Source organism: Pseudomonas sp. UBA4617, assembly GCF_002386445.1.
In the GTDB taxonomy this organism is placed as follows: domain Bacteria; phylum Pseudomonadota; class Gammaproteobacteria; order Pseudomonadales; family Pseudomonadaceae; genus Aquipseudomonas.
On record NZ_DGIR01000057.1, the window covers coordinates 31,775 to 143,653 of the forward strand.

105 protein-coding genes, 1 tRNA gene, 1 pseudogene and 1 riboswitch are annotated in these 111,879 nt (G+C 64.3%); of the genes and pseudogenes, 39 read left to right on the forward strand and 68 right to left on the reverse strand.

All coding sequences use genetic code 11. The annotated features are described in order from the left end of the window. Positions 1 to 109 precede the first annotated feature (109 nt). The 3 genes from selA (at position 110) to B4L76_RS23695 (ending at position 3,558) form a co-directional block, all read left to right on the forward strand. Complete coding sequence (selA, locus tag B4L76_RS23685) at positions 110 to 1,537, forward strand: L-seryl-tRNA(Sec) selenium transferase (protein WP_296235468.1); 1,428 nt, start codon at positions 110 to 112, stop codon at positions 1,535 to 1,537. Next, positions 1,534 to 3,456: a selenocysteine-specific translation elongation factor gene (gene selB / locus B4L76_RS23690; protein WP_296235469.1), complete on the forward strand. Its 1,923-nt coding sequence runs from the start codon at positions 1,534 to 1,536 to the stop codon at positions 3,454 to 3,456. The genes selA and selB overlap by 4 nt, the downstream gene beginning before the upstream one ends. Before the next feature lie 6 nt (positions 3,457 to 3,462). Further along, a tRNA-Sec gene (locus B4L76_RS23695) sits at positions 3,463 to 3,558 on the forward strand. A gap of 21 nt (positions 3,559 to 3,579) precedes the next feature. Here the strand turns inward: B4L76_RS23695 and B4L76_RS23700 are convergent. Beyond that, entirely contained in the window at positions 3,580 to 4,566 is a 987-nt protein-coding gene (locus B4L76_RS23700; RefSeq protein WP_296235470.1) for an asparaginase, read from the reverse strand. 72 nt (positions 4,567 to 4,638) lie between these two features. Next, positions 4,639 to 6,081 (reverse strand): alanine/glycine:cation symporter family protein, encoded by a 1,443-nt coding sequence (locus B4L76_RS23705; protein ID WP_296235471.1) that lies wholly within the window; start codon positions 6,079 to 6,081, stop codon positions 4,639 to 4,641. A 179-nt stretch (positions 6,082 to 6,260) separates the two neighbouring features. Between B4L76_RS23705 and B4L76_RS23710 the strand changes: the two genes are divergently transcribed. The 3 genes from B4L76_RS23710 (at position 6,261) to B4L76_RS23720 (ending at position 9,083) form a co-directional block, all read left to right on the forward strand. After that, positions 6,261 to 7,070, forward strand: a complete 810-nt coding sequence (locus tag B4L76_RS23710; protein ID WP_296235472.1) for a helix-turn-helix domain-containing protein — start codon at positions 6,261 to 6,263, stop codon at positions 7,068 to 7,070. A gap of 203 nt (positions 7,071 to 7,273) precedes the next feature. Next, positions 7,274 to 8,158, forward strand: a complete 885-nt coding sequence (locus tag B4L76_RS23715) for a sugar nucleotide-binding protein (protein ID WP_296235473.1) — start codon at positions 7,274 to 7,276, stop codon at positions 8,156 to 8,158. Then, complete coding sequence (locus B4L76_RS23720) at positions 8,151 to 9,083, forward strand: NAD-dependent epimerase/dehydratase family protein (RefSeq protein WP_296235474.1); 933 nt, start codon at positions 8,151 to 8,153, stop codon at positions 9,081 to 9,083. Before B4L76_RS23715 ends, B4L76_RS23720 begins: the two co-directional genes overlap by 8 nt. A 31-nt stretch (positions 9,084 to 9,114) precedes the next feature. On the opposite strand, the gene B4L76_RS23725 is transcribed toward B4L76_RS23720, so the two are convergent. Then, complete coding sequence (locus tag B4L76_RS23725) at positions 9,115 to 9,558, reverse strand: winged helix-turn-helix transcriptional regulator (RefSeq protein WP_296235475.1); 444 nt, start codon at positions 9,556 to 9,558, stop codon at positions 9,115 to 9,117. Positions 9,559 to 9,660: 102 nt separating this feature from the next. Here B4L76_RS23725 and B4L76_RS23730 point away from each other — a divergent pair, with 102 nt between their 5' ends. Further along, positions 9,661 to 10,866, forward strand: a complete 1,206-nt coding sequence (locus B4L76_RS23730) for an MFS transporter (RefSeq protein ID WP_296235476.1) — start codon at positions 9,661 to 9,663, stop codon at positions 10,864 to 10,866. Here the strand turns inward: B4L76_RS23730 and B4L76_RS23735 are convergent. The 5 genes from B4L76_RS23735 to B4L76_RS23755 form a co-directional block, all read right to left on the reverse strand. Then, complete coding sequence (locus B4L76_RS23735) at positions 10,854 to 11,537, reverse strand: OmpW/AlkL family protein (protein WP_225780189.1); 684 nt, start codon at positions 11,535 to 11,537, stop codon at positions 10,854 to 10,856. The genes B4L76_RS23730 and B4L76_RS23735 overlap by 13 nt on opposite strands. Before the next feature lie 109 nt (positions 11,538 to 11,646). Continuing rightward, positions 11,647 to 12,213: a DUF3299 domain-containing protein gene (locus B4L76_RS23740; RefSeq protein WP_296235477.1), complete on the reverse strand. Its 567-nt coding sequence runs from the start codon at positions 12,211 to 12,213 to the stop codon at positions 11,647 to 11,649. A gap of 9 nt (positions 12,214 to 12,222) precedes the next feature. Continuing rightward, a complete protein-coding gene (locus tag B4L76_RS23745) occupies positions 12,223 to 13,488 on the reverse strand; it encodes an ABC transporter permease (protein ID WP_296235478.1) in 1,266 nt (421 codons plus the stop codon). Continuing rightward, positions 13,488 to 14,198 (reverse strand): ABC transporter ATP-binding protein, encoded by a 711-nt coding sequence (locus B4L76_RS23750; protein WP_296235479.1) that lies wholly within the window; start codon positions 14,196 to 14,198, stop codon positions 13,488 to 13,490. Before B4L76_RS23750 ends, B4L76_RS23745 begins: the two co-directional genes overlap by 1 nt. Beyond that, complete coding sequence (locus B4L76_RS23755) at positions 14,199 to 14,771, reverse strand: DUF2796 domain-containing protein (protein ID WP_296235480.1); 573 nt, start codon at positions 14,769 to 14,771, stop codon at positions 14,199 to 14,201. A gap of 129 nt (positions 14,772 to 14,900) precedes the next feature. On the opposite strand from B4L76_RS23755, the gene B4L76_RS23760 reads away from it, so the two are divergent. After that, positions 14,901 to 15,245 (forward strand): hypothetical protein, encoded by a 345-nt coding sequence (locus tag B4L76_RS23760; protein WP_296235481.1) that lies wholly within the window; start codon positions 14,901 to 14,903, stop codon positions 15,243 to 15,245. Positions 15,246 to 15,285: 40 nt separating this feature from the next. Here the strand turns inward: B4L76_RS23760 and trxA are convergent, their stop codons facing one another. From trxA to B4L76_RS23775, 3 genes are read right to left on the reverse strand one after another with little or no spacing between them, the layout of a single operon-like run. After that, the gene (gene trxA, locus B4L76_RS23765) at positions 15,286 to 16,158 is read right to left on the reverse strand and encodes a thioredoxin (protein WP_296235482.1); all 873 of its coding nucleotides are present in this window, start codon (positions 16,156 to 16,158) and stop codon (positions 15,286 to 15,288) included. A 31-nt stretch (positions 16,159 to 16,189) separates the two neighbouring features. Further along, the gene (locus B4L76_RS23770) at positions 16,190 to 16,849 is read right to left on the reverse strand and encodes a class I SAM-dependent methyltransferase (protein ID WP_296235483.1); all 660 of its coding nucleotides are present in this window, start codon (positions 16,847 to 16,849) and stop codon (positions 16,190 to 16,192) included. Next, positions 16,850 to 17,302: a YbaY family lipoprotein gene (locus tag B4L76_RS23775; RefSeq protein ID WP_296235484.1), complete on the reverse strand. Its 453-nt coding sequence runs from the start codon at positions 17,300 to 17,302 to the stop codon at positions 16,850 to 16,852. Between the two features lie 106 nt (positions 17,303 to 17,408). On the opposite strand from B4L76_RS23775, the gene nrdR reads away from it, so the two are divergent. From nrdR to B4L76_RS23830, 11 genes are all read left to right on the forward strand, one after another. Then, the gene (gene nrdR / locus B4L76_RS23780; RefSeq protein ID WP_003255402.1) at positions 17,409 to 17,873 is read left to right on the forward strand and encodes a transcriptional regulator NrdR; all 465 of its coding nucleotides are present in this window, start codon (positions 17,409 to 17,411) and stop codon (positions 17,871 to 17,873) included. Between the two features lie 2 nt (positions 17,874 to 17,875). Further along, a complete protein-coding gene (gene ribD / locus B4L76_RS23785) occupies positions 17,876 to 19,006 on the forward strand; it encodes a bifunctional diaminohydroxyphosphoribosylaminopyrimidine deaminase/5-amino-6-(5-phosphoribosylamino)uracil reductase RibD (protein WP_296235485.1) in 1,131 nt (376 codons plus the stop codon). 42 nt (positions 19,007 to 19,048) lie between these two features. Next, a complete protein-coding gene (locus B4L76_RS23790) occupies positions 19,049 to 19,714 on the forward strand; it encodes a riboflavin synthase (RefSeq protein WP_296235486.1) in 666 nt (221 codons plus the stop codon). Positions 19,715 to 19,732: 18 nt separating this feature from the next. Further along, entirely contained in the window at positions 19,733 to 20,824 is a 1,092-nt protein-coding gene (ribBA, locus tag B4L76_RS23795; protein ID WP_296235487.1) for a bifunctional 3,4-dihydroxy-2-butanone-4-phosphate synthase/GTP cyclohydrolase II, read from the forward strand. A gap of 92 nt (positions 20,825 to 20,916) precedes the next feature. After that, the gene (gene ribE / locus B4L76_RS23800) at positions 20,917 to 21,393 is read left to right on the forward strand and encodes a 6,7-dimethyl-8-ribityllumazine synthase (RefSeq protein ID WP_003255395.1); all 477 of its coding nucleotides are present in this window, start codon (positions 20,917 to 20,919) and stop codon (positions 21,391 to 21,393) included. Beyond that, positions 21,390 to 21,890 (forward strand): transcription antitermination factor NusB, encoded by a 501-nt coding sequence (nusB, locus tag B4L76_RS23805; RefSeq protein ID WP_289129308.1) that lies wholly within the window; start codon positions 21,390 to 21,392, stop codon positions 21,888 to 21,890. Before ribE ends, nusB begins: the two co-directional genes overlap by 4 nt. Positions 21,891 to 21,908: 18 nt before the next feature. Then, positions 21,909 to 22,877: a thiamine-phosphate kinase gene (thiL, locus tag B4L76_RS23810; RefSeq protein WP_296235488.1), complete on the forward strand. Its 969-nt coding sequence runs from the start codon at positions 21,909 to 21,911 to the stop codon at positions 22,875 to 22,877. Further along, a complete protein-coding gene (locus B4L76_RS23815; RefSeq protein ID WP_296235489.1) occupies positions 22,874 to 23,377 on the forward strand; it encodes a phosphatidylglycerophosphatase A family protein in 504 nt (167 codons plus the stop codon). Before thiL ends, B4L76_RS23815 begins: the two co-directional genes overlap by 4 nt. Positions 23,378 to 23,409: 32 nt before the next feature. Further along, positions 23,410 to 24,126: a substrate-binding periplasmic protein gene (locus B4L76_RS23820; protein WP_296235558.1), complete on the forward strand. Its 717-nt coding sequence runs from the start codon at positions 23,410 to 23,412 to the stop codon at positions 24,124 to 24,126. Positions 24,127 to 24,249: 123 nt separating this feature from the next. Further along, positions 24,250 to 24,867, forward strand: coding sequence for a GTP cyclohydrolase II (ribA, locus tag B4L76_RS23825; protein WP_003260612.1), 618 nt, complete (start codon positions 24,250 to 24,252; stop codon positions 24,865 to 24,867). Beyond that, on the forward strand, positions 24,864 to 25,283 hold the full coding sequence (locus tag B4L76_RS23830) for an MFS transporter (protein ID WP_289129314.1): 420 nt from the start codon (positions 24,864 to 24,866) through the stop codon (positions 25,281 to 25,283). Before ribA ends, B4L76_RS23830 begins: the two co-directional genes overlap by 4 nt. A gap of 23 nt (positions 25,284 to 25,306) precedes the next feature. Here B4L76_RS23830 and dxs read toward each other — a convergent pair whose 3' ends face one another. The 4 genes from dxs to ribB form a co-directional block, all read right to left on the reverse strand. Then, positions 25,307 to 27,202 carry a 1-deoxy-D-xylulose-5-phosphate synthase gene (dxs, locus tag B4L76_RS23835; protein ID WP_296235490.1) on the reverse strand — a complete coding sequence of 632 codons (1,896 nt, stop codon included), beginning with the start codon at positions 27,200 to 27,202 and terminating at the stop codon, positions 25,307 to 25,309. Between the two features lie 105 nt (positions 27,203 to 27,307). Beyond that, positions 27,308 to 28,195 carry a (2E,6E)-farnesyl diphosphate synthase gene (ispA, locus tag B4L76_RS23840; RefSeq protein ID WP_296235491.1) on the reverse strand — a complete coding sequence of 296 codons (888 nt, stop codon included), beginning with the start codon at positions 28,193 to 28,195 and terminating at the stop codon, positions 27,308 to 27,310. Then, positions 28,192 to 28,434, reverse strand: a complete 243-nt coding sequence (locus tag B4L76_RS23845) for an exodeoxyribonuclease VII small subunit (RefSeq protein ID WP_003255380.1) — start codon at positions 28,432 to 28,434, stop codon at positions 28,192 to 28,194. The genes ispA and B4L76_RS23845 overlap by 4 nt, the downstream gene beginning before the upstream one ends. Positions 28,435 to 28,568: 134 nt before the next feature. Next, positions 28,569 to 29,219, reverse strand: a complete 651-nt coding sequence (ribB, locus tag B4L76_RS23850; RefSeq protein WP_296235492.1) for a 3,4-dihydroxy-2-butanone-4-phosphate synthase — start codon at positions 29,217 to 29,219, stop codon at positions 28,569 to 28,571. A gap of 80 nt (positions 29,220 to 29,299) precedes the next feature. Next, a riboswitch (FMN riboswitch) is annotated at positions 29,300 to 29,441 on the reverse strand. A gap of 92 nt (positions 29,442 to 29,533) precedes the next feature. Between ribB and B4L76_RS23855 the strand changes: the two genes are divergently transcribed. Next, complete coding sequence (locus B4L76_RS23855) at positions 29,534 to 30,739, forward strand: RtcB family protein (RefSeq protein ID WP_296235493.1); 1,206 nt, start codon at positions 29,534 to 29,536, stop codon at positions 30,737 to 30,739. A 61-nt stretch (positions 30,740 to 30,800) separates the two neighbouring features. Here B4L76_RS23855 and B4L76_RS23860 read toward each other — a convergent pair whose 3' ends face one another. The 3 genes from B4L76_RS23860 to B4L76_RS23870 all read right to left on the reverse strand — a co-directional run bounded on the left by B4L76_RS23860 (position 30,801) and on the right by B4L76_RS23870 (position 33,811). Next, entirely contained in the window at positions 30,801 to 31,691 is an 891-nt protein-coding gene (locus B4L76_RS23860; protein ID WP_296235494.1) for an alpha/beta hydrolase, read from the reverse strand. Positions 31,692 to 31,781: 90 nt separating this feature from the next. Next, entirely contained in the window at positions 31,782 to 33,119 is a 1,338-nt protein-coding gene (locus B4L76_RS23865) for a HAMP domain-containing sensor histidine kinase (protein WP_296235495.1), read from the reverse strand. After that, on the reverse strand, positions 33,119 to 33,811 hold the full coding sequence (locus tag B4L76_RS23870) for a response regulator transcription factor (RefSeq protein WP_296235496.1): 693 nt from the start codon (positions 33,809 to 33,811) through the stop codon (positions 33,119 to 33,121). The genes B4L76_RS23865 and B4L76_RS23870 overlap by 1 nt, the downstream gene beginning before the upstream one ends. A 181-nt stretch (positions 33,812 to 33,992) precedes the next feature. On the opposite strand from B4L76_RS23870, the gene B4L76_RS23875 reads away from it, so the two are divergent. Beyond that, a complete protein-coding gene (locus B4L76_RS23875; protein ID WP_296235497.1) occupies positions 33,993 to 36,170 on the forward strand; it encodes a TonB-dependent siderophore receptor in 2,178 nt (725 codons plus the stop codon). Between the two features lie 52 nt (positions 36,171 to 36,222). Here B4L76_RS23875 and B4L76_RS23880 read toward each other — a convergent pair whose 3' ends face one another. The 13 genes from B4L76_RS23880 to B4L76_RS23940 all read right to left on the reverse strand — a co-directional run bounded on the left by B4L76_RS23880 (position 36,223) and on the right by B4L76_RS23940 (position 49,517). Next, positions 36,223 to 36,891 carry a c-type cytochrome gene (locus tag B4L76_RS23880; protein WP_296235498.1) on the reverse strand — a complete coding sequence of 223 codons (669 nt, stop codon included), beginning with the start codon at positions 36,889 to 36,891 and terminating at the stop codon, positions 36,223 to 36,225. Between the two features lie 9 nt (positions 36,892 to 36,900). After that, positions 36,901 to 37,884, reverse strand: coding sequence for a copper resistance protein B (locus B4L76_RS23885; RefSeq protein WP_296235499.1), 984 nt, complete (start codon positions 37,882 to 37,884; stop codon positions 36,901 to 36,903). Beyond that, positions 37,874 to 38,221, reverse strand: coding sequence for a hypothetical protein (locus B4L76_RS23890; protein WP_296235500.1), 348 nt, complete (start codon positions 38,219 to 38,221; stop codon positions 37,874 to 37,876). The genes B4L76_RS23885 and B4L76_RS23890 overlap by 11 nt, the downstream gene beginning before the upstream one ends. Then, positions 38,218 to 39,948 carry a copper resistance system multicopper oxidase gene (locus B4L76_RS23895; RefSeq protein ID WP_296235501.1) on the reverse strand — a complete coding sequence of 577 codons (1,731 nt, stop codon included), beginning with the start codon at positions 39,946 to 39,948 and terminating at the stop codon, positions 38,218 to 38,220. The genes B4L76_RS23890 and B4L76_RS23895 overlap by 4 nt, the downstream gene beginning before the upstream one ends. A 393-nt stretch (positions 39,949 to 40,341) precedes the next feature. Then, a complete protein-coding gene (locus B4L76_RS23900; protein ID WP_296235502.1) occupies positions 40,342 to 41,043 on the reverse strand; it encodes a LexA family transcriptional regulator in 702 nt (233 codons plus the stop codon). A 191-nt stretch (positions 41,044 to 41,234) separates the two neighbouring features. Beyond that, positions 41,235 to 41,762, reverse strand: coding sequence for an inorganic diphosphatase (ppa, locus tag B4L76_RS23905; RefSeq protein WP_003255365.1), 528 nt, complete (start codon positions 41,760 to 41,762; stop codon positions 41,235 to 41,237). A 93-nt stretch (positions 41,763 to 41,855) separates the two neighbouring features. Continuing rightward, positions 41,856 to 42,671: a zinc-dependent peptidase gene (locus tag B4L76_RS23910; RefSeq protein WP_296235503.1), complete on the reverse strand. Its 816-nt coding sequence runs from the start codon at positions 42,669 to 42,671 to the stop codon at positions 41,856 to 41,858. Between the two features lie 9 nt (positions 42,672 to 42,680). Further along, positions 42,681 to 43,328, reverse strand: a complete 648-nt coding sequence (locus B4L76_RS23915; RefSeq protein WP_296235504.1) for a DedA family protein — start codon at positions 43,326 to 43,328, stop codon at positions 42,681 to 42,683. 189 nt (positions 43,329 to 43,517) lie between these two features. Continuing rightward, positions 43,518 to 43,976, reverse strand: a complete 459-nt coding sequence (locus B4L76_RS23920) for a GNAT family N-acetyltransferase (RefSeq protein ID WP_296235505.1) — start codon at positions 43,974 to 43,976, stop codon at positions 43,518 to 43,520. 105 nt (positions 43,977 to 44,081) lie between these two features. Further along, complete coding sequence (gene eutC / locus B4L76_RS23925; protein WP_296235506.1) at positions 44,082 to 44,900, reverse strand: ethanolamine ammonia-lyase subunit EutC; 819 nt, start codon at positions 44,898 to 44,900, stop codon at positions 44,082 to 44,084. A gap of 8 nt (positions 44,901 to 44,908) precedes the next feature. Further along, complete coding sequence (locus B4L76_RS23930; RefSeq protein WP_296235507.1) at positions 44,909 to 46,303, reverse strand: ethanolamine ammonia-lyase subunit EutB; 1,395 nt, start codon at positions 46,301 to 46,303, stop codon at positions 44,909 to 44,911. Positions 46,304 to 46,349: 46 nt separating this feature from the next. Then, positions 46,350 to 47,798 carry an ethanolamine permease gene (gene eat, locus B4L76_RS23935; RefSeq protein WP_296235508.1) on the reverse strand — a complete coding sequence of 483 codons (1,449 nt, stop codon included), beginning with the start codon at positions 47,796 to 47,798 and terminating at the stop codon, positions 46,350 to 46,352. Between the two features lie 198 nt (positions 47,799 to 47,996). Beyond that, complete coding sequence (locus B4L76_RS23940) at positions 47,997 to 49,517, reverse strand: aldehyde dehydrogenase family protein (RefSeq protein ID WP_200626194.1); 1,521 nt, start codon at positions 49,515 to 49,517, stop codon at positions 47,997 to 47,999. 256 nt (positions 49,518 to 49,773) lie between these two features. Here B4L76_RS23940 and B4L76_RS23945 point away from each other — a divergent pair, with 256 nt between their 5' ends. The 4 genes from B4L76_RS23945 (at position 49,774) to B4L76_RS23960 (ending at position 54,085) form a co-directional block, all read left to right on the forward strand. Further along, positions 49,774 to 51,759 carry a sigma-54-dependent Fis family transcriptional regulator gene (locus B4L76_RS23945; RefSeq protein WP_296235509.1) on the forward strand — a complete coding sequence of 662 codons (1,986 nt, stop codon included), beginning with the start codon at positions 49,774 to 49,776 and terminating at the stop codon, positions 51,757 to 51,759. 66 nt (positions 51,760 to 51,825) lie between these two features. Continuing rightward, entirely contained in the window at positions 51,826 to 53,175 is a 1,350-nt protein-coding gene (gene mpl / locus B4L76_RS23950; RefSeq protein WP_296235510.1) for a UDP-N-acetylmuramate:L-alanyl-gamma-D-glutamyl-meso-diaminopimelate ligase, read from the forward strand. Beyond that, positions 53,172 to 53,801 (forward strand): flavin prenyltransferase UbiX, encoded by a 630-nt coding sequence (ubiX, locus tag B4L76_RS23955; protein WP_296235511.1) that lies wholly within the window; start codon positions 53,172 to 53,174, stop codon positions 53,799 to 53,801. The genes mpl and ubiX overlap by 4 nt, the downstream gene beginning before the upstream one ends. Then, positions 53,798 to 54,085, forward strand: a complete 288-nt coding sequence (locus B4L76_RS23960) for a YceK/YidQ family lipoprotein (protein WP_296235512.1) — start codon at positions 53,798 to 53,800, stop codon at positions 54,083 to 54,085. Before ubiX ends, B4L76_RS23960 begins: the two co-directional genes overlap by 4 nt. A gap of 86 nt (positions 54,086 to 54,171) precedes the next feature. On the opposite strand, the gene B4L76_RS23965 is transcribed toward B4L76_RS23960, so the two are convergent. From B4L76_RS23965 to B4L76_RS24000, 8 genes are all read right to left on the reverse strand, one after another. Next, entirely contained in the window at positions 54,172 to 54,816 is a 645-nt protein-coding gene (locus tag B4L76_RS23965; RefSeq protein WP_296235513.1) for an oxidoreductase, read from the reverse strand. A 27-nt stretch (positions 54,817 to 54,843) separates the two neighbouring features. After that, on the reverse strand, positions 54,844 to 56,577 hold the full coding sequence (locus B4L76_RS23970; protein WP_296235514.1) for a C13 family peptidase: 1,734 nt from the start codon (positions 56,575 to 56,577) through the stop codon (positions 54,844 to 54,846). A 139-nt stretch (positions 56,578 to 56,716) separates the two neighbouring features. Next, on the reverse strand, positions 56,717 to 56,983 hold the full coding sequence (locus B4L76_RS23975) for a hypothetical protein (RefSeq protein ID WP_296235515.1): 267 nt from the start codon (positions 56,981 to 56,983) through the stop codon (positions 56,717 to 56,719). Positions 56,984 to 57,375: 392 nt separating this feature from the next. Continuing rightward, a complete protein-coding gene (locus B4L76_RS23980; RefSeq protein ID WP_296235559.1) occupies positions 57,376 to 58,440 on the reverse strand; it encodes a 2,3-butanediol dehydrogenase in 1,065 nt (354 codons plus the stop codon). Between the two features lie 54 nt (positions 58,441 to 58,494). Beyond that, complete coding sequence (locus B4L76_RS23985; protein WP_296235516.1) at positions 58,495 to 59,601, reverse strand: acetoin dehydrogenase dihydrolipoyllysine-residue acetyltransferase subunit; 1,107 nt, start codon at positions 59,599 to 59,601, stop codon at positions 58,495 to 58,497. Then, complete coding sequence (locus B4L76_RS23990) at positions 59,598 to 60,620, reverse strand: alpha-ketoacid dehydrogenase subunit beta (RefSeq protein WP_296235517.1); 1,023 nt, start codon at positions 60,618 to 60,620, stop codon at positions 59,598 to 59,600. The genes B4L76_RS23985 and B4L76_RS23990 overlap by 4 nt, the downstream gene beginning before the upstream one ends. Positions 60,621 to 60,653: 33 nt before the next feature. Next, on the reverse strand, positions 60,654 to 61,631 hold the full coding sequence (locus B4L76_RS23995) for a thiamine pyrophosphate-dependent dehydrogenase E1 component subunit alpha (protein ID WP_296235518.1): 978 nt from the start codon (positions 61,629 to 61,631) through the stop codon (positions 60,654 to 60,656). Between the two features lie 22 nt (positions 61,632 to 61,653). Then, positions 61,654 to 62,709, reverse strand: coding sequence for an ATP-NAD kinase family protein (locus B4L76_RS24000; RefSeq protein ID WP_296235519.1), 1,056 nt, complete (start codon positions 62,707 to 62,709; stop codon positions 61,654 to 61,656). Between the two features lie 282 nt (positions 62,710 to 62,991). Between B4L76_RS24000 and B4L76_RS24005 the strand changes: the two genes are divergently transcribed. Next, a complete protein-coding gene (locus B4L76_RS24005) occupies positions 62,992 to 64,851 on the forward strand; it encodes a sigma-54-dependent Fis family transcriptional regulator (RefSeq protein WP_296235520.1) in 1,860 nt (619 codons plus the stop codon). Between the two features lie 107 nt (positions 64,852 to 64,958). Here the strand turns inward: B4L76_RS24005 and accC are convergent, their stop codons facing one another. From accC to B4L76_RS24035, 6 genes are all read right to left on the reverse strand, one after another. Then, positions 64,959 to 66,314, reverse strand: coding sequence for an acetyl-CoA carboxylase biotin carboxylase subunit (gene accC / locus B4L76_RS24010; RefSeq protein ID WP_296235521.1), 1,356 nt, complete (start codon positions 66,312 to 66,314; stop codon positions 64,959 to 64,961). Positions 66,315 to 66,331: 17 nt separating this feature from the next. Then, on the reverse strand, positions 66,332 to 66,784 hold the full coding sequence (gene accB / locus B4L76_RS24015; protein WP_296235522.1) for an acetyl-CoA carboxylase biotin carboxyl carrier protein: 453 nt from the start codon (positions 66,782 to 66,784) through the stop codon (positions 66,332 to 66,334). 99 nt (positions 66,785 to 66,883) lie between these two features. Next, positions 66,884 to 67,339: a type II 3-dehydroquinate dehydratase gene (gene aroQ, locus B4L76_RS24020; RefSeq protein WP_003255330.1), complete on the reverse strand. Its 456-nt coding sequence runs from the start codon at positions 67,337 to 67,339 to the stop codon at positions 66,884 to 66,886. 177 nt (positions 67,340 to 67,516) lie between these two features. Further along, entirely contained in the window at positions 67,517 to 69,289 is a 1,773-nt protein-coding gene (locus B4L76_RS24025; RefSeq protein ID WP_296235523.1) for a protein-disulfide reductase DsbD, read from the reverse strand. 117 nt (positions 69,290 to 69,406) lie between these two features. Then, positions 69,407 to 71,368: a methyl-accepting chemotaxis protein gene (locus B4L76_RS24030; protein ID WP_296235524.1), complete on the reverse strand. Its 1,962-nt coding sequence runs from the start codon at positions 71,366 to 71,368 to the stop codon at positions 69,407 to 69,409. 171 nt (positions 71,369 to 71,539) lie between these two features. After that, complete coding sequence (locus B4L76_RS24035; protein WP_296235525.1) at positions 71,540 to 72,898, reverse strand: diguanylate cyclase; 1,359 nt, start codon at positions 72,896 to 72,898, stop codon at positions 71,540 to 71,542. A 250-nt stretch (positions 72,899 to 73,148) separates the two neighbouring features. Here B4L76_RS24035 and B4L76_RS24040 point away from each other — a divergent pair, with 250 nt between their 5' ends. The 4 genes from B4L76_RS24040 to speA all read left to right on the forward strand — a co-directional run bounded on the left by B4L76_RS24040 (position 73,149) and on the right by speA (position 77,401). Further along, complete coding sequence (locus B4L76_RS24040; RefSeq protein ID WP_296235526.1) at positions 73,149 to 74,216, forward strand: DUF2333 family protein; 1,068 nt, start codon at positions 73,149 to 73,151, stop codon at positions 74,214 to 74,216. 2 nt (positions 74,217 to 74,218) lie between these two features. Next, on the forward strand, positions 74,219 to 74,755 hold the full coding sequence (locus tag B4L76_RS24045; protein WP_296235527.1) for an NUDIX hydrolase: 537 nt from the start codon (positions 74,219 to 74,221) through the stop codon (positions 74,753 to 74,755). A gap of 209 nt (positions 74,756 to 74,964) precedes the next feature. Next, positions 74,965 to 75,336 (forward strand): translation initiation factor Sui1, encoded by a 372-nt coding sequence (locus tag B4L76_RS24050; protein WP_296235528.1) that lies wholly within the window; start codon positions 74,965 to 74,967, stop codon positions 75,334 to 75,336. A gap of 151 nt (positions 75,337 to 75,487) precedes the next feature. Next, on the forward strand, positions 75,488 to 77,401 hold the full coding sequence (speA, locus tag B4L76_RS24055; protein ID WP_296235529.1) for an arginine decarboxylase: 1,914 nt from the start codon (positions 75,488 to 75,490) through the stop codon (positions 77,399 to 77,401). 35 nt (positions 77,402 to 77,436) lie between these two features. Here the strand turns inward: speA and B4L76_RS24060 are convergent, their stop codons facing one another. The 3 genes from B4L76_RS24060 to B4L76_RS24070 form a co-directional block, all read right to left on the reverse strand. Further along, on the reverse strand, positions 77,437 to 77,868 hold the full coding sequence (locus B4L76_RS24060; protein ID WP_296235530.1) for a hypothetical protein: 432 nt from the start codon (positions 77,866 to 77,868) through the stop codon (positions 77,437 to 77,439). Then, entirely contained in the window at positions 77,846 to 78,232 is a 387-nt protein-coding gene (locus tag B4L76_RS24065) for a polymorphic toxin type 44 domain-containing protein (RefSeq protein ID WP_296235531.1), read from the reverse strand. The genes B4L76_RS24060 and B4L76_RS24065 overlap by 23 nt, the downstream gene beginning before the upstream one ends. Positions 78,233 to 78,333: 101 nt before the next feature. Further along, complete coding sequence (locus tag B4L76_RS24070) at positions 78,334 to 79,689, reverse strand: MATE family efflux transporter (RefSeq protein ID WP_296235532.1); 1,356 nt, start codon at positions 79,687 to 79,689, stop codon at positions 78,334 to 78,336. Between the two features lie 167 nt (positions 79,690 to 79,856). On the opposite strand from B4L76_RS24070, the gene B4L76_RS24075 reads away from it, so the two are divergent. Next, the gene (locus B4L76_RS24075; protein WP_296235533.1) at positions 79,857 to 84,758 is read left to right on the forward strand and encodes an alpha-2-macroglobulin family protein; all 4,902 of its coding nucleotides are present in this window, start codon (positions 79,857 to 79,859) and stop codon (positions 84,756 to 84,758) included. Between the two features lie 164 nt (positions 84,759 to 84,922). On the opposite strand, the gene B4L76_RS24080 is transcribed toward B4L76_RS24075, so the two are convergent. Then, on the reverse strand, positions 84,923 to 85,216 hold the full coding sequence (locus B4L76_RS24080; RefSeq protein ID WP_186678853.1) for a hypothetical protein: 294 nt from the start codon (positions 85,214 to 85,216) through the stop codon (positions 84,923 to 84,925). A gap of 77 nt (positions 85,217 to 85,293) precedes the next feature. Between B4L76_RS24080 and pbpC the strand changes: the two genes are divergently transcribed. Further along, a complete protein-coding gene (pbpC, locus tag B4L76_RS24085; protein WP_296235534.1) occupies positions 85,294 to 87,648 on the forward strand; it encodes a peptidoglycan glycosyltransferase PbpC in 2,355 nt (784 codons plus the stop codon). Between the two features lie 8 nt (positions 87,649 to 87,656). Here the strand turns inward: pbpC and B4L76_RS24090 are convergent, their stop codons facing one another. The 8 genes from B4L76_RS24090 to B4L76_RS24125 all read right to left on the reverse strand — a co-directional run bounded on the left by B4L76_RS24090 (position 87,657) and on the right by B4L76_RS24125 (position 93,707). After that, positions 87,657 to 88,430 carry a response regulator transcription factor gene (locus B4L76_RS24090; RefSeq protein ID WP_296235535.1) on the reverse strand — a complete coding sequence of 258 codons (774 nt, stop codon included), beginning with the start codon at positions 88,428 to 88,430 and terminating at the stop codon, positions 87,657 to 87,659. 118 nt (positions 88,431 to 88,548) lie between these two features. Then, complete coding sequence (locus tag B4L76_RS24095) at positions 88,549 to 89,019, reverse strand: A24 family peptidase (protein ID WP_296235536.1); 471 nt, start codon at positions 89,017 to 89,019, stop codon at positions 88,549 to 88,551. A 104-nt stretch (positions 89,020 to 89,123) separates the two neighbouring features. Then, complete coding sequence (locus tag B4L76_RS24100; RefSeq protein ID WP_296235537.1) at positions 89,124 to 89,693, reverse strand: DUF4136 domain-containing protein; 570 nt, start codon at positions 89,691 to 89,693, stop codon at positions 89,124 to 89,126. A gap of 19 nt (positions 89,694 to 89,712) precedes the next feature. Beyond that, a complete protein-coding gene (locus tag B4L76_RS24105; RefSeq protein WP_296235538.1) occupies positions 89,713 to 90,348 on the reverse strand; it encodes a DUF4136 domain-containing protein in 636 nt (211 codons plus the stop codon). 20 nt (positions 90,349 to 90,368) lie between these two features. After that, entirely contained in the window at positions 90,369 to 91,118 is a 750-nt protein-coding gene (locus tag B4L76_RS24110; protein ID WP_296235539.1) for a methyltransferase domain-containing protein, read from the reverse strand. Continuing rightward, positions 91,115 to 91,420, reverse strand: coding sequence for a MazG-like family protein (locus tag B4L76_RS24115; protein ID WP_296235540.1), 306 nt, complete (start codon positions 91,418 to 91,420; stop codon positions 91,115 to 91,117). The genes B4L76_RS24110 and B4L76_RS24115 overlap by 4 nt, the downstream gene beginning before the upstream one ends. Positions 91,421 to 91,500: 80 nt before the next feature. After that, a complete protein-coding gene (locus B4L76_RS24120) occupies positions 91,501 to 92,352 on the reverse strand; it encodes a MaoC family dehydratase (RefSeq protein WP_296235541.1) in 852 nt (283 codons plus the stop codon). Positions 92,353 to 92,354: 2 nt separating this feature from the next. After that, positions 92,355 to 93,707 (reverse strand): 3-oxoacyl-ACP reductase, encoded by a 1,353-nt coding sequence (locus B4L76_RS24125; RefSeq protein ID WP_296235542.1) that lies wholly within the window; start codon positions 93,705 to 93,707, stop codon positions 92,355 to 92,357. Between the two features lie 117 nt (positions 93,708 to 93,824). Here B4L76_RS24125 and B4L76_RS24130 point away from each other — a divergent pair, with 117 nt between their 5' ends. Both B4L76_RS24130 and B4L76_RS24135 read left to right on the forward strand, forming a co-directional pair. Continuing rightward, positions 93,825 to 95,102: an acetyl-CoA C-acetyltransferase gene (locus tag B4L76_RS24130; protein WP_296235543.1), complete on the forward strand. Its 1,278-nt coding sequence runs from the start codon at positions 93,825 to 93,827 to the stop codon at positions 95,100 to 95,102. Between the two features lie 43 nt (positions 95,103 to 95,145). Further along, a complete protein-coding gene (locus B4L76_RS24135) occupies positions 95,146 to 95,925 on the forward strand; it encodes an AraC family transcriptional regulator (protein WP_296235544.1) in 780 nt (259 codons plus the stop codon). Between the two features lie 64 nt (positions 95,926 to 95,989). Here B4L76_RS24135 and B4L76_RS24470 read toward each other — a convergent pair whose 3' ends face one another. From B4L76_RS24470 to B4L76_RS24155, 5 genes and pseudogenes are all read right to left on the reverse strand, one after another. Next, positions 95,990 to 96,757: a methyl-accepting chemotaxis protein gene (locus B4L76_RS24470; RefSeq protein WP_372241560.1), complete on the reverse strand. Its 768-nt coding sequence runs from the start codon at positions 96,755 to 96,757 to the stop codon at positions 95,990 to 95,992. 90 nt (positions 96,758 to 96,847) lie between these two features. Beyond that, positions 96,848 to 97,933 (reverse strand): annotated as a pseudogene (locus B4L76_RS24475) (HAMP domain-containing protein); the annotation flags it as partial. Between the two features lie 161 nt (positions 97,934 to 98,094). After that, positions 98,095 to 98,505, reverse strand: coding sequence for a Cu(I)-responsive transcriptional regulator (gene cueR, locus B4L76_RS24145; protein ID WP_296235546.1), 411 nt, complete (start codon positions 98,503 to 98,505; stop codon positions 98,095 to 98,097). Continuing rightward, on the reverse strand, positions 98,502 to 100,901 hold the full coding sequence (locus tag B4L76_RS24150) for a heavy metal translocating P-type ATPase (RefSeq protein ID WP_296235547.1): 2,400 nt from the start codon (positions 100,899 to 100,901) through the stop codon (positions 98,502 to 98,504). Before B4L76_RS24150 ends, cueR begins: the two co-directional genes overlap by 4 nt. 53 nt (positions 100,902 to 100,954) lie before the next feature. Beyond that, entirely contained in the window at positions 100,955 to 101,341 is a 387-nt protein-coding gene (locus B4L76_RS24155) for a hypothetical protein (protein WP_296235548.1), read from the reverse strand. 143 nt (positions 101,342 to 101,484) lie between these two features. Here B4L76_RS24155 and B4L76_RS24160 point away from each other — a divergent pair, with 143 nt between their 5' ends. Continuing rightward, entirely contained in the window at positions 101,485 to 101,682 is a 198-nt protein-coding gene (locus tag B4L76_RS24160) for a heavy-metal-associated domain-containing protein (RefSeq protein WP_296235549.1), read from the forward strand. Between the two features lie 158 nt (positions 101,683 to 101,840). Next, positions 101,841 to 103,022, forward strand: coding sequence for a multidrug effflux MFS transporter (locus tag B4L76_RS24165; protein WP_296235550.1), 1,182 nt, complete (start codon positions 101,841 to 101,843; stop codon positions 103,020 to 103,022). Here the strand turns inward: B4L76_RS24165 and B4L76_RS24170 are convergent. After that, positions 102,973 to 103,170: a hypothetical protein gene (locus tag B4L76_RS24170; protein WP_296235551.1), complete on the reverse strand. Its 198-nt coding sequence runs from the start codon at positions 103,168 to 103,170 to the stop codon at positions 102,973 to 102,975. The genes B4L76_RS24165 and B4L76_RS24170 overlap by 50 nt on opposite strands. Before the next feature lie 486 nt (positions 103,171 to 103,656). Here B4L76_RS24170 and B4L76_RS24175 point away from each other — a divergent pair, with 486 nt between their 5' ends. Continuing rightward, entirely contained in the window at positions 103,657 to 104,370 is a 714-nt protein-coding gene (locus B4L76_RS24175; protein ID WP_296235552.1) for an ArsR/SmtB family transcription factor, read from the forward strand. Between the two features lie 19 nt (positions 104,371 to 104,389). Here the strand turns inward: B4L76_RS24175 and B4L76_RS24180 are convergent, their stop codons facing one another. From B4L76_RS24180 to B4L76_RS24200, 5 genes are all read right to left on the reverse strand, one after another. Next, positions 104,390 to 105,337: an adenosine deaminase gene (locus B4L76_RS24180; protein WP_296235553.1), complete on the reverse strand. Its 948-nt coding sequence runs from the start codon at positions 105,335 to 105,337 to the stop codon at positions 104,390 to 104,392. Between the two features lie 86 nt (positions 105,338 to 105,423). Beyond that, positions 105,424 to 106,110 (reverse strand): SDR family oxidoreductase, encoded by a 687-nt coding sequence (locus tag B4L76_RS24185; protein ID WP_296235554.1) that lies wholly within the window; start codon positions 106,108 to 106,110, stop codon positions 105,424 to 105,426. A gap of 363 nt (positions 106,111 to 106,473) precedes the next feature. Next, positions 106,474 to 107,058 (reverse strand): IMPACT family protein, encoded by a 585-nt coding sequence (locus tag B4L76_RS24190; protein ID WP_296235555.1) that lies wholly within the window; start codon positions 107,056 to 107,058, stop codon positions 106,474 to 106,476. A 9-nt stretch (positions 107,059 to 107,067) separates the two neighbouring features. Beyond that, a complete protein-coding gene (locus tag B4L76_RS24195; protein WP_170028128.1) occupies positions 107,068 to 107,730 on the reverse strand; it encodes a TetR/AcrR family transcriptional regulator in 663 nt (220 codons plus the stop codon). Between the two features lie 90 nt (positions 107,731 to 107,820). After that, positions 107,821 to 108,741, reverse strand: a complete 921-nt coding sequence (locus B4L76_RS24200) for a LysR family transcriptional regulator (protein ID WP_296235560.1) — start codon at positions 108,739 to 108,741, stop codon at positions 107,821 to 107,823. A gap of 115 nt (positions 108,742 to 108,856) precedes the next feature. Here B4L76_RS24200 and B4L76_RS24205 point away from each other — a divergent pair, with 115 nt between their 5' ends. Together B4L76_RS24205 and B4L76_RS24210 are read left to right on the forward strand one after the other, a co-directional pair. Further along, a complete protein-coding gene (locus tag B4L76_RS24205; protein ID WP_296235556.1) occupies positions 108,857 to 110,203 on the forward strand; it encodes an aspartate aminotransferase family protein in 1,347 nt (448 codons plus the stop codon). 73 nt (positions 110,204 to 110,276) lie between these two features. Continuing rightward, entirely contained in the window at positions 110,277 to 111,770 is a 1,494-nt protein-coding gene (locus tag B4L76_RS24210) for a CoA-acylating methylmalonate-semialdehyde dehydrogenase (RefSeq protein WP_296235557.1), read from the forward strand. The last annotated feature ends 109 nt before the right edge of the window (positions 111,771 to 111,879 follow it).

Genomic DNA, 111,879 nt, shown 5'->3' on the forward strand with positions numbered 1-111,879 from the left:
CGCTCCCACAGGTACGGCGCAGGTCGCAAAAGCTGCGCGGACCCTGTGGGAGCGGGTTTACCCGCGAAAAGGCCAGTACAGACAACGGATCAGTCCAAGGTAGTACCGCATGCCCTCCAGCCTCGCCAGCGAAACCCCGCGCCTTCCGTCCATCGACACTCTCCTGCGCCACCCAGCCTGCCTGCCGCTGATCGACCGCCACGGCCGCGACGCCGTGCTGGCCACCCTGCGCCAACTGCTCGACGACCTGCGCGACCCCGTCCGCAACGGCCAGCTCAGCGCCGCCGAGCTCGCCGCCGAGGTTCTGCTGGGCCGCGCCGGGGAACGCCTGGCCCACCAGCAGCGCAGCCAGGTCCGGCGCGTCCTCAACCTCACCGGCACCGTGCTGCACACCAATCTTGGCCGCGCCCTGCTGCCGGAGGCGGCCATCGAAGCCATGCAGACCGCCGCCCGCTACCCGCTCAACCTCGAATTTGACCTGGCCTCCGGCAAGCGTGGTGACCGCGACGACCTGATCGAAGGCCTGATCCGCGAGCTGACCGGCGCCGAAGCCGTCACCGTGGTCAACAACAATGCCGCCGCCGTGCTGCTGGCGCTCAACAGCCTGGGCGCGCGCAAGGAGGGCATCATCTCGCGCGGTGAACTGATCGAGATCGGTGGCGCTTTCCGTATTCCCGACATCATGGCCCGTGCCGGCGTGAAACTGCACGAGGTCGGCACCACCAACCGCACCCATTCCCGCGATTACGAGGCCGCCATCAATCCGCGCACCGGCTTGCTGATGCGTGTGCATTGCAGCAACTACAGCATCCAGGGTTTCACCACCCAGGTCGCCACCGCCGAGCTGGCGCGCATCGCCCAGCAACATGACTTGCCGTTGCTTGAAGACCTGGGCAGCGGCAGCTTGCTCGACCTGACCCGCTGGGGCCTGCCTGCCGAGCCGACCGTGCGCCAGGCCCTCGCCGACGGCGCCGATATCGTTACCTTCAGTGGCGACAAGCTGCTGGGCGGGCCGCAAGCCGGGATCATCGTGGGTCGCAAGGCGCTGATCGCCAGGATCAAGAAGAACCCGCTCAAGCGCGCCCTGCGTGTCGACAAGATCACCCTCGCGGCCCTCGAAGCGGTGCTGGCACTGTACCGCAACCCCGACCGCCTGGCCGAACGCCTGCCTAGCCTGCGCCTGCTGACCCGCAGCCAGGCCGATATCCACGCCCAGGCCGAGCGCCTGGCCCCTGCGCTGAAGGCCTGCCTCGGTGAGCAATGGCAGGTGAGCGTGGAGCCGACACTGGGCATGATCGGCAGCGGCAGCCAACCGGTGGCGCGCCTGCCGAGCGCAGCGCTGTGCCTGCGCCCACAGGTGTCGAAGAAGCTGCGTGGGCGTAGCCTGCATGTGCTGGAACGGGCCTTGCGCGACCTGCCGGTACCGGTGCTCGGCCGTATCGACGACGACGCCCTGTGGCTGGACCTGCGCCAGCTGGATGACGAAGCCCAGTGGCTGGCCCAGTTGCCTGCCCTGCAACTGGGGCCGGTGCAGTGATCGTAGGAACCGCCGGGCACATCGACCATGGCAAGACCGCATTGCTGCAGGCACTGACCGGCCAGGCCGGGGACCAGCGCCAGGAAGAGCGCGCCCGTGGCATGACCATCGACCTTGGCTACCGCTATGCTGCGCTGTCCGAGGGGGCAGCGCTGACCGGCTTCATCGATGTGCCGGGCCATGAGCGTTTCATTCACAACATGCTGGCCGGCGCCCATGGCATCGACCTGGTGCTGCTGGTGGTGGCTGCCGACGACGGGGTGATGCCGCAAACCCGCGAACACCTGGCAATCATCGAACTGCTGGGTATTCCGCAGACCCTGGTAGCGATCAGTAAATGCGACCGGGTTGAGCCGGCGCGCCTGGCCGAAGTGCAGGCGCAGGTCGATGCATTGTTGTCGCCGGGGCCTTATGCCGGGGCGCCGCAATTTCCGTTGTCGAGCGTAACTGGCGAAGGCATCGATGCGCTGCGCCAGGCCCTGCTAGCGGCCCAACAGCAGATGCGCCAGCGCAGCACACGCGGCGGTTTCCGCCTGGCCGTCGACCGCGCTTTCGCCGTTACCGGTGCGGGTGTGGTGGTGACCGGCACCGCGCTGGCCGGGCGGGTCAGTGCAGGCGAGACCTTGCTGCTGGGCAAGGCTGGCAAGCCGGTGCGGGTGCGTGGTCTGCATGCGCAGAACCAGGCCGCGCTGGTCGCCGAAGCGGGCCAGCGGGTGGCGCTGAACATTGCTGCCGAACGCCTGGCGGTAGAGCAACTGCACCGCGGTGACTGGCTGGTCCCCGGGTGGCTGCATGCGCCCAGCCTGCGGGTCGATATCGAGCTGCACCTGTTGCCGGGCGAAATCCGCACCTTCGAACATTTCAACGCCGTGCACGTGCACCTCGGCACCCAGGATGTCACCGCCCGGGTTGCGTTGCTCGAAGGTGAAACCCTGATGGCGGGCCAGCGCATGTTTGCCCAGCTATTGCTCAACGCGCCGCTGCAAGCGGTACATGGCGACCGCCTGGTGCTGCGCGACCAGCGCGCCCAGCGCACCCTGGGCGGTGGCAAGGTGCTCGACCCGTTCGCGCCAAGTCGTCAGCGCCGCAGTGAACAGCGCTTGCGGCAGTTACAGGTATTGCGTGATGCCGAGGACCTGGAGCAGGCGCTGCCGGCACTGCTCGCCAGCGCCCAGGGAGGTATCGACCCGCAGCGCCTGGAGCGGCAGTTCAACCGCCTGCGCGACACCTGGCAGTTACCCGACAACGCGCGGGTAGTGACAACCCGGCAGGGCCAACTGCTGTTCGCCAACGACCAGTGGCAGGCGCTGAAACGCCAGGCGCTTGGGCAGTTGGCGCTGTTCCACGAGCAGGAGCCCGACCAGCTGGGCCCGGACCGTGATCGTCTGCGCCGTTTTGCAGGGTTGCCGCTGGAGCGGCCCGCTTTCGTCAGCTTGCTGGACGAATTGCTCGATGAGGGCGCCATTGCCAGCAGCGGCCCATGGCTGCACCTGCCCGAACACAAGGTGCAGTTGAGCGAAGCCGACAGCGCGTTATGGGCCCGGCTGCAACCCAGGTTGCTCGCAGGGCGATACGATCCGCCCTGGGTCCGGACGCTGGCGAGCGAGGAAAACTGTGCCGAAGCCGATGTGCGCCTGTTGCTGCGCAAGCTGGCCCGGCTGGGCCTGGTGCACCAGGTGGTACGCGACCTGTTCTACCCCGAAGCGACGCTACGGCGCATGGCAGAGCTGCTGTTGGGGCAGGCCGGGGAAACGCCGATAGTGCAGGTTGCCGCGTTTCGCGATATGTTGGGCATCGGTCGTAAACGCAGTGTGCAGATTCTGGAATATTTCGACCGCATTGGCCTGACCCGCAGGGTGGCCGACCAGCGTCACATCCGCGCCGACAGTGCCCTGGCCCAGCAGCAGGCCAGGCACTGAGTTCAAGGAAGGCAATCGCGCCCGGTGGCGCGGCCGGGCTTCAAACCCGGTTGGGGACGGCAGCCGTTCCCGGGCAGGTTCGACTCCCGCTGCCTTCCGCCATTTCCTCTTGCCTGTCAGGGCCTAAGCCCGCTCCCCACACAGATCCAGAGCAAACCACCGCTCTGCTGTATCGACGTCCAGGCCAGCCCCCAGCAGCGCAAGCATCTTGCCCAGCGCAGCCTCGCGGGTCATGCCGCCACCGCTGACCAGCCCGGCCCCGCGCAAGCGGTTACCGGCCGCATAGGTATCGAACACCACCGAGCCCTCTGGGCACTGGCTGATCGCGACCAGCAACACGCCGCGCTGGCGCGCCGCGCTCAGTACATCGAGCAGCGCCTGGTCGTCCGACGGCCCGGTACCGCTGCCATAGCACTCCAGCAGCAACCCTTGCACGCCGCTGCCCAGCACGGCTTGCAGATGGCTGGCCTGCAGGCCTGGGAACACCGGCATCACGGCCAGGTTGACCGCCTGGCGCGGGTGCCGGTAGCCCAGTTCGGCGGGAAGCGCCGCCGCCCGCTCGCCGTCGCGATGCCGCGGCAGCGCGGCGAAGGCGTCGAAGGCTTCGCTGCGCAGCTTCGATACCCGGCAGCCATGCAACAACTGGCCGTGGAAGTACAACTGCACGCCGTCCTGCAGGCCGCGTTCGAACTGGCACAGCGCGCCGCACAGGTTGTCCCATGCATCGCTGCCAGGCGCACCTGCCGGCAGCATCGAGCCGGTCAGCAGCACCGGCACCGGCAGGCCGAGCAACAGGAACGACAACGCGGCAGCGCTGTAGGCCAGGCTGTCGGTACCGTGCAGTACCAGCACACCGTCATGGCCAGCGTCCACAGCTGCGACGATGGCATCGCGCATCGCCAGCCAGTTGTGTTGCTGCATATTGGCGCTGTCGAGCAGCGGGTTCATTTCCTGCAGGGCCCAAGGCACCTTCGGCGCATCGGCCATCAAGGCGAAATGCTCGCGCATCCGCACTTCGAAACCACCTGCCGGCGCCAGGCCTTCGGGGGTTTCAAGCATGCCGATGGTGCCCCCGGTATAGAGGACGAGGAGATTCTTTACTGCACGCATGGAAAGCATCCGTAGCGATGAACGGAAAAAGAAAAGCCGCCCGCGGATGGGGCGGCTTGGCAGGCCAGGATATCAGCGCTGGGTTTGCGCTTGGGCAACTGCCTTGTCAGTGGCGGATTCCACCTGCGGATTGGCAGGCCAGGCGTTGCGGTCCAGGTCGAGGTCGGCGAACTTGGCCGAATCGAACACCGGCTGGTCGACACCTGCCTTGCGCTGCTCATCGTAGTCACGCATGACGCGCAGGCCGACCTTGAACAGCAGGGCCAGGGCAATCAGGTTGACGAACGCCAGGCAGGTCATGGTGATGTCGGCGAAGGCGAACACGGTCGACAGGTCCTGCAGCGAACCCCATACCACCAGCGCCAGCACCAGGCCGCGGAACACCATCAGCACCACACGGTTGCGGCTGAGGAACTGCAGGCTGTTCTCGCCCAGGTAGTAGTTGTAGAGGATGCAGGTGAAGACGAACAGCGACAGCGCAACGCTGACGAACACGCGGCCCCAGTCACCGACCACGGCGGCCAGCGAGTTCTGGGTCAGGACGATACCGTCACCTTCGAAGCCCGGAGTGTAGAAGCCCGACAGCAGGATCAGCAGGGCGGTACAGGTGCAGATCACGAAGGTGTCGAGGAACACGCTGAAGGCCTGGACCACGCCCTGCGCACCCGGGTGTTTCACGGCAGCCACGGCGGCGACGTTCGGCGCACTGCCCAGGCCTGCTTCGTTGGCGAACACGCCACGTTTCACGCCCATGACGATGGCGCTGCCGAGCAGGCCGGCAAACGCCGGGTCGAGGCCGAAGGCGCTCTTGAAGATGGTTTCCAGCATGGCTGGCACGTGCTCGATCTGGGTGCCGATCACGTACAGGGTCACGCCGATGTAGGCGAGGGTCTTGATCGGTACCAGCAGGTCGGACACTGCGGCAATGCGTTTGATGCCGCCGATGAAGGTGATGGCCAGCAGCACGGCGAGGACGATGCCGGTGTGCTTGGGGTCGAAGGCGAAGGCGTTCTGCAGCGAGTGGGTCACGGTGTACGACTGCAGGCCGATGAAGGCGAACCCGTAGGTGACCAGCAGCAGGATCGAGAACACGATGGCCATGCTTTTCAGCTTCAGGCCGTGCTGGATGTAGTAGGCCGGGCCGCCACGGTACAGGCCGTCGCCGTCGGCGCGCTTGTAGACCTGGGCGAGGGTACATTCGAAGAAGCTGCTGGACATGCCTACCAATGCGGTAACCCACATCCAGAACACGGCGCCTGGGCCACCGAGGGTCACGGCAATGCCGACACCGGCGATGTTACCAGCGCCAACACGACCGGCCAGGCTCAGCATCAGAGCCTGGAACGAGCTCAGTTGGCCTGCCTGGCCGCGCAGCGATTCTTTGAACACACTGAACATGTGAGCGAAGTGGCGGAACTGGACGAACCGGGAACGGATGGTGAAGTAGCTACCCAGTCCCACGATCAGCACGATGAGCAGTTTCCCCGAGAGGAAATCGTTGAGTACTTCGAGCATTGGAAAATGACCTCGATTCTTATTGTTCGTGTGGAAAGACCAGCGGACGGCAGGCGCACCGCTATTCGTTGGCGCGCATGGTTGGCCATGACAAGAGCGGTTACAATTTCGCGGGTTGCTCCAAATTGGTGCGACTTGATGCTAGACTGGCGTCATTCGCGTCACCTGGGTTCCGTGTCATGAGCGATAATTTCGCTATCAACCTCAAGTTTGCCTGCAGTCATTACCGCTCTATCTCCGAAGTTTGCCGCCAGCTCTCGATCAATCGCGCCCAGTTCAACAAGTACCTGAGCGGGCAGAGCCGTCCGACGGCTTTCAACCTCAAGCGCATCGGCGATTTCTTCGGCGTCGAAGAATACGAACTGAACTTGCCGCCCGAGCAGTTCAGCCAACTGGTCGGTGCCCGCGTACCCGCTTTGGTCGAGCCGGCTGGTGATCCGATCAGCGAGCTGTTCCGCCCCTTGCACGACCACGCCGGCAACCTGTCGCGTTATTGCGGCTATTACCTGGAATACTCCAACTGCATGTCGGTGCCGGGCACTGTCCTGGTGTCGCTGGTGCAGCTGTGGGAGGAGCAGGGGCGTTTCCTGTTCGAGCGCGAGGAACGCCAGGAACGCTCCAGCACCATCGACCACCATGCCGAGGTGCGTTGCCGTTACCTGGGCGCGGCGTTCCAGCTGCAGGACCGGATGTTCCTGGTTGACTACGAGTCGCTGACCTTCAATGAGATGAGCCAGACCATCCTCATCCCCAGTTTCAAAAGCCGCATCACCCGACTCAACGGCCTCAAGGCTGGCGTATCCAGCGGTGACCGGCGCAACCCGGCCTGCACCCGGGTGGTGTGGGAATACCTGGGTACGCAGATCAATCGCGCCAGCATTTTCCGCCAGGTGAAACTGTACCAGCCGGATGATCCGCGAATAGATGACGATATACGCGAGCGGTTGAGTGAGCGGCCGTTGCGCAACAGCCTCTTCGAGATCGAGTAGTGTTCAATGCCTCAGGCATTGTCGGGGATGAACGTACCTGGCACTCGTTCCTGCTCCGTTGGTAGGGATTTCTGCCTCCGGCGACTTTTGACTGAAGTCATCCACGCCTGTGGCAGCGAACGGGGTCGGGGTTGGACTTCCCGGGCGGGAAACCGCAAAATGACCCCTTTCCCTTGATCAACCTCTCCGGATCTGCTGACTCTATGCGTATGCGCCTAATGCTGTTGGGTGGTGGCAATGCCCTCGGGCAAGCGCTGATTCGTCTTGGGGCCGAGGAGGACATCGCTTTCCTGGCGCCGCGCCCGCCCGAGAACGGCTGGACCCCGGCCAGCCTTACCCAGTTGCTCGATGACCACCGCCCCGACGCCCTGGTCAATCTGGCCTACTACTTCGACTGGTTCCAGGCCGAGACGGTCAGCGAACAGCGCCTGGCCCAGCAGGAGCGGGCGGTGGAGCGCCTGGCGGAGCTGTGCCAGCATCACCAGATCACCCTGGTGCAGCCTTCCAGCTACCGGGTGTTCGATGGTTCGCGGGCTACCGCCTACAGCGAAAAGGACGAACCAGTGCCACTGGGGCTGCGCGGCCAGGCGTTGTGGCGCATCGAGCAGAGCGTGCGTGCGGCATGCCCGCAACATGTGTTGCTGCGCTTTGGCTGGTTGCTCGACGAAAGTATCGACGGCGCGCTAGGCCGCTTTCTGACCCGTGCCGAACAACCGCAGGAGTTGTTGTTGGCCGATGACCGGCGCGGCAATCCGACCCCGGTCGACGATGCCGCCCGGGTTATCCTGTCGGTGCTCAAGCAGCTGGATTGCAGTGCGCCGCTGTGGGGCACCTATCATTACGCCGGCAACGAGGCGACCACGCCGCTGGCGCTGGGCCAGGCGATCCTCGCCGAGGCCGGCCATTATCGCCAGCTGGCCGTGCAGGCCCCGACGCCGCAGGCCCATGCCGCGCGGCCGGATGCCAGCGAGGAACCGCAGCATGCGGTACTGGCCTGCAAGAAAATCCTTCATACCTTCGGCATCAAGCCGCGCGCCTGGCGCGCTGGCTTGCCGCCCCTACTGGACCGGTTCTACCGCCATGGCTGACGCCCCCATCCTGATCACCGGCGGTGCCGGCTTCATTGGCTCCCACCTGTGCGATGCGTTGTTGGGCAAAGGCTACGCCGTACGTATTCTCGACGACTTCTCCACTGGCCGGCGCGACAATCTGCAGGTTGATCACCCGCGCCTGCAACTGATAGAAGGCGATGTTGCCGATGCCGCGCTGGTCACGCAGGCGGCGGCTGGCTGCAGTGCCGTGGTGCACCTGGCAGCGGTGGCTTCGGTGCAGGCCTCGGTCGAAGACCCGGTGCGCACCCACCAGAGCAATTTCATCGGCACCCTCAACGTCTGCGAAGCCATGCGCGTGCACGGCCTGCGCCGGGTGTTGTTCGCCTCCAGCGCAGCGGTGTATGGCAACAATGGCGAAGGCGAATCGATTGCCGAAGACACCCCCAAGGCGCCGCTGACCCCCTATGCCGTGGACAAGCTGGCCAGTGAGCAGTACCTGGATTTCTACCGCCGCCAGCATGGCCTGGAGCCGGTGGTGTTCCGCTTCTTCAACATCTTCGGGCCGCGTCAGGACCCGTCCTCGCCTTACTCCGGGGTGATCAGCATCTTTTCCGAGCGCGCGGTGCAGGGCTTGCCGATCACGGTGTTCGGCGACGGCGAGCAGACGCGGGATTTCCTCTACGTGGGTGATCTGGTCCAGGTGATGGTGCAGGCGCTGGAGCAGGCGCAGGTCGAGGAGGGCGCGGTGAACATCGGCCTCAACCAGGCCACCTCGCTGAACCAGCTGCTGGCGGCGCTGAAGATGGTGGTCGGTAGCTTGCCGCCGATCAGCTATGCGGCGGCGCGTTCGGGTGACATTCGCCATTCGCGGGCGGATAACCAGCGCTTGCTGGCGCGGTTCGATTTCCCGCAGGCGACGCCGATCGTCGAGGGCTTGGCGCGGCTTCTGGGCAAGGTCTGAATATCCACGGGGGCGCACCGCGCCCCGAACCTCACGGATGCCGCACCACTTTGCGCTGGCAATCCTCGGCCGCCAGCACTCGCCCGTCGCGGCTTCGTACCTGTAGTGTCTCCAGCGCCTGCCCGGTCACACGCTCCACCAGATCCGAACGCGTTTCACCTGCTGCGAACAGAAATCGCTCGCCCCACTGCCTCAAGCCAACCACCACCGGAAACACCGATCGCCCTTTCTCGGTCAGCACGTACTCCTTGTAGGCGCTGCCATCCGATGCCGGTTGCAGCGTCAGTAGCCCGCTTTCCACCAGCAACTTCAGGCGTGAAGCAAGGATGTTCTTCGCCAACCCCAGGTTCTTCTGAAATTCGCTGAAGCGTCGCAGGCCGTCAAAGGTATCGCGCAGAATCATCAGCGACCAGCGGTCGCCTAGCACCTCCAGTGCCCGTGCTACGGGGCACTGTGCGTTGTTTTCATCGAGCATTCCAGCAAACCTGTCTTGATCATCTGGTTGCAGATTAAAACCACATTTGTTAAATATCCACCATGTGGTTTCAATTTAAAACCAGATTGACGAGAATTCCCGATGCGCTCTGTGCTGACACGCTGGACAACGCTGTTGCTCGCCATCACTAGCGCCATGGCCGTGGCGACCGTGTATTTCGCCCAGCCTTTGCTCGAATCGATGGCCGTCGACCTGGGTGTGGCGCAGCAGCGGATCGGCTGGGTAGTTGGCGCGACGCAGGCAGGCTATGCGCTGGGGCTGCTGCTGATCGTGCCACTGGGGGACCTGATCGACCGCAAGCGCCTGTTGCTTGGGCAGTTACTGTGCTCGGCCCTGGCATTGATCGGTGTAGGCCTGGCTCACAACTGGCCCCTGCTGTTGGTGACGCTGGCCGCTACCGGACTGATGGCGGTCATGGTGCAGGTGATGGTGGCGCATGTGGCCAGTCTTGCTGCACCCGGCCAGCAAGGGCGGGCGGTGGGCACAGTCACCAGCGGGGTGGTACTGGGCATTCTGCTGGCGCGGCTGGTCTCGGGCGGGCTTGCCGACCTGGCCGGTTGGCGCAGCGTTTACCTGGTAGCCGCCGGGCTGCTGATGCTGCTGGCGCTGGTGCTGTGGCGGTGCTTGCCGGCGGGCCAGCCGGTGGCGTTACGGCCTGGCTACCGGGCGCTGATCGTGGCCCAGTTCAGTTTGTATCGGCATGACCGCCTGCTACGCCAGCGTGGGTTGTTCGGCGTGTTGATCTTCGCCGCGTTCAGCGTGCTGTGGAGCGCCATGGTGATGCCCCTGAGTGCCGCGCCCTTGGCGCTGAGCCATAGCGAGATCGGCCTGTTCGGCATCGCCGGTGTGGCGGGCACGTTGGCGGCAGGGCGCGCCGGTCGCCTGGCCGACCAAGGGCTGGGCGAACGCACCACCGGGTTGGCGCTGGCCCTGCTCACGCTGTCATGGCTGCCAACGGCCTTCGTCGGGCATTCTTTAACGGTATTCGTGTTGGGTGTGTTGATGCTGGATTTTGCCGTGCAGGCAGTGCATGTCACCAACCAGAGCCTGCTGCTGGCCGGACGCAGGGCAATGGCCAGCCGCTTGATCGGCGCCTACATGGGTTGCTATTCGCTTGGCAGCGGGCTGGGGGCGGTGCTGGCGAGCTGGGTGTTTGCCCGTTGGGGTTGGGCTGCGGTGTGTGGCCTGGGCATGGTCATCAGCGCGGTTGCGCTGGGGTACTGGCTGTGGCTAGGACGGGCGAGGGCGGCCGAGGCCGCCCTGCAGTGTTCAGGTCAGAACTTGTAGCCAAGGCCGACCATGTAGACCCAAGGGTCGACTTCGACGTTGACCTTGGTCTTGCTGTAGCCCAGTGCGGAGGGACCGTCGACGCTGGCTTTGGTGTCGATGTCGACGTACCAGACCGCGGCGTTGACCAGCAAGTTGTCGGTGAGCATGTAGTCCATGCCCAGCTGGCCGGCGATACCGACCGAGTCCTGCAGCTTGAGATTGCTGAAGCCCTGCTGCTTGCGGGCGCTGCTGAGGTCTTCGTCGAAGAACAGGGTGTAGTTGATACCCACGCCGGCATACGGCTGGAATCTGGAGCTTGGCTCCATCGGGTAGTACTGCAGCGACAGGGTCGGTGGCAGCTGCTTGATGTCTGCCAGCTTGCCATCCAGGCCGCCGCCCAGGCCCTTGACGCCGACGGTGTGCTTGAACGGGGTGGCCGCCAGCAGTTCCAGGCCGACATGGTCGGTGAGCATGTAGGCGAAGGTCAGGCCCAGCTGGGTGTCGCTGTCCAGAGTTGCCTTGGTGCCCGAAACCTTGTTGCCATCGAACTTGAGGTCGCCGCTGCTTTCGTTGGGGGCGGTGGTGATGGCGCCGGCGCGCAGGATCATATCGCCTGCCTGATAAGCGTGGGCGGCAGGTGCGGCGAGCGCCAGGGCCACGAGTGAGGCGCCGAGCAAGGTCTTGTTCATGGAAGCTCCCAAAGGACGTGAGTAATCGAGTAGTCCAATGGTACGGATGCGGTTGAACAGAAAGTTTGACCCAGCTCAAAGAAGCGTCGCCACGAACTCGAAACAGTTCTCACTTCAGCTCATAAGCGTATATTTTTTCGGCTTCCATCTGGTAGCCAGCATCCGCCAGTTCGCTGGTGGAGGCTCTAACTTGCAGCTTTCCCTCGATCCAGTAAGGCTGGTAGAGGTCTTCGATGCGCACGCCCATTTCGCTGAAGATGTGCACGATCTGGTTCGGCGGTGGTGGCGGCACATGTATGCATGCGCCGTAGTAGGGGACCAGCAGAAACTCGGTTGTGCGGCCTTCTTCGCTCACCTCCAGCGGAACGATGTAGCCGGGCAGCTTGATTCGCTGGCCGTCGAGGCTTTTCACCACTGGCGCGTCGGGGGCCTGCTGGCGCGCCGGAGGCGCCGATTCGGCAGACAGGGCGTCGCCGAGCTGCGACATGTCGTGCAGCGGTGCGAGTTGCGGCGGGATGACGGGTGCGCCTTCGGGGATCAGGGAAGGCCAGTCCAGTTCCCGGGGTTCGTCGGCCCACAGCGGCATTGCTACTGTCAGCAGCAGGATCAGCAGTGTGTGCAGTGCTGGCCTCTTCGCGGGGTTACCCGCGAAAATAGCGGTGAGGTTGCGGATCATTACCGGCTCTCAAAGGTGAATGGACAGGCCATCGGCCAGCGACTGCCGGTAGGCCCGCCACGCCGGCACGCTGCCCATCAGCAGCGCGGCCCCCAGGATGATAGCCAGCAATGTCCACTCATGAGCACTGGGCAGTGCCAGTGGCAGATACAAACCATAGTTGGCCTGCACGTACCCCTGTGCCAGGGCGATACCGGCATACAGCAAGCCAAGCCCGGCGATGATCCCGACTGCTGCCAGCGATAATGCTTCAAGTACCAGCAGCCCCGCGATATGCCAAGGCCTGGCGCCAACCGAGCGCAATATCGCCATCTCCCGCCGACGCTCGTTCAGGCTGGTAAGAATCGCCGTGAGCATGCCGATCAGGCCGGTCAGCACCACGAACAGCGAGACCACGAACAACGCCTGCTCGGCAGTCCCCATCAGGCTCCACAATTCCTGCAGGGCCACCCCGGGCAGGATAGCCAGCAACGGCTCGTTGCGGTATTCGTTGATTTCCCGCTGCAGGCTGAAGGTGGCAATCTTGTTATTCAGGCCAAGCATGAAGGCGGTTATTGCGGCAGGTTGCAGGTCCATCGTGCGCGCTTGCTCAGCGCTGATGCGCCCGGCGCCCCGGGCCGGCACGCCGTTGTGCCAGTCGATGTGGATGGCTTGCATGCCGCCCAGGCTGATATGCAGGGTGCGGTCCACCGGCGTACCGGTGCGCTTGAGCACGCCGACCACGGTGAACGGTTTGTCGTCATGCTTGACCAGGCTGACCGCGGCTACACCGTGCGCCAGTACCAGCTTGTCGCCTGGCTTGTAGCGCAGGGCATCCGCCACTTCGGCACCGATTACCACTTCGAACGGGTCATCGGCAAACGCGCGGCCCTGGCTGAACTCCAGGTGCTGGCGGCGACCGTACTGGTAATGGCTGAAGTAGTCGCCGGTAGTGCCCATCACCCGATAGCCGCGGTGCGAGTCGCCCAGCGAGATTGGGATGGCCCACTTCACCCGCGGGTCATTGGCGTAGTGCTGGTAGCTGTCCCAGCGAATGTTGTTGGTGGCGTTGCCGATGCGAAACACCGAGTACAGCAACAGATTCACCGAGCCGGAGCGGGCGCCGACGATCAGGTCGGTGCCGCTGATGGTGCTGGCGAAGCTGGCGCGGGCCTCGGTACGCACCCGCTCGACGGCCAGCAACAGGCACACCGAAAGGGCGATGGCAAAGGCGGTGAGGAAAGCAGTGAAGCGGCGGTTGGCCAGGCTGGCCAAGGCAAGGCGAAGCAGGTACATCAGGCCTCCCGGGGCTTGGCGGCACGGTTGAGTTCCGCCAGCGACAGGTGACGGTCGAACAGCGGCGCCAGGCTCTGGTCATGGCTGACGAACAGAAGGCTGGCGCCAGCGGCGCGGCATTCATCGAACAGCAGGCGGATGAAGGCTTCGCGGGTATCGGCATCCAGGGCCGAGGTCGGCTCGTCGGCGATCACCAGTTCGGGCTGACCGATCAGCGCGCGGGCAGCGGCAACCCGTTGCTGCTGCCCGATCGACAGGCTGTCGGCGCGGCGGGCGAGCAGGGCGGGGTCGTCCAGGCCCAGATGCGCCAGCAGTGTACTGGCCGCCAGGCCGAAACTGCCATGGCGCTGCTCGGCGCGGGCCTTGCGGTTGCGTGAGAAGCGGCAGGGCAGCTCGACGTTCTCGCGTACCGAGAGGAACGGCAGCAGGTTGAATTGCTGGAAGATATAGCCGGTGTGGTCAACCCGGAAGCGGTCACGCGCGCCCTGGCCCAGGCTGCCGAGGTCCTGACCAAGCAACTGGATGCGCCCCTGGCCCGGCACGTTCACCCCGCCCAGCAAGCCCAGCAAGGTGGTCTTGCCGCTGCCGCTGGGGCCCTTGAGGAACAGGGCCTCGCCAGCGTCCAGCCGGAACACCGGAATGTCCAGCAGCGCGGGCTGGCCTGGCCAGGCGAACACCAGGTCGCGCAGTTCGATCAACGGCTGGCGCATTCAGAACGCGACCGCTGCCTTGGCCGGCGTGGTTTCCAGGCCTTTCTGGCCGTTGGGGCCGATCAGTTGCACGTTGATTTTCTGCATGGCCGGAAAGGCCTTGAACAGCGGCGCGAGGTCCAGTTGTGCCAGTTTATCCGGGCTGGCGCAGGTCAGCTGGTAATGGGCACCGATGTCGCTGTGCGCGTGCTCGTGGTCATGATCGTCGTCGTCAGCTTTCGGGGCGTCACCGAACAGCGGGCTTTGCAGCTCTTGCTGGTCTTCCTTGCAGTCGGCGGCAGCCGGCAGGCCGAACAGTTTCAGCGGCTGTTCGAGTTGCTGGCGTGCTGCCGCGACCTTGGCCTTGTCGGCATCGCTGCTGGCGGCATGTTCGAAGCCGACCAGGTTCATGGCGGGGCTATCCAGCTCCAGCTCCAGCGTAGTGCCGTCGAGCACGGCGTTGAGCCTGGCCACGCCATGCTCGTGGGCACCCAGGGTGCCGTGGGCGTGGTCATGATCATGGTCATCGTCGTGGGCTTGGGCCACGACCAGGGGCAGCAAGGCGAAGGGCAAGGCGAGCAGCAGGCGACGCATGGACGACTCCGGGGCAGGCGGGAAGATTGGGTTATGTTATAACAGCTTTTCCGCGCGCCGCCAGTCTGCGTGGCGCAGGTTTCATGTTCGGGTAGCATGGTTGCATTGACCTTGCTCAAGGAATGCATCATGAGAATTCGTGGACAGATCGGTGACTGGCCGGTGGACCTGACCATCGAGCTGGAGCCGGAAGAGTGGGCGCAACTGCGGCGGCAGGTGGAGCTGCCAGAGCCGGCACAGGCGGCCGTAGCGGCAGCAGTGGCGGCGCCGCGCCCGGATGACGGGCAGTGGACTGCGGCGCGCGATGTGTTGCGCCTGGCAGGGCAGCTGAGCGGGCCGCAGCTGCTGGATCGGCTGGAAGGGCTGGCGGGGAGTACGGCAGCGGCTAAGCGGCTGCTGGTGCGCTTGCGGCACAGCAGCGAAGTGAAGGTGGAAAGTGGCGTGGATGCGCCGGTTTATCACTGGGTGGGGTGAGATTCAGGGAATTCGGGGCCGCAAAGCGGCCCCGATATTCTCAGAACATTGCCGCTGAAAGCTTGCGACGGTACACGCTGACCAGCGGGTGGTCGCCGCCCAGCAATTCGAACACCTGCAGCATCGCCTTCTGTGGCAAGCCGTTTTCATAACCACGGTTACGCTGGAACAGCTTCAGCAACCCGTCCAGCGCCGCCTCATACTGCTGGCGCGCCAGCTGCTGCACGCTCAGCTGGTAGGCCGCCTCGTCGTCCTGCGGGTTCTGCGCCAGACGGCTCTTCAGGTCAGCCACCTCCGGCAAGCTGGCGGCCTGGCGCAGGAAAGTCAGCTGGGCTTTGGCGCCGGCCAATGCGGCTTTATGCTCGTCAGTCTTGACCGCGTCCAGTACCACCTGGGCTTCACCCAGCTCACCGCGTTCGGCCAGGCAGCGGGCGTACAGGATCAACGCCTCGGCATTGCTGTTGTCCTCCCCGAGAAGCGCCTGCAACAGCGCCTCGGCCTCGGCAAAGCGGCTTTCAGCGAACAGCGCCTTGGCCTGCTCCAGCGGCGAAGCGGTGGGCGCTGCAGGCAATTGCACGTGCGGCTCGAGCATGGCACGGATCGCCGACTCTGGCTGGGCTCCGGCGAAACCGTCCACCGGCTGGCCATCCTTGAACAGCACCACGGTCGGCAGGCTGCGGATGCCGAACTGGGCAACCACCTGTTGCTCCACGTCGCAGTTGATCTTGGCCAGCAGCAGCTCGCCCTGGTAGCCCTCGGCGATCTTCGCCAGCAATGGCATCAGCGCCTTGCAGGGCGCGCACCACTCGGCCCAGAAGTCGACCAGTACCGGTTTGTGAAAGGAGTTCTCGATCACCAGTTGCTGGAAGGTGGCATCGGTGGCGTCGAAAATGTACGGCGTGTCTTGGCTCATCGCGACTCTCGCAAACTCATGGATGGCACCACTATAAGGTCTCGCGGCTGGCATGGTACAGGCTGACCCGGCGGAATTCGTGTGGCTCGGCCAGGTCCGGTAGCGTCAGGGCTTCGAGTACCCCCAGCTGCTGGTAGAGCGGGTGGCTGAAATCGCGGACTCGCGAGTCGGCCACCAGCGCCTGATGGCCGCGGTCGAGGAATGCGTCCAGCAGCGGCAGGTTGGCGCGGTCATACAGAACATCGGCAACCAGGATCAGGTCGAAGCAGTCTTCTTCGGCGAAGAAGTCGCTGCTGTAACCCAACTCCACTCCATTCAGCGCAGCATTCGCGCGGCAGGCCTCAAGGGCTAGCGGGTCGAGGTCGCAGGCCACCACCTCCAGCGCACCGGCGCGGGCGGCGGCAATACCGGCGATACCCGAGCCGGCGCCAAAATCCAGTACCCGCTTGCCGGCGACCCACTCGGGGCGCTCGGCCAGGTAACGGGCCATGGCCAGACCACTGGCCCAGCAGAAGCTCCAGTATGGCGGGTCTTCCAGAATACGCCGGGTCTCTTCGCTGCTGAAGGCGCGGTCCATGTTCTGCTCGTCGATCAACCACAGCTTCAGGTCGCAGCCGGGCAGTTCGCTGACGATCAGGCGCGCTTCGCCGATCAGGCCACTGAGCGCCTGTTGCAGGGCAAGCGGCGCCACTTATGGCGCCTTCTCGAAACGCAGCGGGCCGGTGGCCTGGTTCTGGGCCTGGGTAATGCGCACGGGCGGCAGGTGCAGGATCAGCTGGCCTGAGCGACTGGCGCGGCCGCGCAGCTCGACCCGGGCACCGGCGGGGAAGGCCTCTGGGTTGAAGCGCAGTTGGTAGGGCAGGGCCTGGCCGGTGCCGGTCAGGTTGCTGCTCGCCAGCAGGCGCTGTGGGCGGTCGCGTTCGTCGATGACCAGCAAGGCCAGTTCGACCTCGGCCCCGGCCGGGATCTCCAGCAAGGTGCCGCTCAACTCGCGCTGGTAGGCCGGCAGCGGGCCCGGTGCGTCGGCCGGCTTGGCCACCCGGGCTGGCGTGGGCGCCGCAGGGGTATCGGGCTTCGGCCTGTCGCTGCCACAGGCGGCGAGCAGGGCGGCGCAGCACAGCACGACGAGCGCTCGGTAGTGCATGGGGTAGTCCTTCACGGGCAGATTTCCCATGGATGTTAACCCCTTTGGCTTGTCTTGCCAGTGGGATGCGCTACCATGGCCCTCCCTTTTTTTGTTGCCTGCCACCATGCACTGTCCCTTTTGCGGTGCCAACGACACCAAGGTCATTGATTCTCGCCTCGTCGCCGAGGGCGAGCAGGTGCGCCGCCGCCGCGAATGCGTGGCCTGTGGCGAGCGCTTCACCACCTTCGAAACGGCCGAACTGGTACTGCCCCGGCTGATCAAGCAGGACGGCACGCGCCAGCCTTTCGACGAAGAAAAACTGCGCGCCGGCATGCAACGGGCCCTGGAAAAGCGCCCGGTGAGCGTCGAGCGCCTGGAAGCAGCGCTGGCCCACATCAAGAGCCGTCTGCGCGCCACCGGCGAGCGGGAAGTCAAGTCGCTGGTGGTCGGTGAAATGGTCATGGCCGAACTGCGCAAGCTTGACGAAGTGGCCTATATCCGCTTTGCCTCGGTTTACCGGCGCTTCCAGGACCTCGACGAGTTCCGCGAAGAAATCGACCGCCTGGCACGTGAGCCGGCCAAAGAGTGAGCATGCCCAGCCAGACTGCCATCCTCGATGCCCACTACATGGCCCGCGCGCTGCAATTGGCGCGCCAGGGCCTGTACAGCACCCACCCGAACCCGCGTGTCGGCTGCGTGATCGTGCGCGATGGCGAAGTGGTTGGCGAAGGCTGGCACGTACGCGCCGGCGAGCCGCATGCCGAGGTGCATGCCTTGCGCCAGGCCGGTGAGCGTGCCCGTGGTGCCTGTGCCTACGTCACCCTGGAGCCGTGCAGCCACCATGGCCGCACGCCGCCGTGCGCCGAAGCGCTGGTCAAGGCCGGCGTGGCGCGAGTGGTCGCCGCCATGCAGGATCCTAACCCGCAAGTGGCGGGGCAAGGTCTGCGGCGCCTGGCCGAGGCCGGTATCGAAGTGGCCAGCGGGGTGCTCGAGGGCGAGGCCCGCGCGCTCAACCCGGGCTTCCTCAAGCGCATGGAACATGGCCTGCCGTTCGTTCGCGCCAAACTGGCGATGAGCCTGGACGGCCGCACGGCCATGGCCAGCGGTGAAAGCCAGTGGATCACCGGCCGGGCCGCGCGTTCGGCCGTGCAGCGTCTGCGCGCCCGGTCCAGCGTGGTGCTGACCAGCGCCGCCAGCGTGCTGGCCGACAATGCGCGGATGACCGTGCGCGGCGCCGAGCTGGGCCTGGATGCTGAAAGCACCGCGCTGGCGCTCAGCCGTGCACCGCTGCGCGTGCTGGTCGATGGCCGCCTGCGCCTGCCGCTGGACGCGCCGTTCTTCCAGGCCGGCCCGGCCCTGGTGGTGAGCGCTGTCGCGGATGACCCGCGGTATGCCGCTGCCGGCCACGAACTGCTCAGCCTGCAGGGCGATAATGGCCAGGTCGACCTGCCTGCGCTGCTGCAGGCCCTGGCCGCCCGTGGCGTCAACGAAATTCTGCTGGAGGCCGGTGCCGGCCTGGTGGGTGCCTTTGCCCGGCAGGGCCTGATCGACGAGTACCAGTTGTTCGTCGCTGGCACCTTCCTAGGCAGTCATGCCCGCCCGCTGCTGGACTGGCCACTGGACAAGATGAGCGAAGCGCCGCGGCTGAAAATTACCGGAATGCGCGCAGTGGGCGATGACTGGCTGGTCACGGCCGTCCCCCTGCCGGCGCCCGGCGTATAATGCCCGGCTTGCCCTGCGCAAACCGTTTCTGAGGAAGACCCAATGTTCACCGGCATCATCGAATCCATCGGCACCATCCGCAGCCTCACCCCCAAGGGTGGCGACGTGCGCGTCTACGTCGAGACCGGCAAGCTCGACCTGGGTGACGTCAAGCTCGGCGACAGCATCGCCGTCAATGGCGTGTGCCTGACGGCCGTCGAATTGCCGGGCGACGGCTTCTGGGCCGACGTCAGCGTCGAAACTCTCAAGCGTACCGCCTTCATCGACCTCAGGAGTGGCAGCAAGGTCAACCTGGAAAAGGCCCTGACCGCCACCACTCGTCTGGGCGGGCACCTAGTCAGCGGCCACGTCGACGGGGTTGGCGAAATCATCTCGCGCAGCGATAACGCCCGCGCCATCCAGTTCCGCGTGCGTGCACCAAAGGAACTGGCCAAGTACATCGCCCACAAGGGTTCGATTACCGTCGACGGCACCAGCCTGACGGTCAATGAGGTCAATGGCGCCGAGTTCGAGCTGACCATTGTCCCGCACACCCTGTCCGAAACCATCATGGCCGACTACCGCGCAGGGCGTCGGGTCAACCTTGAGGTCGACTTGCTGGCCCGTTACCTGGAGCGCTTGCTGCTGGGTGACAAGGCCGCCGAACCGAGCAAGGGCAGTGGCATTACCGAAAGCTTCCTGGCCGCCAACGGCTTCTTGAAATCCTGATTGAGAAGGGGGTGCCGCGTGGCGCTCAACAGCATCGAAGAACTGGTCGAAGACATCCGCCAGGGCAAAATGGTCATCCTCATGGATGACGAAGACCGCGAGAACGAAGGCGACATCATCATGGCCGCCGAGTGCTGTCTGCCTGAGCACATCAACTTCATGGCCAAGCACGCCCGCGGCCTGATCTGCATGCCGATGACCCGCGAGCGTTGCGAAACGCTGAAGCTGCCGCTGATGGCGCCGCGCAACGGCTCGGGCTTCGGCACCAAGTTCACCGTGTCGATCGAAGCCGCCGAAGGCGTTACCACCGGCATTTCCGCCGCCGACCGAGCGCGTACCGTGCAGGCCGCCGCTGCCAAGGACGCCAAGGCCGAAGACATCGTCAGCCCTGGCCACATCTTCCCGCTGATGGCCCAGCCCGGCGGCACCCTGGCCCGCGCCGGCCATACCGAGGCGGCCTGCGACCTGGCGCGCATGGCCGGTTTCGAGCCGAGCGGGGTGATCTGCGAAGTGATGAACGACGACGGCACCATGTCGCGCCGCGCCGAGCTGGAAGTGTTCGCCGCCGAACACGGCCTGAAGATCGGCACCATCGCCGACCTGATCCACTACCGCATGATCCACGAGCGCACCGTGCAGCGCGTTTCCGAGCAACTGATCGAGAGCGAGCTGGGCGAATTCAACCTGGTCACCTACCGTGACGCGGTCGAAGGTGATGTGCACATGGCCCTGACCCTGGGCAAGATCTGCGCCGAAGAGCCAACCCTGGTGCGCGTGCACAACATGGACCCGCTACGCGACCTGCTGCTGGTCAAGCAGCCGGGGCGCTGGAGCCTGCGCGCCGCCATGGCTGCCGTGGCCGAGGCCGGCAGCGGCGTGGTACTGCTGCTGGGCCACCCGCTGGATGGCGACGTGCTGCTGGCACACATCCGCGAAAGCGCTGGCGAAGCGCCGGTCAAGGCACCGACCACCTACAGCACCGTGGGTGCCGGTTCGCAGATCCTGCGCGACCTGGGTGTGCGCAAGATGCGCCTGATGAGTTCGCCGATGAAGTTCAACGCGATATCCGGATTCGATCTGGAAGTTGTAGAATACGTGCCCTCCGAGTGACTTGAGGCGGCAAATGCGCCGTCCAGCTCGAGTCCATACCCCTGTCGAGGCCGCCAGCAAGCGGCCTCGCTCTTGAAGATGAGAATATCGGAATGACCCTGAAGACCATCGAAGGTACCTTCATCGCCCCCAAAGGTCGCTATGCTTTGGTGGTTGGCCGCTTCAACAGCTTCGTCGTCGAAAGCCTGGTAAGCGGTGCCGTTGATGCCCTGGTACGCCACGGTGTCAGCGAAAGCGACATCACCATCATCCGTGCCCCGGGTGCGTTCGAAATCCCGCTGGTGGCACAGAAAGTCGCCCAGCAAGGTGCCTACGACGCGATCATCGCCCTCGGCGCAGTGATCCGTGGCGGTACCCCGCACTTCGAATACGTGGCGGGCGAATGCACCAAGGGCCTGGCCCAGGTGTCCATGGAGTTCGGTGTTCCGGTGGCCTTCGGCGTGCTGACCGTCGACTCCATCGAGCAAGCCATCGAGCGTTCCGGCACCAAGGCCGGCAACAAAGGTGCTGAAGCTGCCCTGTCCGCTCTGGAAATGGTCAGCCTGCTGGCGCAGTTGGAGGCCAAGTGATTAGCGACGAAAGCGATCGTTTCAACCCGCGCGATCCAAAACCTGCGGATGCCGGCAAGCCGTCGAAGAGCGCCAAGCGTCGCGAAGCCCGCAAGCTCGCGACCCAGGCGCTGTACCAGTGGCACATGGCGCAGCATTCGCTGAACGAGATCGAAGCGCAATTTCGGGTCGATAACGATTTTTCCGATGTTGATGGCGCCTACTTCCGCGAGATCCTGCATGGGGTCCCGGCGATCAAGAGCGACATCGACAACGCCCTGAAGCCATGCCTGGACCTGCCACTGGACGAACTTGATCCGGTCGAGCTGGCCGTGCTGCGCCTGTCCACCTGGGAGTTCATCAAGCGCGTCGACGTACCGTACCGCGTAGTGATCAACGAGGGTGTCGAGCTGGCCAAGGTCTTCGGTGCCACCGACGGCCACAAGTTTGTCAACGGTGTGCTGGACAAGCTGGCGCCGAACCTGCGCGAAGCAGAAGTCAAGGCGAACAAGCGCTGATCCTGGCGCAGCTAGCCCATGGGTGAGTTCGAACTGATCAACCATTACTTCGCCGCCGCGCCTTGCGCGCAAGGTGGCGAGGGCGTGGCCCTGGGTATCGGCGACGACTGTGCCCTGCTGGACCTGCCCCCTGGCGAGCAACTGGCAGTGTCCACCGACACCCTGGTCGCCGGCGTGCATTTCCCCGCGGTGTGCGATCCGCTTCTGTTGGGGCAGCGGTCGTTGGCCGTGGCGGCCAGTGACCTGGCGGCCATGGGCGCGACTGCCATAGGCTTCACCCTTGCGCTGACCTTGCCCGACGTCGGCCCAGAGTGGCTCGAGGCTTACGCCAACGGCCTCAGCCGCATGGCCCATCGTTGCCGCATGAGTCTGATCGGCGGCGACACCACTCGGGGCCCGTTGAGCATAACCGTTACCGTGTTCGGCCGTGTGCCCGTCGGCCAGGCCTTGCGCCGTAGTGGCGCGCGGCCAGGCGACCTGCTGTGTGTGGGCGGTTCGCTGGGCAAGGCTGCCGGTGCTTTGCCGCTGGTGCTGGGTGAGCGACAGGCGCCTGCCGAGCAGGCCAAGCCGCTGCTGCGTCATTACTGGGCGCCGATGCCGCAGTTGACCCTCGGCACGTGGCTGCGAGGCCGCGCGACGGCTGCGCTGGATATCTCCGACGGCCTGCTCGCCGATTGTGGCCACATCGCCAAGGCGTCCGGGGTCGCCATCGAGGTGAACCTGGCCCAGGTACCAGTGTCTGCTGATGTGGAGGCGCTACTGGGGCGCGAGGCCGCACTGCAGGCGGCGCTTAGCGGAGGCGATGATTACGTGCTGGCCTTTACCTTGCCGCGTGAAGCACTTGCACCCCTGACGAGCCTGGGTTTCATCGAAGTGCATGTCATTGGCCGCGTGGTCGAAGGACAGGGCGTGACCTTGCGCGACGCGCGAGGCCGGGACATCACCCCCGCGCAACGCGGCTACCAACATTTCAGGGAGACACCGTGACCGATCACCCCAACCAGGTGCCTGCGGAGTTCGTTCCGCCTTCGGTCTGGCGCAACCCCTGGCATTTCATCGCCTTCGGCTTCGGCTCCGGCACTTTGCCCAAGGCCCCGGGGACCTGGGGCTCGCTGGTCGCCATTCCGTTCATCCCGCTATGGCAAATGCTGCCTGACTGGGGCTACTGGCTGCTGCTCGGCGTGAGCATGCTGTTTGGCTTCTGGTTGTGCGGCAAGGTCGCCAATGACTTGCGTGTGCATGACCATGAAGGCATCGTCTGGGATGAAATCGTCGGCATGTGGATAACCCTCTGGCTGGTGCCGGAGGGCTGGCAGTGGCTGCTGGCGGGGTTCCTGATGTTCCGCTTCTTCGACATCCTCAAGCCGTGGCCGATCCGCTGGATCGACCGCCATGTGCATGGGGGTGTCGGGATCATGCTCGACGATATCCTGGCTGGTGTGTTCGCCTGGCTGGGCATGCAGGTGTTGGTGTGGGCGTTCGCCTGATTCAGCGGCATCTGAGGGCGCTACTGCTGGGCATGCTGCTCAGCCTTGCCCCGTGGGCCGCCGCTGCCGAAGGCCTGCCCAGGCAAATCCACCTGGTCAGCGAAACATGGCTCGATTACACCAACGCCAACGGTACCGGGTTGGCCTGGGATGTCCTGCGCAAGGTGTTCGAGCCGGCCGGGGTCAAGGTGGCGATCCAGAGCGCACCCTACAGTCGTGCGGTGGGCCTGGTCAAACGTGGCGAAGCGGATGCCTGGGTGGGCTCGTACAAGGAAGAGGACGCCGACAACCTGTATCCGCGCTGGCACTTCGACATGGACCACATCTACGCCTTGGGCCTGGCCAGCAAACCCGTGCCTACCCGGGACACTATCGGCCAGTACCGTCTGGTCTGGGTGCGTGGCTACAATTTCGGCCGTTACTTGCCCAATGTGCGCGATGCCCGGGAAGTGCAACGTCGCGAAGGCATCCTGCCGATGCTCGAACATGATCGGGTGGACTTCTATATCGATGCGCGGACCGAGGTCGATCACGTGCTCGGCCAGACCTCCCAACCCGAGCGTTTCCGCCGTGCCCATGTCGCCGAACTGCCGTTGTACCTGGCCTTCGCCCGCAACGACCGGGCCAAGGCCCTGCGTGATCTGTTCGACAAGCGGATGGCCGAGCTGGTACGCCGTGGCGAACTGAAGCCGATTTTCGAACACTGGCAACAGCCGTATCCGTTCACGTCGGGCAGCAAACCACAATAAGACCCGAAACTGTCAGCATCGAACTTTTCGATCTTACCCCACGGTATTCAGCCAGCGCACAGCCGCCAACCTGCTGATACAATCGGCCCACTAGAAATTTCCTACTGATTTCAGGAGCACAACGTGCCCGTCGTCTTTGTTGCCGCCTCTAAACTCCCGACTCCCTTCGCGACCTTCACCATGCATGGTTTCCTCGACGAAGCCACGGGGCGTGAGCATGTGGTGCTCAGCCTGGGTGACATCGCGGATGGCCAGCCGGTGCTGGGGCGCTTGCACTCCGAGTGCCTGACCGGCGACGCCCTGTTCAGCCAGCGCTGTGACTGTGGCTCGCAACTGGAAGCGGCATTGCAGGCCATCGCCCGCGAAGGCCGTGGCGTGCTGCTGTACCTGCGCCAGGAAGGCCGGGGTATTGGCCTGCTGAACAAGATTCGTGCCTATGAACTGCAGGATGGTGGCGCCGATACCGTCGAAGCCAACGAGCGCCTGGGCTTTGCCGCCGACCAGCGCGACTATGCCATGTGCCTGCCGATGCTGGAGCATCTGGGCGTGAAGTCGCTGCGCCTGATGACCAACAACCCGCGCAAGGTCAAAGCCCTGACCGACATGAACATCGTCGTCGCCGAGCGCGTGCCGCTGCACACCGGGCACAACCCGCACAACCGCTATTACCTGGCAACCAAGGCCGGCAAGCTCGGTCACATGCTGGGTAACGAGCACCAGGGCGAGGTGCCCCAGGCGTGACCCGCGCCGAGGTCAAGCGGCGCCTGGCGCTGGCCTGGTGGCAGTACCTGGCGGTGGGCCTGGTGCCGCTGCCGGTCATGGCCTGGGCCTTTGGCGGTGGTGATGCGCTGGTGCCGGTACTGGCCATGCCGCTGTTCATTGCCGGGGCGGCGACCATGTTCCTCAGCCTGCCGCGTTTTGCTGCCTACAAGCGCGCGCTGATTGCCACCTCGCAGGTACTTGGCACCGGTGACGAACCCGCTGCCTGGATCGAGCTGGCACGTGTCCGGCGCCTGGCCATGCTGTATGCCTGCTTCCCGGCCTGGGTCGCTGCGCTGTCGGTGCTGGTCGGCCTTGAGGCGGTACCGCAGATTCTGCTGGCGTTGTCCACCGTGGTGGTGCTGTACCTCTACCGCATTCCGCGCCAGCTCGGCTGACTCCTGCTGCCTGGCCCGGCGGATTACAGCCCGAGCCTGGCCATCCGGGCCTGCACCGAAGCCCCGATCCCGGCCGCATCCAGGCCACACTCAGCCAGCATTTGCGCAGGCTTGGCATGCTCGACGTAGATGTCCGGCAGCCCCAGGTGCAGCAGCGGTTTCACGATCGCCTCGTTGGCCAGGAACTCGCCAACCGCTGCACCCGCACCGCCCATGATGGCGTTCTCTTCGATGGTCACCAGCAATTCATGAGTATCGGCCAGCTCCAGCACCAGGGCCTGGTCCAGCGGCTTGACGAAGCGCATGTCGACTACCGTGGCGTTGATCTGCTCAGCCACTTGCATGGCCTCGGCCAGTTGCACGCCGAACACCAGCAAGGCGACTTTCTCGCCCTGGCGACGGACTACGCCCTTGCCGATTTCCAGCGGTTCCAGGTCGCCGCTGATCGGCGCGTTGGGGCCGGTGCCGCGTGGGTAGCGCACTGCCGCCGGGCCGTTGTACAGGTGGCCGGTGCTGAGCATCTTGCGTAGCTCATTCTCATCGCTCGGCGTCATCACCAGCATGCCGGGGATGCAGCGCAGGTACGACAGGTCGTAGCTGCCTGCATGGGTCGGGCCGTCTTCGCCGACCAGGCCGGCGCGGTCGATGGCAAACAGCACGTCGAGGTTCTGCACCGCCACATCGTGGATCAGCTGGTCATAGGCGCGCTGCAGGAAGGTGGAATAGATCGCCACCACCGGCTTGCTGCCCTCGCAGGCCATGCCGGCTGCCAGGGTCACGGCATGTTGCTCGGCTATCGCCACGTCGAAGTAACGCTCCGGGTAACGCTCGCTGAAAGCGACCAGGTCGGAGCCTTCCTTCATCGCCGGGGTGATGCCCACCAGGCGGTTGTCGGCGGCGGCCATGTCGCACAGCCACTGGCCGAACACGGCGGAATACTTGGGGCCGCTGGTTTTTTTCGGCGCGACGGGCTTGTCTACCGGCTCCAGCTTGGTGATGGCGTGATAGCCGATCGGGTCAAGTTCGGCCGGGGCGAAGCCTTTGCCCTTCTTGGTCACCACGTGCAGGAACTGCGGGCCCTTGAGGTCACGCATGTTGCGCAGGGTGGCGATCATGGTTGGCAGGTCATGGCCGTCGATCGGGCCGATATAGTTCCAGCCCAGCTCTTCGAACAGCGTACCCGGCACCAGCATGCCTTTGGCGTATTCCTCGGTGCGGCGGGCGATTTCCCAGGCGCCTGGCAGGCGCGACAGCACTTTCTTGCTGCCTTCGCGCATGCTCGCGTAGGTGCGGCTGGAGAGGATCTTGGCCAGGTAGTTGGACAGGCCACCGACATTGCGCGAAATCGACATGTCGTTGTCGTTGAGGATCACCAGCATGTCGGCGTTGACCTCCTGGGCGTGGTTCAACGCCTCGAAGGCCATGCCGGCGGTCAGCGCGCCGTCACCGATCACCGCGATCGACTTGCGCGCGCTGTTCTGCAGACGGGCGGCAATGGCCATGCCCAGCGCAGCGCTGATCGAGGTGCTGGAATGGCCGACGCCGAAGGTGTCGTACTCGCTCTCGCTACGGCGCGGGAAGGCGGCGATGCCGTCTTTCTGGCGCAGGCTGAGCATGCGTTTACGGCGCCCGGTGAGGATCTTGTGCGGGTAGGCCTGGTGGCCGACGTCCCACACCAACCGGTCGTCCGGGGTGTCGAAGACATAGTGCAGGGCAATGGTCAGCTCGATGACGCCCAGGCCGGCACCAAAATGCCCACCGGTCTGGCCCACGGTGTAGAGCAATTCCTGGCGCAGTTCGTCGGCCAGGGTCTCCAGGTCGGCTTCTGCCAGCCGGCGCAGGCCGGCAGGCGTGTCAGCGCGGTCGAGCAACGGCGTGACCGGGCGTTCGCGGGGGATCTCTTGAAACGTCGTGGGCATCAGGCGAGTCGTTATAGGTGTGTAAGACGCGGCAGTTTACCCCATTGTAGGAAATACTGCCCATTCAGACGGGTGTCGCACGGGCCGCACGGCGGCCCCAGGCAATCAGTTGCGCCGTTCGACAATGTAGCGCGCCAGCGCGCGTAGCGGTTCGGCCTTGTCGTCAAAGCTTTGCAGGGCGCCCAGCGCCTGGTCGCGCAGTTCGATGGCATAGGCCTTGGCCGCGTCCAGGCCCAGCAGCGCGGGGTAGGTCGGTTTGTCGCGGGCGATGTCGGCGCCCTGGCGCTTGCCGAGGGTCGCGGTGTCGCTTTCCACGTCGAGGATATCGTCCTGCACCTGGAACGCCAGGCCAATGGCCTGGGCATAGGCCTGCAAGGCGTCCAGTTGCGCCTGTTCGGCACGGGCACTGGCCAGGGCACCCAGGCGCACGCTGGCTTCGATCAGCGCGCCGGTCTTGTGCCGGTGCATGAGCTCCAAGGCCTGCTGGTCCAGTTTCAGGCCGACCGAGCCGAGGTCGATGGCCTGGCCGCCGACCATGCCCGCCGGGCCGGCAGCCTTGGCCAGCGCCTGGACCATGGCCAGGCGGATGCTGTCGGCCTGTGGGCTCAGGCGCGGGTCGAGCAGGGCACTGAAGGCCAGGCTCTGCAAACCATCGCCAGCGAGAATGGCACAGGCTTCGTCGAATGCCTTGTGGGTGGTTGGCTGGCCTCGGCGCAGGTCGTCGTCATCCATCGCCGGCAGGTCGTCATGCACCAGCGAGTAGGCGTGGATGAGTTCCACCGCACAGGCTGCGCCGTTGGCCTGTTCGGCCGGGGCCCCGAGGGCTTCGCAGGCCGCGTAGGCCAGCAGCGGGCGTACCCGCTTGCCGCCGTTCATCACGCTGTAGCGCATGGCCGCGTAGAGGCGTTCGAGTTCCCGGAACGGGGCAACGAACAACGGCTCGAGTGCGGCGTCGACCCGCGCCTGGCAGCTGGCCTGGTAGGTGCCGATCATGCTTCCGGCTCCGCGTCGAAAGGCTGCGCGGCCAGCTCGCCATCGCGCTCCAGCAGGATCTGCACCTTCTGTTCAGCCTGGGCCAGGGCGCCCTGGCAATCCCGGGTCAGGGCGATGCCTTGTTCGAAGGCGGCCAGCGACTCTTCCAGCGACAATTCGCCGTTCTCCAGGCGCTCGACCAGGGCTTGCAGGTCTGCGAGGGATTGCTCGAAATCGAGGGAGGCTTTTTTGCGGGCCATGGCGACTGTCTCGGTGGCATTCAGAACGGCGCGACACTAGCAGAGCGGGGCGGGGGGAGCAAACTTCGGGGGCAAGTAGGTCGCTTTCAACGGCCATTCGCGGGCGTACCCGCGAATGGCTCCAAGGTGACCTGTCAGGCTGGCTCGGCTTCCAGCGCCAGCATCGCTTCACGGTACTGCGCCAGTTCCTCGATGGTCAGCACCGGCAGATTGTACTGCCGCGCATACACCGCCACCTGCTCGCCGCGCGCCATGCTGCCGTCGGGGTTCATCAGCTCGCACAGCACCGCCGCCGGGCGCAGGCCTGCCAGGCGCGCCAGGTCCACCGAACCTTCGGTGTGCCCACGGCGGGTCAGCACCCCGCCATTGCGCGCGCGCAACGGGAATACATGGCCCGGGCTGACGATATGGCGCTGCCCGGCGGTAGAGCGCAGTGCCGCGGCGATGGTGGTGATGCGGTCCTGGGCGGAAACCCCGGTGGTGATCCCTTCGACCGCCTCGATGGTGACGGTGAAGCCGGTGCCGTGGCGCGCCTGGTTGTTCTGCACCATCGGTGCCAGCTGCAGCTCGTCGACGGTGGCTTCGTCCAGGCACAGGCAGACGATGCCGCTGCAATCGCGAATCATCATGGCCATGGTCTGCAGCGAGATGTTCTCGGCGGCGGCAATGATGTCCGCTTCGTCCTCGCGGTCGTCATCGTCGAGCAGCAACACAGGGCGCCCGGCCTGGAAGGCGGCGATGGCGGCGCTGACATTGGGGAATTGCGGGTGGCGCTGGGTGGACATGAAACGCTCCTCGTGAATGATCGATGAACGTCTCGGGGCGAACAAAATGCGCGCACAGGGACACCCGGATGGCCCCTGCCTGACGCCTTCTTTCATCCGGACTATGACCGTCGGCCCTGGAATTGCACCAGATCTGCTGACCCCCGGCATGGCCGGGGCGCTCGCGGGCTCATCTTTCGATTTACCGCCGGTGGGGACTTTCACCCCGCCCTGAAGACGGGCCAAGCATACCGCACCTCGCCACCCCGCTGGCAACCCACGGTTCTACGACCTTTGGCGGTATCATGCCGGTATGGCCCTTCAGGAACAGCCCCATGGACATTCTCCAGGTTGCCGGCGGCAAGCCGGTCAAGTTATGGACCGACGGCGTGCCGGTCGAGGACGACGCTCGCCGGCAATTGCTCAATACCGCCAGGATGCCGTTCATCTTCAGGCACTTGGCGGTGATGCCGGACGTGCACTTGGGCAAAGGTTCGACCATTGGCAGCGTGATCCCGACCGTTGGCGCGATCATTCCTGCGGCGGTGGGGGTAGACATCGGCTGCGGCATGATCGCTGCGCGCACCTCGCTGCACGCCCGCGGCCTGCCGGACCACCTGCACGGCCTGCGCAGCGCCATCGAGCAGGCGGTGCCGCATGGCAAGACGTTCGGCAAACATGACCAGGGCGCCTGGGACGATGTGCCGGCCCAGGCCGACAAGGCCTGGGGGCGGTTGGCCGGGCGCTTCAAGGCCATTACCGACAAATACCCGCGCCTGGCGAAGACCAACAACCGCCAGCACCTGGGCACGCTGGGTGGTGGCAACCACTTCATCGAGGTGTGCCTGGACGAGGCCGACCGTGTCTGGTTCATGTTGCACAGCGGCTCGCGGGGTGTAGGCAATGCCATTGGCAACCTGTTCATCGAGCTGGCCCAGGCCGACATGCGCCAGCACCTGGCCAACCTGCCGGACAAGGACCTGGCTTACTTCGAGGAAGGCAGCCGCCATTTCGCCGACTACGTGGAAGCGCTGGAATGGGCCCAGGACTATGCCCGGCAGAACCGCGAGCTGATGATGCTGGCGGTGGTCGGTGCCGCCCGCAAGGTGCTGGGCAAGCCGTTCGAGGCCAGCCTGGAAGCGGTGAACTGCCACCACAACTACGTGCAGCGCGAGCAGCATTTTGGCCGCGAAGTGCTGGTGACGCGCAAGGGCGCGGTGTCGGCGCAGAAAGGGCAGCTGGGCATCATTCCTGGCTCGATGGGGGCCAGGAGCTTCATCGTGCGTGGGCTGGGTAACGAGGAATCGTTCTGTTCCTGCAGCCATGGCGCCGGGCGGGTGATGAGCCGGACCAAGGCCAAGAGCCGCTTCACCGTGGAGGACCAGCGACGGGCCACGGCGCATGTGGAATGCCGCAAGGACAAGGAAGTGATCGACGAGATCCCGATGGCCTACAAGGATATCGATGCGGTGATGCGCGCGCAGCAGGATCTGGTCGAGGTGGTGCACACCTTGCGCCAGGTGGTGTGTGTGAAGGGCTGACAGCTATGTTGCCTGGACCGGCCGTTTCGCGGGTAGGCCCCGCGAGAAGGCCAGTGCAGGTTTATCGGGACATCCCTTCAATCACCCGCTTCAGCGAGGCCGCGAACATCGGCCCATGCCCCAGCCCGTCAAACCGCTCGAACCGCAGCTGCAACCCTGGAACCTTGGCCAGGTCTGCCACCAGCTCCTGCGCCGCCCGCTCTGCATCGCCTTGCACCGGCATGCGCGGGTTCGCCGGCTCCTCACTCCCGCGCATCAGCAACAACCGAGGCCGGCTGTTACCCAAGCGCTGGCCAAACCCCTGCGCCTCACGCACGATCGCACCGTCACGCCACCACAGCGAAGGGCTGGCCGCAACATAGTCACTGAAAGCCCCCGGCCGGGTGAACAGCGCATGCAGCACGGCCAGCCCACCATAGGAGTGCCCCCACAACGTCTGCTGCTGCAGGTCGATCGGTGCCACACCCGCCACCAGCGGCCGCATGCGCTCGCTCAGCAGATCGAGAAATGCATCCACGCCACCGCTCGGTTGCCCGGTCAACGGGTCCAGTTGCTCAGCCTGCCCAGGCAGCGCCGGGGTGTAGTCATAGGTACGCCCGACCCGCTCGATCCGCTGATCGGTCTGGTATCCCACGGCCACCAGCAATGGCGCTTGTCCAGCGGCAAGCTTGCCCAGCAGTTGGCCGTCCAGTGCCCCCAGCGCGGCGTTGCCATCGAGCATCCACAGTACCGGGTAACCGGCCGCTGGCGCCGGGCGGTCTGGTTTGCCGACCCACAAGCGGTAATGACGCTGGCCATCGGCCGAGTCCAGATCGAGCTGGCTGAAGCGGTAGGCCAGGTCCTCGCGCTGCAGCAGCGAGGTATCCATCCTCTGTCCATGTTCGGGCTGCGCCATAGCAGCGGGGGCCACAAGGGACAGTGCCAAGGCCAGCGTCAGGGTCATCTTGCTCATCAGGTGTCTCGTCAGGGCTTCGCAAGTAGCGCAAGGCAGGAACGGCCAGATGATAATCAGTCCTGATTGAGGGTAAAGCGCATTAACTTTCTAAACAGTCCTGGCTACTGGCAATGTGATGTGCAGGCACAGGCCTGGGTGGCCATTGCTGGCCCACACACGACCGCCTTGTAGTTCGATGGCGCGGCGGGCGATGGCCAGGCCCAGGCCGAAGCCCGCGCCGCTGTCGGCCAGCCGCTGGTAGGGTTCGAAGATGCGTTCGAGCTCGGCGTGCGGGACCCCCGGGCCTTGGTCGCTGAGGCGCAGGTGCCAGCAGTCGCCGTCCAGCCACCCGTCCAGGCAGACCCGGCCATCGCTCGGCGAGTGGCGGATGGCATTGCGCATGAGGTTTTCCAGGGCTTGGGCCAGGCTGTCGAGGTGTGCCTGTACCACACAGTCGGTGCCGAGCGAGCAGGGCAGGCGGGCGCGGTCCCAGCCGCTTTCGAAACAGATGTCCTGACTCAAGGCTTCCCACACCGAAACCATCAACACCGGTTCGGTCGGCAAGCTGGGCTGTTCGGTGTCCATCCAGGCCAGGTCCAGCGTATCTTCCAGCAGCTTCTGCATGTCGGTGACCTCGCGGTCCAGGCGCTCACGCAACTGGGCTGGCGGCAAGCCGCTGTCATGGGCGATGCGCAGCCGCGCCAGCGGCGTACGCAGTTCGTGCGACAGCGTGCGCAGCAACAGGCGCTGCTGCTCCAGGCTCTGGCGCAGGCGCCCGGCCATGTGCTCGAAGGCCTGCGCCAGTTCACCCAGCTCATCGCGCCGCTCCAGCAGGGGCAGGGCGGGGCTGGCAAAGTCGTCGGCACGCAGCGCGTCGGCGCGGTCGCGCAGGCGGTTCAGGGGCACCACAAGGTGGCGGTACAACGCCAGACCCAGCAGCAGGGCGAGCAGTGTGGGGGCCACGCCATGGGTGATTACATGGGTCCATGGCGTCAGCCCGGTGGGCAGCAGGTGCTCGGGCAGTTGGATTACCAGGCGGCCGTGCTCGGGGTGTTGCGGGAACTCGATGCTGACGTAGGGCAGTTCATCCTGCAGGCGCCGGCTCATCGGCCAGTCGAGCTTGCGCATGAAGGTCAGGTGGCTGGCTTCCTCGGCGCTCAGCGGTGTGCTGCCAAGGCTTTGCAGGTGCGGCCCGACCAGCGCCACCCAGGTGCCCTCGGCCTGTGCCAGTCGCCTGCGCCAGGCCTCGGCCCCCTCCGCGCCGCCTTGCTCCCAGGCTTGTTCGGCTTGCTGTGCAAAGCGCGCCAGGTAGTCCTGGTCGGCCTGGGACAGGAAGTAGGAACTGCGTTCCACCGACAGGCCCCAGGTCCAGATCAGCCAAGTCAGCAACAGGCAGAAGCCGACCTGCAGTACGGCCAGTTTCCACAGCAAGGGATGACGGCGCATCAGGCCTGGTCCGCTTCGACCAGGATGTACCCTTGGCCGCGTACGGCCTGGATCTGCAGGTGCTGGGCCGCGATGTCAGCCAGCTTGCGGCGCAGGTTGCACACATGCACATCGAGGCCTCGGTCCAGGCGGGTATAGGCCCGGTGCAGCACGGTCTGGTAGAGAAATGGTTTGCTCAAGGCTTCGCCGGGGTGGGCCAGCAGGGTGGCCAGCAAGCGGAATTCGGAGGCAGTGAGGCCGGCAGACTTGCCGTTGTGGATCAGGTCCTGGCGGTCCTGGTCGAGCATCAATTCGCCGACGTCGGCACGCAACGCCGTACCCCGATCGAAGGCCACACGCCGCAGCAGGGCATCGGCCCGGGCGTCCAGTTCGGCCAGGCTGAAGGGTTTGGGCAGGTAATCGTCCGCGCCACGGGTAAAGCCAGTGATGCGGTCCTGCTCGGCCCCCAGCGCCGACATCAGCATGACCGGCACCGCCTGCTGCCGGCGCAACTCGTCGAGCAGGCTGAGGCCATCGATACCCGGCAGCATGATGTCCAGCAGCAACAGTTCGAAGCGTGATTGCTGTATGGCGTTCAGGGCCTGGGCGCCAGTGGCGCAGGCGTGTACCCGGAACCCGCGGTTGAGGAAATGGCGTTCCAGGTCCTGACGCAGGCGTGGGTCGTCTTCGGCAAGGAGGAGTGAGGTGGACACGGCGAGCCTTGAATGAGAACTCATATCAGTTGCGAATCATCCCATTGCCAATAGGGTTCGGGCAACGCCTGGATACGTTAAGAAGGTTAATCCTGCTGCACCCGTAGTTTCCCTTCGGTATCGTTCGCAAAAAGCAACTTGTTTCGTTTGCGAATTATTGTCATTGGGGCGAGGGTGTGACATGAGCAGTTTCAGGAGTATGGGGTGCCGGCGACCGGTTCGGGGCTGGCTGGTGCTGGGGTTGCTGGCGCCGTTTTCATTGACGGCACTGGCCGAGACGGTAGCAACCCGGGCGCCGGCCGACGACAGCGCGCTCGACTTGCCGGCATTGACCATCGAAGGCAATCGCCTGTACGACATGCTGCCGTCGGAAGAAACCGGCGGCTATAGCGTGGATGCCGCCACCGTGGGCACCAAGACCCCTGCAGCGCTCAAGGACATCCCGCAATCGATCACCGTCTACACCCAGGACTATGTAAAGGACCGCCAGTTCGTGCACCTTGATGACCTGGCCAAGTACACCGCCGGCCTGCGAACCCTGACCAACGACAGTGGCCGTTCGTCGATCTACGCCCGTGGCTACGAGTACAGCGAGTTCAATATCGACGGCCTGCCGGCGCCAATGGCCAGCATCTTCGGTACAGTACCGTCGCTGGCGGCATTCGACCGTGTCGAGATCATGCGTGGCCCGGCCGGGCTGTTCAGCAGTACCAGCGAACTGGGCGGCATCGTCAACATGGTGCGCAAGCGCCCGACCGCCGAGTTCCATGGCCACGTCGAAGGCAGCTATGGCACCTGGGACACCAACCACGAAGAAATCGACCTGAGCGGGCCGCTGGATGATGCCGGCCGCGTACGCGGGCGCTTCATCGCCTCGCGTGACGACAGCAATGGCGAGGTCGACTACAACGCCAACACCAGCAACAGCTACTACGGTGCGCTGGACGTCGACCTGGACGAAGCCACCACCCTGTCGTTCGGCCTGATTCACGAAGTGAAGAACATCACGCCGCACAACGGCTACCCGGCTACACTGGGCGGCGAAGTGCCCGACTTCAGCCATTCCCGCTTCCTTGGCGCGGACTGGAACTACTTCGACGGCAAGACCACCGACCTGGTCGCCGAGTTGACCCACCGCTTCGACAACGGCGGCTATGGCCGTGTCGCTGCCCGTGGCTCGCACCGCGACACCAATTACCTGTACGCCTTCACCGCGACCAACGGCAGCACTGGCGCCAACTCCGAGCGCGCCAGCGCCCGCGATTTCACCCAGGACACCTACTCGCTGGACGCCAGCTACAGCCAGCCGTTCGAAACCTTCGGCCAGGTCAGCGAGTTTGTGGTCGGCAGCGACTACAAGAACTACGACACCGAGTACCTCAACGGCACCACCAACCTGGGCGCCATCAACGTCAATACCTACTCGCCGAAGCAGTTTGCCAAGCCATCGCCCAACTACAGCACCGAGACCGGCACACAGGAAGAGGAATACGGCCTTTACTCCAAGGTCACCTTCCGCCCGGTCGAGCGTCTGGCGCTGATCGCCGGGGGCCGCTTCAGCTGGTACCGCGGTGATTTCTACACCACCACCCTCAGTAGCGGCGCTACCACCAACGACAGCAAGCGCGTGGATGGCCACTTCACCCCGTATGGCGGCCTGGTCTACGACCTGACCGAGAACCATGCGCTGTACGCCAGCTATTCGCAGGTGTTCAAGCCGCAGTCTGACACCGACAGTAATGGCCGGGTGCTCAAGCCGCGTGAGGGCGAGCAGTACGAGTTCGGTCTCAAGAGCAGCTACTTCGGCGGCGACCTGAATACGCGCCTCTCGGTGTTCCGCCTGACTGACAGGAACCGCGCGACCACCGTGTATGACGCCGACGGTGTGGCTACCAATGATGCTGTTGCATCCGGCAAGACCCGTGTGAAGGGCGCCGAAGTGGAAGTGAGCGGCAAGCTGACGCCGAACTGGGAAGTGCTGGCCGGCTACACCTGGATGGAAACCGAAACCCTCAAGGGCGACGCCGAAACCACCTTCTTCATCATGCCGCGCAACCAGGCATCGCTGTGGAGCAAGTACACCATCAGCCAAGGTTTGCTGAACGGCCTGGCCATCGGTGGCGGTATTTCGGCGATGAGTAACTTCTACTCCGAGAACGGCGGTGTGCGTATCGACGCGCCAGGCTATGCGACGGTGGATGCAATGCTGTCGTACCCGGTTACCTCGAAGCTGACGGCCACCTTCAACATCAACAACCTGTTCGACCGGGACTACCTGTCGCGGGTGGGGTCGACCTCGACGTTCAATTTCTACGGACCATCGCGGAGCATGATGGTTGGGGCTCGGTACGACTTCTGATAATCAGAATTTTCCCGGTGCGTGCAGGCGCCATTTTCGGACCGGGCGGCCTTCAGTTTCCATGGACGTGCTGCTTCCCATCGCGGTGCGTGTGTGCCTTCGGCACTGGAACACCGGGCGCCGGATGATGCGCTTCTGAACCGCCCGTCGCGTGGCTGCCGTGCTGGCTTTCATGGTTGTGCATTTCGCTTTCGCCACCGCCATGGCGGTGGCCGCTGCTGCTCGCTACCAGCGCGCTGTACTGCTGGGCGTCGAGCTTGGGCAACTGGTCGAGGAAGGCCACGATGCCCCAGATGTACTCGTCGCCCATGCTCTTGCCCCAGGCCGGCATGCCGGTGGCCTTGATGCCATGCTTGATGATCCAGAAAGCTGCGGCAGGGTCGCCGTCGATGCCGCCGGTGGCCAGGTTGGGCGGCGAGGGGTACAGCGCCTGGCTGAGCTCGGTTTTGTCCACACCCGGGGCCAGGTGGCAGCCGATGCACATGGCGTTGTAATTACCGGCGCCGGTGCGGATCAACGCCTGGTCTTGCAGGTCTGGCACCACGATGTCCCGGGCACGAACTGCAATGGAGCGGTCCCGCGCCATTGCCAGAAACGCATGTACGGCAGGGAAGTGAGGATCGTCGGCCCCGACATTGACCAGGCCTGAGTACGCGGCACCCATGGCTGCCGCGCAGGTGACCGCGCCAGCCACAACAAGCGTTGTTATTGTTCTTTTCATGGCAGGTTCTCAAAACCACATACGGATACCGGCGACGAAACGCGCTTCATCTACATCACCACCTTCATCACGGATGAAATCGGCGGTCTTGCCATAGGAGCGGTTCCAGGTGATGCCAATATAGGGGGCGAACTGGCGGACAATCTCATAGCGCAGGCGCAGCCCGACCTCGGTGTTGGCCAGGCCGGAACCCACGCCGCGCGTCGGGTCGTTCTTGCCGTAGAAGTTGGCTTCAGCGGTTGGCTGCAGGATCAGGCGGTTGGTCAGCAAGATGTCATAGTCGCCTTCCAGGCGAGCAGCAGTCTGGCCGTTCTCGCCAATGAATGCGGTGGCTTCGGCTTCGAAATCGTACAGCGCCATGCCCTGAACACCGAATGCCGCCCAGGTCTGGGGCGATTCGGGCTTGAAGTCCTGGCGCACCCCGGCAACCACATCCCACCAGGGGCTGACCGAGCGGCCGTATAGCAGCTGCAATTCCGCATCCTCGGTCACGCCGCTGGTACGTTCGCCTTCGGAACGGACCCACAGCCGGTTGATATCGCCGCCTATCCAGCCGGATGCATCCCAGGCCAGCGTGCTGCCTTCGTCCGCATCCTGGTACTCCAGCTGATCCAGCAGCAGGAAGCCGTTGATCGCGCTGTCATGCATCTGGTGCCCAGCCAACGGGGGGAAGGCTGCCTGGCGGTCCGCATCGGTCAATACGGGGATCGGGGTACGGCTGGTCGTCGTCGCGTCTTCTGCCGAGCCGGTGGGCATCGTCGAATGGTCCATGGCGCCATGGTCCATGCCCTGCATGCTGCCATGTTCCATCTCGCTGTGGTCCATACCCTGCATGCTGCCGTGGTCCATCGTGCCGTGGTCCATGCCTGGCATCGATTCCCGCCCCATGGCTGAATGGTCCATTTCGCCAGCGGCGAAACTGGGCGCAATGCCCAGTACGCCGAGGGCCACGCTCAATGCCAGCAGCGATGGTCGTGCCAGGCTATTGAGCATCTTTCCCTGCCTTAGCTTTGTCGCTGCCATGCGATTCCATCATCTTGCCGTGGTCCATGCCTTTCATCGCGCCATGGTTCACGTCATTCATGGCGTCATGGTTCATACCCTTCATGGTGCTGTGATCCATGCCTTTCATGGCGTCATGGCTCATGCCTTGCATGTTGCCCTGATCCATGCGGTGTGCGCCTTTGGCGCTTTCAGCGTTGGCCGGCTGCTTGCTGGTGTCGCCTGACCACGAGGAGGGTGCATGGACAGCAAACAGGCCTGCCATCGCGGCAGATAGGAAAAACGCGCTTGGTTTCATCGGTTTGCTCATCTCGGATCTCCAGTTCATTCGTCGACACGGACTTCGCGGAACATGCCCATTTCCATGTGGAACAGCAGGTGACAGTGATAGGCCCAACGCCCCAAGGCATCTGCAGTGACGCGGTAGCTTCGTTTCGAGCCAGGCGGCATATCGATGGTGTGCTTGCGCACCATGAAGTTGCCTTGCTCATCCTCCAGGTCGCTCCACATGCCGTGCAGGTGGATGGGGTGAGTCATCATGGTGTCGTTGACCAAGGTGATGCGCAGGCGCTCGCCATACTTGAGGCGCAGTGGCTCGGCATCGGAAAACTTGATGCCGTCGAAGGACCAGGCGAATTTTTCCATGTGCCCGGTTAGGTGCAGCTCGATCGTGCGGCCGGGCGCGCGGCCGTCCGGGTCCGGGAAGGTACTGCGCAGGTCGGCATAGGTGAGTACGCGGCGGCCATTGTTGCGTAGCCCAATGCCGGGATCGCTCAGCTTTGGCGTCGGCGTCATCGTCTGCATGTCGACCAGCGGGTTGTTGGTCTCGGAGTCCGGGTGACGCTGCATGGTCCCGTTCGTGCCAGTCATGCTGCCATGGTCCATGCCAGGCATGCTGCCGTGATCCATGCCGGCCATGCCGGCCATGCCGCCATGCTCCATGCCCATGTCGTTCATGGAAATGACGGGACGTGGGTCCACGGCCGGAACAGGGGCTTGCAAGCCCTCGCGGACAGCCAGGGTGCCGCGGGCATACCCGGTACGGTCCATGGACTGGGCGAAAATGGTGTAGGCCTGCTCGCTGACGGGTTCGACGATGACGTCGTAGGTTTCGGCAACGGCGATGCGGAACTCGTCGACCGAAACGGGTTTGACGTGCTGCCCGTCTGCCGCGACAACGGTCATTTTCAGGCCGGGAATGCGCACATCGAAATAGCTCATGGCAGAGCCGTTGATGAAGCGCAGGCGGATTTTCTCGCCCTGCTTGAACACGCCCGTCCAGTTGCCATCCGGGGCCTGGCCATTCATCAGGTAGGTGTAGGTGTAGCCGCTCACGTCGGCGAGGTCGGTGGGGCTCATCTTCATCTCGGCCCACATCTTCCGGTCGGCTAGCGCAGCAGACCAGCCCATTTCGCTGACGTCGTTGACGAAGTCAGCCACCGTGCGCTTGTGGTAGTTGTAATAGTCCGACTGCTTCTTGAGCTTGGACAGCACCCGGGCAGGGTCCTCATCTGTCCAGTCGCTGAGCATTACCACGTAGTCCCGGTCATAGGTGAACGGCTCGGGCTCCTTCGCATCGATGACCACGGCGCCGTAAACCCCGACCTGCTCCTGGAAGCCGGAATGGCTGTGGTACCAGTAGGTACCGTTCTGCTGGACCTTGAACTTGTACTCGTACATGCCGTCAGGGGCGATGCCGTGGAAGCTCAGGCCCGGTACGCCGTCCATGTTGGCCGGCAGGATGATGCCGTGCCAGTGGATGGAGGTGTCCTGCTGTAACCGGTTACGCACACGCAGGGTGACGGTGTCGCCTTCGCGCCAGCGCAGGATGGGGCCGGGCACGGAACCGTTGATGGCCATCGCCGTGCGTTTCGCGCCGGTAAAATTCACCGGCAGTTCGCCGATGTACAGGTCAAACTCGGTGCCTGTCAGCACATTCGCCTGGCCAGGGCTGGCCACCGCCCAGACCGGCGCGCGCCACATGCCCAACCCGCCAAGCAGTCCGGTGGCGACCAGGCCTTTGACGAATGAGCGTCTCGTGGTTTTGCTTTGCATGCCGTTGCGTCCAGTCAGTCGATTGTTTTCGATAAAGCACCAACAGCTTGCAGGCTAGTCGGCCCGGGCTGTCATCTGGCTGAGCGCGACATTACTTTTCAGTCAGCTTGCGCAGGCGAGGTGTACGCGTGGCTCTGGAGGCGGGGAGGGGGCTAGGGAGGGGCATTAAAAAGCCGGCTTGTGGCCGGCTTCTCGGGGACGCTTCCGGCTAATTTATGGTAAGCCGCAATCGCCTTAACTGTGTGGCCATCAAGGGCCTGAAAGGATGGCAGATGCCCGTGTGGGATATCGCCGAGCCCTCTGGACCGCGGCATGCGCCGGTCGGGGCTGAAGGTGCGGCGTAGCATACAAGGGTGCGCACGGGATGCCCAGCAAAAAATGGCACAGGTTGTTTCAGCCTGGCCGTTGCTGACGAAAATACGACCAGTGAAAGACCCAGCCCAGAATTTCCAGCCCCTGCGCCTGACGCTGCGCGGCGGTATAGCGTTCGACGGCATAGCTGTGCCGGTCATGGCTGTGCAGGTACAGCGTGCCGTGTTGGCCGAGGCTGAGGTTGTTCACCCTGAGCGCGCCGTTATGCAGCAGGGCATAGGTTTCGCCCTCAACCACCCGGATCATCCCCAGGTCGATGGCAAGGGTGGCCTGCTGTGGAATCAGCGGGGCCATGTTGTTGCCGGGCATGCCCAGGCAGATGGCGTTGTCGGCCTGCACCCCCAGGCTTTTCAGGGCATTGAGGGGCAGGCACAGGTGTTTGCCGGGTTCGGGCGAGAGCAGGCCGTTGCGCACCTGGTAAAAGGGAACTTTCAGGGCCCGTCCACCATGCGCCGACAGTGGCGTGGGCGAGTCGACGGGCACCGGTACCGGGGCAGGGTTGCGCGGGATCGGGTTGATATGTTTGGGCCCTTCGCCGGTGTGCAGCCAGCGCCGGTGCACGCAGAACAGGTCGGCCAATTCGTCCAGTCGGGCCAGCGGCACACCGCGGTTGAACCAGTTGTTGACGTGCTGGGGGGTGACGCTGCGCAGGGCAGCGAAATCGGATGGGGTCAGGCCACATTCGTGGAGGAGGGCCTTGAGGCGGTCACCGGATGTGTTCATGGCGGCGAGTGTAGCGGCGGGGTGCCAGCAAGGATATCAACCGGATGTTGACGAGATTTGTACGAAACCCAAAATTTGTAGGATGTTGGAGTAGGACTCTGTGAGAATTTTTACGGCTGCGCGCGGCGGTCGGCCAATTGCGACTGCCTATAAAAAACCCCGCCAGGGCGGGGTTCTTCAAGCAACCGGTATCAGCCCTTGTAGGCAGCCACCGATTTGGTGATCGCGGCACGGGCGGCGTCGGCGCCTTCCCAGCCTTCGATCTTGACCCACTTGCCCTTCTCGAGATCTTTGTAGTTGGCAAAGAAGTGCTCGATCTGCTGGATCAGCAGGGCTGGCAGGTCGGTGTATTCCTTCACGTCGACGTACAGCTGCGACAGCTTGTCGTGAGGCACAGCGATGACCTTGGCGTCGCCGCCGCCGTCGTCGGTCATGTTCAGCACGCCAACCGGACGGGCGCGGATAACCGAACCTGGGGCAACCGGGTAAGGGGTAACAACCAGCACGTCCAGCGGGTCACCGTCGTCAGCCAGGGTGTTCGGGATGAAACCGTAGTTGGCTGGGTAGAACATCGGGGTAGCCATGAAACGGTCGACGAACAGGGTATCGCTGTCCTTGTCGATCTCGTATTTGATCGGCGCGTGGTTGGCCGGGATCTCGATGGCGACGTAGATGTCGTTCGGCAGGTCTTTGCCCGCCGGAATCTTGCTGTAGCTCATTGGGCAGTGCCCCCGTGTTTGACCAAAAAAGTGGCCGCGATTATAGGCACATTCTGCCGGGGCATGCCACGCCTGGCCTGATGTGCGGCCCCGTCAGGCGTGGCTTGCGCGGTACTCCGGGTGTTCGGCCTGCAGCCGGCACAGGCGTGCCAGCGGGTCCTGGCGGTAAAACTGCGACAACTGGTGGTAGACCTTTGGATAAGCCTGCTGCAGCAGGTCGGGGGCACTAAAGAAGTACTCGCTGGTGACGGCGAAGAACTCGGCCGGGTTTTCCGCCGCATAAGGGTCGATGGCGGTTTCGGCGTCGGGGTCATTGTCCAGCTGGCGGTTGAGGTCGTCATAGGCCTGTTGCATGGCGCTTGCCCATTCCTCCACAGACATGCCGCTGTGCAGTGGTGGCAGGCCGTTGGCATCGCCATTGAGCATGTCGAGCTTGTGCGCCAGCTCATGGATGACCAGGTTGTAGGCTTCCCAGCCACCACTGGCCAGCACGCCATTCCAGGCCAGGATGACCGGGCCCTGTTGCCAGGCCTCGCCGCTGTGTTCGCCATCCCAGACATGCTCCACGCCACTGGCATCGCGGTGGCGCTGGGGGCTCTTGAAGTCGTCGGGGTAGAGAATGATCTCGTGGAAACCCTGGTACCAGTTCAGCTCGCCCAGATGTAGCAACGGCAACTGCGCCTGGACGGCCAGCAGCAGGCGCTGCTCGTCGTCCAGTTCGACGCCGGGCAGGCAGGTGAGGTGTTTGTCCAGCAAGAACAGGATGCAGGCTTCACGCAGCCAGCGGTCCTCTTCGTCAGTGATGCCGTCCAGGATCGGCAGGCGTGCGCGCACGGCCTGCCATTGCTGGGGGGCGATAGGGTAGCGCGCCAGGGTGCGCTTGCGCCGCCAGGCGCCGAACGACCACATCGGCCGGCTTCAGTGGGCCTTGGCCGTGCGGCCCAGGCGGCCACGCAGCAGGCCGAGGATCATCGGCACCAGCGACAGGATGATGATGCCCACAACCATCAGCGACAGGTGTTGCTTGATGAATGGCACGTTGCCGAAGAAGTAACCCAGGGTTACCAGACCACCGACCCACAGCAGCGAACCGGCAACACTGAAACCGAGGAAGCGCGGGTAATGCATGTGGGCGATGCCGGCGACGAAGGGGGCGAAGGTGCGCAGGATCGGCAGGAAGCGCGCCATGGTCACGGTCTTGCCGCCGTGGCGTTCGTAGAAGTCATGGGTGCGCTGCAGGTAGTCGCGGCGGAAGACCTTCGAGTTGGGCTTGTTGAACAGGCGCTCGCCGACCGTACGGCCGATCACATAGTTGGTGCTGTCGCCGAGGATCGCCGCAGCCATCAGCAGGCCGGCCAGCAGCAGCGGGTCCATGCCGCCACCCGCGGCTACGGCCCCGGCGATGAACAGCAGCGAATCGCCTGGCAGGAAGGGCATCACCACCAGCCCGGTTTCGCAGAAGATCACGGTGAACAGGATGGCGTAGATCCAGGGACCATAGTTGGTGACCAGCAGATCGAGGTAGGCATCGAGATGCAGGATAAGGTCCAGCGGGTTGAAATCCATGTACAGCACCTGTGTTCTTGGGGCGTAGGCTCGGTTACCTGGCGATGGGTAAAATTTCACACATGACAGATGGGCCATTATACGGCGAAGTCGGGAACATGCCCGGGGAGTTTGTAGCGGGGGGTTACGGCAGGGGGGTATTCCTGTACCGGCTTTGTCGCGGGCGTGCCCGCGACAAAGCCGAAAGGTTCAATCCTGGCTGATCGGCAGGATGTAGCTCTTGAACTCATTATCCTCACGAAAGCCGATGGATTCGTAAGTCTTGTGCGCCACTGCGTTATCGCTGCTGGTCGATACCCGCATGCGCACCGCGTTGGTGTCCTTGGCCATCTTCTTCGCTTCGCGCATCAGGCGGTCGGCCACCAGCATGCGCCGCGAATCCTCGGCCACATAGATGTCGTTGAGAATCCACACCCGTTTCAGCGACAGTGACGAATAGCTCGGGTAGAGCTGGCAGAAACCCAGCAGCTTGCTGTCGTCGTCATCCGGCAAGGCCAGGTAGATCACCGACTCATCCCGCTTCAGGCGCTTTTCCAGAAAGCTGCGCGAGCTGTCGGGGTAGGGAAGCTGCCCGTAGAACTCACGATATTTGACGAACATCGGCGTGAGCAGGTCGAGGTGTTCCAGGGTTGCCTTGATGATGCGCATGTGCGGCCCTCATAGTCCATTAGAAACAGCGGATTGCCAGCAGCCTTCCTGGGCATGCTGCCCAATGCGCGGCGCAAGTGCAATCGGCGTTCCGTTACAGGTTTCTTACCCTTCGCCGAGCAGGAAGTTGCCCTTCTGGTCGGCGCCATGTTCACTCTCGAGGCTATGGACTTCGGCTTCGTCCTTCAGATTCACTCCGGAAAGCTGACGCCGGCAGGCTTCGCGCATCAGGTACAGCAGGCGGTGCGCCGCCATGCCGTAGCTCAGCCCCTCCAGGCGGATGTTGGAAATGCAGTTGCGGTAGGCATCGGTCAGGCCGACCTTCGGCGCGTAGGTGAAATACAGGCCGAGGCTGTCGGGCGAGCTGAGCCCCGGGCGTTCGCCAATCAGCATCACCGTCATGCGCGCACCCAGCAGTTCACCGACCTCGTCAGCCACCGCCACACGGCCCTGCTGCACCAGCACCACCGGTGCGCTGGTCCAGCCGTCGGAAGCGGCCTGCTCCTCGAAGCGGGCCAAGAACGGCAGGGTGTGGCGGTGCACGGCCAGAGCCGAGAGGCCGTCAGCGACGACGATGGCCAGGTCGACACCGCCGGGGTTGGCCTGGGCGTGCTGGCGCAGCGTCGCTACCGAGTCCTCGTTCAGGCGCCGCCCCAGGTCCGGGCGTTGCAGGTATTGGTTGCGGTCGCTGGCAGCGCTGTGCAGCACCAGGCTTTCGCGGCCGCGGTCAGCCAGCTGGGCAGCCAGGCTGGCGTGATCGAACGCCAGGTGCACGGCGTCGCGCGCCTGGGCATGGGCGAACTGGAAGTCCAGCTGCGCTTCGGTTGGCAGGCTGGTGCCGGCTCGGCCCAAGGCTATGCGCGCCGGGGTGAGGTTGCGCAGGGCCAGCCAGGGGTTGTCGGGGGTAGGCGTGCGATGGTCCATGGTCATCCCTATGCAAGCTGTGCCAAGGCCTGGCGGAACGCCGGCGGCAGGTTGTCACCAAAGCGTACCCGGCCATCGGCCTGGGTGAAGATGCCGGTGCGGGCCAGCCAGGCCTCGAATTCCGGCCCGGGTTTCAGGCCCAGGGTCTGGCGCGCGTACAGCGCATCGTGGAACGAGGTGGTCTGGTAGTTGAGCATGATGTCGTCGGAACCAGGGATGCCCATGATGAAGTTGATCCCGGCCACGCCCAGCAGGGTCAGCAGGGTGTCCATGTCGTCCTGGTCGGCTTCGGCGTGGTTGGTGTAGCAGATGTCGCAACCCATCGGTACGCCCAGCAGCTTGCCGCAGAAGTGGTCCTCGAGGCCGGCGCGGATAATCTGCTTGCCGTTGTACAGGTATTCCGGGCCGATGAAGCCGACCACGGTGTTGACCAGGAACGGCTTGAAATGGCGGGCCACGGCATAGGCGCGGGTTTCACAGGTTTGCTGGTCGACGCCGTGGTGGGCGTTGGCCGACAGCGCGCTGCCCTGGCCGGTTTCGAAGTACATCAGGTTCTGCCCGAGCGTGCCGCGCTTCAGCGAAAGGCCCGCTTCGTAGCCTTCCTGCAGCACATTGAGGTTGATGCCGAAGCCGGCGTTGGCCGCTTCGGTACCGGCGATGGACTGGAACACCAGGTCCAGCGGCACGCCACGGTTGATCGCCTCGATCGACGTGGTCACGTGGGTCAGTACGCAAGCCTGGGTGGGTATGTCGTAGCGCTGGATGATGGCGTCAAGCATTTCCAGCAGCGCGCAGATCGAAGCGATGCTGTCGGTGGCCGGGTTGATACCGATCATGGCGTCGCCGTTGCCGTACAGCAGGCCGTCGAGGATGCTGGCGGCGATGCCGGCCGGCTCGTCGGTCGGGTGGTTGGGCTGCAGCCGGGTCGACAGCCGCCCGCGCAGGCCCATGGTGCCGCGGAAGCGGGTGACCACGCGGATCTTCTGCGCCACCAGCACCAGGTCCTGCACACGCATGATCTTCGACACTGCTGCGGCCATTTCCGGCGTCAGCCCGGGCGCCAGGGCGCGCAAGCTGTCCTCGTTGGCGGCATCACTGAGCAGCCAATCGCGCAGGCCGCCCACGGTCAGGTGGCTGACAATCGCAAACGCCTGGGCATCGTGGGTGTCGATGATCAGCCGGGTGACTTCGTCTTCTTCGTAAGGAATCAGTGCTTCATTGAGGAAATGCGTCAGCGGAATATTGGCCAAGGCCATTTGCGCGGCGACCCGTTCGCCGTCGTTGCTGGCGGCGACGCCCGCCAGGTAGTCCCCCGAGCGGGCGGGGCTGGCCTTGGCCATCACTTCCTTGAGGCTGTCGAAGCGGTAGACCAGGTGGCCCACCGTGTGTACGAAACTTGCCATACAGACTCTCCAGAGCCGCGGGTTGCCCCGCGGCGGGTGGCGGCGATCAGTGCAGGGCCTCTTCGGCCTTCTGGATCGCGGCGAATTCCTCTTCCGGTGTGCCCGCTACCAGGTGGTGGCGGCTGTACAAAGCAAAGTAGGCAATTAATACCGCATAGATCACTGCGGCGCCAATCACCACCCGTGGGTCGACGAGGAAACCGGCGACCACGGCGATGCAGGCCAATACCAGGGCCACGCCCGAAGTGAAGATGCCTCCGGGGGTACGATACGGGCGCTCCATCTTCGGCCGACGGATACGCAGGGTGATGTGCGCAGCCATCATCAGCACGTACGACAGTGTGGCACCGAACACCGCCACCAGGATCAGCAGGTCGCCCTGGCCGGTCAGCGACAGGGCGAAGCCGATGATGCCGGGGATCACAAGGGCCATGACCGGGGCCTTGCTCTTGTTGGTTTCCGACAGCTTGCGCGGCAGGTAGCCTGCGCGCGACAGGGCGAAGATCTGCCGGGAATAGGCATAGATGATCGAGAAGAAGCTGGCGATCAGCCCGGCCAGCCCGACCAGGTTGACGAAGCCGCCCATCCAGGTAGAGCCGCCATAGGCCTTGGACAAGGCTTCAACCAGCGGGTTGCCGGAGGCCTTCAGCGCCTCGGAGCCCGCGCCACCCGGGCCGACCACCAGGATCAGCAGGGCGAAGGCCAGCAAGACCAACATGGCGCCGATCAGCCCGCGTGGCAGGTCGCGCTTGGGGTTCTTGGTTTCTTCTGCGGCCAGCGGCACACCTTCGACGGCAAGGAAAAACCAGATGGCGTAGGGGATGGCTGCCCACACGCCGACGTAGCCGAACGGCAGGAAGCTGCTGGCGCCCACGGCGTCCGTTTTTGCGATGTCGAACAGATTGGCTGCATCAAAATGGGGCACCATGCTCACCAGGAATACGGCGAGGGCAATGGCGGCGATGGCGGTGATGATGAACATCAGCTTCAGTGCCTCGCCCACGCCGAAGATGTGGATGCCGATGAACACTATGTAGAACGCCAGGTAGATCATCCAGCCGCCGACACCGAACAGTGACTGGCAATACGCGCCGATGAACACCGCGATAGCGGCGGGGGCGATGGCGTATTCGATGAGGATTGCCGTGCCGGTCAGGAAGCCGCCCCACGGGCCGAAGGCGCTGCGGGCAAAGCCGTAGCCGCCGCCTGCGGTGGGGATCATCGACGACAGTTCGGCCAGCGAGAAGCACATGCACAGGTACATGGTGGCCATCAGCAGGGTGGCGAGGAACATCCCGCCCCAGCCGCCCTGCGCCAGGCCGAAGTTCCAGCCGGCGTAGTCGCCGGAGATGACATAGGCTACGCCGAGGCCGACCAGCAGCACCCAGCCGGCGGCACCTTTTTTCAGTTCACGTTGCTGGAAATAGTCCGAGCCGACCTTTTCGAAGTCGACGGAAGAACCTGCCGGAGAGCCGGCGGAATGATCGCTTGGCATAGTTTCACCTGTTGTTTTTCTTGGTGGCCGGAAGGGTTCCGGGCCGATGGTGATAGGTATTGCAGGAAGCGAGCCAGAGGCTATGGGGGCCGCTTTGCGGCCCATCGCGATGCAAGGCTGTTCCGCCAAGGGGGGCGGTACCCGCAGGCGCGGCCTCGTGTCGCGATGGACTGCGCAGCAGCCCCCAAATGCGCCGGTTTAGAAGAAGCCCAACGGATTGATGTCGTAGCTCACCAGCAGGTTCTTGGTCTGCTGGTAGTGGTCGAGCATCATCTTGTGGGTTTCACGGCCTACACCGGATTTCTTGTAGCCACCAAACGCCGCATGCGCCGGGTACAGGTGGTAGCAGTTGGTCCACACACGGCCGGCCTTGATCCCACGGCCCACGCGATAGGCACGGTTGATGTCGCGGGTCCACACGCCAGCGCCCAGGCCGAACTCGGTATCGTTGGCGATCGCCAGCGCTTCGGCTTCGTCCTTGAAAGTGGTAACGCTGACCACCGGCCCGAAGATTTCCTCCTGGAACACGCGCATGCGGTTGTTGCCCTTGAGCAGGGTCGGCTGGATGTAGTAACCGGTGGCCAGCGAGCCTTCGAGTTTTTCCACCTTGCCGCCAGTCAGCAGCTCGGCACCTTCCTCCTGGGCTATGTCGAGGTACGACAGGATCTTCTCGAACTGCTGCTGCGAAGCCTGGGCTCCAACCATGGTGTCGGTGTCCAGCGGGTCGCCACGCTTGATCTGCTGCACCTTCTTCATCACCGCTTCCATGAACTGCGGGTAGATCGACTCCTGGACCAGGGCGCGTGACGGGCAGGTGCACACTTCACCTTGGTTGAAGAACGCCAGCACCATGCCTTCGGCGGCCTTCTCGATGAAGCTCGGCTCGGCCTGCATGATGTCTTCGAAGTAGATGTTCGGCGACTTGCCGCCCAGCTCCACGGTGGATGGAATGATGTTCTCGGCGGCACATTTCATGATGTGCGAACCCACCGGGGTCGAGCCGGTGAAGGCGATCTTGGCGATACGCTTGCTGGTGGCCAGCGCCTCGCCGGCTTCGCGGCCATAACCTTGCACTACGTTGAGCACGCCTTTTGGCAACAAATCACCGATCAGTTCCAGCAGCACGGTGATGCCCAGTGGGGTCTGCTCGGCTGGCTTGAGCACCACGCAGTTGCCAGCGGCCAGGGCCGGGGCGAGCTTCCAGGCGGCCATCAGGATCGGGAAGTTCCACGGGATGATCTGCCCGACCACGCCCAATGGCTCGTGGATGTGGTAGGCCACGGTGCCTTCGTTGATTTCGGCGGCACCGCCTTCCTGGGCACGGATGCAGCCAGCGAAGTAGCGGAAGTGGTCGACCGCCAGCGGGATGTCGGCATTCAGGGTTTCACGCACCGGCTTGCCGTTGTCCCAGGTTTCGGTGATGGCCAGCAGTTCGAGGTTCTGTTCGATACGGTCGGCGATCTTCAGCAGGACGTTGGATCGATCTTGTACCGAGGTGCGGCCCCAGGCATCTGCAGCCGCATGGGCGGCATCCAGGGCTTTTTCGATGTCTTCGGCAGTGGAACGGGGGAATTCGGCGATCGGCTGGCCGTTAACCGGCGACGTGTTGGTGAAGTACTCACCCTTTACCGGAGGAACGAACTCACCACCGATGTAGTTACCGTAGCGGCTCTTGAAAGAAACCTTCGCCCCTTCGGTACCGGGATGTGCATAACGCATGGTGTGTCTCCTTGGTTATTTATTGTTTAGGGAGTTGAAAAGCGTAGAGCAAAGGTTGGGCCAGCGTCTGTAGGAATAGGCAAATCAATGGCTTGGCCTGCTTCCCAGGGCCTGGTCAATGGGCGTTGTGCCAGTGCCGGTACAGGCAGGGGGTGACGCTTTGTGTCACTTGCGATACGTAACCGGAGCGCGCGTTGCAAAGGCTGCCAGGGTGGAGGATGCTGGCGGTACGCTCTATCTGCGGAGAACGACAATAATGCAGAGCAACCATTTCAGCCGTCATGCCCAGCAAGTCCATACCGTCGCCCATGGCCGGGCCGGGGAGGGTGGCAGTGACCCTTCCATCGCCCGCTCATGGCTGCGCTGCCTGGAGGACTACCACCTCGACCCGGCGGTGATCGAGGCGCCGCTGGTGCTCGAGCACGGGCGCCTGCTGGAAAGCCGCGAGCGCCTGCGCCAGGTGCTGCAGATTGCCGACCATGAGATGAACAGCCTGCACCAGCAGCTATCCGGGGCCGGCCATGCGGTGCTGCTGACCGATGCGCGCGGGGTCATCCTCAACTGTGTCAGCGCCCCGAGCGAGCGGCGCAGCTTCGAGCGCGCCGGACTGTGGCTGGGCGCCGACTGGAGCGAAGCGCGCGAAGGCACCAACGGCATCGGTACGTGCCTGGTCGAGCGCCAGGCGCTGACCATTCACCAGAACGAGCACTTCCGCAGCCGCCACACCGGCCTGACCTGCTCGGCCAGCCCGGTGTTCGACCCGCATGGTGAGTTGCTGGCGGTGCTGGACGTGTCTTCGGCACGGCCTGATGTTTCGCGGCAGAGCCAGTTCCACACCATGGCTCTGGTCAACCTGTCGGCGAAGATGATCGAAAGCTGTTATTTCCTGCGTCATTTCGAACAGCAGTGGTTGCTGCGTTTTCATCTACAGGCCGAGTCGATTGGCCTGTTCAGCGAAGGCCTGCTGGCCTTCGACGGTGACGGGCACATCTGCGCGGCCAACCAGAGCGCACTGAACCTGTTGGGCACGGTGCGGGGTGGCGTGCTGGGCAAACCGCTGGAGTGCTTCTTCGCCTGCAGTCATGACGAGCTGTTCAGCCGTGCCACGCCCACCGGTAGCATGACCTGGCCACTGCATACCCTGGACGGACGCCAGGTGTTCGCCAGCCTGCGTGGCCAGGCCCGTGCGCCGGTATGGTCGGTGCCAGCCGCGCAGCCGCGGTCGGCGCGGGAGGTCGAGCCGCTTATCTGTCTGCTCGACCCAGCCTTGCAGAACGACTTCCGGCGCAGCGTGCGGGTGTTCGAGCGCGACGTGCCGTTGTTGCTGCGTGGCGAGACCGGTTGCGGCAAGGAGGCGTTCGCCCAGGCCGTGCACCAGGCCAGCGAGCGGCGCGGCAAGCCGTTCGTCGCCATCAACTGTGCGTCGATCCCGGAGAGCCTGATCGAAAGCGAGCTGTTCGGTTATCGCGGCGGCAGTTTTACCGGGGCGCGCAAGGAAGGCATGCGGGGCAAGCTGCTGCAGGCCGACGGTGGCACGTTGCTGCTGGACGAGATCGGCGACATGCCGCTGGCCCTGCAGACCCGGCTGCTGCGGGTTCTTGAAGAGCGCCAGGTGGTGCCGATCGGTGGCGAGCCGCAGGCGGTCGACGTGCGTATCGTCAGTGCTACCCACCGCGACCTGCTGGAGCGGGTGGCGCAGGGCAGTTTCCGCGACGACCTGTATTACCGCCTGAATGGCCTGGAAGTGACGTTGCCGGCGGTGCGCGAGCGCAGTGACAAGGCGCAGTTGCTGGACTTTCTGTTACGCCAGGAAGCGCAGGGGCAACTGATCGACATCGAGCCCAGGGCGCGGCAGGCGCTGCTCGACTTTACCTGGCCGGGGAACGTGCGGCAGATGCGCAACGTGCTGCGCACGCTGGTGGCACTTTGCGAAGATGGCCGGATTACCTTCTCGGATCTCCCCGCCATGGTCCGCAGCACACCGGCCCTTGCAGCAACAACCTTGTGTCGCGACAGTGCCGTAGAGCGGCCCCAGGATGCGAATCCGGCAACTCAAGCCGCCAGGGCTGCTGCGCCGCGCGATCGCGACGCAAGGCTGCTACAGGATGCTGAACGCAGTGCCTTGCTGGCCACCCTGGAGGCAAAACACTGGCACCTCACCCGGGTCGCCGAGCAATTGGGCATCAGCCGCAATACCTTGTATCGAAAACTGCGCAAACACGGCATCACCAGGGCCGACTGAGCGAAACATCTGGTGCGATTTGTCGCGCCCTGGGCTACCCTGCCTCGATGTTTTGCGAGGTTGACCATGCATATTCACATTCTAGGTATTTGCGGCACTTTCATGGGCTCGCTGGCGGTGCTGGCCAAGGAACTTGGCCACCGTGTCACCGGCTCTGACGCCAACGTCTATCCGCCGATGAGCACCCAGCTCGAAGCCCAGGGCATCGAGCTCACCCAAGGCTATGACCCGGCCCAACTGGAGCCGGCACCGGACCTGGTGGTCATCGGCAATGCCATGTCGCGCGGCAACCCGGCGGTGGAGTACGTGCTGAACAAGGGCCTGCCGTATGTTTCCGGCCCGCAGTGGCTGGCCGACCACGTGCTGCAAGGCCGCTGGGTGCTGGCTGTTGCCGGTACCCATGGCAAGACCACCACCAGCAGCATGCTGGCCTGGGTGCTGGAGCACGCCGGCATGAGCCCGGGCTTCCTGATCGGCGGTGTACCGCAGAACTTCTCGGTGTCGGCGCGCCTGGGCCATACCCCGTTCTTTGTGGTTGAAGCCGATGAATACGACAGCGCCTTTTTCGACAAGCGCTCGAAATTCGTCCACTACCACCCGCGCACCGCGATTCTCAACAACCTCGAATTCGACCACGCGGACATCTTCCCCGACCTGGCTTCGATCGAGCGGCAGTTCCATCACCTGGTACGCACCATCCCCAGTGAAGGTCTGGTGATTCACCCAACCACCGAGCAGGCGCTGGAACGCGTGATCGGCATGGGTTGCTGGACCCCGGTGCAAACCACCGGCGAAGGTGGCCAATGGCAGGCCCGCCTGCTGAGCCCGGACGGTTCGCGTTTCGAAGTGCTGTTCGAAGGCGAAGTGCAAGGTGTCGTGGACTGGGCGCTGACCGGCCAGCACAACGTCGCCAATGCCCTGGCAACCCTGGCAGCGGCCCGCCACGTCGGCGTGGTGCCGACCATGGGCATCGAAGGCCTGAGCGCCTTCAAGAGCGTCAAGCGGCGCATGGAGAAGGTCGCCGAGGTGCAAGGCGTGACCATCTACGATGACTTCGCCCACCACCCGACCGCCATTGCCACCACCCTCGACGGCCTGCGCAAGCGCGTCGGCGAGGCTCCGGTCATCGCAGTGATCGAGCCGCGCTCCAATTCCATGAAGCTCGGCGCCCATCGTGATGGCTTGCCGGAAAGCGTCAGCGACGCCGACCAGGTGATCTGGTACGCCCCGGCCAGCCTCGGCTGGGACCTGGCCGCCACGGCCGCGCAGTGCAAGGTGCCGAGCGTGGTGGCCGACAGCCTCGATGCAATCATCGAACGGGTCAAGGGCCAGGCGCGTCCGGGCACCCATGTGGTGATCATGAGCAACGGCGGTTTCGGTGGCCTGCACGGCAAGCTGGCCGAGGCATTGCAGTGAACGGGCCGGAACGCGTCACACTGGCGATGACCGGGGCATCGGGCGTCCAGTATGGCCTGCGCCTGCTCGATTGCCTGGTGCGCGAAGATCGCGAGGTGCACTTTCTGATCTCCAAGGCCGCGCAACTGGTGACGGCCACCGAGACCGACGTGGTGCTGCCGGCCAAACCTCAGGCAATGCAGGCGTTCCTTACCGAATACACAGGTGCCGCCGACGGGCAGATCCGGGTGTATGGCAAGGAAGACTGGATGTCGCCGGTAGCCTCGGGCTCGGGCGCGCCGGCGGCGATGGTGGTGGTGCCCTGTTCCACCGGCACCCTGTCGGCGATTGCCACCGGCGCCTGCAACAACCTGATCGAGCGTGCCGCCGACGTTACCCTCAAAGAGCGTCGCCAGCTGATCCTGGTGCCGCGCGAAGCGCCGTTTTCCACCATCCACCTGGAGAATATGCTCAAGCTGTCGCAGATGGGCGCAATCATCCTGCCGGCAGCGCCGGGCTTCTATCACCAGCCGCAGACCATCGACGACCTGGTCGACTTTGTCGTGGCACGCATCCTCAACCTGCTGAACATTCCCCAGGACATGTTGCCGCGTTGGGGCGAGCACCACTACGGGGTGGATGATTGAGGCGCACATTGTGCGGCGTGCTGGCGCTGGGGCTGCTGAGTGGTTGCGCCACGGTGCGGACGCTGGATGCCAACAAGCCTGGGGCGCCGGTGGTATATGCCGGTACCCGGTTGGATTTGTATGTCATGAATGGCGGCTGTTGCCCGCGCGATCATTACGGGGCTGATGCGCCGGCGTATCCGCGGCTGGACCTGCCGGGAAGCCTGTTGCTCGATACCTTGTTGTTGCCGTTGTCGTTGCTCACGGCAGCCGGTATAGGCTTCCAGGCAACCGGCGGCCTGTGATGGCCCTTTCGCGGGTGAACCCGTTCTCTGGTCTGTGAAGTGCCTGTGGGAGCGGGTTTACCCGCGAAGAGGCCCTGACAGGAAGCCTATTTCTTGCCCAACCTGCGCAATTCATCCGACTCCACAATCCGCACCCCGTCTTCTTCCTCCAGCGCCAGGCGCCACAACGCCCGGGCCAAGGTGCAGGCCTCGATGCCTCGATACTTCCCAGGTATCAGCCTGGAGAACGGCGAAATCAGCTGCTCGCCCAGCCGCGGCTCTATGCGCTCGCCCAACAGCAATGACGGCCGCACGATGGTCAACTGCGGCCAGTCCTGGGCCTTGAGCGCCTCTTCCATCTCGCCTTTGACCCGGTTGTAGAAAATCGACGATTTCGGGTCGGCCCCCAGCGCACTGACTACCAGCAGGTGCCGCGCGCCCATCTCCCGGGCACGCTTGCTGAAGGCCACCACCATGTCCAGGTCCACCGCACGGAATGCCGATTCGGAGCCGGCCTGCTTCAGCGTGGTGCCCAGGCAGCAAAACGCGATATCAACGCGCCCGGCCAGCTGCGGAAGAAACATTGCCGGGTCGCCTACCGGGTTTTCCAGGTGCGGGTGCCCGGCCAGTGGCCGGCGGGTTGGCGCCAGGACGCGGGTGATGGTGGGCTCGTTGAGCAGGCGGTCGAGCAGGTGCTCACCTGTCAGACCCGTGGCACCGGCAAGCAGGACATGCTGAGGCGTCAAATACATGATGTCTCTCCCTTGTTACACACAAGCTTAGTGGTTGGCAGGCGTTTTTGCCTGTCCCCCCACGTCGGCCTGTGCGGCGTTACGCAATGCTTCTTCGGCCTGTTGCCGACGCAGCTGCTGCCAGCGCGCGAGTACCGCCGGCGGTGCCCACAGCTGCGGTTCGGAGGCCTCGAAACCTTCCCTTTGTTCTCTTTCGGCAACACTGCTGCGGGCCAGTTCAAACGCCTGTTTCAGATCGTCGGTCTGGTTCAGCGCCTCGGCGAACAAGGCGTCGCCAAAATAGGTGAAGTCCGCTTCTTCAGAGCAGCCGAAGGACACCCGGTCGGCCCGCGCGGCCGTCATGATGAGCGTGCGCTCATCCTTGAGCGGGGCGATGTAGCCCCCTGAATAGCAGGCGGATATGACAATCACTTTGTCGCGGTTCTTCAGCGGTGCCAGGGCGCTGGCCAGCTCGTCGGCGGACAGGTCGGCCAGTTGCAGGCGTGGCTGGTCGAGCACCAGCTGGTGGTCCTGGCTGCCGTGGCTGGTGAGGTAGATGAACACCAGGTCCTCGGGGCCGCTGCGCTCGGCCAGGGTGCGGGCGGCACGGGTGAGGTTCTCACGGGTGGCCATGGGGCGGCTGGCCATCTGGTCGCGGTGATTGACCAGGGTGACCTGGCCCGAAGCCCCAAAACGTACCTTGAGCATGTTGCTGACGTAGTCGGCCTCGCGCAGGAACACGCTCTGCTGGCCATCCCCGGCTATCACCAGGCTGTACAGCTGAACAGGCGGCGCCGAGTGTGGCACCTGGGCCAGCGCCTGCTCCAGCAGCCGACCCTGGTTGAGCAAGGCCAGGTCCAGTGGGTCGGGCAGCAGCTTGCCGTTCTGGTCACGCACCCGCACACCGTTGGCCCAGGTGCCGCTCAGCACCTTGCCGCTGGGCAGGATCAGCCGACCCTGCCCATGGTAGGCATCGTCGAGGAAGCCGCCGATGTATTTGCTGCCATCGGCCAGCTGCAGGCTGCCCTGGCCTGACAGGCGCCACTCGCTGAAAGTGCCCTTGTAGTGGCTGCCATCGCTGCCCAGCAGTTCGCCTTCGCCGACCAGTACGCCATCCTTGAACTGGCCGATCCACACATCGCCATCGGCATTTTCGTAGCGGCCACGGCCTTCCAGGCGGTTGTCCTTGAATTCGCCGATGTACTGCTCGCCGTCGACGCTGTCGTAGGTGCCGGCGCCTTGCAGCAGGCCGTTGACGAAGCGGCCGCTGAACTGGTTGCCACTGGCATCGCTGCGCACGCCGGCGCCATTGGGCTTGCCTTTGGCGAACAGGCCCTGGTAGCGGCTGCCGTCGGCCAGTTCCAGTTCGCCGGCGCCTTCGTACAGGTCATCCTTGAACTGGCCGCGGTAGGACTGGTCGGCCTGCTTGAGAGTGCCTTCGCCGTCGCGCCGACCATGGCGGAAGGTGCCGGAATAGTGGCTGCCCGGAGTAGTCAGTTCGCCCAGCCCCTGGAACAGCCCGGCGGCGAACTGGCCACGGTACACCTCGCCATTCTGGCCGTGCCATTCGCCCTGGCCGTGCCATTGGCCGTCCTTGAAGCCGCCGGCGTACCAGCTGCCGTTGGGGTAGTCGATACGGCCCTCGCCTTGCAGCAGCCCATCGACTACCTGCCCCCGGTAGCGTCCGCCGTCAGGCAAGCGTGCGTCGGGCGGCAGCAGCGATTCGCCATCGCCACAGGCGGCGAGAAGCAGGACCAGGGAGAGGGGGAGCAGTAGACGCATGGCGAAGACCGGGCAATAAGTCTGCCGAGTATGCCGCAGAATGGGATCCTGAAACAGCGAGCGCATGAGCCGGGGCATTCCTCCGTGGGGCCAACGATATTGTGTTGCCTGCCATGGCCCCATCGCCGGTCGACCCGGCTCAATGCCGGGTGCTATCGCCGGTCTGTCGGTGCAACAGCAACTCGGCCAGTGCCTTGGTCATCTGCACGTGATGGGCCGCATTGACCAGCATGTTGATGCCAGGCTCACCGGCATTGGCGCAGATGTACTCGTCCAGGGTGTCTTCGATGCCGGTCATCAATTGCAGAGCGTGGATCACAGCGTCGAGCGAGGGCATGTCGTGGTTTATGGTGTAGAAGGGGCGGGAAGGCAGGATTCTGGGTGGATCAGGGACGATTTTTTTCATGATCAGGCCTCGTGTGGTTTGCTGTAAGCAACCACCTCATCCTTTCTCACGGGATAAAGGCGGCAGCCGTACGAGGGTGAGAAAGCCGAGACACGAGCACTCGGCCAGACCGAAGCCTGCCTGCGTACGGCTGCCATAACGTACTGCCGTAAGTCGTGTTTTCGGGTTTCTCACACCCGCTCACCAAACATGGCGACCCCGAGACGGTATCCCTGAGATGTTTCCCCGACAATGGAGTGACTTCCGACAGGCTCGTAGGATAATTCGCGAGATGGTCCAGGCTGAAGCATTTAGCTTCAGGTTCGGAAATGTCTTACATCCGTGAAGCCCTGAGCGGTTCCTGTGGTAGCGACAAAAACCGCTACCACAGGTTTGTGAGCTGCCACTGCGGCTCAGCGCAGGCCCGGCGAAACGATGATTTTCACGTTCTCCTCCTTGTTGTTCACCAGTTCCTCGAAGCCCAGCTCGACGATTTGCTCCAGCCCGATCCGCCCGGTTACCAGCGGGCGGATGTCCAGCCTGCCATCGGCGATGAAGGCAATCACATCAGCGAATTCGCCGTTGTAGGCCAGCGCCCCCAGCACCTGCTTCTCGGTGGACACCAGCTCGAAGAAGTTGAACTCGCTGGGCTCTTCGAAGATGCCCACCATCACGCATTTGCCGGCCTTGCGGATGGTGTCGATGGCCAGTTTGGCGGTGTGCTTGTTGCCGATGCACTCGAAGCTCACATCCGCACCCAGTCCGGCGGTAAGCGCGCGGATCTCTGCCAGGGCGTCGCACTGGCTGGGGTCGAGCACCACGCTGGCGCCGACTTCCTTGGCCTTGGCCTTGCGCGCCGAAGACATTTCCAGGGCGATCACCTGCGCTGCACCGGCCGCCCTGGCGCACATGATGGTGCACAGGCCGATGGTGCCGGCGCCGACCACCACCACCGTCTGGCCCAGCAGGCTGCCGGCCTTTTTCACCGCATGCATGCCCACCGCCAGCGGCTCGATCAGCGCCCCGGCTTCGGCCGGGAAACCCTGCGGCAGCCGGTACAGCAAGTTGGCCGGCACGTTGACCAGCTCGGCAAAGGCGCCGTTGTTCATCAAGCCGGTGAAGGCCAGGCGTTCGCAGATGTTGTACAGGCCATGGGTGCAGTAATAGCAGGTACCGCAATGCTGGCAGGCATCCGCCGCCACCGGGTCACCGACGGCAAAGCCTTGCACGCCTTCGCCCAGCTTGGCGATCTGGCCGCAGAACTCGTGGCCGAGGATGCACTGGCCCTGGATGCCGGTCAGTGGGTGCGGTGCCTCGACCGGGATGAACACCGGGCCGGCGACGTACTCATGCAGGTCGGAGCCGCAGATGCCGCACCAGTCCACCTTGATCTGCACCCAACCGGGTGCGGGGTCGGCTGGCAGGGGTACCTGTTCGACGCGGATGTCGTTGCGGCCATGCCAGACGGCCGCGCGCATGTGGGTGTGGCTCAGGTCGTTCATTGTGTTTGTCTCCAGGCTCACGGAATGGGCTCAGTGCTTGCGCAGGAAGGCGAGCAGTTGCTGGTTGACCTGTTCGGCCGCCTCCATCTGCACCATGTGGCCGGCCTCCGGCAGCACCAGCACTTCGGCTTCCAGCCCTTCGGCATGGCTGGCCGGGATGATTGCGTCCTTGCCGCCCCACACCACCAGTGCCGGGTGTTGCCCCAGCACCCCGCGCAGGTCGTGGCGCTGCCGGTCACCGTCAGCGAGTGCCGCTGCCAGCTGCTGCAGGGCCCGGTCCACCCCTTCCAGGCGCTTGAACTTGAGCATGTCTTCGAGCATCTGGCGGGTGACCAGCGCCGGGTCGGCAAACAGCTGCACCATCTGCGGCTTGAGGGCATTGCGGTTGGCTGCCGCGACGAAGCCTTGCAGGTACTGGCCGTTGATCGCTTCGCCCAGGCCGGCACTGGCCACCAGGCTCAGGCTGGCGACCCGCTGCGGTGCCAGGCGCGCCACGTTCAGGCTGACCGCGCCACCCATGGAGTGGCCGGCCAGGTGCGCCTTGGCGATGTCCAGGTGGTCGAGCAGGGCCAGCACGGTTTCGCTCAGCTCATCCAGGTCGCCGCGTTGCAGCGCCTTGGCCGACTCGCCATGCCCTGGCAGGTCGAGGGCGATCACCCGGCGCTCGGCCGCCAGCGCCGGGTGGTTGAACAGCCAGTTGTTGAGGTCGCCGCCAAAGCCGTGCACCAGCACCAGCGGCGTGCCGCCTTCACCCAGCTCGAACCAGCGCAGTTGCCGGCCAGCCACTTCAGCCTTCTGCGGTGCCGGCCCCTGCGCCTGCTCGGCGCCACCGTCGGCGACGAACTCGGCCTGGAAGCGTTGCACCACCGCATCGATCTCGGCTTCCTCGGCTTCGCCTTCCACCACCACCGCCAGCAGTGCGCCGACCGGCAGGGTTTCATCGGGCCTGGCCACCTGGCGACGCAGCACGCCGCTGAACGGGGCTTCGACGCTGCTGCTGATCTTGTCGGTCTCGACGTCCAGCACCTCGTCACCCTTGTTGATCACGTCGCCTTCCTGCTTGAGCCAGGCGTCTACCCGGCCTTCGGTCATCGACAGGCCCCACTTGGGCATGGTCAGGGTATGGATCTGGCTCATGCGGCACTCCTTGCAGCTTCGATCACTTTGCGCACGGCAGCCTCGATCTTCGCCGCGTCAGGGATGTACAGGTCTTCCAAAGCGTCGGAGAACGGCACGGGAGTGTGCGGCGCGGTGACCATTTCGATCGGCCCCTTGAGGGCGGCGAAGGCCTTCTGCGCGACCAGGGCGCTGATGTCGGTGGCCATGGAGCAGCGGGGGTTGGCTTCGTCGATCACCACCAGGCGGCCAGTCTTTTCCACGCTTTCCAGAATGCTGTCTTCGTCCATCGGGCTGGTGGTGCGCAGGTCCAGCACCTCGCAGTCGATGCCCTGGCGGGCCAGGTTGTTGGCGGCTTCCAGCGCCACGTGCACCATGCGGCCATAGGTGACCAGGGTCACGTCGTCGCCATCACGCAGGAAGTTGGCCTCACCGAACGGCACGGTATAAACCTCTTCCGGCACCTCGCCCTGCATGCCGTAGAGCAGCTTGTGCTCGCAGAAGATCACCGGGTCGTTGTCGCGGATTGCCTGGATCAGCAGGCCCTTGGCATCGTATGGCGAGGACGGGCACACCACCTTCAGGCCAGGGATATGGGTCCACAGCGAGGTGAGCATCTGCGAGTGCTGGGCCGCCGCGCGCAGGCCGGCACCGTACATGGTGCGCATCACCAATGGGGTGACTGCCTTGCCGCCGAACATGTAGCGGAACTTGGCAGCCTGGTTGAGGATCTGGTCCAGGCAGCAGCCGGCGAAGTCGACGAACATCAGTTCGCACACCGGGCGCAGGCCCTGGGTGGCCGCGCCGACGGCGGCACCGACGTAGCCGATTTCCGACAGCGGGGCGTCGAGCACGCGTCCCGGGAACTGGTGATACAGGCCCTTGGTCACGCCCAGCACGCCACCCCAGGCGTCGTCCTCGCCCGGTGCGCCGGCACCGCCGGCCACGTCTTCGCCAATGATGAACACGGTGTCGTCACGACGCATTTCCTGGGCCAGGGCTTCGTTGATTGCCTGCTGGTAGCTGATCTTTCTTGCCATGGTGGTTCTCCTGTTGTTCTTGTAATCCGCAGCTCAGGGGTAGGCGACGTAGACGTCGCTGAGCAGGTCGGCGGGCTGTGGCTTGGGATCGGACTTGGCGCGGCGCACGGCGTCTTCGATCAGGTCCTCGACGCGGGCGTCGATGGCATCCAGCTGGGCAGCCGTGAGCAGGCCGGCGCGAGTAGTCTTGTTGCGGAACTGCAGCAGGCAGTCGCGGGACTCGCGCAGGTTCTTCACCTCATCGGGGGCGCGGTAGGTTTGCGCATCGCCCTCGAAGTGGCCGTAGTAGCGGCTGAGCTTGACCTCGATCAGCGATGGGCCTTGCCCGGCACGGGCACGTTCGATGGCGGCACCGGCAGCCTCGTAAACGGCAAAGAAATCGAAGCCGTCGATGGTGACGCCGGGCATGCCGAAACCGGCAGCGCGGTCGGCGATGTGGTCGCAAGCTACCGACCAGGTCGAGGCGGTGGCTTCGGCGTAGCCGTTGTTCTCGGCCACGAAGATGCATGGCAGGTTCATGATCGACGCCATGTTCATGGCCTCGAACACCGCACCTTCGTTGGAGGCGCCATCACCGAAGAAGGCCACCGACACATCGTCGCGGCCCTTGATCTTGGCCGCCAGCGCCGCGCCGGCCACCAGCGGTGCGCCGGCACCGACGATGCCGTTGGCACCGAGCATGCCTTTTTCCAGGTCGGCGATGTGCATCGAGCCGCCCTTGCCGCCGCAGACGCCGGTCTTCTTGCCGTAGATCTCGGCCATCATGCCGTACACGTCCACGCCCTTGGCGATGCAGTGGCCGTGGCCGCGGTGGGTCGAGGCGATGCAATCGCTGTCGCGCAGGTGGGCCATGACCCCGGCGGCGGAAGCCTCTTCGCCAGCGTACAGGTGCACGAAGCCAGGGATCTCGCCGGTGGCGAACTCGACGTGCAGGCGTTCTTCGAAGGCACGGATGGTGCGCATCACTTCATAGGCATGCAGCAGTTGTTCGGTACTGAGTTGATTGGACATCTTGTTGTTCTCCGGGGTTGTCTCAACACGGGTTTGCAGGGTGCAGCCGGTGGCCACGGGGCACGGCCAGCAGGTGATGGCGGGCGGCGTGCGCCAGTACCGCCTCGACATCCACGCTCAACGGGCCTTGGTGGTCGAGGGTGATGGTGGGGCTGTCGTGCTCGGCGAATTCGATCTCGCGCTCGCCGTCCAGGGCCAGGGTGCCGCTGGCCAGGCTCAGGCGATGGGCGACACCGGGGGTCAGGGTGCCGCTGGCGGTGATGCCACAGCCCTGCAGCAGGCCCGGCGCCAACGGTGCCAGCAGTGCCTGGTCGGCACCGGGGTTCAGGCGGACCCAGGCGCCGTGCGGGTCCTGGCGGGAAACCGGGCTCCACAGGCCACACAGCGCCGAGAGGCCGATAGCATGTGGCTCGGCGAAACAGGCGAACACTTCGCTCAGGTCTTCGCTGCGGCTGAGCGCGCGGGCGCCGATGAAACGCTGGGGCGACACCGCCACTTCCACCAGCGCCCATTCGGCAAGCCGTTGCTCGGGCACTTTCACCAGCAGGCGCTTGTTGCGGCGCAGGCCGATGCTGGTGGGGATCCGGCCGCTGGCGAGCAGACCGCCGGCCAAGCCGGCACTGGTGGCTTCGCGCAGCTCGGGGAAAGCATTGTTGGTGCCGGTGGACAGGGTCAGCAGCGGCACGTCGCCTGCCTCGGCGGCGACCGCCTTGTGCGTGCCGTCGCCGCCGAGTACGGCGATCATCGCCACGCCGCGTTCGACCATGCGGCGGGTGGCCAGGCGGGTGTCGGCAACGGTCTGGGTCAGTGGCAGGTCGAGGATCTCGATGGCCGGCCAGTGCTGGTCGAGCGCGACCGGGCCCTGGCTGGCCTTGAGCACGGCAGCGGCGATGCCGGTCATGTCGCTGGGCAGCAGCACCTGGCCGATACCGGTGGCACCGAAAGCGGCGAGCAGGCGCTGGATCGCCGATGCCTTGTCGGTGCTCGAATAGAGCCCGGCATTGGCAGTCAGGCGGCGCAGGTCGCGGCCAGAGGCAGGGTTGGCAATGATCCCGACAGTCGGGGCGGGTAGCGGCATGGCGCACCTCGTTTCTTGTTTGCCAGTGCCGGAGCAAGCGCGGTGCCAGTTTTGTCGAAGTCGGCTGGAATGTCCGGGGCAGAGGGGTTTGCTCGCGCCAAGGTCGGCGTGCATGGCCAGGCCGGCGAGACGCCGGGTGCCAGCCGCGCAGTGGCCCGGCCGAGACGCTGAGACGCTGCGTCTCAGGGCGGCCGGTAATCACGCAGTGCTTGTCGGGGCATGCCCGGAGGCGCTTAATGGCCGGACAACGATAAAAACAGCAACGAGAACCGGAGGGCCTGAATGCTTGCCGCGAACTCCCGAGCGCATGTGGATTGCGTCAGCAGGGTGCTGAAGAATGCCGATCGCCTGCCGCAGGCGCCGGTGCCACCGCTGATCCTCGATTCATGGCGCCGTTCCATGGAGCTGTACCGTCTCGACCCCGGTTCCCAGCAGGGGCCGCGTATTCTTTCCCAGAGCCTGCTCAACGAATGCCGCGAACGGGCCGAGCTGTTCCTGCGCATCGCCAGTGATGCCGTTGCGCGCCTGCATGAGCGGGTGCGCGGGGCCGATTATTGCGTACTGCTCACCGACGCCCAAGGGCGCACCATCGACTATCGGGTCGAGTCGGCCATCCGCAACGACTGCCGCAAGGCCGGGTTGTACCTGGGCACTTGCTGGTCCGAGGGCGAGGAGGGTACCTGCGGGGTGGCTGCGGTGCTCACCAGCAAGGCGCCGGTCACGGTGCACAAGCGTGACCATTTCCGCGCTGCGTTCATCGGTCTCACCTGTACCGCGGCGCCGGTGTTCGACCCGCTGGGCGAGTTGCTGGGCGTGGTGGATGTGTCGGCCTTGCAGTCACCGGACGACCGCCGCAGCCAGCACCTGATCCGCCAGTTGGTCGAGCAGACCGCGCGTGAGATCGAAAACGCCTTCTTCATGCACAGTGCCCAGGGCCATTGGGTAATGCGCGCGCATGGCACGCCGGGCTATGTGGAAAGCCAGCCCGACTATCTGCTGGCCTGGGATACCGACGGCCGCCTGCAGGCCATCAACAGCCTGGCGCGGCAGCGCCTGGTGGAGCGCCTGGGGCGGTTGCCCGAACACATTGGCGAGTTGTTCGACATCGACCAGCTGCGCCGGGTCAATGGTGCATCGGCCCAGCGCCTGCCTGGACTGGGCGGGCTGTATGGCCGGGTCAGTGCGCCACAGCAGCGCCAGCGCGCGCAGCCCTTGCGCCAGGCCCAGGATGCCCGCATCGAGCAGCACCTGCGGCTGGCCACGCGGGTCAAGGACTGCAACCTGGCGGTGCTGGTGCAGGGCGAGACCGGGGCCGGCAAGGAGGTGTTCGCCCGCCAGTTGCACCAGCAGAGCCTGCGCCGTGACGGCCCGTTCGTCACCCTCAACTGCGCGGCCATCCCGGAAAGCCTGATCGAGAGCGAACTGTTCGGTTATGTCGCCGGGGCGTTCACCGGGGCTTCCAGCAAAGGCATGCAAGGGCTGTTGCAGCAGGCTGACGGTGGCACCTTGTTTCTCGATGAGATCGGCGACATGCCAGTGAACCTGCAGACCCGCCTGTTGCGCGTGCTGGCCGAAGGCGAAGTGGCACCGCTGGGCGCTGCGCGGCGGCAGCGGGTGGACATCCAGGTGATTTGCGCGACCCACCGTGACTTGGCGGCGATGGTCAAGGAGGGACGTTTCCGTGAGGACCTTTACTTCCGCCTGGCCAACGCCCGCTTCGAGCTGCCCCCGTTGCGTGAGCGCGATGACCGGCTGGGGTTGATCCACCAGCTGCTGGCGGAGGAAGCTGCGGCCTGCGGGGTCGAGGTGGTACTGGCGGATGATGCGCTGCAGGCGCTGTTGCTGTACCGCTGGCCGGGTAACCTGCGCCAGCTGCGGCAGGTGCTGCGTTATGCCTGTGCGATCAGTGAGGGCGGCCAAGTGTGCCTGGAGAGTCTGCCGCTGGAGGTGCGGGGTGATGCCGTACCGGCGGCTGACGCCGGGGTATCGAGCCCGGCCCGGCAGTTGCTGCTCGATGCCTTGATACGGCATCGCTGGAAACCGGCGGAAGCGGCGCGGGCCTTGGGGATATCGCGGGCCACTTTGTATCGACGGGTGCATGAGCACCGGATCGAGATGCCGAGGATGAAGGGGATTGAGTGAGGGCTGACAGGGGTTCGCCGCGACATCTCACAGGCGCCAAATCACTGAAGACGGACAATAAAAAACCCCGGAACAAGTCCGGGGTCCTGGTGCATCACACTACACGATCACTCCTGGTTGGCCAGTTTGTGCTCGAGGTAGTGAATGTTGACGCCGCCTTTGCAGAAACCTTCATCACGCACCAGGTCGCGGTGCAACGGGATGTTGGTCTTGATGCCGTCGACGACAATCTCGTCCAGGGCATTGCGCATGCGCGCCATGGCTTCGTCGCGGTCCTTGCCGTAGGTAATCAGCTTGCCGATCAGCGAGTCGTAGTTCGGTGGAACCGAGTAACCGCTGTACAGGTGCGAATCGACGCGCACGCCGTTGCCACCCGGGGCGTGGAAGTGCTTCACCTTGCCAGGGCTCGGGATGAACTTCTTCGGGTCCTCGGCGTTGATACGGCATTCCAGCGCGTGGCCACGAATAACCACGTCTTCCTGGCGGAACGACAGCTTGTTGCCTGCGGCGATGCTCAGCATCTCCTTGACGATGTCGATACCGGTCACCATCTCCGACACCGGGTGCTCAACCTGCACGCGGGTGTTCATCTCGATGAAGTAGAAGCGGCCGTTCTCGTACAGGAACTCGAAGGTACCCGCACCACGGTAGCCGATCTCGATGCACGCATCGACACAGCGCTTGAACACTTCCTGACGGGCTTTCTCGTCGATGCCCGGGGCTGGTGCTTCTTCCAGTACCTTCTGGTGACGGCGCTGCAGCGAGCAGTCACGGTCGCCCAGGTGCACGGCGTTGCCCTGGCCGTCGGACAGGACCTGCACTTCCACGTGACGTGGGTTGGTCAGGAACTTCTCCAGGTAGACCATCGGGTTGCCGAAGGCAGCACCGGCTTCGGTACGGGTGAGCTTGGCCGAGGCAATCAGGTCCTCTTCCTTGTGCACCACGCGCATGCCGCGACCACCACCGCCACCGGCGGCCTTGATGATCACCGGGTAGCCGACATCACGGGCAATCGCCAGGGCGACTTCTTCGTCTTCCGGCAGTGGGCCATCGGAGCCCGGTACGGTCGGTACGCCCGACTTGATCATCGCTTCCTTGGCCGAAACCTTGTCGCCCATCAGGCGAATGGTGTCGGCTTTCGGGCCGATGAAGGCGAAACCGGATTTTTCCACCTGCTCGGCGAAGTCGGCGTTTTCCGCCAGGAAGCCGTAGCCCGGATGAATCGCGGTGGCGCCGGTGACTTCGGCGGCAGCGATGATCGCCGGGATATGCAGGTAGGAATCCTTGGACGATGCAGGGCCGATGCAGACCGACTCGTCTGCCAGGCCCAGGTGCATCAGTTCACGGTCGGCAGTGGAGTGCACGGCGACGGTCTTGATACCCAGCTCTTTGCAGGCACGCAGGATCCGCAGGGCAATTTCCCCGCGGTTGGCGATCAGGACTTTTTCGAGCTTCCCAGACATCGTTGGCTCTCCGCGATTCAAACGATGGTGAACAGCGGCTGGTCGAACTCAACCGGCTGGCCGTCTTCTACCAGGATGGCGTCGATGACACCGCCAACATCGGCTTCGATGTGGTTCATCATCTTCATGGCTTCGACGATGCACAGGGTGTCGCCTTTCTTCACGCTCTGACCCACTTCAGCGAAGTTCGGCGAAGTTGGCGAAGGCTTGCGGTAGAAGGTGCCGACCATCGGCGAGCGGATCACGGTGCCTTTCAGGGCTGGGGCGGCAGCTGCGGCTTCGGCGGCCGGGGCAGCAGCAGCGGCAACCGGGGCAGCGGCAACCGGGGCCGGTGCGAAGTACTGCTGGGCAGCAGGGGTCTTGCTGTGGCGGCTGATACGGACCGACTCTTCGCCTTCCTTGATCTCCAGTTCGTCGATGCCAGACTCTTCCAGCAGCTCGATCAGTTTCTTGACTTTACGGATATCCATTAATCATCAACTCCCAAAGGTTCGGTCAGGGGGCGAAATACAAAAAACGTATCTGAAACGTTTCTCTCGAACCCTGGCCCACCGAGGCCAGGGTTTTCATCATTTGGGCTGTGCGTTGGCAGCCAGCTGTTCCAGTGCAGACTCCAGGGCCAGGCGATAACCGCTGGCGCCCAGGCCGCAGATCACCCCTACGGCAACATCGGAAAAGTAGGAGTGGTGGCGGAACGGTTCGCGTTTGTGCACGTTGGACAGGTGCACTTCGATGAATGGGATGCTCACCGCAAGCAACGCGTCACGTAATGCAACGCTTGTGTGCGTGAAAGCAGCCGGATTGATCAGGATGAAGTCCACACCCTCGTTGCGTGCGGCGTGAATACGGTCGATCAGTTCGTACTCGGCATTGCTCTGCAGGTATTGCAGATGATGGCCGGCGGCGCGGGCACGTTGCTCCAGGTCCTGGTTGATCTGGGCCAGGGTCACGGCGCCGTAGTGGCCAGGCTCGCGGGTACCGAGCAGGTTGAGGTTGGGGCCGTGGAGCACCAGTAGCGTTGCCATCTGCGATTCCTTGGGTTTGTAGGGCAATTCGACACAGCGCGGCGAGTGTGCCGTAAAGCGACGGCAAGTGTCCAGTTCCCGGCAATAGGCAGCACGATGACCGAGGTTCGCGCGAAGTATGTGACCAAATGGCTTGATCTGGTCACTGATTTGAGATTTTTAACTGCGCGCGGGAAGTTATAGACCGACTTTGCTGCGTACGCGTGTAAGAATTTGCGCAAATTCACCGCTGTTTATCTCACCGATGACCCGATCAGCGGTAATTTCGCTGCCGTTCGCAGCAAAAAATAGCAGAGCAGGCGGGCCGAACAGCTTGTAGCGGTCGAGCAGTGTGCGTTGCTCGGCATTGCTCTCGGTGATATCGAAACGCAGTAGCTTGAAACCGGCCAGCTGGGCTTGCACTTGCGGGGCGGTCAGCACTTCGCGCTCGATCACCTTGCAGCTGATGCACCAGTCGGCGTACCAGTCCAGCAATACCGGTTGGCCGGCTGACCTGGCCTGGGCCAGGGCCGCGTCCAGGGCAGCAGGGGTGGTGACGGTTTGCCAGGCCTGCTCCGGTGTCGCCGAGGTGTTTCCGGTATTTGCAACGGCTGGCGGTGGCAATGGTCGCAGTGGGTCGCCTTGGCCGCTGAGGGCGCCGTACCAGCACGCCAGCGCATACACCAGCAAAGCCAGGCCGAGCAGTTGTGCCAGGCGCTGGCGCGTGGTCTTGACCATGAACTCCAGGGCGCCAAGGAACAGTGCCACCCCCGCTGCCAGGAAACCGACCAGCAGCAAGGTCAACGGGCCCGGCAGCACACGGCTGAGCAGGCCGATGGCCAGGCCCAGCAAGAGCACGCCGATCGCATTTTTCACTGTGTTCAGCCAAGGCCCGCTTTTCGGCAGCCAGGCCGCGCCACCGGTGGCTACCAGCAGCAGCGGTGCGCCCATGCCCAGGCCCAGGGCGAACAGCTTGAGGGCGCCGCCCAGGGCGTCGCCGCTGGCGCTGATGTACAGCAACGCACCGGCCAGGGGAGCTGAAACGCACGGCGACACCAGCAGGCTGGAGAGTACGCCCAGAATCGCCGCGCCCAGCAGCGAACCCCCCCGGGTGTGGTTGGCGACATTATTCAGGCGCTGGTTGAGGGCCTGAGGCAGCTTCAGCTCGAACAGGCCGAACATGGCCAGGGCGAATACCACGAAGAACAGTGCGAAGGGCACCAGCACCCAGGCCGATTGCAAGCGTGCCTGCAGGTTCAGGCCGGCGCCGAACAGGCCCATCAGGGCGCCGAGTACCGCGAAGCTGGCCGCCATCGGCAGCACATAGGCCAGTGACAGGGCCAGCCCGCGCAGGCCGCCGGCCTGGCCGCGCAGCACCACGCCGGAGAGGATCGGCAGCATGGGCAGCACGCAAGGTGTGAAGGTGAGACCGACCCCGGCAAGGAAGAACAGCAGCAGCGACTTCCAGCTCCAGCCCTGTTCGGTGCTGGCCGGTGTGCCCGCGGCGGCTTCGCCATCGATGCTCAGGCGTGCGGTTTCCGGTGGGTAACAAAGGCCTTTGTCGGCACAGCCCTGGTAGCCCACCAGCAAGGTGAAGGCATGTGGGTCGTTGCGCGGCAGTTCGATGTCGAGCACACCGTGGTATACCTCGACGTCGCCGAAGAACTCATCGTGCTTGGCTTCGCCCTTTGGGATGTTCGGTGTGCCCAGGGCGACGTTGGCCGGTTCCGTACGGAACTGGAAGCGGTGGCGGTACAGGTAATAGCCATCGGTGGCGACGAAGCGCAGCTTGATGGTTTGCCCATCGGCCTGGACCAGGTTGAGCTTGAACGCTTCGTGCACCGGCAGGAAGTCGGCATTGTTGGACAACGAAGCGGCGCCGAGGGTGGCGCTGGGACGGTTGTCGAGCAGGCCCGTGGCGAAGGTGGGGCTGGCCAGCAGCAGGAACAGCAGGAAAAACAGGCGGCGCATGGCGGACTCGCGAGGTCGAACGTGCCGGGCATGATAGCGGAGTTGCTGCTGATTGGGGCCATGCGGGTACAGCGGGCGATACATGGCCGCTTCGACAAAGGTACAGCGTAGGTCTGCTCAGACCCTGAACGCCCGTACCGCCCGGTTCAGCTCGCCGCCCAGGCTCAACAACTGCTCGCCTTGCTCGCGCCCCTCACCGATACGCTGCAGGTTGTCCTCGCCCAGCGCGTGAATCCGTTGGCTGTGGTCGCGGATTTCGCTCACTGCGCCACTCTGCTGCGCCGTGACGTCGGCAATCCGCACTGCGGTATCCAAGATGGTGCGAATGGCGCGGACAATCTCCTCCAGCGCGCCGTCTGCGGCCTGGGCCTGGCTGGCGGTGGCCTCGGCATGTTCGAGTTGCGCACGCATCCCGGTCACCGAACTTCTGGCGGCCTGCTGCAGGCGGTCGATCAGCGCCTGTATCTCACCGGTTGCCCCGGTGGTGCGCTGCGCCAGCGAACGCACCTCATCGGCCACCACGGCAAAACCGCGGCCCATCTCGCCGGCACGCGCCGCCTCGATTGCGGCGTTCAGCGCCAGCAGGTTGGTCTGTTCGGCAATCGAGCGTATCACCGTCAGCACGCCACCGATCGTGGCCGACTCTTCTGCCAGTTGCTCGATCATGCGGGCGTTGCCCTGCACTTCATTGACCAGGTCGCGCAAGCCCGCAAGGCTCTGGCCAATCACCGCCTGCCCCTGTTCCACCGCGCGACCGGCATCGCGGCTGGCGTCGGCAGCTGCGCTGGCATCACCGGCCACCTGCTGGATGGTCGCTTCCAGCTCACCCAGGGCATCGCGGATCTGCCCGGTGTCGCCAGCCTGGCGTTCGGCGCCGTCGTGCAGAGCGGCGCTCATGCCGGCAAGGGCGTGGCTGCTGCCGGCCACCTGTTCGGCGTTGTGGCGGATGGTGCCGACCAGCTCAACCAGATACTGGCGCAGGCGGTTGAGCGAATCCTGGATGTCGTGCAGTTCGCGGTTGCTCTTGCCCAGGGCGATGGCCTTGGCGAAGTCGCCTTCGGCCCAGCGCGACAGGGCCGGGGCCAGGCCGGTCAGAGTGCGCGCCAGGCGCCGTTGCAACGTGTCGATCAGCAGCGCGATCAGCAGGATCAGGCCAATCATCAGGCTCTGGATGCTGCGCACTTCGGCGGCTATCGTCGCGTGCTGGCTGCGTACCTCAGGTTCCAGCGCCGCTATGGCCTGCTGCACCGCCTGCAGACGCTGCCCGGTGCTGGCGGCCAGGGCGGCTCGGCGCTCGATCTGGTCGCGGGTGCGTTGCAGTTCGGCCGGGTAGCGGCTGAGCAGGCTTTGCAACTCACGTTTCAGGCCAATGGCGACGTCTTCCTGCTGGGTGCTGGCTTGAGTCTCCAGGCCCATCATCGATGCGAAGTCGTCGGCGCCGGATTCGGCAGCACGGGTTACCCCGAGCAGCGGCAGGCTGTCGATGATCTGGGCCTGGGTGCGAATAAGCTGCAGTTCACGTTCAACTTCATCGGCCAGTTCCGGGCGGCGGCTGCTGACCAGCTTGTCCCGGGCCAATGACAGGCGACCAAGGTGCACGGTGGCATCCAGCAGGGGCAGCAGGTAGCGGTTGGCGTCGGCGTTGCCGCTGTCGCGAGCATAGCCGGCCAGTTGTTCTAAGTTGGCCCCCAGCTCCCGCTCGGCCTGCAGCAGCAACGCCTGGGGGTCGCCCGCCAGCTTGCCGGCGGCCAGCAGTTCCTCGGTGGTGAAGGCTTGCAGGCTGTCCAGGCTAGGGCGCAGTTTGCCGGCCATTTCCTCGGGCCATTCGGCCAGCGCCGCTTGCAGTTGCTGGTTGGCTTGCATGGCCGCAGCGTGGCGCAGCGCATCGCCGCTGGCCAGGTAGGCCTGGATGTTGTCGGCTGCCTGCTGCTGGAACTGCTGGGACAGGCCCAGGTAGTGCTCCATCAATTGATAGGGGCGCTCCAGGGCCCGCTGCGACCACCACAGGGTGGCGCCCAGGGCGATACACACGGTTACCAGCAACAGGGTGTTGAAATTGGTCAGCCACTTCAGGCGCATAGCCACGAGCTTCCTGCGGGAGGGGAGTCGGTGGCTGAAGTTATTGCGGTTGTGTGAAGGAGTGATGACGAAAGGGGCCGGTACCAGAGAAAAAGTGGCACAGTGCCTCTATTCTTTCCCTGGGTCGGCATCTACCCGGGCTTGTCCGCAGAAGGCGGGTACAGTCAGATCTCAGGGCTCAACACGCACCACGCAATTACGCCCCGCATGCTTGGCACGGTACAGCGCCTCGTCTGCCGCGCTGGCCATGGTCAGTGCATCCAGCCCCTCATCCAGCTGTACCACCCCGGCGCTGAAGGTACACCTCAGATCCTGCGGCTGGGCCGGGTAGAGAATTTCGGCAAAGCGCCGACGGATTTCATCCAGTACCCTGTGCGCCGCATCCAGCGCGGTATTGGGCATGACGATGGCAAATTCTTCACCACCATAGCGGCCAATGAAGTCGGTCTTGCGCAGGCGCTGCTTGAGGAACAAGGCCAGGCTCTTGATCACCCGGTCGCCCATCGGATGGCCGTGGCGGTCGTTGATCTTCTTGAAGTGGTCGATGTCGAGCATGGCGAAGCTCAACGGTTGTTGCTCGCGGCGGGCGCGGAAGCTGCAATCTTCAAGCAGCTGCAGGATGTGCGTGTGGTTGTACAGCCCGGTCAGGCTGTCGCGCACCATGCGCGCCTTCAGGTGCCGGGCACGGGCGGCCCGGTTGCGCACGGTGGTAATCAGCTGGCGTGAGCGAAACGGCTTGGTCAGGAAGTCATCCCCGCCTTCACTCATGGCATCCAGTTGCTTGTCCAGGTCGTCCTCGGCAGACAGGTAGATGATCGGCACGCTCACATAGCGGTCGCTGTGGCGGATGACCTTGGCCAGCTCGGGGCCGGTGCAGGCGGGCATGTACAGGTCGAGGATGATCAGGTCGGGCTGGAAGTCGGCCAGCTCGGCCATGGTGCGGATCGGATCGGTCAGGCTGCGGGTGAGCATGCCGGCGCTGGCCAGCACGCGCTCGGTATACAGGGCCTGGGTGCGCGAGTCGTCGATGATCAGCACGCGCAGGGGGTCGTGCGGGGCGGCATTGGTCAGTCGCTCGACCTTTTCCAGCAGGCTGGATGCTTCCAGGGTCCCGGTGAGAAAGTCCTGGGCGCCGGCGCGCACGGCGGCCAGGCGGGTCGGGGTGTCGGTCTCGTGATGGCTGAAGAACAGCAGCGGAATGTGCCGGGCCAGACCTTGCTGCACCTGGGCCGCCAGCAGCAGGCCATGCCCGGGGCCGGTGAAATCGACATCCATGATGATGGCCGACGGTGGGTATTCCTCGATCGAGGCGTGAAAGGCCGCGGCGCTGGCCAGCGCCTGCACCACGAGGCCAAAGAATTCCAGTTGCTGGGCCAGGCGCTGGGCACGTTCGTGGTCCTGCAGCAGGATGTACACCGGCTTGCGCAGCGGCGGCCGCAGCAGTTGGCCAAGTGGGTCATCCTTGCGCAGGCCGCTACGCGTCAGCTGTTGGACGGGGCACTGCGGGCTCGGCTCGACTGCTTGGCTCATGACCTGGCTACTTTGTAGGGTGGGGAGGTGCAGGGGCGATGATGGCTCTATGCTAGCAGTTCTTTCCTGCTGCGCGAGTGCTGTGCATCAACAAAGCGGACAGAACGAATATTCAGTTGCCGACCGATTGGTCGCTTATGCGTAAGGCGGTGTCTGCTTTATAGTGCTGCGACACGGGCTTGCCGTGGCACCCTGGCACAGGCCTGTGGTCCAAGCCCCTGAACCGTCGTGACTGATTAAGGACAAAGCCATGCTGGACTGGAAAAACCGCGAGGCCCAAGCCGAGCCCCGTGAGCGTGTCGACGGCCGTGGTGCCGCCGCCCGTAGCTACCTTGGCGGCCTCTGGAGCCGTGCGCTGGGGACCCTCATCGGGTTGTACCTGCTGGTGTGCATCGGCCTGGGTTGGTACTGGAGCCAGGAGCCGGCCCTATTCCCGGTGCAGCAGAACGCCCAGACTGCCGCTGAACGTACCGGCCAGCAGATGGTGGTGGGTTACACCACTCTCGAAACCCTCAAGACCGTGGCTGGTACCCTGCTGAACAAGCCGGGTGGCTACATCTCCAACGACCGCTTCCCGCCAGGGCTGTGGATGGACAACATGCCGAGCTGGGAGTACGGCGTGCTGGTTCAGGTGCGCGACCTGTCCCGTGCCCTGCGCAAGGACTTCGCCCGCTCGCAATCGCAGTCGACCGAAGATGCCGACCTGGCCAAGGCCGAGCCGCGCTTCAACTTCGACAACAAGAGCTGGATCCTGCCATCGAGCGAATCGGAGTTCGAGGAGGGCATCAAGTCGCTCAGCCGCTACCAGGCCCGTCTGGCGGCCGGCGACAAGGGCGCGATCTTCTATACCCGTGCCGACAACCTGAACAACTGGCTGGGTGACGTGGCCACCCGCCTGGGTTCGCTGTCGCAGCGCCTGTCGGCGAGTGTTGGCCGGGTCAAGCTCAACAGCACGCTGAAGACTGAGTCGGTGGTTGCCGGCCAGGCGCCGCAGGTGGACGAGGAGTTGGTGGAAACTCCATGGCTGCAGATCGATAACGTGTTCTACGAGGCCCGTGGCCAGGCCTGGGCGCTGTCGCACCTGCTGCGCGCGATCGAGGTGGACTTCGCCGATGTGCTGGCGAAGAAGAATGCCACGGTCAGCGTGCGCCAGATCATCCGTGAGCTGGAAGCCTCGCAGGAAGCCCTGTGGAGCCCGATGGTGCTCAACGGCAGCGGCTTCGGCATGTGGGCCAACCACTCGCTGGTCATGGCCAACTACATTTCCCGGGCCAACGCCGCAGTGATCGACCTGCGTCAGCTGCTGTCGCAGGGTTGATGATGGCTATCAGCCTTGGCGAGGCCGCCCATCGGGCGGCTTCCGACCGCGAGCTGGTCACCTGGGTAGATGAAGCCGACCAGGTGCTGGGGGCCTTGCCACGTGCCGAGCTCCGCGAGCGCGGCCTGATCGGGCGGTGTACCTTCATTCTGCTGTTCAATAGCGCCGGCCAGCTGTGTGTGCACCGGCGTACCCTGAGCAAGGCGCTGTACCCGGGCTATTGGGATGTGGCGGCAGGCGGCATGGTCACGGCCGGGGAGGCCTATGCCGATTCGGCGGCGCGCGAGCTGGCTGAAGAGCTGGGCATCGATGGTGTCGAGTTGCGCTTCCACGAGCGCTTCTACTTCGATCAGCCGGATAACCGCTTGTGGTGTGCGGTGTATTCGGCAGTGTCGGATGCGCCGTTGCGGCTGCAGCCGGAGGAAGTGATCGAGGCACGCTTCATTGGCCTGGAGCAGGTCGAGCAGGAGCGCCAGGGAAAGCCGTATTGCCCGGACTCGCTGGCCGCGTTGCAGCGCTACAAGGCCAGCCAAGGATAGCTGTGTTGGCAGTACCGGCCCGCGGATAGTCGCAAAACTTTCGCAAAATGGCGCAATCCGGTACTTAGCAACGGCCGCATTTATCGTTAAACTGCGCGCCCTTTTCGGGCTGCCGCAGGTCTTGCGGCAGTAGCGCCGCCCCTGCCAGAGTGGGGCTTCGCGGTCGGCTCCCGCCGACCAGTTTTTGTCCTCAGCACAGAGGAACAAAAGTGGCCAAGAAAGCTTCTTCCTTCGCCGCCCTTGGCGGTCTTGTTTACTCCACCGACGCCGGTCGGCACTGCCCCGACTGCAGCCAGCCGGTGGATGCCTGTATCTGCAAGCAGCAGGCTGTCCCCGAAGGGGATGGCATCGCCCGCGTGCGCCGCGAAAGCAAAGGGCGCGGCGGCAAGACCGTGACCACTGTCAGCGGCGTGCCGCTGCCGCTCGAACAGCTCAAGGAGCTGGCCTCCGCCCTCAAGCGCCGTTGCGGTACCGGTGGCGCCCTGAAGGATGGGGTCATCGAAATCCAGGGCGACCATGTCGAGCTGTTGATCGGCGAACTGATCAAGCAGGGTTTCAAGGCGAAAAAGTCCGGTGGCTGATGCGGCCACGCACTTTTTTGCCCAGCGCTTTCTAAACTCGTTGCCGTGACCAGGGTCTACCTTGGGCACGGATGAATCGTCATTTTTGGCTTTTACACTGCGCCCGCCTCCTTGCGGGGCAGTGTCTTCGACTTATCTATAGGGGACTTGAATGTCCGTACGACGCACACGCAAAGACGATGGTAGCCAATGGACCGTGGCCGACAGCCGCAGTGTTTATGGCATCCGCCATTGGGGCGCTGGTTATTTCGCCATCAATGAAGCCGGGCGCGTCGAAGTGCGCCCCAATGGCCCGCAAAGCGCACCGATCGACTTGTTCGAGCAGGTTGACGAACTGCGCCAGAGTGGCCTGTCGCTGCCATTGCTGGTGCGCTTCCCCGACATTCTGCAGGACCGCGTGCGCCAACTGACCGGTGCCTTCGATGCCAACATCGCGCGCCTGGAATACCAGAGCAAGTACACCGCGCTGTATCCGATCAAGGTCAACCAGCAGGAGGCGGTGGTGGAAAACATCATCGCCACGCAAAACGTTTCCATCGGCCTGGAAGCCGGCTCCAAGCCCGAGCTGCTGGCGGTGCTGGCACTGGCGCCGAAGGGCGGCACCATCGTCTGCAACGGTTACAAGGACCGCGAGTTCATCCGCCTGGCGCTGATGGGCCAGAAGCTTGGCCACAACGTGTTCATCGTCATCGAGAAAGAGTCGGAAGTGGCCCTGGTGATCGACGAGGCCGCCGAGCTCAAGGTCAAGCCACAGGTCGGCTTGCGTGTACGCCTGTCGTCGCTGGCCTCGAGCAAGTGGGCCGACACCGGTGGCGAGAAGTCCAAGTTCGGTTTGTCCGCCGCCCAGCTGATCTCGGTGGTGCAGCGCTTCCGCGATGCCGGCCTGGACCAGGGCATCCGCCTGCTGCACTTCCACATGGGTTCGCAGATCGCCAACCTGGCCGACTACCAGCACGGTTTCAAGGAAGCCATCCGTTACTACGGTGAGCTGCGTGCACTGGGCCTGCCGGTGGACCATATCGACGTCGGCGGTGGCCTGGGCGTGGACTACGACGGTACCCACTCGCGCAATGCCAGCTCGATCAACTACGACATGGACGACTATGCCGGCGTGGTGGTGGGCATGCTCAAGGAGTTCTGCGACGCGCAAGGCCTGCCGCACCCGCACATCTTCTCCGAGAGTGGCCGCTCGCTGACCGCGCACCACGCCATGCTGGTGATCCAGGTAACCGATGTCGAGAAACACAACGACGACGTGCCGACCATCGAAAACAAGGAATCCCTGCCCGAGACCGTGCAGTGGCTGGCCGACCTGCTTGGCCCGACCGACATCGAGATGGTGACCGAAACCTACTGGCGCGCAACCCATTACATGGGTGACGTGGCCGCGCAGTATGCCGATGGCAAGATCAGCCTGGCCGAGAAGGCCCTGGCCGAGCAATGCTACTTCGCCGTGTGCCGCCGCCTGCACAACTCGCTGAAGGCCCGACAGCGCTCGCACCGCCAGGTGCTGGACGAACTCAACGACAAGCTGGCCGACAAGTACATCTGCAACTTCTCGGTGTTCCAGAGCCTGCCGGACACCTGGGCTATCGGCCAAGTGCTGCCGATCATCCCGCTGCACCGTCTGGACGAGGAGCCAATGCGCCGCGCCGTGCTGCAGGACCTGACCTGCGACTCCGACGGCAAGATCAACCAGTATGTCGACGAGCAGAGCATCGAGACCAGCATGCCGGTGCATGCGGTGAAGGAAGGCGAGGACTACCTGCTGGGCGTGTTCCTGGTGGGGGCCTATCAGGAAATCCTCGGTGACATGCACAACCTGTTCGGCGACACCGACTCGGTGAACATCTACCAGAACGCCGACGGCAGCGTGTACCACGCCGGTATCGAGACCCATGACACCATCGAGGACATGCTGCGCTACGTGCACCTGTCGCCGGAGGAGTTGATGACTCATTACCGCGACAAGGTGGCCAGCGCCAGGATCACCGCGCGCGAGCGGACCCAGTACCTGGATGCCTTGCGCCTGGGATTGACCCGGTCTTCGTACCTGTCTTCCTGACTGCAAGAGGGGCCGCTATGCGGCCCCTTCTTTTTCTACTTTGGGTGAGCTGTTGCCGTGAGCTCGATGGTGATTGGCACAACAGCACCATTCTCTTTGAGAATCGATGTGCTCGAATAGCTGTACACCGTATCCTGAGTTCGGGCCGCTATTTTCAAACCCTCCACGTGCTCTATCGCGCCAGATTGCCGTGTCACCAGAAAAGGTTCAAGTCTCTTTAGATTCGGTAGTACTTGCTCATTTCGCTGGGTTTGTTCAGCCACAAAGTACAAATAAATCAGCGGCACCGTCGCCCCACCGTCATTGCTTAGCACTTCATAGACTGCGCTGTGTTTGCCGATCGGCGTGACAGAAACAACCTTGGTCAATACAGGTTTGGAGCCTGAGGTGAGAATCCATAGGGCTTGTCCGAGGGCGAGCAGAAGCAAGGCGGCTATCAGCCATTTAGTAGCCGAACGTCTTTGCATATCTGATACCTGCCTTGATCCATTCCTGATCTTCGGGATCGTCACCATAAGGCGGGTCCCCCCACCACGAGCCAAATGTAGAGTTACTGGTGCCTGCACGGCTTTGCGCCCACCCGGCGCCTCTCAACAAGAATTCTTCCGAGAGACCAGCAGCAGTTCCGGTTGCGCCGTAATTGAAATTTCCCAAGGCCTCATACTTCCTTCCTTGTTGCTTGTAATCCCACTTACCTCCATTTCGAACCATGGAATAGAACCACGATATTAGAAAGCCGGTGCCGCCATTTTTGAAGTAATCACGCTCTAGGCTGGCAGCATGCATGTTGCTCATTACACAGACGCCAGAAGGTGCAGGTAGGGGGTACATGATGGCTCCTTGCTCATGGCATGGCTAAGATGACGACCCCTCCGTGGGCAGAGCTCTTTTTTTGCCTTGAGCCATCTAATGCAGTCAACTGAGCAATTCTTTCATATTGTGTTCTCCTGCTCCGCCACCCACTTGCCTTGCAGGTTCAATTTCCACCCTAACCACCCCAACGTCACCGCCCGCAACGCCATGAATCCGAGAAAGGCCAACCACAACCCATGGTTGCCTAGCCCGCTCATGCCCACCCCAAAGGGCAGCGCAATCAGCACCGACAGCAACATCGCATTACGCATCTCCCGCGCTCGGGTCGCACCAATGAACAACCCGTCCAGCAGATAACTCCACACCGCAATCAACGGCAGTAGCGCCAGATACGGCAGGTACGGATAAGCCGCCGCCCGCACGCTATCAATATTGGTCTGCAAGTCGATGAACAGGTGCCCGCCGAGCAGGAACACACCGGCAAACCCCAGGCTGATGATCAGCGACCAGCCACAGGCCACCACCAGCGAGCGGCGCAAGGTATCCCGGTCCCGCGCACCGATGGCATGCCCGCACAGCGCCTCCACTGCGTGCGCCAGGCCATCGAGGGCGTAAGCGGTGAGCAGCAGCCCGTTGAGCAGCAGGGCATTGGCTGCCACCGTGGCTTCACCCAGGCGCGCACCCTGCACGGTGATCAGGAGGAACACCAGCTGCAGCGCCAGGCTGCGCAGGAAGATGTCGCGGTTCACCGCCAGCAATGGCCGCCAGGCCTGCCAGCGCTTGAGTGCTGCCCAGGCGATCTGCCCCGGATAGGCACGCAGGGCCGGACGGGTCAGGGCAAGGCCGAGCAACGCGGCACTCCATTCGGCGATCACCGAGGCCCGTGCCGAGCCCAGCACGCCCCAGTTCAGGCCCAGCACGAACCACAGGTTGAGAGCGACGTTCAGCAGGTTGGTGGTCAGCAGAATCGCCAGCGGCGCCCGCGCGTTCTGTGTGCCGAGGAACCAGCCGACCAGCGCATAACTGGCCAGCGCTGCCGGCAGGCCGAGCAATCGGGTGTGGAAGAAGTCTTCGGTGGATTGCTGCAACGCCTCGCTTGGCTGCATGGCGTGCAGCGCCAGCTGGCTGAAGGGCAGGGCAAGCAGGCCGATCAGCAGGGCAAAGGCCACCGCCAGCAGCAGGCCCTGCACCAGCACCTGGCGCAGCGCCGCGCCGTCGGCACGCCCGGCCGCCTGGGCGGCGAAGCCGGTGGAACCCATGCGCAGGAAACCCATCAGGCCGACCATGAAGGTGAACAGCGTGGCGCCCACGGCCACGGCGCCAAGCTGATGGGCATGGGGCAGGTGGCCGATGACGGTGCTGTCGACCAGGGCGACCAGCGGCACGGAAATATTCGACAGGATCATCGGCGCAGCCAGCGCCCAGACCTTGTTGTGGGTGGGACGATGCTGCCAGTCGGTGGCCAGTTGCGACATTGGAATCCTTGCTCGATCAGGGTCCGCTTCAACGATGGCCACAGTGTAACGGCCGTGCCACCCATTCGCGCGCCCCGTCACACCTCGCGTGCAACATAGGGTACTGCGCCTGCGTTTGCGCTATAGTTGCTGCCCTCACGTACACCCTGCCAAAGAGTTTCTACTCCATGTTCAACAAAGGATTGTTGCTGGCCTGTGCGCTGGCTTTGCTCAGTGCCTGTGACTCTTCGACACCGGACAAACCCGCACCGGCCGAAAAACCGGCGGCCAGCGCGCCCGCCGCAGCCCCCGCAGCCCAACGCGAAGACCCGGCCGTACTCGCCAAGCGCTACGAAGGTCGCGAGCTTACCGTGCTGGATGTCTCCGAAGTGCAGCTCGATGGCGCTGCCACGCTGTCGATCAGTTTCTCCGCGCCGCTGGATGCCAAGCAGGACCTGGCTACCAAGGTGCACCTGGTCGACACCGTCAAAGGCAAGCTCGACGGCGCCTGGGAACTCTCCGACAACCAGATGGAGCTGCGCCTGCGCCACCTGGAGCCGCAGCGCAAGCTGGTGCTGACCGTCGACAAGGGCCTGCTGGCCGTCAACGGCAAGCAGCTGGAAGAGGAGTCGATCACCCGCCTGGAAACCCGCGACATGCAGCCGACCATCGGCTTCGCCAGCCGCGGTTCGCTGTTGCCCACGCGTCTGGCCGAGGGCCTGCCGGTGATTGCCCTGAACGTGGACAAGGTCGATGTCGAGTTCTTCCGGGTCAAGCCGGAAATGCTCTCGACCTTCCTGGCCAACTGGGGGCGTAACAGCAGCCTGTACTACTACCAGTCCAAGGAAACCCTGGACATGGCCGCGCTGGTCTACAGCGGCCGCTTCGACCTCAACCCCGCGCGCAACACCCGCGAGACCGTGCTGCTGCCGATCGCCGGCATCAAGCCGCTGCAGGAGCCAGGCGTATACCTGGCGGTGATGCGGGCCTCGGGCACCTACGACTACTCGCAGCCGGCGACGCTGTTCACCCTGAGCGACATCGGCGTGTCCGCGCACCGTTACCGCGACCGCCTCGATGTGTTCGCCCAGGCGCTGGAAGGCGGCAAGGCGATGAGCGGCGTCAACCTGGAAATCCATGACGACAAGGGCAAGCTGCTGGCACAGGCCAGCACCGATGGCGATGGTCACGCCCAACTGCCAATCACGCCCAAGGCCGACACCCTGATCGCTACCCAGGGCGTGCACACCACCCTGTTGCGCCTGAATACCGCGGCGCTGGACCTGGCCGAGTTCGATATCACCGGGCCCCAGGCCAACCCGCTGCAGTTCTTCATCTTCGGCCCACGTGACCTGTACCGCCCAGGCGAAACCGTGCTGCTCAATGGCCTGCTGCGCGACCAGGACGGCAAGCCGGTCAAAGCCCAGCCGGTAAGCGTGGAAGTGCGCCGACCTGATGAGCAGGTCAGCCGCAAGTTCGTCTGGGAGGCCGACAGCAATGGCCTTTACCAGTATCAGCTACAACTGGCCACCGAGGCCCCGACCGGCCGCTGGCAGCTGTTGCTGGACCTCGGCGGCGGGCGCAAGCAGGTGCATGAATTCCTTGTCGAAGACTTCCTGCCTGAGCGCCTGGCGCTGGAGCTCAAGGGCAGCAGTACACCGCTGTCGCCTGACGAGAATGCGCGCATCCGGGTCAATGGTCGTTATCTCTACGGTGCCCCGGCAGCCGGCAATCGCCTGAGCGGCCAGGCCTATGTCCGCCCGCTGCGCGAGGCGGTACCTGCGTTACCCGGCTACCAGTTCGGCTCGGTCACTGAAACCGAGCTGAACCAGGACCTGGAGCTGGACGAGGTCACCCTCGACCAGGCCGGCAAGGCCGTGGTCGAAATCGAAAGCCGTTGGGCTGAAGCCCGCTCGCCGCTGCAACTGACCGTGCAGGCCAGCCTGCAGGAGTCGGGTGGCCGGCCGATTACCCGGCGCCTGGAACAACCCATCTGGCCGGCCGAGCGCCTGCCAGGGCTGCGTGGCCTGTTCGACGGTGAGGAAACCGACAGTGACGCGCCGGTGGAATTCGAGTTCCTGGTGGCCGACCGCGACGGCAACAAGCTGGCCGCCAAGGACCTCAAGGTGCGGTTGATCCGCGAGCGCCGTGACTATTACTGGAACTACTCGCAAAACGATGGCTGGAGCTACGCCTACAACGAGAAGTTCCTCACCCAGAGCGAAGAGACCGTCAGCGTCAAGGCCGGCTCCACCGCCAAGCTGAGCTTCCCGGTTGAATGGGGGCCGTACCGCGTCGAAGTGGAAGACCCGCAGACCGGCCTGGTGTCGAGCGAGCGCTTCTGGGCTGGCTACCGTGCCCAGGACAACGCCGAAGGCGGCGCGGTGCGCCCGGACCAGGTCAAGCTGGCGCTGGATAAGCCATCCTATGCCGACGGCGCGACCGCGAAGGTCACCGTTACCCCGCCGGCCGCCGGCAGTGGCTACCTGATGATCGAGTCGAGCGACGGCCCGCTGTGGTGGCAGGAAATCGACGTGCCCGCCGAAGGCAAGACCTTTGACGTGGAGCTGGACGAGAAGTGGGCGCGCCATGACCTGTACATCAGCGCACTGGTGATCCGCCCCGGTGAGCGCAAGGCCAATGCCACGCCGAAACGTGCGGTGGGCGTGCTGCACCTGCCGCTGGACCGTGCCGAGCGCAAGCTGGCGGTCAGCCTGCAGGCCCCGGAAAAGATGCGCCCGAAACAGCCGCTGACGGTCAAGGTCAAGGCCGCCAACGCCGATGGCAGTATCCCCAAACAGGTGCGTGTGCTGTTGTCGGCGGTGGATGTGGGCATCCTCAACATCACCGACTTCAAGACCCCCGACCCGTTCGCCAGCCTGTTCGGGCGCAAGGCCTATGGTGCCGACCAGCTGGATATCTACGGCCAGTTGATCGAAGCCGGCCAAGGCCGCCTGGCCAGCCTGGCGTTCGGCGGTGACGCGGCGATGGCCAAGGGCGGCAAACGCCCCAATACCACCGTGACCATCGTTGCCCAGCAGAGCCTGCCGGTGACCCTCGACGACAAGGGCGAGGGCCAGGGCACGGTCGATATTCCCGATTTCAACGGCGAGCTGCGGCTGATGGCCCAGGCCTGGACCGAGGAACATTTCGGCATGGCTGAAGGCAAGACGGTGGTCGCCGCGCCACTGATTGCCGAGCTTTCGGCGCCGCGCTTCCTCGCTGGTGGTGACCGCACCAGCCTGGCGCTGGACCTGTCCAACCTGTCTGGCCGTGCCCAGCAGCTGAACGTTGAAATCACTACCGAAGGCCAGCTGAGCCTGGCGGCCAGTGCCCAGCAGAACGTCACCCTGGCCGAGGGCCAGCGCTCGACGCTGATGATCCCGGTACAGGCCCAGGGTGGCTTGGGCCAGGGCAAGGTGCATGTACGGGTCACGGGCCTGCAACTGCCGAACGAGCCGACCGGCGCGTTCGAGCGTGAGTGGACGCTGGGCGTGCGCCCGGCCTACCCGGCGATGCTCAAGCATTACCGTGTGGCCTTGAAGGACCAGCCGTGGAGCCTGCCTGAAGCGGACCTGGCCGCCTTCGAGCCTGCCGGCCTGGAAGCCACGCTGGCTTTGTCGAGCCGGCCGCCGCTGAACCTGGGCGAGCAGATCCGTGCCCTCGAAGCCTACCCGTACGGATGCCTGGAGCAGACCACCAGTGGCCTGTACCCGTCGCTGTACGCGGACGCCGACAGCCTCAAGCGCCTGGGCATCAAGGGCGAACCGGCGGATGTGCGCAAGCGCAAGATCGAAATGGGTATCGAGCACCTGTTGGGCATGCAGCGCTACAACGGTAGCTTCGGCCTGTGGAGCTCGGACAGCGAAGAAGAGTACTGGCTGACCGCCTATGTTACCGACTTCCTGCTGCGTGCCCGTGATCAGGGCTACGGCGTACCGGCTGAAGCACTGAAGAAGGCCAGCGAGCGCCTCCTGCGTTATGTACAGGAGCGCAACCTGATCGAAGTCGACTACAGCGACAACGCCGAGCACACCCGCTTTGCCGTTCAGGCCTACGCCGCATTGGTGTTGGCGCGTAGCCAGCAGGCGCCGTTGGGCGCCCTGCGTGGCCTGTTCGAACGCCGCGCCGATGCTCGCTCCGGCCTGCCGCTGGTGCAGCTGGCGGTGGCACTGGACAAGATGGGCGACAAGCCACGCGCCAACCAAGCCTTGCAGGCTGGCCTGGCCATCAGCCGCAGCAAGGGCTGGATGGCCGATTACGGCAGCTCGCTGCGTGACCAGGCGCTGATCCTGGCATTGCTGCAGGAGAACGACATGGCCAGCAGCAAGGTCGACCAGCGGCTGTTCGCCTTGTCCGACGAGCTGGCAGCCAACCGCTGGTTGTCAACCCAGGAACGCAATGCGCTGTTCCTGGCTGGCCGTGGCCTGCTGGGCAAGCCGGAAGGCCAGTGGCAGGCACGTCTGGACAGCGCTGGTGAGGTGCGTGAGTTCAACAATGCCGAGTCCGGCATGAAGCTGGAAGGCCCGCTGCTGGCCTCGCCGCTGACTGTACAGAACCAGGGCAGCGAGACGCTGTACCAGCAACTGACCCTGTCGGGTTACCCGCGCCAGGCACAGCCAGCGGGTGGCAACGGCATGCAGATCCGTCGTGAGTACCTGGGCATGAATGGCCAGCCGCTGGACCTGCACGGCCTGCGCAGTGGTGATCTGGTGCTGGTGCACCTGGCGCTCAAGGCCGACAGCCCGGTGCCGGATGCGCTGGTAGTGGATTTGCTGCCGGCTGGCCTGGAACTGGAAAACCAGAACCTGGCGCAGAGCGCCGCCAGCCTGGATAACGCCAGCAGCGCGGTGAAGGAGTGGCGCGATTCGATGCAGAACGCCAGCCTGGTGCATCAGGAGTACCGTGATGACCGCTACGTCGCCGCGCTCAAGCTCGATGGCTACGGCACCACCCACCTGCTGTACCTGGCGCGCGCGGTAACTCCGGGTACCTACCGCGTACCCCCGCCGCAGGTCGAGTCGATGTACCGGCCTAACCTGCAGGCCGTGGGCGATGGGCAAGGGGAAATGACCGTCAGAGCCCGCTAGGGCGATGCGGTCTGGTGTAGGAGCGGCCTTGTGCCGCGAAAGGGCCGCAACGCGGCCCCATTGCCTGCGTACGCGAAACGGCAGATAGACCGCGTCGCCAGGTTGTGCGGCCGTTGCGCGCCCGATCGCGACACAAGGCCGCTCCTACACGATCGGTGCATCAATCAGTGAATCACCCAGCTCATCACCCACAACCCCAAGACCAGCCAGATGATCCCGAGGATGATCGAGGCACGCATGAACGCCCGGATGGCCGAGTACAGCAGCATCAGCCCGATGATCAGGGCGAGAATGCTGAGCAACGAGGTATCCATGCCCAAGGTGCGGGCCAGGCCATCGATGAAATTGCCACCGGCGTTGGCCAGCAGATTGAACAAGCCGCTGAATATGTCGACGATGAAGCGTATCAACGAGCCCAGTGCCTGGCCCAGCCACTCGAAAAAACCTTCTACATGCATAGTTGCTTCCTGATGAACGAATCGGCGAGGTTACCGTCCCCAAGCCTTTGGCCATCACCTGGCCAGGTCGGTTCCCGATGCCAAGCTTAACGCGGCCGCGTGGCCGTGCGCGCAGGTTGTTGCGCGTTGCCGTGCCAGGCATGCTGATGGTGCTCGGTCTGTTGTGGCTGGCCGACCGCCTGTGGCCGCTGCCCATGCCTGGCGATGACCTGGCGCGGGTGGTGCTGGCCGAGGATGGCACGCCGTTGTGGCGCTTTGCCGACGCCGATGGCGTGTGGCGTTACCCGGTCAGCCCCGAAGAGGTTTCGCCGTTGTACCTGCAGGCGCTGCTGACCTACGAGGACCGCTGGTTCTACCGCCACCCTGGGGTCAACCCGCTGGCCCTGGCCCGCGCTGCCTGGCTCAACCTGCGCGGCGGGCGGGTGGTGTCGGGCGGCAGCACGCTGTCGATGCAGGTGGCGCGCCTGCTCGACCCGCATGACCGCACCCTGGCTGGCAAGCTGCGCCAGTTGTGGCGTACCGCGCAGCTGGAGTGGCATCTGTCGAAACGCGAGATCCTGCAGATCTACCTCGATCGCGCGCCCTTCGGTGGCACCCTGCAGGGCGTTGCCGCTGCGAGCTGGGCCTACCTGGGCAAGTCGCCCATGCACCTGACCCCGGCAGAAGCGGCGTTGCTGGCCGTGCTGCCGCAGGCACCCAGCCGCCTGCGCCCGGACCGCCACCCCGAACGTGCCCAGCGTGCCCGTGACAAGGTGTTACAACGCCTGGCCGAATACCAGGTATGGCCGGAACGGCAAATCAGCGAGGCAACCGAGGAGCCGTTGGTACTGGCGCCACGCCAGGAGCCGGCCCTGGCGCCGCTGCTGGCGCGGCGCCTGAACAGCGCCGACAGCCCGCCGCTGATCCGCACCACGCTCGACGCCGCGTTGCAGCGGCGCCTTGAAGACCTGCTGCTGGGCTGGCGCGCCCGGCTGCCGGAGCGGACCTCCGCCGCCATCCTGGTGGTCGAGGCGCAGACCATGGCGGTGCGCGCCTACCTGGGGTCGATAGACCTCGCCGACGAGCGCCGGTTCGGGCATGTCGACATGGTGCGCTCGCTGCGTTCGCCAGGCTCCACGCTCAAGCCATTTCTCTACGGCATGGCGCTGGATGACGGCCTGATCCATTCCGGGTCGCTGCTGCAGGATGTGCCGCGGCGCTATGGCGACTACCGCCCCGGCAACTTCTCCATGGGCTTCAGCGGGCCGGTCTCGGCCAGTTCGGCATTGGCGCTTTCGCTCAATCTGCCGGCCGTGCAGTTGCTCGAGGCCTACGGCCCGAAACGCTTCGCCGCGCAGTTGCGCATGGCGGGTATGCCGCTGACCTTGCCGCCCTTGGCCGAGCCCAACCTGTCGTTGATCCTCGGCGGTGCGGGCAGCCGCCTGGAAGACCTGGTGGGTGGCTATGCCGCGTTGGCACGGGGTGGCAACAGTGCGCGGGTGCGCCTGCAACCGCAGGACCCGTTGCTGGAACGGCGCCTGCTGTCACCCGGGGCGGCCTGGATCATCCGGCGCATCCTCAGCGGGCAGGCGCGTCCCGACCGCGACCCGCATGCCGAGCTGGTGCAACGCCCGCAACTGGCCTGGAAGACCGGCACCAGTTACGGCTTCCGCGATGCCTGGTCGATCGGCGTGGGCCCACGCTACCTGATCGGTGTGTGGATTGGCCGACCCGACGGCACGCCAGTGCCCGGGCAGTTCGGCCTGGCCTCGGCGGCGCCGCTGATGCTGCAGGTGCACGACTTGCTGAGCAACCGCGACAGCCAGCGTGGCATCAGTGTACCGGTCGAGCGGGTACCGGCGAATGTCGGCGTGGCGGCGATCTGTTGGCCGCTGGGTCAGCCATTGAACAGACATGACCCCAATTGCCGACGTCAGCGCTTCGCCTGGACGCTGGACGGCACTACACCGCCCACCCTGCAGGCGGCCGACCAGCCGCTCGGCCTGGGCCTGCGTGAAAACGTCTGGGTCAATGACCAAGGGCTACGCGTGGACGGTAGTTGCCCGGGCGCCCAGGCCCGCGACATCGCTTTGTGGCCGGCCCCGCTGGAACCTTGGCTGCCTCGTGTCGAGCGGCGTGCGGCGCGCCTGCCTGCCATCGACCCGGCCTGCCCGCCGCAGGTGCCGGCCAGTGCGCCGCCGCTGTCGATCGTGGGGGTGCGTCCAGGCGACAACCTGCGTCGTCCGGCGACCAGCAGCGAGCCGTTGCAGCTGCATGTGTCGGCGCTGGGTGGCGGCGGCCGGCGCTGGTGGTTCCTCAACGGCCAGCCATTGGGCGAGACCCTGGGCCAGGACAGCTTGCTGGTCCGCTTCCAGCAGGTCGGTCAGGCCGAAATCAGCGCGCTGGATGAAAGCGGCGAGACGGCGCGGGTGGCGTTCCAGGTCAGCGAGTAGTGCTGGACTCAATGAGCGGTGAAGCGCTGGTGGATCGGTGATGAACTGGGCGTCAGCGCCAGCGCCAACTGCGTGCGGTTGTGCATGTGGGTCAGGCGCAGCACCTGCGACACATACAGTTTCACGGTATTTTCGGTAATGCCCAGTTCGCAGGCGATCTGGTAATTGGTCTTGCCCGTGCTCACCAGCCGCGCCACTTCCAGCTGGCGCGGTGACAGCTTCTCGAATGCCGCTGGCAGCTCGCTTTCGTTTTCTTCGACATCGTTGGCACGCCGGTGCACGCCCTGGCCTCGGGCCTTCTCCAGGTCCCGGTACAACTCGTCCACCGATTCGGCCAGCTCCTGCAGGCGTTGGTTCAACCCGCCCAGGTCGCGGAAGCTGCGTTGGCGCTCCAGCACGATCTCTTCCTGCCGGCGCACCCCTTCCAGCAATTCTTCGAAATCCATGGGCTTCTGGTAGTAGTCGGCAAAGCCTTCACGCAGCGCACGGATGACGTCCTGCTTTTCTGCGCGGCCGGTGAGCATGATGGCTTCGAAAATACGTTGCCCGCCCAGTGCCTTCAAGGCACGGACGAGGTCGACACCGTCTCGCCCAGGCATGTGCAGGTCACAGATGACCAGGCCGATGGCCTCGTCGGCCTGATAGTGTTCTATGGCATCATCAGCGCAATGGGCTGGCAGGCAGTGATAACCCTGGGTTTCGAGAAACTCACACAGTTGCTCGACGATCACGGGTTGGTCATCGACCACCAATATTTTCACTTCGCTGAATGCTCTGGACACAATCGACTCCCTGTTCTTATACGGTCCTGCTCCCGGGCCAGACGCTGCGGCAAGGTAAAAATAGACGTGGGGAGCGATTTTGTACAACTTCTGTACAGGTATCGGACCAAGAGATTGCTCATTGGATCCATACAGCAGTCAGAAGAAAACCGCTGAGCACATAGGGGACGAACGCCTGCTTGTCGCCCATTTCCTCGGTCAGGGCCTGCAGGCGCTTTTTCACCTTGGGGTTGAGCAGGGTCCACAGGCGCCGACGGGTGAGCAACCACACCAGCACGCTGACGCCGGCACCGATGAAGGTGCCGAGCACATAGTGCGGGCTGGTGGCCAAGGCCAGGGCACCCATCAGCTTGACGTCATCGGCGCCGAAACGGCCGAGCATGTAGCCGGGCAGGGTCAGCAACATGACGATGGCCAGGGCCCAGCCGGCATCGCTGGGCTCGGCGCCGATCCAGCTGCGGCCAGTGGCGAACAGCCACACCAGGGCGCTGGTTGCCGCGCCCAGGGTCAGCAGGTTGGAGATCTGGCGTTGACGCACATCCTGTTCGGAGCACAAGGCAAGCCACAGCAGGAGAACAATGCTTTGCATTGGCAGGTCGCCTTTCCCAATGTTGAACACAGCTACCCGGTCAGTCAGGTTTCCTTAAGTGAAGATAGACCTGCAGTAGCCGGCTTGCCCGTTCCGGCCATGCATCACTTCCTGCTGCCGGGTGGATAGTTGCCCAGCACCTTGGCCACGGTGCTCCGGATGGCGCTGTTGCGTTCCTCCGGGCTTGGCGGGTAGTTGTTCATGATCTGCTCGGCACTGCCGCGCCAAACCAGCTTGCCGTCACGCCCGTCGAACAGGTCGATCTGGATGGTGGCGACCTTGTAGTCGACGCTGCGGGTTTCGTTGTACATGGGCCCGCCCCAGTAGCCACCCCAGTAGCCGCCCCAGCCACCGCCGTAGTTGGTGGTGATCTGTTGCTGGCGCTGTTCGACGATCAGGTAGGCGCGCACGGCCAGGTCGGGACGCGTGCCACCTTGAACCGGGCGCAGGCCGCGCTGGTCCAGCTGGTCGGCGACCGCCTGGCGAATACGCTGCTCGGTCAGGTCGCTCTTGATTCGTGGGTCGTCGGGGCGATACTGCAGGCCCGGTTCCTGCCATGCCCAGCTGCGGTAGGCGGCAAAATCGCGGCTGGCGTCGAAATCCTGCTGGACGTTATTGCTGGAACAGGCCGCCAGCAGCAACGCGAATGACAGTAGAACGAGACGGCGCAACATGATGGTTCTCCGTTAGGCATTAACTGGGAGGATAGCCGCTGAGCGCCTTGTACACTGAGTTGCGCAAGGCGCTTTCGCGTTCACGCGGCGAGTCCTTGTCGCTGCCGCTTTCGGCGCTGGCACTCCATACCGGCTGGCCGTTGCGGGCGTCGTACAGGTCGATGCGTACCACCATCACCTGCACTTCGTAGGTCCGTACGATGGGCACGCTGGCATAGGCGCCATAACCATTGCGGTAACCGCCGTAGCCGACACCGCCGTAGGGGTACGGGCCGTAATAGGGGTCGTAGGCATCGTAGTCCCGCACCTGGCGCAAGCGTTTTTCCAGGCGTATGTCAGCACTCACCAGCAAGTCGCCAGGGCCGCCCCGGGCGGGGCGCAGGCCATGCTGGTCCAGCGCGCCGCTGACGGCATCGGCCAGTTGCGCCGGGTCGGTATCCGCCGAGCCGCTGGGCAACTGGCCGTTGCGCCAGCTCCAACTGCGGTAGTGCCCATAATCACGCGCAGGCGCCGGGTAGGCACTGGCATCGAAGGTAGTGGCCGCCTGGGCCGGGGCAGGGGGTAACGGGCGGCTGCTGGCCACGTACGGGTTGCTGCCCTGGCAGCCAGCCAAGGCAAGCGGCAGCAGTGCCAGGCACAACAGACGGTACGGCATGTGGTCCTCCGACGGGTTAGTCAGCGGGGGCGGCAAACCCAGTGCAGGTAACGGCCAAGCCCGGCGAAACCGGGATGGCGACGATAGGCCAGTTCCATTTCCAGCAGGTCGAGCAACTCGGCCTTGCCCTGGAATTCCCTGGGCATGTAGTCGTGGAACACCCGCACGCCGCTTTCGCTTTCCACCTGCCACTCAGGATCAAGTTGCGCCCTGAGCTGGCGCGGATCAAGTGGTTTTTGAGGCGTAAGGCTCTGTTTTTCACCTTCCAGCCGGTTGCTGCGCAACTTGCGGAAGTGGCCTTTGAGCAGGTTCCGATAGACCAGCGCGTCTCGGTTGTAGAAAGCCAGCGACAGCCACCCGGAAGGAGCCGTGAGCTGGTGCAACACGGGCAGTATGCTTTCCGGCTCGGCCAGCCATTCGAGCACGGCATGGCACAATACCAGGTCGTAGGGTTCGGTGAGCTGGCCGAGCAGGTCTTGCCAAGGGGCCTGGATGAAGGTGGCCGCCTGGCCTGCTTCGGCAAAGCGTGCCCGGGCGCCATCGAGCATCGGCGCTGCGGGTTCGGCCAGGGTCAGCTGGTGGCCGCGCTGTGCCAGCCACAAGGCCATGTGGCCCAGCCCGGCGCCAATGTCGAGGATACGCAGGGGGCGGTCGGGCAAGGCCTCGGCCAGATCGGCCTGGAGCACGGCCAGGCGGATGGCGCCTTTGGCGCCGCCATAGATCTTCTCGGCAAAACGGGTGGCCAGTTCATCGAAGTGACGGTCGTTCATCGGGCGAAGCGCCTCTCGCTGTCGGCCAGCTTGGCCCGCACCACCTGGTCCATGTCCAGGCCAAGCTCGCTGCACAGCAGCAACAGGTAGAGCACCACGTCACCGATTTCCTGGCCGGCATGGGCCAGCTTGTCGGCGGGTAGCTGGCGCGACTGGTCTTCGCTCAGCCACTGGAAGATTTCCACCAGCTCGGCCATTTCGACACTGGCGGCCATGGCCAGGTTCTTCGGGCTGTGGAAGCCGCGCCAGTCGTTGTTGTCGCGGATGTGGTGCAGCCGTTGGGTGAGTTCTTGCAGGTTCATCGGGGTCTCCTAGTGCTGCATAGCTTCAGCGCAGGCCCGAGGCAAAGCAAGCGTTTCCACCAAGGCAGACGAGGCCGCTCCTACAAGGGTTCCCAGCGCCCGACCATATGCAGCACGTTGCCATGTCCGTCCAGCCGCAGCGTGCCCTGCGGCCCCGCCTCACTGGCACCGAGCACCACCTCGGACGGCAACCGCACCGGCTTGCGGAACCCCACCTCGAAGGCATAGCCACTGTGCGGCAGATGACCACGCAAGGCTGCCATGGCCATGGCCTTGCTCCACATGCCATGGGCAATGGCCGTGGGAAAGCCGAACAGTCGCGCGCTGGCGGCACTGAGGTGGATCGGGTTGTAATCCCCGCAGACCTTGGCATAACGCCGGCCGATATCGCTGTCAGCGTACCAGCGGGTCGCCTCCGGCAACCCAGCCGGTTCGTCCTCGACCGGCACATCCGCCTCGCTTTCGAGCTTGAGCCCACGCACCAGCATGCGGCTGCTCTCGCGCCAGAGCAGGCCGATGCCGTCTTCGGCTTCGGTGACCAGGTCGAAGGTGGCGCCCTTGGCGTGGGGTTGCAGGTTGTCCGTATACACCGCAAAGCGCAGCGCTTCGACAGCGCCGAGCGGGCGCAGCACTTCGATGCGATTATGCAGGTGCACCAGGCCCAGCAGCGGGAAGGGGAAATCGTCGGCGGTCATCAATTGCAACTGCAAGGTGAACGCCATCACGTGAGGGTAAGCCGCCGGCAGCCGGCCATCGTCGGCGAAATGGCACAGCCGCCGATAGGCCGCCAGGTTGTCCGGCTGGACGTGGATGAGGCTGCGCAGGCCATCGCCCGGCAGGCGGTCACCGCTGATCTTGCGCTTGCTGGCGGCGCGCAGGTACAGGCTGGCGCGCGAAGCCGGGCTGTGCAGGTCGTGCCAGTGTCGGCTCATGTTCAGGCTCCCATCAAAGCCTGGCCGCAAACGCGCAGCACCTGGCCGTTGATCGCCCCGGAGCCGGGCTGGCTGAGCCAGGCGATGGCCTCGGCGACGTCCTGCGGGCGACCGCCCTGGCCCAGCGAACTCAAGCGTCGCCCGGCCTCGCGCAGGCCCATGGGCATGACGGCGGTCATGTGGGTTTCGATGAACCCGGGGGCCACGGCATTGATGCTGCCGCCACGCTCGGCAAGGCGCGGCGCCCAGGCCTGGGCCAGGCCGATCAACCCGGCCTTGCTGGCGGCATAGTTGGCCTGCCCGCGGTTGCCGGCGATGCCGCTGACCGAAGCCAGCAGGGTGATGCGCGCGTTCTCACCCAGGGCGCCGTGCTCATGCAGCGCCTGGGTCAGTACCTGCGGTGCCTTGAGGTTCACTGCCAGCACCGCATCCCAGTACTCCGGGGTCATGTTGGCCAGGGTCTTGTCGCGAGTGATGCCGGCATTGTGCACCACGATGTCGATGCCGTCCGGCAGGGCTGCGAGCAAGCGGCTCGCCGCGTCACCCGCGCAGATATCCAGCGCCAGCGCCTTGCCCCCCAGGCGCGCGGCCAGGGCGTCGAGGTCCTGGCTGGCCTGCGGTACATCCAGCAACAGCACGTCGGCGCCGTCCCGTGCCAGGGTTTCGGCAATCGCAGCGCCGATGCCGCGTGCGGCGCCGGTCACCAGCGCACGGCGGCCCGCCAGCGGCCGGGTCCAGTCCTCGACCTGGCTGGCGCAGGCTTCCAGGCGCAGCACCTGGCCGGAAATGAAGGCGCTTTTCGGCGCGAGGAAAAAACGCAGTGCGCCTTCCAGCTGGTGGTCTGCGCCGGGGGCGACATACAGCAGCTGGGCGGTCGCGCCATTGCGCAGTTCTTTGGCCAGCGAGCGGCTGAAGCCTTCCAGGGCCCGTTGTGCAATGCTGGCCAGCGGGTCATCGAGACTTTCCGGCGCGCGCCCCAGCAACACCACGTGGGCGCAAGGCGCCAGGCTGCGCAGCAGTGGCTGGAAAAACTCGCGCAACTGCTTCAATGCATCGCTGTCGGACAAATGCGTGGCGTCGAACACCACCGCCTTGATTTTCGGCCCCAGGCCGGCCACCCAGGGCTCGGCCTGGAGGGCGTCGGTGTTGAAGCTGTAAAGCGTGTCGGTCAGGCGCGGCGCAAGCGTTTCGACCTGGCTCGCCAGGGGCCCGCCACCCAACACCAGGGCACCCTCGACCGGGCGCAGGCGGCCGGCCTGCCAACGCTCCAGCGGAGCCGGGTGCGGCAGGCCAAGGGCATCCACAAGACGGCGGCCAAGGTTGGAATTGGCAAAGCCGAGGTAGCGATCGCTCATGAGTGGTCTCCCGGAAGGCAAGCTTGAAAGTGTGGACCAAGTTTGTGCCAAGGTCGTTCGAATGCGGTAAAAACACCTAGGCTGTACGGATCAAATTGTTTCAGGAGGAATCAGCGCATGCGTTCACCTCGCCGGGTCGCGATCCTGGGCGGCAACCGAATTCCCTTCGCCCGCTCAAATGGTGCCTACGCCACGGCCAGCAACCAGGCAATGCTGACAGCCACGCTCGAGGGGTTGATCGAGCGCTACCGCCTGCATGGGCTGCGCATGGGCGAAGTGGTCGCTGGTACGGTACTCAAGCACTCGCGCGACATGAACCTGACCCGTGAATGCGTGCTGGGTTCGCGCCTGTCACCGCATACGCCGGCCTATGACATTCAGCAAGCCTGTGGCACCGGGCTGGAGGCGGCGCTGCTGGTGGCCAACAAGATTGCCCTGGGGCAGATCGACTGCGGCATTGCCGGTGGCGTGGACACTACCTCCGATGCCCCGATTGCGGTCAACGAAGGCTTGCGCCACATCCTGCTGCAGGCCAACCGTGGCAAAAGCCTGGGTGAACGGCTCAAGCCGCTGCTCAAGCTGCGCCCCCACCATCTGAAACCCGAGTTGCCGCGCAATGGCGAGCCGCGTACCGGCTTGTCGATGGGCGAGCACTGCGAACGCATGGCCCAGTCCTGGCACATCGGCCGTGCCGAGCAGGACCAGCTGGCGTTGCTCAGCCACCAGCGGCTGGCCGCTGCATACGCCGAAGGCTGGCAGGATGACCTGCTGACCCCGTTCCTGGCGTTGACCCGCGACAACAACCTGCGCCCCGACCTGAGCCTTGAACAACTGGCCAGGCTCAAGCCGGCCTTCGACCGCAGCGGCCAGGGCACGCTGACGGCCGGTAACTCCACAGCGCTCACCGACGGTGCTTCGCTGGTGCTGTTGGGCACTGAGGAGTGGGCGGCGCAGCAAGGGCTGTCGGTGCTGGCGTATCTGGTCGATGGCGAAACGGCTGCGGTGGATTTCGTCACTGGCCGCGAGGGGCTGCTGATGGCGCCGGTGTATGCGGTACCGCGCCTGCTGGCGCGTAACGGGTTGAGCTTGCAGGATTTTGACTATTACGAAATCCACGAAGCCTTTGCAGCCCAGGTGCTGTGTACGCTGAAGGCCTGGGAGGATGCCGATTATTGCCGTCAGCGGTTGGGGCTGGATGCACCGCTCGGGGCAATCGAGCGCAGCAAGCTCAACGTCAAGGGCAGTTCGTTGGCGGCCGGGCATCCGTTCGCGGCGACCGGTGGGCGGATTCTGGCCAACCTGGCGAAGCTGCTGGCGCAGGCGGGTCAAGGACGAGGGCTGATTTCGATCTGTGCCGCGGGCGGGCAGGGGGTGACGGTCATCGTCGAGCGGTGAACGAGCTGTTAGGCTTGTCTGCTCGGAACTACAAGAAGCCGCCATGCCGACCATCGGACAACCCCGTGCCATCCCGGCGCTGGCTCGCCTGCCCAGGCCTTTGTATGCCCGCGCCGAAAGCCTTGGCGCTGGCTCCTGGACCACTCGTCACCAGCACGACTGGGTGCAATTTTCCTACGCCATCAGCGGTGTTCTAGGCGTCTATACCCAAGAAGGCAGCTACTTCGCCCCGCCTCAGTGGGGGGTGTGGATACCTGCCGATGCCGAACATGAAGTGGTCACCTCGATGCAGGCCGAAATGCGCAGCCTGTATGTGCGCCGTGACGCCTGCGCGTGGGCACCGGAGCGATGCCGGGTGCTGGAGGTGACACCGTTGGCGCGCGAACTGATCAAGCAGTTCTGTCTGTTCCCGGCAGATTACCCGGAAGGCGACAGCGCCGAAGCGCGGTTGGTGGCGGTGCTGCTCGACCAGTTGCGCACGCTACCCGAGGTGGGCTTCTCACTGCCGTTACCGCGCCATCCGGGGTTGCTGGCATTGTGCAACGGCTTGATCGCTGCCCCGGAGCAGCCGCAGACATTGCAGCAATGGGCGCGCCGCCTGGGCTGTTCGGAAAAGACCCTGATGCGGCTGTTCCAACGGGAAACGGGTTTGAGTTTTCGTAACTGGCGCCAGCGCATGCGGCTGTTGTCATCGCTGGCGTTGCTGGAGGCGGGGGAGAATGTGACCGAGGCGGCGTTGGGCTGTGGCTATGATTCCACTTCAGCCTACATTGCGGCGTTCAAGCAGTTGTTCGGTGCGACACCGGGTGAGTTGAAACTCTGATTGTCGGTCGCCGGTACTGACTGCTCGCGGGTGATTCCGCTAAGCAGCCAGTGCCGGCAAGGCATCAGGTGCGGAACCTGCGCACCAGCGCATCCAGTTCGTTGGACAACCCGGCCAGGCTCTCCGAATCCACCCGCGCCGCCTGGGCCAGTTCGGCGACCAGCTGCGCATCCCCGTGAATCTGGCTGATGTGCCGGTTGATGTCCTCGGCGACCTGATGCTGCTCCTCGGCCGCCGTGGCAATCTGGGTGTTCATGTCACGGATCACGTCCACCGATTCGCGAATCTGCCCGAAGCTGTCACGGGCCATGCCGATGCGGCTTACCGATTGTTGCGACACTTCCAGGCTGGCGTGCATTTGCGCGGCCACTTCGGCGGTGCGGCTGGCCAGGTTGCCAAGCAGGCCGTCGATCTCGGCGGTGGAATCGGCGGTGCGCTTGGCCAGCGCCCGCACTTCGTCGGCGACCACGGCAAAGCCGCGGCCCTGCTCACCGGCGCGGGCCGCCTCGATGGCGGCGTTGAGGGCCAGCAGGTTGGTCTGTTCGGCAATTGAGCGGATGGTACCCAGGATTGACTGGATGGCATTGCTGTCGCGCTCCAGTTGCTGGATCGACTGCGCCGACTGCTCGATCTCCTGGCTCAGGCGGTCGACGCTGTGCACCGCTGCGTCGATCTGCTGCTGGCCTTCACGGGCCTGCTGCTGGCCGCTGTCGGCCGATTGTGCCGCCTGGCTGCAGGAGCGCGCCACTTCGTTGGCAGTGGCGACCATTTCGTGGAAAGCGGTAGAGACCATGTCCACGGCTTCGCGTTGGCGGCCCGCTGCTTCGGCCATGTCGCTGGACACACGGGTCGAACTGGTCGATGTGCTGAGAATCTTGCCGGCTGCGGCCCCGATGTGCTGGATGAGGCTGCGAATGGCGCCGAGGAACTGGTTGAACCAGCTGGCCAGTTGTGCGGTTTCGTCGCGGCCGCGAATTTCCAGGTTGCGGGTCAGGTCACCTTCACCTTGGGCAATGTCTTCCAGGCCGCTGGTGACACTGTTGATCGGCCGCACGATCAGCTTGGCGAAAGTCGCCCCTACCACGGCGAACAGCGCCGCCAGTACCAGCGCGACGATGCCGATCAGCCAGGTCAGGCGGGTGGTGGTCTGCATCACTTCGCTTTGCTCGATCAGGCCGATCAAGGTCCAGCCCAGCTGTTCATCCGGGTAGATGTTGGCCATGTAGCGCACGCCACCAAGCTCCACTTCGGCCAACCCCTTGCCATGCTTGGCCAGCTCGGCGTAGCCGTCGCCAAAACTCGCCAGCTGCTTGAAATTGTGCTTGGCGTCACGCGGGTCGACCAGCACGTTGCCGTTGTTTTCCACCAGCAGCACGTAGCCGCTGTCGCCCAGCTTGATCTGCTGCACGATCTCGGTAAGCCCTTTGAGCGAGACGTCGACGTTGACCACGCCGCCGGGGTTGCCCAGCTGGTTGGCCACGGTACGCACAGTACTGACCAGCACGGCGTCGTCAGGTGCCCAGTAGTAGGCTTCGGTGCGCAGGGTCTTGCCAGGGTTGGCCATGGCCAACTGGTACCAGGGGCGGGTGCGTGGGTCGTAATTGACGAACTTCTGCCCGGCCGGCCAGCCGACGTAACCACCGTCATTCACCCCGTAGGACAGGTAAGCATAGGCGGGGTGCGAGGTAGCCAGGCGGGTCATGAACTCCAACAGTTTGCTGGCCTGGTCGCCCAGTTCATAGGATGGGGTCGCGCTCATGTACTTGTTCAGTTCGCTACCAGTGGCGGCGACCAGTGGCTGCGATGCCATGTACTCGACGTTCTGGTTGATACCCTGGAAGAAGATGTTCATCGCGTTGCTGACCTGGCGGATCTCCCGGCTGCTGCCGTCCAGGAACCCGTCGCGTGCCTCGCCACGCAGGTTGAGGACCACCAAGGTGGCCACCAGGACGATGGGCAAGCCGGCAATGACCGCGAATGCCCAAGTCAGTTTCTGTTTGATGCTCATCGACGCCCCCGGTTTTTATTGTTGCTACTCGAAGCAGGTAATAACTGCATCGGCAGCGTCCGGGTTTAATGTAGGAAAAATACCCGTGTTTATGGGGCTATGTCGCGGTTGGTGTCTATTCGGTCGTGTCTGACGTATATGGCATACCAAAGCGCCGGTATTCAGTGACAACAGCTGCCTGCAGCGCCATTTGCCAGGTCTCTGAGGATCGGACAATCCGGGCGGTCGTCGCCATGGCAGTGCGAAACCAGCTCGCCAAGGGTGTCACGCAGGCTCACCAGCTCCTCGATACGCCGGTTCAGCTCATCGATGTGTTGCAGGGCCAGCGCTTTCACATCGGCGCTGGCGCGCTGGCGGTCCTGCCACAAGGTCAGCAGCTTGCCGACCTCCTCGAGAGAAAAACCCAGGTCGCGGGAGCGCTTGATGAATGCCAGGCTGTGCAAGTCTTCCGCCTGGTACAGGCGGTAGCCGCTGTCGCTGCGCGTGGCGGGCTTGAGCAGGCCGATGGACTCGTAGTAACGGATCATCTTGGTACTGAGCCCGCTGCGCCGGGCGGCCTGGCCGATATTCATGAAGCCTCCTGGGTATCACGGGTGGGTTTCCAGGCCTTCAGCCACAAAGCGTTGCTCACCACGCTGACGCTGGACAGGGCCATGGCGGCGCCCGCCAGTACCGGGTTGAGGTAACCCAGCGCGGCCAGCGGGATGCCGATGAGGTTATAGATGAACGCCCAGAACAGGTTCTGGCGGATCTTCGCGTAGGTCTTGCGGCTGATCTCCAGTGCGGCTGGCACCAGGCGCGGGTCACCACGCATCAGGGTAATGCCGGCGGCCTGCATGGCCACGTCGGTGCCGCCGCCCATGGCAATGCCGATATCGGCGGCGGCCAGCGCCGGCGCATCGTTGATGCCGTCGCCGACCATGGCGACCACGCCGTCGCGCTTCAAGGCAGCCACGGTCGCCGCCTTGTCGGCCGGCAGCACTTCGGCATGCACATCGTCGATGCCCAGCGCGTCGGCCACCACCTTGGCACTACCGCGGTTGTCGCCGGTCAGCAGGTGGCTACTGATGGCTTGTGCATGCAGCTTCTCGATCGCCTGCGCGGCGCCGGGCTTGAGGCTGTCACCAAAGGCGAACAGGCCCAGCACACGGGGCTGGGTGCCACGTTCGATCAACCACGACAGGGTGCGCCCTTCGGCTTCCCAGGCCTGGGCCCGGGTGGCCAGGTCACCGGCTGGCAGGGCGCTTTCGTCGAGCAGCCGGCGGTTGCCAAGAGCCAGCTCGCGGCCTTCCACGCGCCCGGCGATGCCACGTCCGGCCAGCGCCTGGCTGTCGCTGACGCTGGGTAGCTCCAACCCTTGTTCGGCACAGGCGGCCAGCACCGCCTTGGCCAGCGGGTGTTCGCTGCCACGCTGCAGGGCGCCAGCCAGGCGGTGCAGGTCGGCGCTGCTGCCTGCCTGCGCCTGGCTGTGCACTACCCGAGGGCTGCCGGAGGTGAGGGTGCCGGTCTTGTCGAACACCACGCGGCTGACCGCATGAGCACGCTCCAGGGCTTCAGCGTCCTTGATCAGGATGCCGTGGCGGGCGGCGACCCCGGTGCCGGCCATGATCGCGGCAGGGGTGGCCAGGCCGAGGGCGCAGGGGCAGGCGATGACCAGCACGGCAACAGCATTGATCAATGCTGTTTCCAGTGACGCACCGGCCAGCCACCAGCCGACCAGGGTTATCAGTGCCAGCACCAGCACGGCCGGGACGAACACCTGGCTGACCCGGTCGACCAGCTTCTGGATCGGGGCCTTGGCGGCCTGGGCGTCTTCCACCAGGCGGATGATGCGTGCCAGCACGGTCTCGGTGCCGAGCGCCTGGGTGCGTACCAGTAACCGGCCTTCACCATTGATAGCACCGCCGGTGACGCTGTCGCCAGGCTGCTTGGGTACTGGCAGGCTTTCGCCACTGATCAATGCTTCATCGGCATGGCTGCTGCCGTCCTCGACCCTGCCGTCGACCGGGAAGCGCTCGCCAGGCTTGACCAGCACCAGGTCGCCGAGGCGAAGCTGGGCGATGGCTACCTCTTCTTCCCTGCCATCGACTACGCGCACCGCACGTTCCGGGCGCAGGGCTTCGAGGGCGCGGATGGCGCTGGCGGTCTGGCGTTTGGCACGGCTTTCCAGGTACTTGCCCAGCAGCACCAGGGCAATCACCACGGCCGAGGCTTCGAAATAAAGGTGCGGCGCCATGCCCGCCGGAGCCTGCGCCCATTGGTACAGGCTCAGGCCGTAGCCGGCACTGGTACCCAGCGCCACCAGCAGGTCCATGTTGCCAGCGCCGGCACGCACGGCCTTCCAGGCCGCCACGTAGAAACGGGCGCCGAGCACGAACTGCACAGGCGTGGCCAGCACGAACTGCACCCAGGCAGGTAGCATCCAGTGCACACCAAAAGGTTGCAGCAGCATGGGCAGCACCAGCGGCAATGCCAGCAACAGGGCCGCAGCAACGGCCAGGCGTTCATTGCGCAAGCGCCGTCGGGCGACAGCTTGGTCGTCCCTGGCCGTGTGCGGCAGGCTGGCGCTGTAGCCGGCCTTCTGCACCGCGTCGATCAGCAGGTTGTCGTCGACGGTCGGGAGCACTGCGAGGTGTGCCCGTTCGCTGGCCAGGTTGACACTGACCTGCTCCACACCTGGCAGCTTGGCGAGAGCACGCTCCACACGCCCGACGCAACTGGCGCAGGTCATGCCGCCAATCTGCAGTTCGAGGGCGCGGGTGGGCACGCTGTAGCCGGCGTCGCGTACGGCATTGACCAGGGCCGGCAGGCTGTTGGCCGGGGCCTGGACCCGCGCCTGTTCGGTGGCAAGGTTGACACTGACCTGCTCGGCGCCGGTGACCTTGCGCAGGGCGCGCTCGACCCGACCAACACAGCTGGCGCAGGTCATGCCGGTGATCGGCAGGTCATAAATGGTAGATGCGGGCATGGGCTCTCCTCCTTGGGCATGCCGCCAGCATCAACCTTGCCACGCGGGTAAGGTCAATAGCCCAGGCCGGCTCGTTGCAACTCCAGTCCATGTTGCCCCATGGCGATGCGGTATTTGTTGATCTGGCCCGCTTGCAGGTTCAATCGTGTGCTGCGTTGGTCCTCGATACCCGGCGCGCAGCCCGGCATTTGCCCAGGCAGTACGCGCAGGCGCACGTCCACCGGGCCTGCTGGCAGGTTGAACGAGGTGGACTGCTCCTGGAATACGCGTCCGGAGAGCTGGTCGTTGAGATAGATGCCGATTTCGCAGCTGGTGGCCACTTCCAGGCGCTCGCGGGAAATGATCAGTACGCTGTAGTCCGCGTTGCCCTCGGCGCTGGCCGGTGGCACCGCAGACAGCGTGCTCAACAGCCCGACGACGCCCAATACTGCCCTGAACATGAAGAATCTCCTGCTTGCCTGATCATCAAAGGCGCAGCTTGGCCGACGCGCGCGCGGATTTCCACCCCGGCAGTTGTCGGCAGGACTTGACCTTGCCCCGGTGGCAAGCTTGAGACTGACGAAAACTGAAGGAGGTAACCCCCATGCAAGTGTTCAATGTACAAGGCATGACCTGTGGCCACTGTGTGAAAGCCGTGACTCGGGCCGTGCAGGAGCAGGATGCGGCGGCCGAGGTGGAAGTCGACCTGGTGGCCAGGCAGGTACGGGTGCAGAGCGAGCTGGCGCAGGAGCAGATCCTCAGCGCCATTCGGGAAGAAGGCTATCAAGCCGAAGTGGCGTGATCGGGCCCATGCTGGAGGTTGCGGGAGTGCCTTTCGTCGCGATGGACCGCTCCTGCACGGGCCGCTTTGAACAGGCCAGATTGTTGCAAATGTTTTCGTACTGATGGGGTGCATAGCAGGTAGAATCAATTACTTGCTTAGCCTGCTATGGATTCCTGATGAACCTGCGAATGGTGCTCATCCTGGGTGCACTCAGTGCGTTCGGGCCGTTGGCGATCGACTTCTACCTGCCCGCCTTCCCGGCCATGGCGCAGGCGTTCGCCACCGATGAAAAACACGTCCAGACCACCTTGGCCGCCTATTTCCTCGGCTTGTCCATCGGCCAACTGGCCTACGGTCCGGTGGCTGACCGCTTTGGTCGGCGTAAACCGCTGATGTTCGGCGTAACCCTGTTCACCCTGGCGTCGCTGGCCTGTGCCTATGCTCCCAACCTCGACACCCTGGTGCTGGCGCGCTTTGTCCAGGCACTGGGCGGTTGCGCCGGCATGGTGCTGTCGCGGGCCATCGTCAGTGACAAGTGCGACCCGGTGGCCTCGGCCAAGGTCTTTTCGCAATTGATGCTGGTCATGGGCCTGGCGCCGATCCTGGCGCCCATGCTGGGCGGTGTGCTGGTCAACATGGCCGGCTGGCAATCGATCTTCCTCGCCCTGAGCCTGTTCAGTGCCGGTTGCCTGCTGGCAGTCGGCCTGGGCCTGCCGGAAAGCTTGCCCGAGCATATGCCGCGCCAGCCACTGTCTGGCGCCCTGCGCCAATACCTGCGCCTGTTCGCTGACCGGGTGTTCCTCGGCCATGCCCTGACCGGTGGGATAGCGATTGCCGGCATGTTTGCCTACATAGCCGGTTCACCTTTCGTGTTCATCAAGCTCTACGGCGTACCGGCCGAGCATTATGGCTGGTTGTTCGGCACCAACGCTGCCGGTTTCATCCTCGTGGCGCAGGTGAATGCCCGTTTGCTGGCCAAACGTGGGCCGGCATTCCTGCTGGCGCGGGCGGTCTGGCTGTACCTGGCGGCTGGCCTGGTGCTGCTGGGCGTGGCGGCGCTGCACCCGGCGCAGTTGTGGCCGCTGCTGGTGCCATTGTTCATCTGCATCGCCAGCCTCGGCTGCATCATCCCCAACGCGTCGGCCTGCGCCATGAGCGGGCAGGGCGCGCGGGCCGGCAGTGCCTCGGCGCTGATGGGCTGTCTGCAGTTCAGTGTCGCTGCCGGCGCGGCGGCGCTGGTCGGCTTGCTGCATGACGGCAGTGCGGTACCGATGGCGTTGGTAATCGGCTTGTGCGGCGCACTGGTCGTCAGTGTCGCGCTGTTGACCCGGCGCTTGCAGGCCACGGTTCCCGCATGAGCGGGTGAGGTGCCTGGAGGCGGGTTTCCAGGGTGGCGACGAAGGCACGCGCTTCGGCCTCGCTGCGGAAACTGACCACGTGCTGATCGAGTTGGACCTGCCACGGGCAGGCCGGGTTTCGACTCGACGGACTGACGACAATTTTCATCGCGGCATACCTCCACAGGGAAACAGCCGCTGTAGTGTAGCGCTGCCCCTTCCGCCTGCCATGACCTGCAACAGCGTCCTGACTGACGGTTGGGCAGGCTGGTTCGCCAGTCCTTTTTCACCTTGGGGCGCAACGCCCATGAGCCCGTGGAACCTTCGCTTTGGGTTGCGTTATTTGTGGAAGGCAACTGTCGGGCACATCCGAAGTTGTGTCTGGTGTTTCTACCGTGGGAACTCCCTGACCAGCAGGGTGTGCGAGCCGGCTGTTTCAGCGCGCGGCTTGGGGTGGATGTGCAGGTTTGTTCACGGTTCGCCATGGGTACCCCTACCCAGTTGTTTTCGGGGGAGGTGCCGCCGCGGCAGGGCTGCCTGAGTGGCGTTTTTTGCGGCTTATACTGGCGAACCAGGCCAGTGCCAGCGAGAGGCGCTTCCCTGCCAGGGTTGGCCATCGCATCCACACAGTGAACTTGCAGGGAGTTACAGGGACATGAACGCAGCCAGCAGTATCAGCCAGATCGCCAGCCTGATGGCCGACCCCAAGCGCAGTGCCATGTTGTGGGCATTGATCGATGGCACACCACGTTTGGCCAAAGAGCTTGCGGTGATGACCGGCCTTACCTCGTCATCGGCCTGCGCGCACCTTTCCCTGTTGTCGTCTGCCGGCTTGCTCCGGCATGAAGCGCGGGGCCGCAAACGCTATTTTCGCTTGGCGACGCCGCAGGTCGGGGCCGCAGTGGAGGCGCTGGCCAGTGTCCAGCTGGAAAGTGCCAAGGGGACGCAGGCCAAGGCACCGGTGGCTACCTTGCCAATGTCGGTACGCCGGGCGCGCCGCTGTGGTGATCATCTGGGCGGGGAGCTGGCCAGTGAGCTGTATCACCGCCTGGTGGTCGCCGGTTGGTTGGAGGGCAGTGGTCGACAGCTGATGGTCAGCGGTGAAGGGCGGGCGCAGTTGGCGCTGGTGGGGGTCTATATCGATGCGCTGGCGCCCCACCAGCAACGTGGCTGTGTAATTTGCCACTGCACCGAGCGCAACGACCAGGGGCCGCATCTGGGTGGCGTGTTGGGGCAGGCCTTGTTCAGGCTGTTCCTTCAATCCGGCTGGATGCGCGAGGCCGAAGACACACGGGCTTTGCATATTTCAGCGCTGGGCATCCAGCAGATCAATCGCATTGCCCGCGTGCCGACGTTGCAGGTCGGTTGACCGCAACGCCGCCATTCATTCAGACCAACCGCGCATCCAGGCTGTTCTGGGCCAGGCGACGGGCCTGGGTTTCGCTCATGCCCAAGTCGGTATACAAGGCGTGGAAGTTTTCGGTGACGTAGCCACCGAAGTACGCCGGGTCGTCCGAGTTGACCGTCACTTTTACGCCGCGCTCGAGCATGTCGAGGATGTTGTGCTGGCTCATGTGGTCGAACACACAGAGCTTGGTGTTCGACAGCGGGCACACCGTGAGCGGGATCTGCTCGTCGATGATGCGCTGCATCAGGCGCTCGTCCTCGATAGCGCGCACGCCGTGGTCGATGCGCTTGACCTGCAACAGGTCCAGGGCCTCCCAGATGTACTCGGGTGGGCCTTCTTCACCGGCGTGGGCGACGGCGACGAAGCCTTCGCTGCGAGCGCGGTCGAACACTCGCTGGAACTTGCTGGGCGGGTGGCCCATTTCCGAGCTGTCCAGGCCAACGGCGATGAACGCTTCGCGGAACGGCAATGCCTGGTCGAGGGTTTTCTGGGCTTCGTCTTCGCTGAGGTGGCGCAGGAAGCTGAGGATCAGGCCACTGCTGATGCCCAGTTGCTTGCGGCCATCCTTGAGCGCCTGGTCGATGCCATTGAGCACCACTTCGAAGGGGATACCGCGGTCGGTGTGGGTTTGCGGGTCGAAGAACGGTTCGGTGTGGATGACGTTCTGTGCCTTGCAGCGTTGCAGGTAGGCCCAGGTCAGGTCGTAGAAGTCCTGCTCGGTGCGCAGCACGTCGGCACCCTGGTAATACAGGTCGAGGAATTCCTGCAGGTTGTTGAAGGCATAGGCAGCACGCAAGGTTTCCACGTCGGCCCACGGCAAGGCGATCTTGTTGCGCTCGGCCAGGGCGAACAGCAACTCGGGCTCCAGCGAGCCTTCCAGGTGCAGGTGCAGTTCGGCCTTGGGCAGGGCGTTCAACCAGTCATACATAGTGGGTCATCTCGATCAGGTACGGTTGCCGCCATTCTACAGGGCCTGGCCGGGCAATGTGCCCGGCCAGATTGCAAGCTGGTGAGTCACCAGACCAGGGGTTCGCCCTTGTAGTTGATGAAACGCAGGCCGCCGTGTCCGCTCTGGGCCTTGATCTGCTCGAGCATGCCGCGGGTGCTGGTCAGCACATCGATCTCGGCGTTTTCGCCGCCCATGTCGGTCTTTACCCAACCCGGGTGCATGGCCAGTACACACAGGTCAGGGCGTTGCTGTTCGACGACGAAGCTGTTGATCATCGAGTTGAGCGCTGCCTTGCTGGCCTTGTACAGGCAGATTTCGCCGCCGTCGGGGATGGTCACGCTACCCAGGATCGAGCTCATGAAGGCCAGCACGCCGCTACCTTCCCGCACCTGGCCGACCAGGCGGCGGGCCACGCGGATCGGTGCCACGGCGTTGGTCATGAACAACTCACCGAGGTCCTGGGTCTGTACCGTTTCCAGGTCTTGTGGCAGGGGCCCCATGACACCGGCGTTGACGAAGACCAGGTCGAACACCTGGCCTTGCAGACGCTGCTTGAGGCCATCCAGCTGGGCTGTGTCGTTCATTTCCAACTGTTCGATACGCACGCCGGGCACATCGGCAAGCGCCCCAGGCTGCTGCGGGTTGCGTACGGTGGCGGTAACGTTCCAGCCGTCCTCATGCAGGCGTTGCACCAGGCCAAGGCCCAGGCCGCGCGAGGCGCCAATGATGAGGGCCGATCTTGAAGAAGCCATGGAATCACTCCTTTATCAAAGCAAAGAAAAGGTAATGAGCATACGTCACAGTGGGCACTGGCGCCTGTCTGCCGAGTGTATAAAAAGTGAGCAGTCGTTTCGGAGCCGTGCATGGCTTGGCCCTGGGCCTGTTGGCGCACGGGTTATCCACAGGCTGTTCCACAGTTATTGTGCGCAAGGCGCATGGCGTAGCTGAATTTTGTGGCGTTCCGTTGGGGATAACGCTTGGGTAAACAGCGGTCTGCGTTCAGTACAATCGCTGATCAAAATATGATCAATAGCATGCAGGGCTTGAAAACACTGGCTTGCAAGCGAATGCCCCAAGCTTATCCACAGGCCGGCCCACAGTTGTTGTGGGCATGTTCAGCGCGCTTCGAGCAGAATGCGCCCGCGGCTCAGGTCGGCCAGTTGCTGCTGCAAAGACTCCAGGTGGGCATCGCCGAGGGCAATCACCAAGTCAACACCGTTGGCAGTGAATTGCTCGTCAAGGACCAACCCGTCAACCTCTGCCAGGCGCAACTTCACCAGCGCCAGTTCACTGAAACCACAGCTGCAGGCGAATTCGCTGCGCTGCACCAGCAGCCGCTTGGGGGCCTGTTGCAGGCACTTGTTGGCACCGCCACCGTAGGCCCTGGCCAGGCCACCAGTGCCCAGCTGGATACCGCCGTACCAGCGGATCACCAGCACCACCACCTGGTCGCACTCCTGCGCTTCGATTGCAGCCAGGATCGGTCGCCCGGCGGTGCCCCCCGGTTCGCCGTCATCACTGCTGCGGTACTGGGCGCCAAGCTTCCAGGCCCAGCAGTTGTGAGTCGCGGCCAGGTCGCTGTGGCGCTCGATGAAACTCATCGCTTCGGCGGCACTGCTGATGGGGCCGGCGAGGGTGATGAAACGGCTTTTGCGAATTTCCTCGCGGTATTCGCACAGGTCGAGCAGGGTAGAGGGCATAGATGACGGTCAGGCAGCCGGCTTGATGCCGCAGCCTTTCAGGATGATGTGGATAAGGTTGTTGCTGGCGTCTTCCATGTCCTGCTTGGTCAGGCGGCTGCGGCCGGTAACCTGGCAGATCTGGGTGGCGAAGTCGGCGTAGTGCTGGGTACTGCCCCAGAGCAGGAAGATCAGGTGCACCGGGTCGACTGGGTCCATCTTGCCGGCTTCGATCCAGGCCTGGAATACCGCGGCACGGCCGCGGAACCATTCGCGGTAGTCGGCACTGAAGTATTCGGTCAGGCAGGTGCCGCCGCTGATCACTTCCATGGCGAAGATGCGCGAGGCTTGCGGGTTGCGCCGGGAGAATTCCATCTTGGTGCGGATGTACTGGCTCAGGGCTTCGGCCGGGTCGTCATCGACGCTCAAGGCGTTGAAGGTACTGTCCCACAACTCGATGATGTTGCTGAGCACGGCGATGTACAGGCCCAGCTTGTTGGTGAAGTAGTAATGCAGGTTGGCCTTGGGCAACCCCGCCTTGAGGGCGATGGTGTTCATGCTGGTGCCCTTGAAGCCGTGGCGGGCGAACTCGTCTTCGGCGGCCTGGATGATGGCCTGTTCGTTTTTCTGGCGAATGCGGCCCGCGGGTTTGCCCGAGGTGGCGAGGCGATGCGCAGGGACTTCTAGGGTCATGGACGATTCCGTACGGGTCAATGGCTGCGGCTGTCGGACAAGATTACCTGCCTGCGCCGAAGTGACAAGCGTTTGCGGCAAAGACTGGCATCAGCGTGTCGCAGCCAGGCTCTCGAGGAAGCTTTCCAGCACCAGGTTGGGCCGCCGCCCCTTGCGTGTTACCCAACTCAGGCTCAGGTCATAGAAGCGCTGCCGGGGTTTAAGCGCACGCAAGCGGCCTTGCTGTACCCAGAACGTGGCGTAGTGGTCAGGCAGGTAGCCGATATAGCGCCCGGTAAGGATGAGAAACGCCATGCCCTCGCGGTCCGAAGCACTCGCCGTGCAGTTCAGGGCCTGATAGTGCGCCTGGATCTCGGCCGGCAGGCGGAAGGTAGGGGCGATGGCTTCCTGGCTGTTGAGGCGGTCGTCATCTATCTGCTGGTCATCGGCATAGAACAGCGGATGGCCGACGGCGCAATACAGCAGCGAGCGTTCGCTGTACAACGGCTGGTACTCCAGGCCCGACAGCGGGCTGGTCTGCGGCACCACGCCGACGTGCAGGCTACCGTCGAGCACGCCGTGTTCGACCTGGCTGGGCGCGATCATGCGGATCTGGATGCGTACATCGGGGCCACGGTCCTTGAGTTCGGCCAAGGCATGGGTGATGCGCATGTGCGGCAAGGTGACCAGGTTGTCGGTCAGGCCAATGTTCAGCTCACCACGCAAATGCTGGTGCAGGCCATTGACTTCGGTGCGGAAAGTTTCCAGGGCGCTGAGCAGTTGCAGGGCCGAATGGTAGACCTCGCGGCCTTCCTCGGTCAGCGAGAACCCGGCGCGACCGCGCTGGCACAGGCGCAGGCCCAGACGTTGCTCCAGGTCGTTCATTTGCTGGCTGATAGCCGAGCGACCAATGCCCAGCACGTTCTCGGCAGCCGAGAAGCCTCCGCACTCGACAACGCTGCGGTAGATCTTCAGCAGGCGGATGTCGAAATCGCTGACCTGGGCGAGTGGGTCGGGGCGTCTGCTCATCAGTTTAGCGGGGGCCTGTCTGAAGGTTAGAAATGTTGGCTTTTTCAGACTTTATCGCCGTGCCACTTTAGCTGCAACAACATCCATCGTTGCCTAGTCGTCTTCCGAGGAACCGCCGATGAACATGCCCGAAATCGCTACCGCCGGTATCGCCAGCCAGCTCAAGCTGGATGCCCACTGGATGCCCTACACCGCCAACCGTAACTTCCAGCGCGACCCACGCCTGATCGTGGCGGCCGAAGGCAATCACCTGGTCGATGACAAGGGGCGCAGGGTCTTCGATGCGCTGTCGGGGCTGTGGACATGTGGCGCAGGGCATACCCGCAAGGAGATCACCGAGGCGGTAGCACGTCAGGTCGGCACCCTGGACTACTCTCCGGCCTTCCAGTTCGGCCACCCGCTGTCGTTCCAGCTGGCCGAGAAGATCACCGAGCTGACCCCGGGCGACCTGAACCACGTGTTCTACACCAACTCCGGTTCCGAGTGCGCCGACACCGCATTGAAGATGGTGCGCGCCTACTGGCGCCTGAAAGGCCAGGCGACCAAGACCAAGATCATCGGCCGTGCCCGCGGCTACCACGGCGTGAACATCGCCGGCACCAGCCTGGGGGGCGTCAACGGTAACCGCAAGCTGTTCGGCCAGTTGCTGGATGTCGATCATCTGCCTCACACCGTGCTGCCGGTGAACGCCTTCTCCAAGGGCTTGCCGGAAGAGGGTGGCATCGCCCTGGCCGAGGAAATGCTCAAGCTGATCGAACTGCACGATGCGTCCAACATCGCTGCCGTGATCGTCGAGCCACTGGCGGGTTCCGCCGGCGTACTGCCGCCGCCCAAGGGTTACCTGAAGCGCCTGCGCGAAATCTGCACCCAGCACAACATCCTGCTGATCTTCGACGAAGTGATTACCGGTTTTGGCCGCATGGGCGCAATGACCGGTGCCGAAGCCTTCGGCGTGACCCCGGACCTGATGTGCATCGCCAAGCAGGTAACCAACGGCGCCATCCCGATGGGCGCGGTTATCGCCAGTAGCGAGATCTACCAGACCTTCATGAACCAGCCGACCCCGGAATACGCCGTGGAATTCCCGCATGGCTACACCTACTCGGCCCACCCGGTGGCTTGTGCCGCCGGTATCGCGGCACTGGACCTGCTGCAGAAGGAAAACCTGGTGCAGTCGGCTGCCGAGCTGGCGCCGCACTTCGAGAAGCTGCTGCACGGCGTGAAAGGCACGAAGAACATCGTCGATATCCGCAACTACGGCCTGGCCGGTGCCATCCAGATCGCTGCCCGCGATGGTGATGCCATTGTTCGTCCGTACGAAGCGGCGATGAAGCTGTGGCAGGCCGGCTTCTATGTGCGCTTTGGTGGCGACACCCTGCAGTTCGGCCCAACCTTCAACACCACGCCGCAGCAACTGGACCGCCTGTTCGACGCCGTGGGCGAGACCTTGAACCTGATCGACTGATCTGTCCGATTCTGAGGCCTGGCACGCGAGCAGTTCGCGCGCCTGGCTCAACCTTCTTTATCTGGAGTTTTGCATGAGCATTGTTCAGCACCTGATCCACGGCGAACTGGTTACCAAGGGTGAACGCAGCGCCGATGTCTTCAACCCGTCCACTGGCCAGGCTGTGCGCAAGGTCGAGCTGGCCAGCCGCGCAACCGTGCAGCAGGCGATCGACTCGGCCAAGGCAGCCTTCCCGGCGTGGCGCAACACCCCACCGGCCAAGCGCGCCCAGGTCATGTTCCGCTTCAAGCAGCTGCTGGAGCAGAACGAAGCCCGCATTGCGCAGATGATCAGCGAAGAACACGGCAAGACCCTGGAAGACGCTGCCGGCGAACTGAAGCGTGGCATAGAGAATGTCGAGTTCGCCTGTGCAGCGCCAGAAGTGCTGAAAGGCGAGTACAGCCGCAACGTCGGCCCCAACATCGACGCCTGGTCCGACTTCCAGCCGCTGGGTGTGGTTGCCGGTATCACCCCGTTCAACTTCCCGGCCATGGTGCCGCTGTGGATGTACCCGCTGGCCATCGCCTGCGGTAACGCGTTCATCCTCAAGCCTTCCGAGCGGGACCCGAGTTCGACCCTGTACATCGCCCAACTGCTGCATGAAGCTGGCCTGCCGAACGGCATCCTCAACGTGGTGCATGGTGACAAGGAAGCGGTGGATGCGCTGATCGAAGCGCCGGAGGTGAAGGCCCTGAGCTTCGTCGGTTCGACCCCGATCGCCGAGTACATCTATGCCGAGGGCACCAAGCGTGGCAAGCGCGTGCAAGCCCTGGGTGGCGCCAAGAACCACGCAGTGCTGATGCCCGATGCCGACCTGGACAATGCGGTCAGCGCGCTGATGGGCGCGGCCTATGGTTCTTGCGGCGAGCGTTGCATGGCCATTTCGGTAGCGGTGTGCGTGGGTGATCAGGTGGCCGATGCGCTGATTGCCAAGCTCGAACCGCAGATCAAGGCATTGAAGATCGGTGCTGGCACCTCGTGCGGCCTGGACATGGGACCGCTGGTGACTGCTGCCGCTCGCGACAAGGTGGTGGGCTACATCGATGAGGGGGTTGCTGCCGGCGCCAGGCTGGTGGTGGATGGTCGTGGTTACCGAGTGGCCGGTAATGAGGATGGCTATTTCGTAGGTGGTACGCTGTTCGACAACGTGACGCCGGAGATGCGCATCTACAAGGAAGAGATCTTCGGCCCGGTACTGTGCGTGGTGCGCGTCAACAGCCTGGAACAGGCCATGCAGCTGATCAACGACCACGAATATGGCAATGGCACTTGCATCTTCACCCGTGACGGTGAAGCGGCGCGCCTGTTCTGCGACGAGATCGAAGTGGGCATGGTCGGTGTGAACGTACCGTTGCCGGTGCCGGTGGCCTACCACAGCTTCGGTGGCTGGAAGCGCTCGCTGTTCGGTGACCTGCATGCCTATGGCCCGGACGGGGTGCGTTTCTATACTCGTCGCAAGGCGATTACCCAGCGTTGGCCGCAGCGGGCCAGCCATGAGGCTTCGCAGTTTGCCTTCCCTAGTTTGTAAATAATGAACAGGAAGCGGGGAGGCCGTCAGGCCTCCCCGCTTGTTTTTCAGGAACGTTAAAGTTTCTTGAAATTAAAGGTTGACGCGATTTCGAATGCCCTTATAATGC

Coding starts and splice junctions, on each gene's coding strand:
- selA (WP_296235468.1), top strand. CDS start 110: ATGCCCTCCAGCCTCGCCAGCGAAACCCCGCGCCTTCCGTCCATCGAC.
- B4L76_RS23700 (WP_296235470.1), bottom strand. CDS start 4,566: ATGCGTGCAGTAAAGAATCTCCTCGTCCTCTATACCGGGGGCACCATC.
- B4L76_RS23705 (WP_296235471.1), bottom strand. CDS start 6,081: ATGCTCGAAGTACTCAACGATTTCCTCTCGGGGAAACTGCTCATCGTG.
- B4L76_RS23710 (WP_296235472.1), top strand. CDS start 6,261: ATGAGCGATAATTTCGCTATCAACCTCAAGTTTGCCTGCAGTCATTAC.
- B4L76_RS23715 (WP_296235473.1), top strand. CDS start 7,274: ATGCGTATGCGCCTAATGCTGTTGGGTGGTGGCAATGCCCTCGGGCAA.
- B4L76_RS23720 (WP_296235474.1), top strand. CDS start 8,151: ATGGCTGACGCCCCCATCCTGATCACCGGCGGTGCCGGCTTCATTGGC.
- B4L76_RS23725 (WP_296235475.1), bottom strand. CDS start 9,558: ATGCTCGATGAAAACAACGCACAGTGCCCCGTAGCACGGGCACTGGAG.
- B4L76_RS23730 (WP_296235476.1), top strand. CDS start 9,661: ATGCGCTCTGTGCTGACACGCTGGACAACGCTGTTGCTCGCCATCACT.
- B4L76_RS23735 (WP_225780189.1), bottom strand. CDS start 11,537: ATGAACAAGACCTTGCTCGGCGCCTCACTCGTGGCCCTGGCGCTCGCC.
- B4L76_RS23740 (WP_296235477.1), bottom strand. CDS start 12,213: ATGATCCGCAACCTCACCGCTATTTTCGCGGGTAACCCCGCGAAGAGG.
- B4L76_RS23745 (WP_296235478.1), bottom strand. CDS start 13,488: ATGTACCTGCTTCGCCTTGCCTTGGCCAGCCTGGCCAACCGCCGCTTC.
- B4L76_RS23750 (WP_296235479.1), bottom strand. CDS start 14,198: ATGCGCCAGCCGTTGATCGAACTGCGCGACCTGGTGTTCGCCTGGCCA.
- B4L76_RS23755 (WP_296235480.1), bottom strand. CDS start 14,771: ATGCGTCGCCTGCTGCTCGCCTTGCCCTTCGCCTTGCTGCCCCTGGTC.
- B4L76_RS23760 (WP_296235481.1), top strand. CDS start 14,901: ATGAGAATTCGTGGACAGATCGGTGACTGGCCGGTGGACCTGACCATC.
- trxA (WP_296235482.1), bottom strand. CDS start 16,158: ATGAGCCAAGACACGCCGTACATTTTCGACGCCACCGATGCCACCTTC.
- B4L76_RS23775 (WP_296235484.1), bottom strand. CDS start 17,302: ATGCACTACCGAGCGCTCGTCGTGCTGTGCTGCGCCGCCCTGCTCGCC.
- nrdR (WP_003255402.1), top strand. CDS start 17,409: ATGCACTGTCCCTTTTGCGGTGCCAACGACACCAAGGTCATTGATTCT.
- ribD (WP_296235485.1), top strand. CDS start 17,876: ATGCCCAGCCAGACTGCCATCCTCGATGCCCACTACATGGCCCGCGCG.
- B4L76_RS23790 (WP_296235486.1), top strand. CDS start 19,049: ATGTTCACCGGCATCATCGAATCCATCGGCACCATCCGCAGCCTCACC.
- ribE (WP_003255395.1), top strand. CDS start 20,917: ATGACCCTGAAGACCATCGAAGGTACCTTCATCGCCCCCAAAGGTCGC.
- thiL (WP_296235488.1), top strand. CDS start 21,909: ATGGGTGAGTTCGAACTGATCAACCATTACTTCGCCGCCGCGCCTTGC.
- B4L76_RS23820 (WP_296235558.1), top strand. CDS start 23,410: ATGCTGCTCAGCCTTGCCCCGTGGGCCGCCGCTGCCGAAGGCCTGCCC.
- dxs (WP_296235490.1), bottom strand. CDS start 27,202: ATGCCCACGACGTTTCAAGAGATCCCCCGCGAACGCCCGGTCACGCCG.
- ispA (WP_296235491.1), bottom strand. CDS start 28,195: ATGATCGGCACCTACCAGGCCAGCTGCCAGGCGCGGGTCGACGCCGCA.
- B4L76_RS23845 (WP_003255380.1), bottom strand. CDS start 28,434: ATGGCCCGCAAAAAAGCCTCCCTCGATTTCGAGCAATCCCTCGCAGAC.
- ribB (WP_296235492.1), bottom strand. CDS start 29,219: ATGTCCACCCAGCGCCACCCGCAATTCCCCAATGTCAGCGCCGCCATC.
- B4L76_RS23855 (WP_296235493.1), top strand. CDS start 29,534: ATGGACATTCTCCAGGTTGCCGGCGGCAAGCCGGTCAAGTTATGGACC.
- B4L76_RS23860 (WP_296235494.1), bottom strand. CDS start 31,691: ATGAGCAAGATGACCCTGACGCTGGCCTTGGCACTGTCCCTTGTGGCC.
- B4L76_RS23865 (WP_296235495.1), bottom strand. CDS start 33,119: ATGCGCCGTCATCCCTTGCTGTGGAAACTGGCCGTACTGCAGGTCGGC.
- B4L76_RS23875 (WP_296235497.1), top strand. CDS start 33,993: ATGAGCAGTTTCAGGAGTATGGGGTGCCGGCGACCGGTTCGGGGCTGG.
- B4L76_RS23880 (WP_296235498.1), bottom strand. CDS start 36,891: ATGAAAAGAACAATAACAACGCTTGTTGTGGCTGGCGCGGTCACCTGC.
- B4L76_RS23885 (WP_296235499.1), bottom strand. CDS start 37,884: ATGCTCAATAGCCTGGCACGACCATCGCTGCTGGCATTGAGCGTGGCC.
- B4L76_RS23890 (WP_296235500.1), bottom strand. CDS start 38,221: ATGAACTGGAGATCCGAGATGAGCAAACCGATGAAACCAAGCGCGTTT.
- B4L76_RS23895 (WP_296235501.1), bottom strand. CDS start 39,948: ATGCAAAGCAAAACCACGAGACGCTCATTCGTCAAAGGCCTGGTCGCC.
- B4L76_RS23900 (WP_296235502.1), bottom strand. CDS start 41,043: ATGAACACATCCGGTGACCGCCTCAAGGCCCTCCTCCACGAATGTGGC.
- ppa (WP_003255365.1), bottom strand. CDS start 41,762: ATGAGCTACAGCAAGATTCCGGCGGGCAAAGACCTGCCGAACGACATC.
- B4L76_RS23910 (WP_296235503.1), bottom strand. CDS start 42,671: ATGTGGTCGTTCGGCGCCTGGCGGCGCAAGCGCACCCTGGCGCGCTAC.
- B4L76_RS23915 (WP_296235504.1), bottom strand. CDS start 43,328: ATGGATTTCAACCCGCTGGACCTTATCCTGCATCTCGATGCCTACCTC.
- B4L76_RS23920 (WP_296235505.1), bottom strand. CDS start 43,976: ATGCGCATCATCAAGGCAACCCTGGAACACCTCGACCTGCTCACGCCG.
- eutC (WP_296235506.1), bottom strand. CDS start 44,900: ATGGACCATCGCACGCCTACCCCCGACAACCCCTGGCTGGCCCTGCGC.
- B4L76_RS23930 (WP_296235507.1), bottom strand. CDS start 46,303: ATGGCAAGTTTCGTACACACGGTGGGCCACCTGGTCTACCGCTTCGAC.
- eat (WP_296235508.1), bottom strand. CDS start 47,798: ATGCCAAGCGATCATTCCGCCGGCTCTCCGGCAGGTTCTTCCGTCGAC.
- B4L76_RS23940 (WP_200626194.1), bottom strand. CDS start 49,517: ATGCGTTATGCACATCCCGGTACCGAAGGGGCGAAGGTTTCTTTCAAG.
- B4L76_RS23945 (WP_296235509.1), top strand. CDS start 49,774: ATGCAGAGCAACCATTTCAGCCGTCATGCCCAGCAAGTCCATACCGTC.
- mpl (WP_296235510.1), top strand. CDS start 51,826: ATGCATATTCACATTCTAGGTATTTGCGGCACTTTCATGGGCTCGCTG.
- B4L76_RS23965 (WP_296235513.1), bottom strand. CDS start 54,816: ATGTATTTGACGCCTCAGCATGTCCTGCTTGCCGGTGCCACGGGTCTG.
- B4L76_RS23970 (WP_296235514.1), bottom strand. CDS start 56,577: ATGCGTCTACTGCTCCCCCTCTCCCTGGTCCTGCTTCTCGCCGCCTGT.
- B4L76_RS23975 (WP_296235515.1), bottom strand. CDS start 56,983: ATGAAAAAAATCGTCCCTGATCCACCCAGAATCCTGCCTTCCCGCCCC.
- B4L76_RS23980 (WP_296235559.1), bottom strand. CDS start 58,440: ATGCGCGCGGCCGTCTGGCATGGCCGCAACGACATCCGCGTCGAACAG.
- B4L76_RS23985 (WP_296235516.1), bottom strand. CDS start 59,601: ATGAGCCAGATCCATACCCTGACCATGCCCAAGTGGGGCCTGTCGATG.
- B4L76_RS23990 (WP_296235517.1), bottom strand. CDS start 60,620: ATGGCAAGAAAGATCAGCTACCAGCAGGCAATCAACGAAGCCCTGGCC.
- B4L76_RS23995 (WP_296235518.1), bottom strand. CDS start 61,631: ATGTCCAATCAACTCAGTACCGAACAACTGCTGCATGCCTATGAAGTG.
- B4L76_RS24000 (WP_296235519.1), bottom strand. CDS start 62,709: ATGCCGCTACCCGCCCCGACTGTCGGGATCATTGCCAACCCTGCCTCT.
- B4L76_RS24005 (WP_296235520.1), top strand. CDS start 62,992: ATGCTTGCCGCGAACTCCCGAGCGCATGTGGATTGCGTCAGCAGGGTG.
- accC (WP_296235521.1), bottom strand. CDS start 66,314: ATGTCTGGGAAGCTCGAAAAAGTCCTGATCGCCAACCGCGGGGAAATT.
- accB (WP_296235522.1), bottom strand. CDS start 66,784: ATGGATATCCGTAAAGTCAAGAAACTGATCGAGCTGCTGGAAGAGTCT.
- aroQ (WP_003255330.1), bottom strand. CDS start 67,339: ATGGCAACGCTACTGGTGCTCCACGGCCCCAACCTCAACCTGCTCGGT.
- B4L76_RS24025 (WP_296235523.1), bottom strand. CDS start 69,289: ATGCGCCGCCTGTTTTTCCTGCTGTTCCTGCTGCTGGCCAGCCCCACC.
- B4L76_RS24030 (WP_296235524.1), bottom strand. CDS start 71,368: ATGCGCCTGAAGTGGCTGACCAATTTCAACACCCTGTTGCTGGTAACC.
- B4L76_RS24035 (WP_296235525.1), bottom strand. CDS start 72,898: ATGAGCCAAGCAGTCGAGCCGAGCCCGCAGTGCCCCGTCCAACAGCTG.
- B4L76_RS24040 (WP_296235526.1), top strand. CDS start 73,149: ATGCTGGACTGGAAAAACCGCGAGGCCCAAGCCGAGCCCCGTGAGCGT.
- B4L76_RS24045 (WP_296235527.1), top strand. CDS start 74,219: ATGGCTATCAGCCTTGGCGAGGCCGCCCATCGGGCGGCTTCCGACCGC.
- speA (WP_296235529.1), top strand. CDS start 75,488: ATGTCCGTACGACGCACACGCAAAGACGATGGTAGCCAATGGACCGTG.
- B4L76_RS24060 (WP_296235530.1), bottom strand. CDS start 77,868: ATGCAAAGACGTTCGGCTACTAAATGGCTGATAGCCGCCTTGCTTCTG.
- B4L76_RS24065 (WP_296235531.1), bottom strand. CDS start 78,232: ATGTACCCCCTACCTGCACCTTCTGGCGTCTGTGTAATGAGCAACATG.
- B4L76_RS24070 (WP_296235532.1), bottom strand. CDS start 79,689: ATGTCGCAACTGGCCACCGACTGGCAGCATCGTCCCACCCACAACAAG.
- B4L76_RS24075 (WP_296235533.1), top strand. CDS start 79,857: ATGTTCAACAAAGGATTGTTGCTGGCCTGTGCGCTGGCTTTGCTCAGT.
- B4L76_RS24080 (WP_186678853.1), bottom strand. CDS start 85,216: ATGCATGTAGAAGGTTTTTTCGAGTGGCTGGGCCAGGCACTGGGCTCG.
- pbpC (WP_296235534.1), top strand. CDS start 85,294: ATGCCAAGCTTAACGCGGCCGCGTGGCCGTGCGCGCAGGTTGTTGCGC.
- B4L76_RS24095 (WP_296235536.1), bottom strand. CDS start 89,019: ATGCAAAGCATTGTTCTCCTGCTGTGGCTTGCCTTGTGCTCCGAACAG.
- B4L76_RS24100 (WP_296235537.1), bottom strand. CDS start 89,693: ATGTTGCGCCGTCTCGTTCTACTGTCATTCGCGTTGCTGCTGGCGGCC.
- B4L76_RS24105 (WP_296235538.1), bottom strand. CDS start 90,348: ATGCCGTACCGTCTGTTGTGCCTGGCACTGCTGCCGCTTGCCTTGGCT.
- B4L76_RS24110 (WP_296235539.1), bottom strand. CDS start 91,118: ATGAACGACCGTCACTTCGATGAACTGGCCACCCGTTTTGCCGAGAAG.
- B4L76_RS24115 (WP_296235540.1), bottom strand. CDS start 91,420: ATGAACCTGCAAGAACTCACCCAACGGCTGCACCACATCCGCGACAAC.
- B4L76_RS24120 (WP_296235541.1), bottom strand. CDS start 92,352: ATGAGCCGACACTGGCACGACCTGCACAGCCCGGCTTCGCGCGCCAGC.
- B4L76_RS24125 (WP_296235542.1), bottom strand. CDS start 93,707: ATGAGCGATCGCTACCTCGGCTTTGCCAATTCCAACCTTGGCCGCCGT.
- B4L76_RS24130 (WP_296235543.1), top strand. CDS start 93,825: ATGCGTTCACCTCGCCGGGTCGCGATCCTGGGCGGCAACCGAATTCCC.
- B4L76_RS24135 (WP_296235544.1), top strand. CDS start 95,146: ATGCCGACCATCGGACAACCCCGTGCCATCCCGGCGCTGGCTCGCCTG.
- B4L76_RS24470 (WP_372241560.1), bottom strand. CDS start 96,757: ATGGCCGAAGCAGCGGGCCGCCAACGCGAAGCCGTGGACATGGTCTCT.
- cueR (WP_296235546.1), bottom strand. CDS start 98,505: ATGAATATCGGCCAGGCCGCCCGGCGCAGCGGGCTCAGTACCAAGATG.
- B4L76_RS24150 (WP_296235547.1), bottom strand. CDS start 100,901: ATGCCCGCATCTACCATTTATGACCTGCCGATCACCGGCATGACCTGC.
- B4L76_RS24155 (WP_296235548.1), bottom strand. CDS start 101,341: ATGTTCAGGGCAGTATTGGGCGTCGTCGGGCTGTTGAGCACGCTGTCT.
- B4L76_RS24160 (WP_296235549.1), top strand. CDS start 101,485: ATGCAAGTGTTCAATGTACAAGGCATGACCTGTGGCCACTGTGTGAAA.
- B4L76_RS24165 (WP_296235550.1), top strand. CDS start 101,841: ATGAACCTGCGAATGGTGCTCATCCTGGGTGCACTCAGTGCGTTCGGG.
- B4L76_RS24170 (WP_296235551.1), bottom strand. CDS start 103,170: ATGAAAATTGTCGTCAGTCCGTCGAGTCGAAACCCGGCCTGCCCGTGG.
- B4L76_RS24175 (WP_296235552.1), top strand. CDS start 103,657: ATGAACGCAGCCAGCAGTATCAGCCAGATCGCCAGCCTGATGGCCGAC.
- B4L76_RS24180 (WP_296235553.1), bottom strand. CDS start 105,337: ATGTATGACTGGTTGAACGCCCTGCCCAAGGCCGAACTGCACCTGCAC.
- B4L76_RS24185 (WP_296235554.1), bottom strand. CDS start 106,110: ATGGCTTCTTCAAGATCGGCCCTCATCATTGGCGCCTCGCGCGGCCTG.
- B4L76_RS24190 (WP_296235555.1), bottom strand. CDS start 107,058: ATGCCCTCTACCCTGCTCGACCTGTGCGAATACCGCGAGGAAATTCGC.
- B4L76_RS24195 (WP_170028128.1), bottom strand. CDS start 107,730: ATGACCCTAGAAGTCCCTGCGCATCGCCTCGCCACCTCGGGCAAACCC.
- B4L76_RS24205 (WP_296235556.1), top strand. CDS start 108,857: ATGAACATGCCCGAAATCGCTACCGCCGGTATCGCCAGCCAGCTCAAG.
- B4L76_RS24210 (WP_296235557.1), top strand. CDS start 110,277: ATGAGCATTGTTCAGCACCTGATCCACGGCGAACTGGTTACCAAGGGT.